This is a genomic window from Acuticoccus sp. MNP-M23, assembly GCF_031195445.1.
Lineage (GTDB): Bacteria > Pseudomonadota > Alphaproteobacteria > Rhizobiales > Amorphaceae > Acuticoccus.
In genome coordinates this window covers 2,031,865-2,146,141 of the sequence record NZ_CP133480.1, presented here as the reverse complement: position 1 = coordinate 2,146,141, position 114,277 = coordinate 2,031,865, and the positions used below count along the sequence as shown (strand labels likewise).

The following is a 114,277-nucleotide window of genomic DNA, read 5'->3' as shown; positions in this document are numbered from 1 at the left end:
GGTTTCCGCGCTCATCGCGTCGCGCGCGCCGCGGGTGCCGATGAGAAGGCCCGCGACCACCACGGCAATGGGGCCGCTGAGGCCGAGGCGGGCTGCCAGCGTGTAGGTGCCGGCAACAAGCGCCAGCGAGACAAGCACCTCGATGGGGTAATCGTTGATGGCGCGCATGGCGCGGTAGGCGAAATAGCCGGTGACGGCCCCCAGCACCGCACCGCCCAGCGCCTCGATGAAAAACATCTCGGCCACGTGCAGCGGCTCCAGCGTGCCGCCCATCGCCGCCGCCAGAAGAACCGCGAACAGCACAACGCCAACGCCGTCATTGAAGAGGGTCTCGCCCTTGATCACGTGCTCGAGGTCCGCCGGAACCTTCACCTCGCGCAAGGTGGACAGCACCGCCACGGGGTCGGTCGGGCTGACCAGCGCGCCGAACACCAGCGCCCAGGGCAGCGGCATGTCCACGCCCAGCGCCGATGCGGCCAGCCAGAAGCACACCCCGATCACGCCGGTGGAAATGACAACCCCCAGCGTGGCCGTGGCCCCAATGGTGAAGCCGCGGCTGCGCAACCCGTTGAAGTCCACGTGGAGCGCGCCGGCAAACAGGAGGAAGGCCAGCATTCCGTCGAGCACGGTGGCCTTGAAGTTGATCTGCTCGACCAGCTTCGACACGTCGTCGAACAGGATCGAACCGGGCCAGATCGCCTCCGCACCCACAACCGAAAGCGATGCGCATAGCCCCATCACCAGCAGACCGATGGTGTGCGGCAGGACCGAAAGGCGGTGGTTGATCCAGGCGAACACCGCCGTCAGCACCAGAAGGACCGCAATCAGCTCAAACGAAGTCACGCACACTCTCCCGCGGCAAGGTTGCCCGGCAATGAACCTAAAGCGCGCAGCCGTCTGCCGCACCTCCTGTTTTGCAAGTCTGCTTCCTGCGTGCGCGCAGGCCATGCCCTGATTGGGTCCGGAGCCTAGTCCAGGCGAGGCTTGGACCGGCGCATCGATTTGATCGCACCGCGCTTGCCCTTGGCGTCCAGCCGGCGCCGGTTGGACGCCTTGGTCGGCTTTGTGGCGCGGCGCACCTGCGGCGGCTCCGCCGCCTCGCGGATGAGGTTCACCAGCCGCCCCAGCGCATCCTCGCGGTTGCGCGGCTGGCTGCGGTGAATGCGCGACGTGATGACGATGATTCCGTCCTGCGTCAGGCGGCTGCCGGCAATGCGCATGAGGCGGATCGCGACATCGTTGGGGAGTGAGGGCGAGCGGCGCGCATCAAAGCGGATCTGCACGGCGGTCGACGAGGTGTTGACCTTCTGCCCGCCCGGCCCGGCCGCCTTGATGAAGCTCTCCTCCACCTCGCTCTCGTCCAGAGCGATCCTCGGCGTTACCTCAATCATCTTGGCAGCGTCACGGCGTTGTCCCTGGCAAAACGGCGGATTGCGGCGGCCATGTCGGCGGCCGCTGCCTCCATCAACGCCGCGCCCAGCGCAGCGGTTGCAAGCGCCGAGTGCGAGCCGACCCGCCCGTCCGGAAATTGCGCACGGTGCTCGTCCGGCGGGCCATGCCGGTCGCCCGCATGTGCGGCAATGAATTGCGGCGTCAGCTTTTCGGGCGGGGTCCGCGCCGCGTCCGGCACCGCCCATTCGCCGAACATTGCCATGGTGAGCGCAATCTCCGACGGTGTCGCGTGCATCCCCTCCCATGCGCCGAAATGCCGGGTGCGGATGGCGTTCACCGCCGGCCCGTCCCACCACGACGATATGCCGAGCGGGATTGGCGTGTTCGCCGCAACCGTGCGGACCGGCTCAAGGTTGGCGCCGTGGCCGTTGATGGCCAGAACCGCGCGCACGCCATGGGCTGCCAGCGAACCGACCACCTCGCCCACCAGCGCACCGAACAGGGCCGGCGAGATGCTGATGGTGCCGGCAAAGCCCATGTTGAAGGGGGCCGGCGTCAGCGCAAGGGTTGGCGCCACCAGCACGCCGGTGGCCCTGGCGGCCGCAACCGCAATCGCCTCGGCACAGAACGCATCGGTGCCGATCAGCCCCATGGGCCCGTGCTGCTCGGTCGATCCGGTGGGGAGAAGAACGATGGGCGCGGCGCGGAGTTTTTCCGCGACCGCGCCGTGGGTCAGGTGCGCAAGGCGGCATTCATCGGCCGCCCGCTCGCTCAGTTGGACAGCTGCCACTTCTTGCCCAGCTCATCGAAGAAGCCCGCTTCCTTCTTCAGCGTGATCCATGTGTTGATGTAGTTGATCCACACCTGGTCGGCCTGCGGCAGCAACATCGCGATGGGCGTGCGGGCCTTGGGCGCATCCACGGGGACGATCATCAGCTGCGGGTATTTCTCGACCAGCTTGTAGGCCTCCACGTTGGAGGTGATGTGTGCATCGGCCCGGCCGGACAGCACCTCCTGAAAGTCGCGCGCGGGCGCCTCGACAATCTTGTACTGCGCGTTGGGGAAGAATTCCTTGACCTGCTTTTCCTGCGTGGTGCCAAGAGTGGCGGCAACCGTCACGTCCGGCTTGTCGAGATCTTCCCAGCTCTTGTACTTGTCCGCGTCCCTGGACTGGACGAGCGGCACCGTCGCCAGCGAGAAGTAGCTGTCGGAATAGCCGGCCGCCTTGGCACGGGACGGCGAGATGGAAGCCGACCCGGTGATGTCGTAGGTGCCCGAGGTCACGCCGCTCACCAGCGTCTTCCAGTCGGTCGGGACGAACTCCACCTCTACGCCGAGGTCGGCGGCAAGGGCGGTCATCACGTCGATGTCGTAGCCCTTGTAGGAGTTGGTGGCCGGGTCCTTCATCGTCATCGGGTTCCAGTCGCCCGTGGTGCCCACCTTCAGCGTGCCGTCATTCAGCACATCCTGAAGCGTCGACTGGGCATGCGCCGCGCCAACGGTGAGAAGCAGCGCGAGTGTCGCGCCAATGGCCTTCAGTTTCATGGGGGATCCTTTCCGGTCGCGGCATCGAATTTGCGTGAACTTCACCCGTCGGTAATTTTTGTGCAAGCGCCGAGGTTGCTCCACGGCGCCTTTCATGCTTGATTTTTGAGCATGCATCCAACCTAGGCGGACGAAGGTGGCCGACGTGGACGACCCCATCATCCGCTTCACCGATGTGCACAAGCATTTCGGGGATTTCGAAGTGCTGAAAGGCGTTTCGCTGGAGGTGAAGCCCGGCGCGCAGGTGGTGATCTGCGGCCCGTCCGGCTCCGGCAAGTCCACGCTGATCCGCTGCATCAACGCGCTGGAGGAGCACCAGAGCGGGACGATTGTCGTGGACGGGGTGACGCTGTCCTCCCGCGCCAACCGCAACAAGGTACGTGCGCGGGTCGGCATGGTCTTCCAGCAATTCAACCTCTTCCCGCACCTCACCGTGCTCGAAAACCTCACCCTTGGCCCGCTGCGCGCCCGGCGTCTCTCCAGACAGAAGGCGCGGGACCTCGCCTTCCGCTATCTGGAGCGCGTGAAAATTCCGGAGCAGGCGGACAAGTACCCGCACAATCTGTCGGGCGGCCAGCAGCAGCGCGTCGCCATCGCAAGGGCGCTGTGCATGGAACCGGCCATCATGCTGTTCGACGAGCCCACCTCCGCGCTCGACCCCGAAATGATCCAGGAGGTGCTGGAGACCATGGTGGACCTGTCCACCAGCGGGATGACCATGGTGTGCGTCACCCACGAGATGGGCTTTGCCCGGCGTGTTGCCGACGAGATGGTGTTCATGGACCACGGCGAGATTGTGGAGCGCGCACCGCCCGAAACCTTCTTCAGCCAGCCGAGGAGCCAGCGCTGCCGGGACTTTCTCGAACGCGTGCTGCACCCCGCATGAGCCGCCTCGTTCGCGGGGCCGCGCTCCTCTCTCCGTTGCTGCTGACCGGCTGCTCGGGCACGTCCTGGGGCTGGTATGTGGTCAACCCGTTTACCGACACGGGGCTCTCCAACCTGCGCTTCCTGCTGTCGGGCCTGCAATACACCGTCGCGCTGTCGCTGACGGCCATCGTCATTTCCGTCACCATCGGGCTGGTGGTCGCGCTGCCGGGCCTGTCCTCGGCGCGGATCCCGCGCACCATCAGCCGCACCTATGTGGAGCTGGTGCGGGCGGTGCCGATCCTCGTCCTCATCCTCTGGGTCTATTACGGCCTGCCGCAGCTGACGGGGCTGACCCTTTCGGTGTTCTGGGCGGGCGTGGTGGCCCTGGCGCTGTCGGACTCGGCCTTCGAGGCCGAGATCTTTCGCGCGGGCATCCAGTCGATCGACAAGGGGCAGTACGAGGCCGCGCACACCATCGGCCTCAATTATACCGACACCATGCGCTTCGTGATCCTGCCGCAGGCGCTGCGGCGCATCCTGCCTGCACTCGGCAATCAGCTCGTCTACATGCTGAAGATGAGTTCGCTGGTCTCCGTCATCGGCATGCCCGAATTGACGCGCAAGGCCAACGAGCTTGTGGTGACCGAATACAGGCCGCTGGAAATCTACACGATCCTCGTTCTTGAATATCTGGTGCTGATCCTCGTCGTGTCCGCCGGGGTACGCTGGCTGGAACGCCGCCTCAACACCGACGCCCGCAACAAGTAGGACTGCCCATGACGGCCTGGATCAAGATGCTCTCCGACGACGAGGCGGGCCCCGACCTCAAGGCCGAGCTCGACAATGCGCGCACGCCCCACGGCACGGTCGACAACGTGATGCGCGTTCACTCGCTGCGCCCGGCCACCATGGCTGGCCACGTCGCACTCTACCGCGCCGCCCTCCACAACGATGCCAACACGCTGCCGGGCTGGCTGTCCGAAATGGTCGCAAGCTACGTCTCCGCGCTGAACGAGTGCCCCTATTCGTTCGCCAACCACTTCGCCAACGCCGTGCACCTGATGGAGGGCGGGGATGCCGCCGCCATCGAGGCCGCGTTCCGGGCCCGGCGGCCGCAGGATGTCTTCGAAGGCGCGCCGCTCGCCCTCCTCCAGCACGCCGAAAAGCTGACCCTTTCCCCCGCAACGATGGCGCAAGCCGACATCGAAACGCTGCGGGACGCCGGGTTCGACGACGGCGAAATTCTGGAAGCCAACCAGGTGATCGGCTATTTCAATTATGTGAACCGGCTCCTCAACGGGCTTGGCGTCACCACCGACGGCGATATCGTCGGCTACTACAAGGCATCCTGAGCGGGGAAACGGCATCACCATGGCGTACGCGGCGGCAAAGACCTTCGAGGCCGATCTCATTCCGGTGGTGGACATCTCGCCCCTGCGCGAAGGCGGCGATGCGCACGCCGTTGCTGCGGCGCTGCACAAGGCCAGCACCGGGCTCGGCTTCATCTACATCACCGGCCACGGCATTGCGGATGCCACCATCGACGCCGCGCGCGACGCGGCCTACGCCTTTTTTCGCGCAGACGGGGCGGACAAGGAAGCCGTCCGCATCTCGAACAGCCACCGCGGCTGGCTTTCGGCGGGCGGCGCCAGAATGGCAGACGGCGCGCAGCCGGACCTCAAGGAAAGCTTCATTTTCGGCTACCAGAATGAAGCCGGCGATACGCCGGACGATCATGTTCTGCGCGGTGCCAACCAGTGGCCAGCCGTCCCGCCGCAGATGGAAGCGGCCTCCATGGCCTATTTCGAGGCCGCCAGCACCGTCGCCCACCACCTCATGCGCGGGTTTGCGCTGGGGCTCGGTCTTGCCGAAGACACCTTCCTCAAGACGTCGGACAAGCCGCTCAGCCGTGCCTCCTACGTCTACTATCCGGCCCAGCCGGCGGACGCGGGCGAAGGCCAGTTCGGCGTCGGCCCGCATACTGATTTCGGGGTTCTCACGGTCCTGTGCCAGGACAATGTGGGCGGCCTTCAGGTGCAGACCGTGGACGGCGAGTGGGTGCACGCCCCGCCTATTCCCGGCACCCTCATCGTCAACGTGGCGGACCTCCTGTCGCGCTGGACGGCGGGGGCCTACGTCTCCACCCCGCACCGGGTGGTCAACGCATCCGGCGGGGAGCGGCTCTCGCTGGTGCTGGCCTACGACCCCAACCCGGCCACGCTGATCGACCCCGGCCCCATTGTCGGCGACGTGCCCGGCGCTGAACCGCCCATCACCTGCGGCGACTATCTCGTCTGGCGTTTCGAACGCGCCTTCGCCTACCGCAAAGGCTGAGCGCCGGCATGCCCCCCGCCGCGCCCCCTAATGATCCTCCGGCCGACATCCGGGCAGGGGCGCGCAACCTTCTGCAGGACTGTGCGGGGTTTTCGCCCGGCGATGCGGTGCTCATCATTGCGGAAGATCCGGCACTCGGCTGGTACGACGCCGCAGCGCCCGAGGCCGTTGCCGCCGAAGCCGCGCGCATGGGGGCGGACGTCACGCTTCTCACCACGGCAGCGCTGGAACCCGGCATGGACGCGGCCGCCGACAGCGCCATCGCAGCGGCAGGCGCGGTCATCTACTTCGCCCGCCTTGGCGACAGGAACCGTTTTGCCGCGCAGGCCGAGGGCCAGCGCGTCGTCGTGAGCTACGCCACCCGCGCCGAAAACCTGGCCTCCCCCTTCGCCGCGACCCCCCATGCCGCCATGACCGCACTGAAGGAAGCGGTCGACGACGTCACGTTTGCCGCATCCGGCATCGAAGTGAGCTGTCCGCGCGGCACGTCGCTCGCGGGCGCCCCCGGCCCCCGCCGGGAAGCGGTCGAGGTGTCCGTGCACCGCTTTCCGCTTGCGATGCCCATGCCGGTGCCGGCTGCGGGCTTCTCCGGCAACATCGTGCTCGCCAACGCGCTGACGCCGACTGGCTCGACCGCATACACGCCCGCCGTGCTGCCGCTGCAAAGGCCCGTGGCCGCCGTGGTGGAGGGAGGCCGGCTCACTGCCCTTTCGGGCGAGCCGGACGATGTGGCGGCCGTGCGCGGCCACATCGACCACGTGGCGCATCGCTTCGGCGACGGCGATGCCGTCCACTCCTTCCACGCCGGCCTGTCCCCCGCTGCCGACACTCCCTTTACGGCGTCCAGCGATTTTGACCGCTGGGCAAACACCATATTCCCGCACCCGCGCATCCTGCATTTTCACACCTGCGGCGCGGAACCTCCCGGCGAAATCTGCTGGATGGTGATCGACCCGACCGTCACGATCGACGGCGTGGCTCTCTGGGACAGGGGCACGCTCCGCCCCGAGCGGTTCGAGGCGACCCGCCGTGTTGTCGAACACTGGCCGGAGCTTGCAGCTCTCTACCGGACAGCACCGGGCCGGATAGGATTTTAAGCAAAACCCGCCGGATCCCGAGCGTTTCGGACGCAAAGGTGACTGGACGCATCAGCAGGATAAGTGCAACGTCCCTGTGGAAGCGGCAGGGCCTTAAAATCTCATGGATTTCTGCGCTTCAGGCTGAAGAGGAGTTTGCACATTGCCCACCAACACCCGCACCTCGGCAAAAGTCGTCACAAAGCCCGTTACTGTTCTTGATATCGATCTGAGCGCCGATCTTCAGTCTACGCTCAACAAGGCAGGGACGAATGCGTATGCTGTATTCTTCGACGAGGCGAGTGCAGGAAAGCCGATCGGCTGGACGACTCTGGTCGACAATGGTGTGGTGCAGGGCGGCGGCAAGGCATCGCTCACGCTGACCGAAACGGTCGGCAACGAATTCGTGGGGATGAACGGCGGCAAGGTCTACATCCTGATCCAGAGCGAACACGGCGCTCATTCGGCCGATCTTCAAACTGCCATCAAGACCGAGAGTGACATAAACCCGGGCAAGGCCAAGACGCTCGACTTCCGCTTCGACAGCATCGAGGTCACTCTGCTCGGCCAGCCTGCGGACGCGGGCAACCTCACATCGGTCAACGGCTTCGGCATCCCGATGGAACTCAGCGTCGACTACAATGACGGCACCAGCGCGTCGGTCGGCTACAAGGTTTCCGGCGCGGACATGTTCGACAAGATCGCCACGGCAACCAACCAGACCCCCGGCGCATACAAGGATGGCCCCCTGAAAGGCGAGGACCGTGCCGTCGTCTCGCCGTCGGAATCGGTGGCCGAGCAGGACGGCATCTTCAAGCTGGGCGACTGGCTGAGCTATATCAAGGAGTTCCAGCGGGCCAATACCGGCGTCGAAATTGCCGGGTTCTTCAACGGCGCGCCGGATGCAGGCCCGCCCGGCTTCGGCGGCGTCTGGCACAACAGCAGCTTCTTCGCCTACAGGCTGGAGTGGGACGCCGCCAAAAACGTCTTCTGGCTCAGCCCGACCGAAAGCAGCCTCGTCAAGGGCTTCATCCAGCTCACCGAGAAAGACCTTGCCAACAGCATCTACTCGACGCTGGGCAATGTCGGCGTCTACGAAACCAAGGACTCCGACCCCTACCAGATCCTCTACCACGACGCGGTCAAGAACAGCGAAGGCCACACGGCCACGATGAACAGTGGCGCCAATAACCAGTGGGGCACGGTTCTCACCCAGATGCTGACCGGCTTCTCCGCCGGCTATCTCGGCCAGCACGGCAAATCGGTCAACGGGCACGACACCGGCAGGGTCGATCTCAGCAAGAACTGGAACTGGGACCCCACCTACGCCTTTGGAGACAACCTCTACGGCGCCGGCCCCAAGCACATGGACACCTATTCGCAGGTATTCTTCAACAATTCCAATAGCTACGGGTCTAACTACTCCGACGCGCTGATGAGCAAATTCAGCCAGGGCGGGCCGCAGATCGGCATGTCCAACCCTGGCAACGGGCAGAACGTCAAGACCATCAGCCTGAAGCTGTTCGACGATGGAGAGACCCCCACCGGGTACGTCACCCCCAAAATCGACAACTACCTTTCCGGCGGGGCGGACGGCTATACCGTGCCCGCGGCGGTTTCCGGCAACGTCGTCAGCCTCAACCTTGCCAACGCCACAATGGTGGTGGCCGACGGCACGCGGATCTCGCTCGATATCATGACCAAGCTGTCGGCGGACGGCACGCCAACGTGGCAGACAGTGGAGTTCAAGCCTGCCGCCAAAGGTTCGCTGTGGGATATCTGGGACATCAGCCTGGACGGCAGCGGCACCTACGCGGCCAAGGCAACCGGGAAGGGCCTTGGCCCCGGCCAGATGCAGATCCAAGGCTTTCCCGGCACCGAGGCCGGAACCTACTGGTCCCGGATCACCATCGGTGACGGTGGCAGCGCGAAGACGTTCAACCTCTACACCGAGGTCGCGAAGAATGGAGAGTTCGTCAATCCGCTGGGGTCGAAGCATCCGGATTCGCTGGCCATCGACGGGCTGGCCGAACTCTCGCCGCAAATGTCTGCCGGAAACCAGCAGCCGGACACCATCCCCACCTTCGGCGTCAATTTCATGTACTCGACGTCGACCACGATCGCCCCGGAATACCTTGTCTACAACGACGCCGCCATGATCCCGACGACACCGTCTTCGGCCGTGGTCGGCACCATCGCCCACGGTGATTTCAAGGCGATTGCAGGCCAGGATGCCATTAGCGGCAGCATCGTTGACACCACCGCGCACAAGCTGGCGTTCGGCTGGACCGGCGAGAACGACGCCGCCGGCACGCGCGACTGGATCTCTGCCTACACCAACAAGATCGGCGCGCTGAATTTTGCCGAGATCAACTTCTCAGACACCGGGAAGGGCGGCCCGAAAGTCGCGCCGATCCACACCACGGCCGATCTGGACGGTCAATGGGTCACCGGTGCGACATCGCTCGCCAACGGCACCTACACCGTGACCATGAGCGAGTACCTGTCCACCGACAGGCACCTGAAGAATGCCATCGGCAACGACAGTGCACCGATGACCGTCAAGGTCGGCGCGGCGGAACTGTCGCTCCGTCCGGCTGACGGCGGCACTGAGCTGCGGCTTGCCGGCGGCGGGAAACACGGCCCGGACGGCAACTGGGTCACGCTTTCGGTGGAAGACTCGCCACGCGAGGCGGGCAAGTCGGTTCTGGTCTATCTCGTCGACGCGCGCGGAAGGGCAGTGGACGCGAAAACTCTGAAAGCCGGTGTTTCCATCGAAGACGCCGTGGTGGCCACCATCGGCGCCCACCACCATGATGACGGCACGCTCGTTTTCGGCGGCAGAAAAACGGCCTATCTGCCGGCGGACCTGCGGTTTGCCTTCGCCACACTGTCCGGCGATGGCGCGGTGGAGACCGACGGCACGAAGGTCTCCCGCGGTGCGGCCGGTACCGCAGACGTCACCATCGACGGCTACACGCTGCACGCCCGGACCGACAATCACCATTCCTCGGATGAGGTTCTGGCAAGCGCGCAGCGCGCCACCGGCGCCCCGGTCGTTTATCTGGAGGCCGGGACTTACATCAACGTCGACGCGACCGGCAGCACCGATCAGTCCAACCGCCTCGCCTTCGTGCGGATGGACATCAGCGCCGACACCGGCATATGGAGCGTCGACGGCGTTGCATATGGCGAGACCGATGCCTTCCGCGACGCCGTCCGCGCCAACCTCGACGGTGGTTTCAATCTGCGCGGCAGCGGCGATTTCACCCAAACGACCGTATGGGATCTGGCGGGCGAGACCGGTTATTACGCGCCGATGCTGATCACCGCGGATGGCGAGATCATCATTGCGCCCCGGACCCTGGGCGACAACATCTTCGCCTTCGACGATGAGGCCGGACAGGCCGGTGCCGACAACGATTTTAACGACATGACTGCGAGGCTCTCCTTCCTCCACAATAATGGCGGCCCGGTCCTGTCCACGCTCAGCGACAAGACGCTCGTGGTGGAAGGCAGAGGTGTTGTCCGCGCCGATGGCCGCTTCGTTTCCACCTTCGACGGAGACAACGGCGACTTCCCCGGCACCGCATTCGGCGTTTCGGTTGTGGGCGACGAGAATGATGCCAGCCGTTTTGTGGTTGCCGGGGACGCCGTGTTCCGCGGCGGCAGCAACGGTGTGGTGATCGAAAGCGACACCGCCGTCGTGAAAGTGCGGGAGGGCGGCAGCCTCAGCCTTCGCCCCGGTCCGGACGGCGAACCGAACGCGGATGACAGCAGCATCCTCCATGTGCGCGGCGCAAACAGCGAAACGCTGCTTCACAACAGTGGCCTTATCAAAGGCGCGGTCTCGCTCGGCGCCGGCGACGATCTCGTCGGCGGCGATGGCCGGTTCGACGGCCCGGTCGACACCGGCGGCGGCGACGACCGCTTCAACTTCCGCGGCGACGATGCGCTGGACGCCGTGGCGCTTGGCGGCGGTGATGATCGCTTCCGCACCGCAACGGCTGCTGCAACCGTGAACGGCGGCAGCGGTGATGACCTGGTGCTCGGCGGCGCTGCCGACGACGCGCTGTCCGGCGGCAATGGCAATGACACCGTGCGCGGCGGCGGCGGCGACGATCTCGTGCGCGGCGGCAATGGCGATGATTTCCTCGATGGTGGCAGAGGGCGCGACACGCTGGAGGGCGGCAACGGCGACGACCGGCTGCACGCCGGTGCGGGCGGCGGCACGATGGACGGCGGCGCCGGGGCCGACATCCTGCGCAGCGGCCGGGGCAATGACGACATGACCGGCGGCGAGGGCGCCGACGAATTCATCATCGGCCTTCTCAATGGCAACGACACCATCCTCGACTTCGAAAACGGGCGCGACCGGATCGATCTCAGCACCTACGGCCGTGAAGAAGCCGACTTTCTGACCGACCTTTACCCCGCACTCAGCGAAGCCGGCGGCGACGCGATCCGGATCGACCTTTCGGTCCTCGGCGGCACTGGCAGCGTGGTGGTCGAAGGCCTGTCGTTCGACACGCTCAATGTTGGGGACTTCATTTTCTGACGCTGCGGTCCATTTTCGCGCGGAGATGAGAGGCAGCGCCTTCGTCGGCCGGGTATGCTTTGGCAAGGCACGCCGACAAACTGCCTGCAAGCTCGACCCCAGTCGCTCGGAGGTACCCATGGTTGAACCGACCGGACTGGCGGCGATTTTTGCCGCCTTCTTCATCATCGCCGTATCGCCCGGCCCCGCAACGCTTGCGGTCAGCACGGTGTCGGCCTCTTCGGGACGTCGGAACGGCCTGCTGTTCGGCGCAGGGCTGGGCCTCGGCCTCGGCTTCTGGGGCATCCTGGCCGCGACGGGAATTGGCGCTGTGCTGCAATCGACGACGCAGCTGCTTGCCGCGCTCAAGATTGCGGGCGGGCTTTATCTCTTCTGGCTTGCGTACAAGTCGGCGCGTTCCGCCATGCGCCGCGAAACGGCACCGGATGCCGGCTCCGACACCATCCCGCCGCGCGAAGGGCGCTGGTTCATGCGCGGGCTCATCCTCAACCTCTCGAACCCGAAGGCGGTCATGGCGTGGATGGCGGCCCTCTCGGTCGGACTTGGCGCTGAGGACGGTCTGTTGCGTGTTGCGGCCGCAACGCTTGGATGCACGGCCATCGGGTTCGCGATCTACGCGTTCTTCGCAACCGCATTCTCTCTTGCGGTGGTCATAACTGCATATGTGCAGATGAGGCGCTGGATCGACGGGGTGGTGGCCGGCCTCTACGCGCTCTTCGGGATCGCTCTTCTTCGGTCGGCCATCGCAAAGGGGCCGGCTGCGGGCTGATCGGAATGCCAGACGCGCCCACAAAAAAGGCCCCGCGCTACCGTTTGACCGGCGGCGCGGGGCCTTTCCGTTTCAGCGCCTAGTTGTCAGCGCAGAAGCCGGGGTCTTCGGTGTTGCACACGTCGAGCCCGGTATAGAGCGGGTCATCGACGGTCTCGCCGTTGATGAGCTGGATCATCACGTCCGGCGCCTTGTAGCCCATCTCGAACGGGCGCTGGCCCACCTGCGCATGGCTGCGGCCTTCGCGGAACGCCTGGTTCTGCGGCGGCAGCGTGTCACCGGCGATGATGATGAGCTCGTTGGACTTCAGCTTGTCCATCACCTGATCGGTCACCTGGGTGTAGGCCTGCGGGGCAAACTGGGCCCAGCCACCAACGAGAACGAATGCGTCCAGATCAGGGTTGGCGATGAAGGTGTCAGCCATCTGCTGGTTGGCAAGGTCGGACTGGTCGTTGGTGTAGAGCGGGCAACCCTGGATCTCGGTCCAGCCGTTCTGGCCGTCGAGCCGCTCGATGTCCTTCGCGCCACCGGCAGTGTCACGGAAACCCTGTGCGCGCGAGTTGATGTTGGCCGCACCCACGTTGCCGAGCTGGAGGCAGACGGAGCCACCCTCTGGCTTCAGCTTCATGGCCTCCTCGGCCATCTTCACGCCCATCAGGTAGTTGTCGGTGCCAAGATATGTGGCGCGCAGGTCGCTGGCGTCCGGCAGAAAGTCGGCGTCGATGGTCATCACCGGCACGTCGGGCGCGATGGCGCGGACGCGGTTGGCCATGGCCGGGGCATTGGACGGCGAAATCGCGATGGCAGCGACGCCGCGGACCAGAAGGTCGTCGACAATCTGCACTTCACCCGCTTCGTCGGCCGAAGAGGCCGGGCCGGTGTAAAGGCACTTGTATTCGCTGTCCGCGTTCTCTTCGAGCCACTTCTGGCAGCCAAGGTTGATCTGCTCGAAGAACGGGTTGTCGAGACCCTTGACGACGATCGCCAGGGTCTTGTCGTCCTGGGCGTAGGCTGCGCCCGCGGTCAAGGCCAGTGCGCCGGCTGCAGCGAGAATGGTAAATCGCTTCATAGTCCCTCCCAATTGTTTTGTTCTTGACGGCGACGTATGCCGCATCGCCATTTTTTGTCAGCAGATCGGCAAAACACGTCAGCCCGCAGCCCTTGAAGCAAGGTCACGAATTGAATGGCGGCGCTCCTGCAAAAATGCAAAATAGAACAGCAACCATCCGCAATTAAATTGCAAACACGATAGCGATCTAAGTCTGATAATATTTACTGCCGGCGAATCGTCAACTATATTCTTTCTAATAAACGCACTAAAACAGGGGTGGAAATGGCTTCGGAACGACTGGAATTGACAGGGATCAGTAAGCATTTTGGCGCGATACGCGCTCTCAACGGCGTAACCCTGTCGATCAAGGCGGGCGAAGCGCTCGGCCTTATGGGTGACAACGGAGCCGGCAAATCGACGCTAGTAAAAATCATCGCCGGGAACTTCGGGGCAAGCCGCGGCGAAATCCGGCTGGACGGCAAACCCGTCTCATTTCACCATCCCAAGGATGCCCAGCATGCCGGCATCGAGGTCGTCTATCAGGACCTTGCCCTTTGCGATAACATGACGGCCGCCTCCAACGTGTTTCTGGGGCGCGAGAAGATGAAGGGCTTCGGGCCCATCTCGATCATCGATTATGCCGGGATGCGCAGGCGCGCGGGCGAACTCTTCGCTCACCTCAAGTCCGAAACGCGGCCGAGCGACATGGTGCGCAAGATGTCCGGCGGGCAGCGTCAGGCCGTGGCCATCACCCGGACGCTCCTGTCCGACCCCAAGGTGGTGCTGATGGACGAGCCCACCGCCGCCATCTCGGTGCGCCAGGTGGCCGAAGTGCTGGAGCTGATCCGCAGGCTGCGCGAGCGCGGGATTGCCGTCGTCCTGATCAGCCACCGGATGCCGGACGTGTTTTCCGTGTGCGACCGGGTTGCCGTGCTGCGGCGCGGCGAGCTGGTCGCCGAGATGGCCACCGCCGAAACCTCGCCCGAAGAGGTGACCGGCCTCATCACCGGCGCCATCGAGACCCGGTTCAAGAGCGCAGCATGAACACCTCCCTCGAAGACGCGATCGGCCAGAGCCAGAACCGCACAATCCTGTCCCGGATCGTGGGGCTTCAGGTGTTCTGGGTGTTCGTCGCCGCCATTGTCGCCTGTCTGGCGCTCAGCATCGTCACCGACACGTTTGCCACCGAGCGCAACCTCTTCAACGTCACCCGCAACTTTGCCTTCGTTGCCATCATCGCCATCGGCATGACCACGGTCATTGCGGCCGGCGGCATCGACCTTTCGGTCGGCGCGTCTGTTGTCCTGTCCGCCGTGGTGATGGGGCTGTTCATGAGCGAGGGGCACTCCTTCGCCGTGTCTGCCTTCTTTGCCATTGGCGCGTCGTTGCTGGTGGGCTTCGTCAACGGGGCGCTGATTGCGTTTGTGGGCATCCCGCCCTTTGTGGTGACGCTGGGGATGCTGTCGTTCGCCCGCTCGATGGCGCTGGTCCTGTCCAACAACAAGATGATCTACGAGTTCGGGCCCGATCAGGCCATGCTCCTTGGCATTGGCGGCGGCAACTTCGGCGGGATACCCAACCCGGTCCTTGTGCTGGCCGCGATCGCGATCGTGATGGCGTTCGTTTACCGCTGGACACGGTGGGGCCAGTACGTGTTCGCCATCGGCGGCAACGAACACGCCGCCCTCCTCACCGGCATCCCGGTGCGGATGATGAAGGTGACGGTCTACATGTTCTCGGCCTTCACGGCAGGTGTCGCCGGCATCCTGATGGTCGGCTGGCTGGGCAGCGTCACCACCAACCTTGGCACCGCCATGGAGCTGACGGTGATTGCTGCTGCCGTCATTGGCGGGGCGCGGCTGGCCGGCGGCGAAGGCTCGGTGCTGGGCGCCATCCTGGGCGCACTGCTCATCGAGGTGATCCGCAACTCGCTGATCCTCCTCGGTATCTCCACCTTCTGGCAGGGCGCCTTCATCGGCAGCTTCATCATCTCCGTGGTGGCACTGGACGGCCTGAAGAAATTGCGCGGCAACAACTGAGCGGCGCCGCCCGGACGCCCGCAACCGCAGGATCCGGAGCGGCCACACCTTTGAGGCAACGCGAATTTTCTTGCGTTGCCTCACAATTCGGACAAATCGGTCTGCGAAGGCAGGTTGCGGCTGCGGGCTTCGGTGCCTTTATGCAGTGGAGCAACAAGGAGCGCAGGTCCGATGACACCCACGCCCGGCACGGTTGAATACGCAATACGCTCGGAATGGAACACCGGCTTTGTCGCCGACGTGAACTGGACCCCGTCGGCCGCGGTCAACCATTGGCGCATCGAGCTGACCTTCGACGGAACGCTCGACAACATCTGGAACGCCGCCATCGTCTCCCATGTGGGCGACACCTACATTCTGGAAAATCTGCCCCGCAACGGGGTGCTGGGCGCGGGCGAAACTGTCACTTTCGGTTTCCAGGCCACCGGCGCGCCGGCCGATCTCAGCTTCGCCGCAGCGGGTGACGGGACGGGCGATGGTGGCGAACCCGCCGCCCCGCCGGACGTTTCAGTGGCAGCCGCCTCTACCGCGGAAGGAAATCCGGACGAGGCCGCGGCCGAAGCTTCGGTCATGGGGCCGCTTTCCACCAGCTCCAACCAGATCGTCAACGCGGCGGGCGAAGCGGTCCAGATCGAAGCGGTGAACTGGTTCGGGCTGGAAACCGGCACCATTGCGCCCCACGGCCTGTGGACGCGCAACTGGCAGGAGATGATGGACGAGATCAAGGCGACCGGCTTCAACGCCATCCGCCTGCCCTTCTCGCTGGACGCCGTGCTCGACCCGGCCGCCGTCCCCAACGGCATCGACTTTGGCCTCAACCCCGACCTTGCCGGCCTCGGCGGGCTCGACATCCTCGACAGGATCGTCGGCTACGCCGAAGACATCGGCCTCGGCATCATCCTCGACAACCACCGCTCCGCGGCCGGCGACGGCCCCAATGGCAACGGCCTCTGGTACGATGGCCCTTACAGCCAGGCAGACTGGATCGGCGCATGGCAGACGCTGGCCGCGCGCTATGGCGACAGCCCCGCCATCATCGGCGCGGACCTTGCCAACGAACCCCATGGTGCAACGTGGGACGCATGGGCCAGCGCAGCCGAAGCCGCCGGCAACGCCATCCTGGCTGAAACGTCTGACTGGCTCGTCATTGTGGAGGGCGTCGCCAGCCACAACGGCGATAATTATTGGTGGGGCGGCAACCTCCAGGGTGTCGCCGACCGCCCGGTGACGCTGAGCGCCAGCGACAAGCTCGTCTACTCCCCGCACGATTATCCCGCCTCGGTCTATGCCCAGCCCTGGTTTACCGACGGCAGCAACCTCTTTGATGTGTTCCGCGAGAACTGGGGCTTCATCCACGAAGAGGGCATCGCGCCCATTCTCGTCGGCGAGTTCGGCAGCCGGCTGGAAACCGCCGCCGATCAGGCCTGGGCGGATGCCATCGTCGCCTATCTCGGCGGCGACTTCGACGGCAGCGGCACCGCCGACCCCGGCGCCAACGCCATGAACTTTGCGTGGTGGTCGTGGAACCCGAACTCCGGCGACACCGGCGGCATTCTGGAAGATGACTGGCGCACCATCCGCACCGAGGCGGTCGACCTTCTGGCGCCGCTGATCGGCGATGGCGGCAGCGCGGATCCTGAGACGATCCGCTTCGAAATCACCTTGTCCGAGGCGGCGGACACCACAACGCTGGTGAGTTTTGCGACCGAAGACGGGACGGCCACCGCGGGCGAAGATTATGTCGCAAGAGATGGCACATTGTCCTTCGCCCCCGGCGAAACGCAGAAATTCGTCGACATCACCGTGCTGCCAGACACTGCGCGCGAGGGCGACGAGACCTTCGTCCTGCGCACCACCGGCCCCGCCGGAACAGCGGCGGCGACCGGCACGATTGTGGACGATGACGGGCCGGTGGCGCCGCCTGTCGTGTCTCTTGCCAACGTGCGCGTGGATGAGGCGGTGGGCCGGGCATCCATCACCGCGGTCCTGTCCGAAGCATCATCGGAGCGGTTGTTCGTCGACTACGAGACGATGGACCTGACCGCAGTGGCGGACGAAGACTACCGCGCCCGCGAAGGCCGCTTCGTGTTCGAGGCCGGCGAAACCGAATCCACCCGCTACGTCCGCATCCTGGACGATGGCATCGTCGAAGACACCGAGGCCTTCATCATCCACCTCACCGCCGTCAGCGACGTGACGCTGGACAGGGTCCGCGCCCGCGTGCGTATCAACGACAACGACGCGGATGCGTCAGCCTTGAAGATGGATGCCTCGGCAACGGACGACTTTTCCGGCTTCTGATCCGCGCTCAGCGGCAGTTGCTGAGCTGGTAGGCGTACTTGCTGGCAAAGTTGGAGGTCTTGGCTGCCGTCTTGCGGGCGCCGGGGTCGCGCTTCCAGCGGCCGCGGGCATAGCCGGTCCAACCGTAGCGATAGCTCATGTAAAGCGTATAGGCATCGTCGCGCGGGACGCCGTAGCGCTGCACGGTCTTGGAGTAATACCAGCCGACGAAATCCACCGAATCGCCGAAATTGCCGCGGCGGGCCATGCCGCGCCCGGTCTCGCGCCGGTACTGGTCCCACGTTCCGTTCAGCGCCTGGCTGTAGCCGTAGGCCGTGGACTGGCGCTTCCACGGAATGAAGCCCAGAAGCTTGCGGCGCGGGGGCCGCGCGTCGCCGTCGAACCCGGATTCCACGCGCATCGTTGCCATCAGCACAGGCACCGGAATGCCGTAGCGCTTCTCGGCGCGGCGGGCATCGGCGTGCCAGTCGTTGAAGAAGCCGTCGCGCTGGGCAAAGACGGAGCACACATTGTTGATGGACATGGGCGGCGTGCTGCCGCATCCGGCGAGTGCCAGCAAAGCCAAGGCGAGAAGCGGGTATTTCAGGCGGTTCTGCATGCGCCTGATGATGCGCCCGGACCATGAAAACGCGCTTGCGAATGATGGTTAAATCCCCTTTGAGAAGTTCGCCGTCATTCGCAGGATCGTCAACGCGGTCAGGCGCTGTCTGACGACGGGCGCCACGCCGGCGCCAGGACATTCTCGTCCAGCGCATCCAGCGAACCGAGCCCCAGCATCGCCATGTCGCGGTCGATCTCGGCGGACAGGAGACTAGCCGCATATTCCACGCCCGGAACGCCCGAGACCGCGGCGGCAAACAGGAACGGCCGGCCGACGAAGACGAAGTCCGCACCCAGCGCCATCGCCTTCAGAACGTCGGAGCCACGGCGCACGCCGCTGTCCAGCATCACGGTCATGTTGCCGGCCGCAGCCTTCACCGCAGGCAGCGCGGCGATGGAGGAGAGGGAGGAATCCAGCTGCCGGCCGCCATGGTTGGAGACGATGATGCCGTCCATCCCAAGCGCCGCAGCGCGCGCTGCATCCTCCGGCGCGATGATCCCCTTGATGACCACCTTGCCCTTGAACCGCTCACGCACGATCTGGGCGTGGTGCCACGAAAGGCTCGCCCGCCCGGCGAACGAGCGCACCACCTCCTTGGCGATGATCGGGGGACCGCGCTTCACGTCGTTATTTTCGAAGTGGGGCATGCCGTGGACGCGAAGCGTGCGCAGCATCGTCTCCCAAAGCCACGCCGGCCGCACGAGACCCTGCATCGCAACGTCGAGGCTGGGCTTGAGCGGCGCGCCGAACTTGTCGCGCTTGCTGTCCTCGCGGTTGCCGGCGACGGGCACGTCCGCCGTCATCACCAGCACCTCGTAGCCGGCCGCCGCAATGCGGTCGACCATGGCGACGATCCGCTCGTCATCGCCCGGCAGATAGGCCTGATACCAGCGGCTGGGGCCTTCGTTCGCCACCCGCTCCAGGCTGGTGAGCGACGTGGCGCTCATCACCGCGGGGATACCGAGCGCATGCGCGGCCCTGGCCAGCACCACATCGCCATCGTAGGCCGCCAGAGCGCTCAGCCCCATCGGCGCGATGCCGAAGGGATGGTTGTAGCGGGCGCCGAACAGGGTCGTCGCCTGATCGCGCGTGGCGTGCCCCACCAGAACGCGGGGCATCATCTTCACATGCGCAAAGTCGCTGCGGTTGTCGCCCAACGCGGTCCACGCATCGGCGGCCCCGGCAACGTAGCCGAAAACGCCGCGCGGAAGATGCCGCCGCGCGACCGCCTCGAACTCTTCGAGGTTGAAGACATTGCGCAGACGGCGCGGCGCACGGGTGGCGGCGCGCTTCTCCACACCGGGGTCCGGCGCCGCCGCGGGGCGGCCACCGGTGGCCGGATCGGCCTTGACCGGGGCCGCCTCGGTCATGCCTCGATCTCGCAATTCTTGGCGAGGAGCACCTTGTCGACCCAGCTGCGGTCCATGGTTCCGGCCGCAATATGCTTGAAGTCGGCCTTCTCGGCTTCGAGCTTCGCCTCGCCCGCCTTCAGCACTGCATCCAGCTCGTCGAAGGGCACGCAGAGAACGCCGTCACCATCGCCGATGATGAGATCGCCAGGCTCGATCACCATCCCGTCGATCGCGACCGGCACGTTGATCTCGCCGGGCCCGTCCTTGTACGGGCCACGGTGGGTGACGCCGGCGGCATACATGCCGATGCCGCTTTCGCGGATCTCGTCCGCATCGCGGATGGCGCCGTTGATGACGAACCCGGCAATGCCCTTCTTGATCGACATCGTGGTCATGATGTCACCGAGAATGGCGTTGGAGAGGTCGCCGCCAGCGTCGACCACGATCACGTCGCCGGCCTCGGCCATGTCGATCGCCTTGTGGACCATCAGATTGTCGCCAGGACGGGTCTTCACGGTGAGCGCCGGGCCCGAAAGACGAACGCCTTCCTTGTGGTAGCGCGTCAGCCGCGCGCCGGCGGCCGGCATCCGCCACATGGAGTCGCTCACGTTGGCAACGGGCAGCGCGGCGAAGCGCTTCACCAGCTCGGGAGAGACGGCGCGCTTGCGCTTCAGCACTCGGAATCCGACGGTCATTGTGTTCCTTCCTTGGCGGTTTCTTCGGCGGCGCGGCTCTCGGCCGGCACCGTCAGGCAGTTCAGAACCTTGTCCGCGATGGCGATGCCGACGCGTTTCAGGCTGGCCTCGGTCTGCGCGCCGGCATGGGGCGTCGCGATGAAGCCCTCTACCGCAAGCAGCGGGCTCTCGTAGTTCGGCTCACTCTCGAACACATCGGACGCCGCGCCCGCAAGCTGGCCCGTGGCCAGCGCATCGGCCAGCGCCGCCTCGTCGACGATGAAGCCGCGCGCGCAGTTCACCAGATACGCCCCCGGCTTCATTCGCGCGAGCTGCGCCCGGCCGAACATGCCGCGCGTCTCGTCGGTCAGCGGCATGTGCAGGAAAACGATGTCGGCCACATCCGTCAACGCATCCAGCGACGTTACGGGCGTGACGCCCTCCGGCCATTGATCTGCGGCAAGGTGGGGGTCGTAGCCGACAACACGGGCGCCGAAGCCGTGGACGAGGCGGTGCGCGGTGAGCTTGCCGACAGCACCGACGCCGACAATCCCGCAGGTCAGCTCGCCAAGCTCGAAGCCGCTGCGTGCCGCGCCCTTCAGCCGGGTGCCGGCCCGCAACGCTTCGGTGTGGCGGTGAAGGTTGCGGATCAGTGACAACGCCATGCCCACGGCAAGGTCGGCCACCGATGGTGCGTTGGCGCCCGGCGTGTGGCGCACCTGAATGCCTTCGCGCGCAGCGGCTGCGGCGTCGATGTTGTCGATCCCGGTGCCGTGCTTGCCAACCACCTTCAACCGTCTTGCAGCCTTCAGGTCGGCTTCGGTGACGGGGGTGCCGCGCACGATCACGCCCTCGGCCACCTCCCGCCAGTTGGCGCTATCTGCGGGCAGGCGCAGGTCGGCGGTCTCTGCAATCCGGGCGAGTGCCGCGGGGTGGATGTCATCGAGGACGCAGACGACGGGGCGGCATGTTTCAGTCATCGGCTCACTCCGGAAGACCTTGTGGCGGAACACCCGGCGGGCTGGGCGGCACCTGCGCCACAACGTTGCATTGAAGCAAATGCCCGGTTCAACGCACCGCCGCTCACACCGCGCAAAAGGTACACAAAAAATACAGAAACGTCTGGACCACAAAAAATCGCACTGCGCAAGGCAGCACTGAACGCACAGAAATTCATCAAATATAGTGCTTATTGTGACCGGCCTGCTTGGATTTATCGCGCAAACGGCCGTCAACCCCCTTTACCGGGTACGAGGCATTCCTGTACAGCATTCGTGTCCAAAGTGGCTCTACAGGGGCCGCGCGGAAAACCCACCATTGGGAGGATCTATGAATAAGAAGACCCTGGCCGTTGCCAGTCTCATGCTGGCGACGTCGGTCGGCGTCGCCCCCGCGTTCGCCGAATATCCCGAGCGTCCGATCACCATGATCGTCGCCTACACTGCCGGCGGCGGTACCGACATCGCAGCACGCACGCTGGTCCCCTTCATCGAGAAGGAACTGGGCGGCGCCACCATCACGGTGCTCAACCGGCCGGGCGCCGGCGGCGAGGTCGGCTTCACCGCGCTCAGCCAGGCCGAGCCCGACGGCTACACCATCGGCTTCATCAACACGCCGAACCTTCTGTCGATCCCGATCGCCCGGAAGGCCCGCTACGACCTGTCGAGCTTCGCGCCCATCGCCGACATCGTTTACGACCCCGGCGCGTTCAGCGTGCGTCCGGACGAAGGCATCACCAACCTCGACGAGCTGGTTGCCTACGCCAAGGAAAATCCGGGCGAAGTCACCTACGGCACCACCGGCATCGGCTCCGACGACCACCTCGCCGCTCTCCGCTTCGAGCGACTGACCGGCGTTGAGCTGTCCCACATCCCGTTCTCCGGCAACGTCGACGTGCGTGCCGCAGTGCTGGGCGGCCACATCATGATGGCCTCCATGAACATCTCCGAGACCGTGGCCGACGCCAAGGAAGGCAACCTCGTCATCCTCGGCCAGATGGCTGAGGAACGCTGGGACGGCGCTGCTGACGTGCCGACCTTCAAGGAGCAGGGTTTCGACGTGATCATGGGTTCCGACCGGGGCATCGCAGCGCCCGCCGGCGTGTCCGCCGAAGTCGAGAAGACCCTGTCCGACGCTGTCGACCGTGCCGTGAAGAACCCCGAGTTCCAGGAAGCCGCGAAGAAGCAGGACCTCGCCCTCGCCTTCCAGGACAGCAAGGCCTTCCGCGCGCACCTCGAAGCGCTCGACGAGACGCTGAAAACCCTTTGGGCCGAAGAGCCCTGGGTCAAGCAGTAGGACTGCTGCGGGGCCGGCAACGCCCGGCCCCGCTCCTTTCTCAAAAACAACAGTCAGTCTGGTCGGGAGCAAGCGATGCCCAAGGGTGCCATCGAACTCTTCGCCGCGCTCGTCGTCACGCTCGTGGCGGCCGCCGGCATCTTTGAAGCCTCCAGCTATCGCGGGGCATCGGCCTACATGCCCGTCGCGGTCACCGGCCTTGCCACGGCGCTCGGCGTCGTCTGGATGGCGCAGTCCGTGCTTGGCCTTGCGCGCGGCACCAGCGGCACGCTGAACGTCCCGGCGCCGGTGCTGGTGCGTTTCGTCGCCATTGTCGCCATCGCGGCGGGCTACGTGTTCGCAATTGCGCACTTCGGCTATTTCACCGCCACCATCGTGATGGTGCCGCTGCTGTCCACCGCCATCGGCTACCGCAATTACCGCGTCACGCTTCTCACCACCATCGGCTTCTGCGTCGTCCTTTATGGCGTGTTCCGGCTGCTCCTGTCGGTGCCGCTGCCGCCCGAGACCCTTCTCGAAATGATCGGAGCCTGACGATGGATCTCTTCGGCCCCATCATTTCCGCAGCGCCCCAGCTCCTCGACCCCGCCGTGATGCTGGCGATGGTGGTCGGCACCGCGGTCGGCATCGCGGTCGGCGCCCTGCCCGGCCTGTCGGCCACCATGGGCATTGCGGTCCTGATCCCGCTCACCTTCTCCATGTCGCCGCTGGTGGCGCTCGGCATGATCGCCGGCATCTACAACGGTGCCATGTACGGTGGCTCGATCCCCGCGATCCTCCTGCGCATTCCAGGCACCCCCGCCGGCATCGCAACCGTGTTCGACGGGCACGAGATGGCCAAGCAGGGCCGCGCGCGCCTCGCACTCGACATCTCGCTGACGTCCTCGTCCATCGGCAGCGCCGTCAGCGCGCTGGCGCTCCTCTTTCTGGCGCCGCCGCTGGCCGCGGTCGCCTTGCAGTTCAGCCCGGCGGACTATTTCTGGCTTGCCCTGTTCGGCCTCACCACAATCTCGGTGCTTCTGGCGGACAACCCGGCCAAGGGCTTTCTCTCCGCCTGCCTCGGCCTCATCCTCGGCATGGTCGGGATTGACGGCCTCACCGGCACGGAGCGGTTCACCTTCAACCAGCTCGACCTTCTGAGCGGCGTCGACATCATCGTCCTTCTCACCGGCCTTTATGCAATCCCGCCGGCGCTGGAGCTGATGCTGGACGGCAATGCAGTGGCCAAGGGCAACCTGGAGCTGGGCGGCAAGCGCGAGAAATTCCGCTGGCGCACGCTGATCCCGGTGTGGATCCGCTCGTCCGTCATCGGCCTCGTGATCGGCCTCATCCCGGCGCTGGGCGGCAATATTGCGGCAATCCTCGCCTGGAACGAACAGCGCCGCGCGACGCCGGAGAAGGACAAGCCCAACTACGGCAAGGGCATGCCCGAGGGCCTCGCAGCCCCCGAATGCGCCAACAACGCCGACACCGGCGCAACGCTGATCCCGGCGCTGACGCTCGGCGTTCCCGGCAACGCGGTGGCCGCCGTCATTCTCGGCGCGCTGCTGGTCCATGGTCTCCGCCCCGGCCCCGAGCTCTTCCGCGACAACGCCGACACCGTCTATGGCTTCATGCTGACCATGCTCGTCACGGCGGCGCTGATGTATATCATCGGCAAGCTCGGCGCCCGCGCGTTCATCAACGTGCTGCGCCTGCCGCCGCGCCTTCTGGGGCCGATGATCCTGGCGCTGACCACGGTGGGCGTCTACGCGGTTCACAACTCCATGTTCGAGGTGTGGATGATGCTGGGCTTCGGCCTCCTCGGCTTCATCATGGAGCGGCTGTCGATCCCCACGGCACCGGCGGTCCTGGCCGTGATCCTTGGGCCGATGGCGGAGGAATCGCTGCGCCGCGCGCTGCTGATCTCCCGCGGCGATGCCACGTATCTTGTGGCCAGCCCGATCTCGTGGGTGCTGGTGGCGCTGATCGTCCTGACGCTTCTGACCCCGCTCTGGCGCCGCCTGCGCGCAAAAAAGGCGCCGCCTGCCCCCGGCGCCGCGTGATGGGCCGGGCGCCTTGCGCGCCCGCGCCAGGTTGCGGCTAGAATGGGCATTGGCGCCCCGACGCCCGACCGGCAATCAGCAGGACCTGAGAAACGCGCAATGAATGTCAGCGACAAGGTGCATCTGGTCCTGCGGCGACGGCTGATGGCGGGCTACTACGACCCCGGCGCACAGCTGAAGGAAGAGAGCGTCGCCGCCGACCTCGACGTCAGCCGCACCCCCGTCCGCGCCGCCATCCAGCGCCTGATTGCCGAGGGCCTTCTGGAGCCCGCCGCCAAGCGCGGCGCGATCGTGACGCCGTGGCGGATCGAGGATGCGGAAGACATCTTCAACCTGCGCATCCTGCTGGAGGGCTACGGCGCAGCGCTGTCCACCCGCAACGCCAGCGACGAGACGTTCGAGCGGATGCACCGGCTGAACGAGGAGATGGCCGCTGCCGCCCGCTCAACGGCGCAAGACCGGCTCGAAATCATCCACAAAGCCAACTACGCCTTCCACCTCGCGATCTATGAAGATTGCGGCAGCGCGCACCTGCGCACGTTCGGTTCGAGCCTGCTGGAATATCCGCTCGTGATCGGCGGCTTCTACATCTACACCGACGACGACATGGACGAGAGCATCCGCCAGCACACCGAGATCATCTCGGCGCTGCGCGCGCGCAACGCGGAGTGGGCGACCGCGGCAATCAAGTGCCACCTGTCGGCCGCCATCGTCCGTTTCCGCCGCGCCGGCACGACCAAGGACGGGTCGCTGATGCGCCCGCCCCCGCACATGCTGGAAGCCGACGAGGCCTGAGCGGCGCCTATTTCGCGCCGGGCACCGAGCCGGTCTTTTCCGGGATCAGGAAGGTAAAGTCGCAGCCCTCGTCAGCCTGCGTGACAGTGTCCATGAACAGCTTCTTGTAGCCCCGCTCGGACCCGTCGTGGACCGGCGCCCTGAACGCCTTTGCCCGCTCAGCCAGCTCCGCCTCGGGAACTTCCAGCGTGAGCGTGCGCTTCGGCACGTCGAGCGCGATGATGTCGCCGGTCTTCACCAGGCCCAGCGGCCCGCCCTCGGCCGACTCCGGCGTCACGTGCAGGACGATGGTGCCGGACGCCGTGCCGCTCATCCGCGCGTCGGAAATGCGGACCATGTCCTTCACGCCGGTGGCCGCAATCTTTTTCGGGATCGGCATGTAGCCGGCCTCGGGCATCCCCGGTGCACCCTTGGGGCCGGCATTCTGAAGGACCAGAATATCGTCTTCGGTCACGTCGAGGTCCGGGTCGTCGACCCGTGCGCCCATGTCCGCGACGGACGCAAACACCACGGCGCGGCCGCGGTGGGTCATCAGCCTGGGGCTGGCCGCCGACTGCTTCACGATGGCGCCGCCGGGCGCAAGGTTGCCGCGAAGCACGGCCATCCCGCCTTCGGGGAACAGCGGATCGGACACGCTCGACACGATGTCCTGCGTCCAGCCGCCGGGCGCGTCGTCGATGTTCTCGCCAAGCGTCTTCCCCGTCACCGTCATGCAATCGAGGTGGAGGTGGCCCTTCAGCTCGCGCAGGATTGTGGGGAGGCCGCCCGCGCGGTGCAGGTCCTCCATGTAGTGCTGGCCGGACGGCTTGAGGTCCACCAGCACCGGGATGTTGCGGCCCATGGCGTCGAACGCATCGAGGTCGAGCGTCAGCCCGGCGCGGCCGGCGATGGCGGCAAGGTGGACGATGCCGTTGGTGGACCCGCCTGTGGCCAGGAGCACGGTCAGCGCGTTCTCGAATGCCTCCTTGGTCATGATCTTGTCTGGCGTGAGGTTGCTGGCCGCCATCTCGACGGCGAGCTTGCCGCTGAGTTCGGCAATGCGGCGGCGGTCCGCCGTCACCGCCGGGGGCGTCGCGCCGCCGGGGGCCATCATCCCCAGCGCCTCGGTGACGAGCGCCATGGTGGAGGCCGTCCCCATCACGCCGCAGGTGCCGCCACCGGGGACGAGCTGGTTGTTGACCGCGTCGGTCTCCTCAGCGTCGATCTCGCCGGCGCGAAACTTCGCCCAGAAGCGCCGGCAATCGGTGCAGGCGCCAACGCGCTCGCCGCGGTGGCTGCCGGTCATCATCGGCCCGGTGACGAGCTGGATTGCCGGCACGTTGGCGCTGGCCGCCCCCATCAGCTGGGCCGGCACGGTCTTGTCGCAGCCGCCGATCATCACCACAGCGTCCATCGGCTGGGCGCGGATCATCTCCTCGGTGTCCATCGACATGAGGTTGCGCGTGAACATCGACGTTGGATACGCGAAGCTCTCGTGGATCGAGATGGTCGGGAACGGCACGGGGAGCGCGCCGGCCAGCATCACGCCGCGCTTCACGGCTTCCACAAGGTCCGGCACGTTGGCGTGGCAGGCGTTGTAGGCGGAAAACGTGTCGACCACGCCCACGATGGGACGATCCAGCGCATCGTCGGAATAGCCCATGCCCTTGATGAAGGCCTTGCGCAGAAACAGCGAGAACGCCGAATCGCCATAGCTCGTAAGGCCTTTTTTCAATCCACGGTCTTTGCTGTCAGCCATCTTTTTCGCCCACCAATTTTGTACGTGCATCAACGGACACACGCTTCAGATTGTCAACAATATGTTTGACAGGTTCCGGTTTGAGGTATTTCCTGCCGGCCAAGCGCGATGAATTTGCGTTCAAAAAACAACCTGGAGGATTCCCACATGAAGACCCCGATGATGGCGCTCGCCCTTGCCGCGGCACTTGGCACCACCGCATTCACCCCGGCGTCCGCGCAGGAATACCCGGCCAGCGACGTGAAAGTCATGCAGGGCTTCAAGGCGGGCGGCGGCTCCGATGCGCTGGCACAGCTCGTCCAGCCGTTCCTCGCCGAAGAGCTTGGCGTCAACTTCGTCAACGAGTACATCCCCGGCGCCACCGGCGCGATTGCGTGGACCCGCCTTGCCAAGCAGACTAAGGCGGACGGCGCGACCATCAGCATCACCAACACCCCGATGCTGACGACCAACTACATCATGAATCCGGCGATCACCTACAACATCAGCGAAATCACGCCCATCGCCAATATCGTGACCGACCCCGGCATTGCCGTCGTGTCTGCCGACAGCCCGTTCAACACCTTCGAGGACTTTGTGGAGGCCGCGAAGGCGAACCCGAGCACTGTGACCGTCGGCAACTCCGGCGTGGGCGGCGACGACTATTTCACTTCGGTCCAGTTCGAGCGACAGGCCGGCGTGAAGCTTCAGAAGGTCCCGTTCCAGGGTGACGGCCCGTCGTGGACGGCGGCCATGGGCGGCAAGATCGACGCCAGCTTCACCAACGTCGGCGTGTCTTTCCCGCAGATCAAGGAAGGCAACCTGAAGGCGCTCGCGGTGTTCGCCGAAGAGCGCATCCCGGACCTGCCCGACGTGCCGACCGCCAAGGAACTCGGCTACGACCTCGTTGCAGGGTCCTCGCGCGGCTACTCCGGCCCCGCCGGCTTCCCCGCCGAAGCGCGCCAGCAGATGATCGACGCAATGCAGCGCGTGGTCGACAACCCCGACTTCCAGAAGGCCGCCGCAGACCGCGCCTTCAACATCGACTTCATCTCCGGCGATGACTACGCCGCGATGCTGCAGAAGCAGGAAGGCGAATACAAGGTCATCTGGGCCGACATCAAAGACGAAGTCCAGAAGCAGTAAGCCACACACTGCACCCTTGCGGGCGGGGCACAGCCCCCGCCCGTCTTTCCTGTTCTGGAGACTTTGCGATGGGACGTCTCGTCGTTGCACTGGCCGCAATCGGGCTGGTGTTTTTCATGTGGGGCGAAGCCTCTGCCTATCCGGCAACGGCGCGCAAGCTGCCTGACCTTCTCGGCTGGGTGGTGATGGTGCTGGCGGTGCTTGCCATTGCCCAGCAGGCACTGCAGTGGCGCAAGGCCAGTGCAAACGGCACCCTTGGCACGTCCGATCCCATCAACTGGCAAGGCGTTGCCCTTGGCGCAGCCTTCGTCGGGCTGATCGTCGCCTACGCCTGGTCGATCGGAATCATCGGCTATCTCATCGCCACGCCGCTGTTCCTGACCATCCCGCTGGTGCTCCTGCGCCCCGTCGGTCTCTTGACCGGCGCACTCACGATCATTGCCGTCACCGCCGTGATTTACGGCGTGTTTGTCTGGTTCCTGAGGCTCAACATCCCGCTTTATCCGGCGTTCTGAGGTCGTATCACGTATGGAATCCTTCCTCTGGATCGGTCTTGCCAACGTCGTCGATCCGATCAACATCGCGGCAATCTTCGCCGGCGCGCTGATCGGCATGTTCGTCGGCGCCATGCCCGGCCTTTCCGCCACCATGGCCATCGCGCTGCTGTTACCGCTGACCTACTCGTTCCGCCCCGAGACGGGGCTTGCGATGCTCGCCTCGCTCTACCTCTCGGCCATGTACGGCGGCTCCATCGCGGCCATCTTGCTGCGCACACCCGGCACGCCGGCCGCCGCCGCCACGGTGCTCGACGGGCACCCGATGGCGCGCAGCGGGCACGCCGGCAAGGCGCTCGGCCTGTCGCTGACCGCCTCGCTGATCGGCGGCCTCATCAGCTCCATCGCGCTCCTCACGGTCGCGCCGCTCCTGGGCAAGGTGGTCCTCAATTTCGGCCCGGTGGAGATCTTTGCCGTCGCGGTGCTCGGGATCACCATCATCGGCGCACTCAGCCAGGGGTCGACCATTCTCGGTCTCTTCTCCGGCGCACTGGGGCTGCTGCTGGCCACGGTGGGGATGGACCTCACCACCGGCACGCCGCGCTTCACCTTCGGCATTCTCGATCTGTTCGGCGGGATCAACTTCACCGTCGCGCTGATCGGGCTGTTCTCGATCCCGCAGGCCGTCCGCCTCATTGTGGAGGGCAACCCCACCGGGACGGAGCGCGTCTCGAAGATCCGCGACCGGATGCTGCCCACCGGGCGTGAATTCCTCAAGCTCCTGCCCAACAGCGTGCGCTCGGGCTTCATCGGCATCATCACCGGGCTGATCCCCGGTACGGGCGGCGATACCGCGTCCTGGTTCGCCTACAACGAGGCCAAGCGGTTCGCCAAGAACAAGCACGAGTTCGGCACCGGAACCCCCGCCGGCATCGTGGCACCCGAAGCCGCCAACAACGCGGTGGTCGGCGGTGCGCTCATTCCCACCATCGCCCTCGGCATTCCGGGCTCGTCGTCCACCGCCGTGCTGCTTGGCGGGTTGATGGTCCACGGCATCCTGCCCGGTCCTTCGCTGATGACCGAATATGGCGATGTCACCTACACGCTTTTATGGGCCGTGCTGTTTGCGAACTTCGCACTGTTCATCGTCGGCATCTTCTTCACGCGCGCCTGCGTCGCGGTCACCAAGATCCCCAACCGCGTGGTTGGCCCCGTGATCGTCGTGATGAGCGTGATCGGCGCCTACGCCATCAACAACTCGATGTTCGACGTCGGGCTGATGATCGCTTTCGGGATGCTGGGCCTGGCGTTCGACACGTTCAAGATCCCCACCCCGCCGCTGGTGATCGGCCTCATCCTCGGCCCGATCCTCGACACCACGCTCCAGCAGTCGCTGCTGATCGGCCAGGGCAACTGGATGATCTTCCTCAACAACCCGATCTCTGCCACACTGCTTGCGATTGCGCTTCTGTCGGCGTTGCAGGCCACGCCGCTGTTCAGCGTGCTCGGCCGGGGCATGAAACGGGCGCTGGCAGGCCGCCAGCAAACGCCGGGCGGAACCGAATAGCGGCGGCAGGAGGAATGCGATGGCGGGGCTGGCCCGGACGGGTGCGGCGGATGCGGGTGAAATCGGGGACGATCCGCGCCGCAACCGCGAGGATCTGGCACTCGACATCGCCCGCCTGCTCGAAGAAGACATCGTCTTCGGTCGCCTTCACCCGCGTGAGCGGCTGGTCGAAGAGGCCATTGCCGCGCGCTTCGAGGTCAAGCGCCACGTGGTGCGGCAAGCCATCGTCGAGCTTGAGCGGCTCGGGCTGGTGGACCGGCTGCGCAACAAGGGCGCCGTCGTCCGCGTCTACACCGAGAAGGAAGTGGACGACATCAACACCGTCCGCGAGCTTCTGGAGAGCGAAGCGGCCTCCTGCATTGCGCTGCCGCTTTCGCCGGCGTCCATCGCCGAGCTCGAAGACATCCAGCGCGAACACTCAGCCGCCGTGGAGGCGCACGACCGGCGCGGCGTGTTCCGCTGCAACATTGCCTTCCACAAGGCGCTGTTTGCCCATTGCGGCAACGCGGCGCTCGCCGAAGCAATCAACATCTTCGCGCAGAAATCCCACGCCTACCGCTCCATTGCGGTGAGCGACCGCACGTATCAGGCATGGGCTGCCAGCGCGCACTGGGAGATGATCGACGCCATCCGCAACGAGGATCGCCCCCGCCTCGTCGCCTTGTGCAAGGCCCACCTCGGCCCGTCGAAAAACCACTATATCGAGACGCTTCGCGCCCGCTACGGCTGAGGCTCAGGCCTGCGGCGCACCGTCCAGCGCGATGTCGACCATCTTGCGGATGAGGTGCCGCTGCGCCGTGCCGCGCAGCCACAAAAGCCCCAGCGCGCGCACCGGCACCGGCGGCGGCAGTGCAATCCGCGTCAGGCGCAAGCCTTCCGGCCACGGCGCTGCCCACTCGGGCACGATGGAAACACCAAGCCCGCCATCCACCATCACCGCAATTGCCTCCAGCGAATCCAGTTCAAAGCGCTGTGCGGGCACAATCCCGCGCGCGCCGAGATAATCGGCCGCCAGCCGCCCGCCCCACTGGCGCCGGTCGTACCTTATGAACGGCCTCGCCTTGAGAAGGTGCAATGCATCGCGGCTTTCCTCCCCGCGCGGCGCCAGCAGGATCAGCGGTTCGGAGCGCCAGAGGCGGAACTCGGTGGTCTTCGGCAAGGCGAACCCCGGCTTGACGATTGCCGAAACGTCCAGCTCGCCGGCCAGCGTCCGCTCGTAAAGTGCAGCCGATGTGCCGGGCTCCAGCGCCACCTCCAGCCCCGGCGCCTCCCGCGCCAGCCGCCCCAGGACGCGCGGGAAGAGCCCGGTCTGCGCGGTGGAAATTGCACCAACACGCAGCTTCCCCATGATCGCGCCGCCCTGCACCGCCGTGCGCAGATCCCGGAGGCCGTGGAGGAGCGGCGTTGCCCGGTCCGCCACCGCATGCCCTGCCTCCGTCGGCCGCACCGACCGCCCGGCCCGCTCCAGAAGCTTCACGCCAAGCTCGGCCTCCAGCGTGCGGATGCGCTGGGCGACGGCGGTGGCGGTGATGTCCAGCTCCACTGCCGCATCGGCCAGCGAACCGCGGCGGGCGACGGTGAGGAAGGTTTCCAGAAAGCGGGTATCCATGGCACATAATACCGAACTTTTCGTTCGGCATGAACCAACATTGGCGCACTTTTTCTGCGGAAACGGACCCGCTACGCCAGAGGCGAACTCTTGGAGGACACTATGGATCTCGGTTTGAACAACAAGGTCGCCCTGGTGCTGGGCGCTGGTGGCGGCCTCGGCAGCGCCATCGCGCTTTCGCTGGGCGCGGAAGGCGCGAAAGTCGCCGTCGCCGACATTGACGAGAACGCGGCGAAAGTCACCGCCGATGCCGTGAACGCTGCTGGCGGCACCGCCTTCGCCATCTCCTGGGACCTCGCGGACGTCGACAGCGTCGACGCCAAGGTTTCTGCGGTGGAAGCCGAGCTTGGCTCGGTCGACGTGTTCGTTGCCATCACGGGCGGCCCGCCCCCCGGCGGCGTTGCGGGCGTCTCCTCCGACACGTGGCGCAAATTCTTCGATTCCATGGTGGTTTCGGTGTTTGCGATCACCGACCGCGTGCTGCCGGGCATGCGCGAGCGCAAATGGGGCCGGATCATCACATCCACCTCGTCGGGCGTCGTCGCGCCGATCCCCAACCTCGGCCTCTCCAACGCGCTGCGTGCCACGCTGCTCGGCTGGTCGAAAACGCTTGCCGCCGAAGTCGGCCGTGATGGCGTGACCGCCAACATCGTGCTGCCCGGCCGCGTCGCCACCAAGCGCATCACCTTCCTTGACGAGAAGAAGGCAGAGCGCGAAGGCCGCCCCGTCGAGGACGTGAAGGCGGAAAGCAACAAGGCGATTCCGCTTGGCCGCTACGGCGACCCGAAGGAATATGGCGACACCGTTGCCTTCCTCGCCTCCGAGCGTGCCTCCTACATCACCGGCAGCGTTATCCGCGTTGACGGCGGCTACATTCCGAGCATCTGAGGAGACACCGCCATGGCGCTTGACCAGACAACCATCGACACGCTGAAGACCATCACCACGGCCACGCTGACCACGATCCTTCTGAAGAAGGGCCTGCGCAACGTGTGGCTTCGCGGTGCGATGCCGCTGCGCAAGGGACAGGAGCGCATTGTCGGCCCTGCCTTCACCCTGCGCTTCGTCCCGGCGCGCGAAGACCTTGCGACCCCCGCCTCCTGGGGTTCGCCCATCTCCACCCGCGCCGCCATCGAGGCGATGCCGGAAGGCTGCATTGCCGTGGTCGATTCCATGGGCGTGCGCGACGCCGGCATCTTCGGCGACATCCTGTGCGCCCGGATGCAGAAGCGCGGCGTGGCGGGGCTCGTCACCGACGGCGTGGTGCGTGACCTCGACGGCGTCCTTGCCAGCGGCCTGCCGGTCTGGTGCTCCGGCGCTGCGGCGCCCCCCTCCGTCGCCGGCCTCACCTTCGTCGGCTGGCAGGAGACCATCGGGTGCGGCGGCGTCTGCATCGTGCCGGACGACGTTCTGGTGATCGACGCGGACGGCGCAGTCCTCATCCCGCAGGCACTGCTGGACGAGGTGGTCGGCGAAGCCGTCGAGCAGGAGAAGCTGGAGGCCTGGATCGTCACCGAGGTGGAACGCGGCGTGCCCCTCCCCGGCCTTTACCCGATGAACGACGAGACCAAGGCGCGCTACGCCAAGTTCAAGGAAGGCAACTGATGTTCGGGATCGACACCAAGGGCGTCTACGCCATCGCACCCACGCCCTTCCTGCCCGATGGCGCGGTGGACTACGCTTCCATCGACAGGATGTGCGACTTCTACCTCGAATCCGGCGTGGATGGTCTCACCATCCTCGGCATCCTCGGCGAAGCGCCCAAGCTTGAGCCCGAGGAGTCCGTCGCCATCGTGAAGCGGGTGCTCGCCCGCTTCAACAAGCCGGTGGTGGTCGGCGTTTCGGCGCCGGGCTTTGCCGCCATGCGCGCGCTTTCCGGCGCGTCGATGGATGCGGGCGCAGCCGGCGTGATGATCAACCCGCCTCCCGCCATGCGCACCGACGACGAGATCTGCAACTACTACGCCCAGTCCGTCGCGCAGATCGGCGCGGACGTGCCGTTCGTCCTGCAGGACCATCCGCTCGTGACCACGGTGCGCATGTCCAACAACGTCATCCGCCGGATCGTGACGGAGAACCCCTCCTGCGTGATGCTGAAGCACGAGGACTGGCCCGGCCTCGAGAAGGTCTCCGCGCTCCGCAAGATGGAAGCCGACGGCACGCTGCGGCACATCTCGATCCTGTGCGGCAACGGCGGCCTGTTCCTCGACTTCGAGATGGAGCGCGGCGCCGATGGTGCGATGACCGGCTACGCCTTCCCGGACATGCTGGTCGACGTGGTGAAGAAGCATCAGTCCGGCGACAATGACGGGATGCACGCCCTGTTCGACGCGCACCTGCCGTACCTGCGCTACGAGCACCAGTCCGGCATCGGCCTTGCCGTGCGCAAGTACGTGCTGGTGAAACGCGGCGCGATCGCCCACGCGGACCTTCGCGCCCCCGGCCCCAAGATGAACGCCACCACCAGGGCGGAAGTCGACGGCATGCTGGCACGCCTCGCCAGGCACGACCCGCGCGCAGCCTTCTGACCAAGACCGCGCCGGCGGCACATTGTCGGCGCGGACCGACAGACGCTCGGGATTGCGGCCGCCGGGAAGCTCTGGTCAGATCGCCGCCTCCGGCGGAGAGGCACGATGGCAGGCGACCAAGAGGCGGCACGGCTCGACGGCGACTACGACTATGTGATCGTCGGCGCAGGCACGGCCGGCTGCGTCCTTGCCAATCGTCTGACCGCGGACGGGCGCACCCGCGTCCTGGTGCTGGAGGCCGGCGGGTCGGACCGGTACCACTGGGTGCAGATCCCGGTCGGCTACCTCTACTGCATCGGCAACCCCCGCACCGACTGGATGATGAAGACCGCACCCGAGCCCGGCCTCAACGGCCGCAGCCTCGTTTATCCTCGCGGCAAGGTGCTGGGCGGCTGCTCCTCGGTCAACGGCATGATCTACATGCGCGGCCAGGCGGCGGACTACGAGACCTGGCGCCAGATGGGCAATGCCGGCTGGGGCTGGGACGATGTCCTCCCCTATTTCCTGAAATCCGAAGACCACCACGGCGGCAAGACCGGCCTCCACGGTGAGGGTGGCGAGTGGCGCGTGGAAACTCAGCGGCTCGCCTGGGATATTCTGAAGGCCGTGCAGGAGGGCGCCAAGGAGTTCGGCATCCTCCCGCGAGCCGATTTCAACGATGGCAGCAACGAAGGCTCCGGCCTTTTCGAGGTGAACCAGAAAAACGGCGTGCGCTGGAACGCGGCGCGCGGCTTCCTGCGGCCTGCGATGCGCCGCGCCAACCTTCGCCTCGTCACCCACGCCCACAGCGAAAATCTGGTGGTGGAGGGGGGCCGCGTCACCGGGGTTCGCTACCGCCGTGGCGGCACGCTGTACGAGGCGCGCGCAAAGGCCGAGGTGCTGCTGGCGGCGGGCGCCATCAACTCGCCGAAAATCCTCGAACTCTCCGGCATCGGCCAGCCGGACCTGTTGCAGGGTCTGGGGATCGAGGTGGCGCACGCGTTGAAGGGCGTCGGCGAGAACCTGCAGGACCATTTGCAACTGCGCACCATCTTCCGCGTCAATAATGCGCTGACACTCAACACGCTTGCCAATTCGGCCGTGGGCAAGGCGCGGATGGCGCTGGAATATGCGCTGAAGCGCAGCGGGCCGCTGGCGATGGCGCCCAGCCAGCTCGGCCTGTTCACCCGGTCGGACCCCTCACGCGAAACGCCGGACCTTGAATACCACGTGCAGCCCCTCTCCACCGACAGGCTGGGCGATCCGCTGCACCGGGAGCCGGCGATCACCGTCTCGGTCTGCAACCTCAGGCCGGACAGCGTGGGAAGCTGCCACATCAACGCGCCCGACACCGCCGCCCATCCCGACATCCGGCCCAACTACCTGTCGGCCGAAACGGATCGGACGGTGGCCGTCGCCGCCATCCGCCAGGCGCGCCAGCTGATGACGGCGCGCGCCCTGGAGCGGTACACGCCGCAAGAGGTGCTGCCCGGCCCCGAAATCACCACCGACGAGGCGCTCGCCCGCACCGCAGGCGACATCGGCACCACAATCTTCCACCCGGTCGGCACCTGCCGGATGGGCAGCGATGACCGCGCCGTGGTCGGCGCCGACCTCCGCGTCCATGGCCTTTCCGGCCTCAGGATCGTCGATGCGTCGGTGATGCCGAAGATCGTGTCCGGCAATACCGCCTCACCCGTTGTGATGATTGCGGAAAAAGCCGCCGACATGATCCGCGCCGGCGCGCAGGACGCCATCTAGCCGCATACGGCGCCCCGCCCCAAAGTCAAAATTCCGACATTACTGAACGCGAGAAATCGACACGAAAAAATGCTTCGGTATTTTTCCGGCCATTGATTTTGGTTTAATGCATATTACTTACACTCTATAAGTCTTCGCAGAGCGTTCGGCGCGAATTTGCCGCCCGCTTCGCGACTGCCCGTCCGGCCCGTTGCCGGACCGTGGCTCGGGCCTTTCCAAAGCGCCGCCACCCCCTTTGACGTCGCCGCACCACCACAAGACCTCATCCAGCAGCGCGGACCCAGGGGTGCCGCCAATACGGAGCGTTTGACGTGGCCAAAGGACAGCAAAAGAGCACCAAGGAACCGCAGAAGGCGAAGGACGATTCGTCCAAGGCGAAGAAAGCCGCTGGCCCGAAATATCTTCGCGGCTCGGTCGCCGCGGCGCCCGGCGATCTGCATTCGCGCAATCTTGGCGGGGTGAAGAAGCGATGACCAGCAACCCCCGCACCGACCCGGTCACCTCCATGACCGCCGACGACCTCCGGTCGCCAGCCGAAATCTTCATCTCCAAGGGGATCGGCCGCAAGCGCAACGCACTTGGCTACCACCGCTTCGACACGGCGGCGGAGGCCATCGACTTTGCCGTCGAGGCATTCTCGGATCTCGGCGCAGAAGGCCTGGTGATGACGGTGGACGACAAACGCTTCAACCTTGCTGCCCTGCGCGCGCTTCATCGCAGCGAAGGCATGGCCGCAAAGGCGGAGATGTCAGATCCTGCCGAATAAGGCTGCCTGCGTCGCTGCGCAGATCGAACCGACAGGCCCTCGGGCGCCTGCCGGTCCCACCCCCCACCCCTTCGCAAGCCAGGACAACGCCGCCGCACCGCCAGCCATGGCGCCGCGCCCGTTGTCACGGGCTCTGGCGGCCTACCGCGAACCGGCCGCAGGCCGCAGCATCGCCGAACTGGTCCTGTCTCTGGTGCCGTTTGTCGCCCTCTGGGCCGGCATGTGGATTGCGCTGACCATAGTTGGCTACTGGCTGGCGCTTCTCCTTGCGGTCCCGGCCGCCGGCTTTCTGGTGCGCCTCTTCCTCATCCAGCACGATTGCGGGCACGGCTCGGTGTTTCGGACGCAGCGCGCCAACAACTGGCTCGGCCGGATCCTCGGCGTGATCACGCTGACCCCCTACGACCACTGGCGCCGCACTCACGCGCTGCACCATGCCGGTTCCGGCAACCTTTGCCGGCGCGGCATCGGCGACGTGGCCACCCTCACGGTGCGCGAATACGGCGAGCGCTCCCCCTGGGGGCGGCTCCGATATCGCGTCTACCGCAGCGCGCCGGTGCTGTTCGGCATCGGGCCGTTCTTCGTCTTCGTGCTCCAGCACCGTTTGCCCATCGGCTTCATGGGCGCGGGACGATTGCACTGGGTCAGCACCATGGGCACCAACGCGGCCATCCTCGCCGGCGCGCTGGGGCTGGCTTACGCGGTCGGCTTCGGCACGTTCTTGATGATCCATCTGCCCATCATCTTTCTGGGATCAGGTGCCGGCGTCTGGCTGTTTTATATCCAGCATCAGTTCGAAAGCACCCACTGGGACGCGGACGACCGCTGGCAACATCACGACGCCGCATTGCACGGCAGTTCCTACTACGACCTTCCTGCGCCGCTGCGGTGGCTGTCCGCCAACGTGGGCATCCACCATGTTCACCATCTGGCGAGCCGCATTCCCCACTACCGTCTGCCGGAAGTGCTGCGCGATTACCCGGAGCTGCGGACGCTCAACCGGCTGACCCTGCGCCAGAGTCTGCGCTGCGTCGCCCTCACCTTGTGGGACGAAGACAAACGCCGGCTGGTCCCCTTTCGGGCCGCAGCGCCACAGGCGGCGCTCTGAACGGCGCGCCGCGGTGTTCACCATCGCCGCCAGCCTGCGACATAAGCGGTCCCCATGGCCTTTTGCTTAGGCGCAGGTGCTGCGGTTCGCTAGCCTTGTGCCATGCAGAACCAACGATCCGAGCCAAGACCGATGAGCATCGACGGCCAGACTGAACAGCACGGCAGCGCCACAGCGCCCGGCACCCCATCGGCATCGCCCTCCGCGGATACCGACATCAGCGGCGCGTGGCAGGACGACAATCAGGCCTGGTGGGACTGGTACGTGTCACTGGCAAACAATGACGACTCGCCGCTCACCGCGCTTCAGGATGCGCCGCCGCTGCCGTCCATGGACCTGCCGAGCGACGAAGACGTCGCCGCCGAACTCGCGACGCCCTATGCGCTGGATGACGCCGAAGTCGCCTTTTTTCAGGAGAACGGCTTCATCAAGCTGAAGGGCGTTCTTTCGCCAGGTGCCGTGATGAAGCTGCGCCACGAGCTTTTGCGCCTCCTGACAGAGACGTTTGGCGAAGGCCTCGATGGCGGTGTGCAGAACCGGTTCCTGAGCATGGAGATGATCTGGCTCGACAATCCGCTGATCCGCCAGTACGTGCTCAGCCCGCGGATTGCGGAGATCTGCGCCAGCCTCCTCGCCGTCCCCGGCGTGCGGCTCTACCACGACAATGTGCTGTCCAAGGAGCCGGGCTGCGGGCGCACCCCCTGGCATTATGACGACCACCATTTCCCCCTCGCCACCAACGATGTGGTGACAGCGTGGATCCCGGCGCAGCCCATCCCGCTCGCCATGGGGCCGCTGGCCTTCGCCATGCCCGTGTCTGCCTACAAGCTTGTGGAGCGCCTGACGTTCAACAAGACCGACACCAGCTACGACCGGCAGGTGGCCGAGCTTTTCCGCGCCAACGGCATTGCCGTTGACGAGACGCCGTTTGACATGGGCGAGGTCAGCTTCCACCACAATCTGAGCTTCCACACAGCCGCGCGAAATCGCACCAACAGGAGCCGCCTCGTTCTGGCCAATACATATTATGTCGACGGTGCGCGGGTGATCGACAGCCCCACCATGGTGTCGGGCGACTGGCAGAAATTCATGCCCGGCGTCGGCCCCGGCGAGGTCGCCAGCACCGACCGCAACCCCCTTTGCTGGCCGGCCGGAGACGGCGCATGAGCGACACCTCAACGCGCAGCCTCGAACACTGGAGCGAGGACAAGCGGCGCGAGATGGAGGATTTCTACGTCCTCGCGACGGGCGACTACCGGCATCTGGCCGAAGCGTTCGACTGGAAGGCACTGCTTGAAGGTTGGCAGCAAAATGCCGGGGACCGCCCCTTGCGCCTCCTCGATGTGGCGTGCGGTTCCGGCAAGTTTCCAGGCGCGCTCCTGGCCCACGCCGACGTCGGCAACGCTGCGATCCAGCCCATCGACTATGCGTTGCTGGACCCCTCGCAATTTTCCATCGACGAGACCCGGCGCGTTCTCCAGCCGCCATTCGTTGCGGGCGCGGAGCATTCCGTGCCATTGCAGGACCTTGATGCGAACGCCGGTCCGTTCGACATCGTGTGGGCTACCCACGCCCTTTACGCCATTCCTGCCGCCGAGCTTCCGCTGGCGCTGTCGCGCTTTGTGGCAGTCACAGGCGGCACCGGCTTCATCGCCCATGCCACCTCGGACGCCCATTATCTCAAATTCTACGACATGTTCCTCAACGACTTTCGCGGCGGTGAAGGCGAGCCCTATGCCGCCGCCGAAGCGATTGTCGCCGAACTTGGCAAAGGCGGCGCCCCGCTGCGCACCAGGACCATCCACTACGAAAGCACGGCACCGGCCACCGCCACCGCACAGGTGGAAGGGTTCCTGCAACGCTGCGTTTTCGACGACACCGTAACCCTTGAAGCGCTGATGGACGGGCCGACCACCGGCCCGTACCTGCGCCGCTGCGCCCAGCCGGACGCGTGGCGCTTCGAGCAGCACGTGGAACTCATCTTCATCGGGCAAGACTAGGCGGTGCCGCTGCGGCGCCGCCTGTGCAAGCCCTCTCACTGCGGCGACGGATGCCGACGCGCCGCCCCTCTTCTGGGGCGGCCACGCAACAGGCAGACCTCCCAATGAACAAGATCCTCTCCCAGACAGCATGGGCGAGCACCGTGCGCCGCGGCGAAAAGCCAACGCAAAGCGACCTGCGCGATCACCTCCTGGCCGTGCACAGCCTCAATGCCGGCTTCACCGAATCCTGTGCCATGCGCTGCCGCAACAATGACGGCCGCAACACCTATGAGTGGCTGGCCGACGTGATCGACCCCGCCGCGCACCGTTCGCTGATGGATCTGGCCTGCGGCAGCGGCCCGCTGATTGCCCTTTGCCACCAGCGCCATGGCAGCGCGCTCGACCTTGCCGGCGTGGACATGAGCGCCGATGAACTCCAGCTTCTGCGAGACCGCCTGCCGGACGGCGCGGCAACCCTCCACCACGGCATGGCGCAGGATCTCGGCGCCTTCCCGCCCGGCAGCGTCGACGTGGTCCTGTGCCACTGGGCCCTCACCCTCATGGACCCGGTGGAGCCCGTCCTCACCGAGGTGAACCGCATTCTGGCCCGCGGCGGCGTTTTCGCCGCTGTGGTGGACGGCGACATGAACGCCGACGATCTCTACCGCGCGGTCCACGACATCATTCACACATGGGTCACGCGCGAGTTTCCGCACTATGACGAGTTCGGCATCGGCGACGTGCGGATCCGCCAGCGTTCGATGCTGGCGCCAATGGTCCAGAGCGCGTTCGCAGACGCCGAGGTGAGCGTGGATCAGGATGTGTTCGAGCTTCAGGCTGGGAACGATGTTCTGGCGCGGGAGGCGGCGGGCTTCTTCTACTCGTCATTCGTCCTGTCGGCGCCCGCGCATGCTGGAATGCTCGCCGAGCTGGAGGCGATGTTCGCGGCGCGAGGCGCCTCCCGCTTCTCCATGCCGGTCAACCGGCTCGTGGTGCGCAACCGCCCCTGACCTTGCCGCCGCGCGCCCTGACCACCTGACCAACCGGCCTCAGCCTGCGCCGGTCGGAATCCCCGATTGCGTGCGGGTGAGAACCCGCACGACACGCCCGGCGAACCGCCCCTAAATCCATCCCCACCAATCTCGCGCCTGTTTTGGGCGGGTGCGTTCGTGCGTCATGCATTGGCGGTTTTGTTTTTGACATATGACATGTGTCATGTCAGCATCCGCTCGAAACTTGATGGCGGACTGGGGTGGCAATGAAGAATCTCTTCGACGTGAAGGACCGGGTGTGCGTGGTAACCGGGGGTCTCGGCCAGCTGGGCAGTGCCTTCACCAACCATCTCGTCAGTCAGGGCGCCAGGGTTGCCGTCTACTCGCGCCGCCCGGTGGATGCCGCCAAGATCGAAGAGCTGTTTCCGGGTGCTGCGGACCGTGTCCGCGTGCTCGTCGCCAGCGTCACCGACAAGGCGGCGCTCGAGGCCGCAACCGACGAGATCACGGCGGACTGGGGCGTCCCGCACGTCCTCATCAACAATGCCGGCATCGATTCCAAACCGTCCGGCCCGCCAGAGCAGAACGGCCCGTTCGAGACCTACCCGCAGGAATTCTGGGACGAGGTGATCGACGTCAACCTCACCGGTGTGATGCTCACCACCCAGGTGGTCGGCTCGAAAATGGCGGACGAAGAGCGCGGCTCGATCATCAATGTCGGCTCCATGTACGGGATGGTCTCGCCCAACCAGGCGCTCTACGCCTACCGCGAGGCGAAGGACGGCAAGCCGTTCTTCAAGGCCGTCGCCTACGCGGCGTCCAAGTCGGGCCTCGTCAACCTCACCCGCTACGTGGCGACCTACTGGGCGCCCAAGAACGTGCGCTGCAACCTCATCACCTTCGGCGGCGTGAAAACGGCAAGCTTCGACAAGGAATTCATCGACGCCTTTCTCCAGCGCGTGCCGCTCGGCCGGCAGGCGGAGATCGACGAGTTCATGGGCATTGTCCAGTTCCTGGCATCCGACGCCTCCACCTACATGACGGGCGCCAACAACGTGATCGACGGCGGGTTCACCGCGTGGTGACCGACGAGGAGGCTCCCACCCGCGACAAGCTCCACGCCGCGGTTGTGACCTCGTTCGAAACCCGCATCCTGTGCGGCGAACTCGAGGTGGGCGAGAAGATGCCCGCCGAAGCCGAAATCGCGAAGACCTTCGGCATTTCCACCCGCTCCGTGCGCGACGCGCTCCAGATCCTGGAGACCAAGGGCCTCGTCAAGCGCCGACATGGCGGCCGCGCCGAGGTGGTGCGGGACGATATCGGCCAGTATCTCGCCTCGCTGGGTGTCACCGTGCGCTCGCTGTTTCACCGCGATCCGTCACAGCTTGTGGAAGTGATGAAGGTGCGGCGGATGTTCGAGGTGGACGCTGCCCGGCAGCTTGCCGAGAACAGGCGCGATCTTGCCGGCGTCGCCGATGCGCTCCGGCGCATGGAGGCCAGCGTGGTCGCGCGGGACTTTGCCGCCTACGCCGGCGCCGATGCCGCGTTCCACCGCGCCGTCGTCCACGCGCTGGACAACGAGGTGATGTCCACGCTGTACGACGCAATCTACCAGCTGGTGACGGACGTGATCCGCCTCTCGGTCCGCGTCCCGTCCAAGCCCATGGAAAACGGCCTCGTCGAGCACACCGAGATCTACGCCGCGCTCCAGACGGGCGACCCGGACAAGGCCGCCGCCGCCCTTGGCGACCACATCGACAACTCCACCCGCTACCTCATGCTTGCGCTGTCGCGCCGCGAAAAACGAACGGAACGAACGTGAACGACATTGCCAACGCCATCAGCCGTCTGTCCCGCTGGTACACCGGCGACGTGCATGACGTGATGGATCACCACGGCGTCTACGGCTACCTTGAGGGCATCTCGCTGTTCGGCGTGCTCAAGCCCGGCGAAATCATCTGCGGCGAAGCCACCACCGTCCGCTACGCGCCCTCAAACCGCCACGTGCCGCAGGATGCCTACCACGGCGCCATCGACACCATCGCCAAAGGCAACATCCTTGTGGTGGACTCCTCGTGCGCCGAAGGCTCAGGCACCGGCGAGCTGATGTCCACCGGTGCGAAGACTGCGGGTGCTGCCGCCACCATCGTCAACGGCACCGTTCGCGATCTCCACGAGGTCGGCAAGCTCGGCTATCCGCTGTTCGCACGCGGCGCATCGCCGGTCGGCGTCGGCGGGCGGATGGAGCCCAGGGAAGCCGGCATCCCCATCACCATCGGCAAGGTGGTCATCCACCCCGGCGACATCGTTCTGGCCGACATCAACGGCGTGGTGGTGATCCCTCGCGCGCTGGCGAGCACCATCGCGGACGACGCCGACAAGAACGGCGAAGGCGAACAGCGCGCCCGCGACCGCATCCTCGCCGGCGAAAAGCTCCAGTCCATCTGGCCGATGGACTGACCCCGAAAGCCCGAAAAACCAACAACACGGGCCCGCACTCCAACGGAGGAACACCCATGAACTTCAAGATTGCCACAGCAGGCGCACTGGTCGCCCTGGCGCTCGGCACGGGCGCTGCCTTTGCCGAATATCCCGACCGGCCGATCACGCTGATCGTGCCGTGGTCCGCCGGCGGCGGCACCGATGCCACCGGCCGGATCATCGCCGCGATGCTGGAAGAAAAGCTCGGCGAGCCGGTCAATGTCGTCAACCGCACCGGCGGCGGCGGCATTGTCGGCCACACCGCCATCAAGGACGGCGATTCGGACGGCTATACGCTCGGCATCATCACCACCGAAGTGTCGATGTACGAGCCCGTCGGCAGCGCAGACATCGCCTATGACGACTATACGCTGATCGGCCTTTACAACGCCGACCCGTCCGCCGTGTTCGTGCGCGAGGATTCCCCTCACAAGACCATCGACGACCTTGCCGCCGCGGTGAAGGCGGACCCGTCCGCCGTGCAGGCGTCCGGCGCCAACTTCGGCGGCCTCAACCATCTGTCGTGGGTCAGCCTCGTCGACGGTGTGGGCGCCGATGCCGGTGAGACCGCATGGATCCCCACCGACGGCGCGGCCCCCTCGCTTCAGCTTCTGGCGTCGGGTGCCATCGACGTTGTGGTGTCCCAGTTCCCCGAAGCGAAGGCGCTGATCGAGGCTGGCGAAATCCGCCCCCTCGCCTATCTCGGCCCGGAGCGCAGCGAGGCCTACCCTGACGTTCCGACAGCCAACGAATCCCTCGGCATCGACTTTGCCATCGGCGGCTGGCGCGGCCTCGGTGCCCCCAAGGGCATCCCGGACGAGGCGACCGAAAAGCTCCTCGCCGCCATGAACGACATTGTCGCCAGCGATGCGTTTCATGACCAGATGGGCAAGCTGAACTACGGCGTGGTGTGGGAAGGCGGGCCTGATTTCGAGGCGTATCTTTCGCAGCGCGGCGACGCGTTCGGCAAAGCAATTGGCGCCGCCAAGATCGGCCAGTAGCCTTGCGCGCCCCCGTCAAACGCGGCGACCTTGTTCTGGGCCTCGTGTTTGCGGGGCTTGGCGGGGCCATCGTGATGGAAGCCGCCGGCTTGCCCAAGATGGGCAATGTCGGGGTGGGGTCGGGCCTGTTCCCGACCATCACCGGCGCCGGGATGGTGGTGTTCGGCCTCGTCCTTGCCATCGGCGCGGTGTTTGCCGTGCCGATGCCCGGCAAGGCGATCCCGCGGCCGAAGATGCTGCGGTGGGACGTTGTGGCGGTGCTGGTGCTGCTGGCCGCCATGGTGCTGCTGCTCCCGGTTGCGGGCTTTCTGGTTGCCGGTGCGGTGTTCGCAACGGGCGTTGCCAGGCTCGGCGGGGCGCCGTGGATCGGCGCGCTGCTGTTCGGCGTGATCGCGACGCTGCTTCTTTACACGGTGTTCGTCCACGCCCTCGGCGTGCCGCTGCCGCGCGGCCTTCTCGCTTTCTAGGCCGCCGCCCTTCTCCCTGTTGTTCGCAAGCTGCGGTGCCTTCCCGCAACTTGCCCTCCCGTGAGGTTCCAAGATGGACGCGTTCCTCCAAGCCGTTGGCCTGGTGGCAAACGGGCAGACGCTGGCGGTAATTGTCCTCGCCTCGCTGTTCGGCCTGTTCGTCGGTGCGATGCCCGGCCTGACGGCCACCATGGCAGCGGCGCTCCTGGTCCCCATCACCTTCTACATGGACCCGGTGCCAGCCATTGCGGCAATCATCTCGTGCACCGCCATGGCAATCACCGCCGGCGACATTCCGGGCGCGCTCCTGCGCATTCCGGGCACCCCCGCCTCCGCCGCCTACGTCGAAGACGCCTACGGCCTCACCAGAAAGGGGAAGGCGGGGCTTGCCATCGGCATCTCCATCACCTCGGCCTGCATCGGCGGCCTCATCGGCTTCTGCGTCCTCATGGTCGCGGCACCGGCGCTCGCCAAATTCGCGCTCAACTTCTCTTCGTTCGAATATTTCTGGCTGGCCGTGCTGGGGCTTTCGTGCGCGGCGCTGGTCTCCACCGGCGGCATTGCCAAGGGCGTGCTCTCGCTGCTCCTCGGCCTCTTCATTGCGCAGGTGGGTCTCGACCCGTTGATGGGCACACCGCGCTTCACCTTCGGCTCCAGCGAAATGGCGGGCGGCATCTCGTTCATCCCGGCGATGATCGGGATGTTTGCGCTCGCCGAAATCCTCCGCTCGGGCCGCGACGGACCCGAACTCACCGCGCAGGCCGAGGTGCGCAACCCGTTCGCCGGCGTCTGGACCGAGCTGAAGCGCTGGCGGGTCAACCTCTTCCGCGGCGCTGCCATCGGCTCGGTGGTCGGCGCGCTGCCGGGTGTGGGCGGTGACCTGGCCGCCTGGGTCACCTACGCCATCGCCAAGAAGACCTCGAAAACGCCGGAAAAGTTCGGCACCGGGCACCCCGAGGGCCTTGTGGAGGCGGGTGCAACCAACAACGCCGCGCTGTCCTCAGCGTGGATCCCGGCCATGGTGTTCGGCATTCCCGGTGATGCGGTGACGGCCATTGCCGTCGGCGTCCTCTACATGAAGGGGATGGAGCCCGGCCCCTCGCTTCTCACCGTCAACCCGCAGAATTTCTATGCGGTGATGATCGTCTTCGTTCTCGCCAACCTCCTGCTGCTGCCGTTCGGCTACATGGCGGCGCGGTCGGCCCGGTACATCTTCAAGGTGCCGCGCAGCTACCTCAACGCGGCGGTGCTGCTGTTCTGCATCGTCGGGTCGTACGCCATCAACAACTCCATGTTCGGGGTCATCGTGATGGTGGTGCTCGGGGTGGTCGCCTGGGTGCTGGAAGCGCACCGGTTCGCCATCGCGCCGATCATCCTCGGCATCGTGCTCGGCCCGCTGGTGGAGCAGAACTTCACCACCTCGATGATGATTGCGCGCGGCGACCCACTCGCCTTCTTCGAGCGACCCATCGCTGCGGTGCTGGGCATCGTCACCCTGTCCATCTGGGGCCTGGTGATTGCCGGTGCCGTTCTGGCGCGCGGGCGGCGGCGCAAGGCCCTCGCCGCCAGCTGAGGCGCCGGGCGGTCGAGCACTCCTGCCGCCACGCCGCGCGCTTCAATGCGTGTCAGGCCGCCTTGGCGTGGGCGACTGCGCCCTCGAACCGGAGCAGCTGTTCGAGCGCCGCTTCGATGCGCGCGGCGCGTTCCGGCGAGGTCGCGGGCATCGGTGCACGCGGCAGGCCAGCGTCGCACCCCTGAAGGGACAGGGCGGTCTTCACGTTGGCAGGGAGGTTGTCGGCGAAGATCGTGTTCCAGAACCTGAGCAGGGATTCGTGGATCTGGCGCCCGAGCGCATGGTCGCCCGCCTGCACCGCATTCCAAAGCGCGACGCAAGGGCCCGGGACGGCGGCGGGGTTGGCGGCGATGGTGCCGTGGGACCCCATGGCGAACGCAGGGTAGAGCAGCGCATCGATCGCCGAGTAGATCCGCTTGCCCTCCGGCGCACTCACCATCAGGTCGGCGAACAATTTGAGGTCGCCCGCGCTCTGCTTGACGCCGAGAATGCCCGGAAGCCCTTCCATCAACCGCACCAGAAGCGCCGGCGAGAGGTAATTCCAGGGGATCACGTTGTAGATGAGCACCGGCTTTTCGGTCTCGGCGGTGATGGTCTCGAAGTGGCGGTAGGTGGCGTCATCGTCCGGCTTGAAGAGGTAATGGACCGGCGTGATCTGGAAAGCGTCGACCAGCCCCTCCATGCGCCTTGCCTTCTGCACGGCATCACGGGTGGAGTTGACGATGATGCCGGCGATCAGCGGCACGGCGCCGTTCACCTCGGCGGCGCACTCCTCTGCGATGGTGACAAGCTCATCCCCGGTCAGGGTGTGGCCTTCGCCGGTGGACCCGCCGAAGCAGATGCCGTGGACCCCCTTGTCCAACAGGAAGCGCACGTTGGCGCGAATTGCCGCCGTCTTGATGTCGCCGTTCCCGTCGAACGGGGTGACCACCGGCGGAATGATGCCCATGAAGTCGAATGCCATGCTTCTCTCCCGTATTATGGGATAAGCTCATCATGCCCACTGGTCGCATGTCAATAAGTCATGACATGAGTTCGGCTGTGATGATCACAAACCGCTCATGCCCCCGGCTGTTTTTGAACCTTTGCGCGGCACGAAGCAGGCTATTTTCGCAAATGTTGCATGAGATGTGAAAACCGCATTGTGGGAACAAATCCATTGCGGTAGGTGCGTCTGGACACGGAGCGCCCTCTTGGAGACCGGAACCAACAAGTCGACTGCCAAGCTGATGCGCGTGCTTGAATGCTTCTCCACGCGCGACCGGCTGTTGACGGTCACCGAAATTGCTGCACGCACCCAGCTGCCGCGGTCCACCGCGCACCGTGCGATCCTCTCGCTGAAAGCGATCGGCCTTCTGGATCAGGATGCTTCGCGCGAGGCGTACCGGCTTGGGCTGAAGCTCCTGCAGCTGGGCGTGACGGTGCTGCACAACATGGATCTTCAGACCGAAGCGCGCCCGCTGGTGGAGGCCCTCGGGACGCTGACCGGCGAAACGGTCCACCTTTGCGTGTTCGACGGGGAGCGCATGGTCTTTGTGGAGCGGGCAGCGGGCGGCCGCACCGGCGCCACCAACGCCACCATCACCATGGAGCTTTCGCCTTGCCATTGCACGGGCGTCGGCAAGGCAGCGCTGGCGTTTCAGGATGAAGCCGCCATCCGCCGCGTCATAGCCGCCGGCCTCACCGGGTTTACCGATAGCACGCTGACGGAACCAGCCGCTCTACTGGCGGCCCTCGCCGGGATCCGCACTTCGTCCTATGCGCTGGACATGAGCGAGCATCGGCAGGGCGTTCACTGCGTGGCAGCCCCCATTCGCGCCGCCAACGGCCGGGTGATTGCGGCAATCTCCGTCTCCGGCGAGGCGGCCCGCCTGCCCGCCGAACGCCTCCACCGCCTGGCGCCATACGTGATCAGCCACGCCGCCGCAATCTCCCGCCGCCTCGGCTTTGCCGGCGACGAAACCACCCCGCGCCCCTAGCCCTCAGCCCGCTCGACCCTGTCGCTGAAACTCGCCAGAAAGGACGTTGCCGTGAGCGAGACGTGCGCCTCCAGCGGCGGATAAAGCTCAAACGCCTGCGGCTCCCGAGCAAAGTTCCACAATCTGAAAAGGCACCATTCGGACCGCTGCTCCCGCGATATGGCCACTTCGTTCCGGCTGATATGAAAGGGTGTGCGCGCCCAACCATTGGTCGTCTTCACCTCCACAAGCCGCGGAGTGCCGCCCGGCGTGAAGCTTGCGATATCGTAGCCAAGGCCATCGCCATCTTCGTCGGAGACCCAGCGCACCTTTTGGGCTAGATCCGTCCGGCCCTCGCGGCGCAGATTCGCCCGCTCAAACTCAAGCACGCACGCCTCACCAGCGCGGCCCAATGCCCGGTTGCGCTCGTCCCGCCCCGCAACGTCGAACTTGCGAGCGATGCGTTGCATCTGCTCCAGCTCCTGCGGTGGAGGTTCGTTCGACAAAGTAGGCGCCGTCCCGACAAATGCGAGAGCCTGCTCATCGAACCCGGACGCCGATGGATTGGCTGTCGACCTTGCCAGCCAATCGTGGTTGCGCGCCAGCCAACGCGCGACCGCCTCTACCAGCGACATCTGGAAATTGAAGGCAGGCTTGTAGCCGCGGATCCAGTCTTCTCCGAGCCCCTTGAGGACCGCACTGATATTCTGGTGCTTGAATTCGACCGAACCTTCCGAGCGGGACAGCAGATGCGGAAGCAGCGCTCGTCGATGCGCGGCCTTGTTGTAGCTTTGGCCTGCTACGTCGTCGGCCAGCATTGCGAAATAATCCGCAACAATCTGGTCATTCTCGCTATCAGTCCACGGCGCACTCGACATCGGATGAGACTAGGTACGAAACCATCAAGTGTCATCAGCGATGTCAGATTGCGCAATATACCGCGCGTCGATCTTCGGCTTATCTCTTCACCCGCGCATTCGATCCGGTGCGGCCGGGGCCCGTCACGCGGCGCCGCGCAAAGCGACGGGCGCAGTCAGTGCTTGGTGGCAAACTCCTGCTCGATGCTGGCGATGGCAAAGTCCATGGCCAGCAGGAAGGACTGGCACGGCACGTCGATCGCGGTCTTGGTGGTCATCTTGAAGTCCGAAACCTCGCGGCAGAAACTGCCGAGTTTCAGGGGGTTCACGGAATAGCCCGGCAGGTCGCAGTAGCCGTAGGAGATGAAGAAGACCGAATCGCGACGGATCAACTGGATGCAGCCCACATGCTTGTCGCTGAAATCGAACGGGAGGTGCACGGTCTCGCCGCAGATGCAGGCTTTTGATGCCTCGGACCAGCGTCTGAGAAGCGAGGCGACGCCCTTCTTCACATCGCTCTGGTCGAACTCCGACCCGGCATCTTCCAGCGCAATGGCAAAATAGTACGTGTCAGCGCAGATCTCCAACCCCAGGAGAGGGATCGTCATGATCAGATCGTCATGCCCGCCGGAACCCGGATCGATGGCAACAGTCAGGTCCATTGTGTCCAACAGTGTGTTCTTTGTTCAAGTGGCCGGGTTCGCCCCCGGCATGAGCGGCCGCGACGCCGGCAATACGGATCCGGTCGCGGCCCGTGTGTGCCGCGCTCGGGCATTTAGGGTCAACAGGCAAGGCTGCAAGAATGTTTCGGCTCGCGGCAGGCCCGCCCGGCGTCGGGGTGCCGCCGTCAGAACCGCTTGACCAGGCGCAACGTGCCGGAATGGCTCGAAAAATCGTTGCCGAAGGCGCCCTCGTAATCGGCCCGCACGTCAAAGCCTGACGTGTTCGATATCTGCATGCCTGCCCCGACACGGGCGAACACGTCCGCCACCGGCAGCGTGGTTTGGAACGTCCCCGCATTGAGCGGGGCCGAAACGAGCCGGGCGTCGGTCTTCCAGTCGTCCTCGGTGGAGAGGCTGATTCCGGCGGTTGCGTAGAGCCGCGCGTCCCATTCGCCGAACGCTTTCAGCCGCGCGCCGATTTCCACCGCCGGGGTGGCGACGAATGCCGTCTGCTCCTGGCCCGAAACGCTGAGGTTGAAGAGTCCCGCGCCACGCTCGGTGTAGGCGCTGGAGTTTGCATAAACCGCATCGAGATCGAGGAAGGGACGGACGTAGGCGACCTCGCTTGCGGCCGTGTAGGACACCCTGGCGCGCGCCCCGAGCGTATAGATGTCGCTGTCTGCGGTTGCCTTTGCCGAAAAGCCGGGGCCGGCGACGGTGCGGTCGACATCGTACCACCCGTAGCTGCCGGATATCGCGCCGGATAGAAGAAACCCGCCCAGCTGACGCTTCAGCGCGAGCGATGCGAACACCGTGTCGCCATCGGCCGAAGACAAGCCGTCGGCGCTGCCGAAGTCGCTGCTTTCGTAGCCGCCGGCAAAGCCGAGATACCAGTTTGGCTGCACCTCCACCTGCGCACCGGCGGCAAAGCCCCACAAGGTGCCGTCATAGCCGCCCTGCCCGCCCTGATCGATCGACGAGGCCGCAAGCCCGCCCCATGTGCAGGTGCCTTCGGAGACCAGTGCGTTGTCGCCCTGGAAATGGGGACAGCTCAGCGCCTTGTTGAGCCGGCTTTGGGTGAGGACCGCCTGCGCGGCGGCAGCCGCCTGGGAGCCGCCCGGCGACAGCGCATTGACCGCCGCGGCATAGGCCGCCCCGTCGTCGCCCAGTTGCGAAAGCCGGTTGTACTCCGCCAGCACCGCAGCGTAGCGCCCGGCCCTGGCCGCGAACAACGCATCGAGGTGGCCGCCTGCGGTGCTCTGGTTCGGCGTGAGCTGGTCGAACGCACTGCCGAAGCGGGTGCCCGCGACGCCGATGCGCACCGTCCCGCCGCGGGTGGTCGTCTCATAATCTACCGCAGGAGTATCCATGGCCTCGATGGTGCCGGTGATGGCACCGCTCACGGTCATCAGCGTGGCGGTGCGGCCCCGGTAGATGGTGCTGGCGTCCACCTTCAGCGTACCGGCGAGGTCCGCATTGCCCTTCACATTGATGGCGCTGGCGCGCCCGCCCTGGAAGTCTGCCACCGTTTCGGTGGTGCCGGCGCCGGTCTGGCTGAAATTGCCCCGAATGGTGAGCTGCCGGGTCTCGTCCGTGCCATCGCCGATGACGAGGCGGCCGCGATTGTTGACGTTGGCGGCGTAGCGCCCGGCATCGACCAGCAGGCCGCGCCGCAGGTTCCGGACCGTGACCGTTTCCGCGCCATCGACCCGCTGCCCGCGGACGCTGCCGCGCAATGTGCCGGCGTTGCGAATGATCAGGCCGGGCGCCGTGGCAAGGCTGGCCGCATTGGCCGCCGGAGCGGTGGACTGCGCAAGGTTCGACGAATAGCCCACCGCATAGCCGCCGGAACCGGGGGTGATGCTGACCCCGCTTTGCACGAGGAGCTGGTTGACGCTGCCGCCCGCTGCGTACACCGCATAGCCGTCGCTGCCGCTGCCGCCGGTGATGTCGGCATTGACGGCGATGGTGATGTCGCCGGCACCGCTCGGCGCATCGCTCTGCGCCAGAATGCCGATGGCACCTGCGCCGGTTGCGCTGACTGTGCTGTTGGTGGTGACGGTCACCGTGCCCGCCGTGCCGGAACCGCCGGAATTGGCCCCGGCGAAGGTCCCGTCGGCATCGCCGCCAAAGCCGCCGCCGCCCCCGATGGACTGCGCCAGAATGCCGTAGGCGTAGTTGCCCGATGTCGTGATCGCCGCATCGGAGACCACCGTGACGGCCCCGCCATTGCCGGAAGCGCCGCCCGCGCGCGAGATGAGACTGAGCGGCCCGCTGCCCGCCGCGCCGGCAAGGCCTCCACCACCGCCGATGGACTGCGCGATGACCGCGTGAGCGCCGGTGCCGCGCGTGGACACACTCCCGGAGGTGAGCGTGACGGACACCGCGCCGCCGTCACCGCCACCCCCGCCCGAGCCGCCGAGGTTGACGCTTGCAAGATTGTCCGCGTTGCCAGCGCCGCCGATCCCGCCGCCACCCCCGATGGACTGGGCGACAATGCCGAACGCCCGCTCGCCATATGTGTTCATGTCGGTTCCGACCGAGATGGTGACCATGCCGCCCGCACCGCCGCTGCCGCCCGAACCACCGACCGAAAGGTCGATCGAATAGCTGTCATCGCCACCGTCCGCCGTATCCGACGTTCCGCTTCCCGCAATCCCCCCGCCGCCACCGATGGACTGCGCAACGACCGCGTGGGCGTCGTCGCCCTGCGTAGACGTGTTGATGTAGCCGGACAGGCTGACGCTGCCGCCATTGCCCGACGCACCGCCGGAGCCGCCATCGCTGCCGCCGACGCTGAGGGTGCCGCTGGCGGAGTCCGACCCGTCTCCGCCCTGGCCGCCGCCCCCGCCGATGGACTGGGCAAGCGTGCCGTGGGCCATATAACCCGCGGTGTCGATGAACGCGCCTGGGGCATTGTCGTTGTAGGTCACCGAAACGGCGCCCGCGTTGCCGCCCGACCCGCCCGAGCCGCCGACGCTGATGTCCACCTGCCCGGTTTCGCCCGTGGACGACGAGAGCGCTGTGCCCCCCGTCCCGCCGCCGCCGCCGATGGACTGCGCCACCACGCCGTCGGCCCAGCTGCCGCTGGTGGCGGTGCTGCCGCGATAGTTGACCGCAACCGCGCCGCCGGTCCCGCCCGTGCCGCCACTGCCACCGACGGAGGTGGTCAGCGTGACGTCGATATCGTCGTCGTCATCGTCCGAAATTCCGCTGCTGTCGTCGTCCGCCGTGTTGCTGGAGGACCCCACCGAGCCGGCAAGGCCACCACCCCCGCCGATGGACTGGGCCAGCACACCGTCGGCATCGAGTCCGGCGGTGACAATGGACGCGCCGTTCATGTCGACGGTGACCGCACCGCCTGCGCCGCCCTGGCCGCCGGTACCGCCGAGGCCGACCGTGACCGCGCCGGTGTAGCTGCCCTTTTCTTCGTCAGCATCGGTGTTGACCGTACCGCCGAGAGACAGTTCGCCGCCCTGAAGGGTGCCGCCACCACCGCCGATGGACTGGGCAACCACCGCGCGGGATCCGTCGCCGGTGGTGGTCAGCACCGCGTCTTCATACAGCGTCACGCTGGCCGCACCGCCATCTGCCCCCAGCTCGCTGGACAGGATGTTGGCCGCACCCACATCCATCGTCACGTTGAATTTGCCGGCCCCGCGCAGCTGGTTCGTCACGCTCGTCGGCGTCCCGCTGTTGCCGCCGCCACCACCGATGGACTGCACCACCACCGCGTTGGCGTAGGCCCCCTTTGTGGCAATGGTCGTGGGGCTTGCCGCCGTTCCGCTGCTGGACCCCACAGTGGCTGACGCCGCGCCACCCGCGCCGCCATCACCGCCCGAGCCGCCCATCGCCGCATTGATGGTGAGCGTGTAGGTGTCGGTGGAATCGGGAAAGGTGGTGGTGGCCGTGGACGCATCGCCGCCAGACCCGCCGCCCCCGCCGATGGACTGCACCAGAACGCCGTGCGAGCCCGCGCCATTGGTGGTGACGGTGGAGCCGTCCGCCACCGTTGCGGATGCCGCCGCGCCGTTGCCGCCGTCGCCGCCCGCGCCGCCCAGCGCGAACTGGGCGTTGAGCGACAGCGTGACGTCGGGGTCTTCGGGGTCCACCGGCACGCCGGTGGTGATGGCGGACGCGGTGGCCGCACCGCCTGTGCCGCCGCCGCCGCCGATGGACTGGATGAGCACGCCGATGGCGTCGTTGGTGCCCGCCGCGCTGGTTGCGGTGCTGATTGTCGCGTCGGTGAGGGCTGCCGATGCCGTTCCGCCGTTGCCGCCGCCGTCGGCAAAGCCGCCGACCGCAAACCCGAGCGAAACCACGCCCGCCGATGAAGACGACGCGTTGCCGCCCGAACCGCCGCCGCCCCCCACCGACTGGACCTTGACGCCGCCCGCCTGCGTCCCTGCCGTCGTGATGGAGCCGCCGTCCAGCGCGACCGCCACATTCCCGCCGTTGCCGGCATCGCCGCCATCACCGCCGATCCCGATCTGAACCAGCGTGACGAGCGCCTTGGTGGACGCATCCCCGCCCGTACCGCCGCCCCCGCCGACCGACTGCGCGTAGATCCCCGTCGCCGCCTGCCCTGCCGTGCTGACGGCGAACGGCACGGTGTTTTTCACCGTCACCGCCCCGCCATTGCCGCCCCCGCCGGCCTGGCCGCCCACCGCTGCGGTGACCGTGCCGAGAATGCTCGCCGAAAACGCATCGCCGCCATTGCCGCCGCCGCCACCGATGGAATGGGCCAGCACCCCGTAGCCGTAGTTGCCAGCCGTGGTGATTGTGCCCACGTCCGCGATGGTGACGGCGCCGCCAGCGCCGCCGCCGCCGCCCTTGGTGCCCAGGGTGTAGATGCCCGAGGACTGGTCCGAACCGTCGCCGCCGGAGGCACTGCCGCCGCCCCCGCCGATGGACTGGGCGTGGAGGCCGATGGCCGCGTTGCCTGCCGTGACGATCGACCCGGTGTTGGTGGCCGTCAGCGTGCCCGGCGCCTGGGTGGAAGCCGAACCGCCGGTGCCGCCGATGCTGACTGCGCCGCTGGAAACCCCTGCCGCCCCGCCAGCGCCCACAATGGACTGTGCCAGAATGCCGGACGCGCCATAGCCAAGCGTGCTGATCGCCCCGCTGTTGGTGACCGAGACCGTGCCGCTGGTGCCGCTCGACCCGCCATTGCCGCCAAGCGCCACGAGCGCCGCCGACGAAACGCCGCCGCTGCCGCCCCCGCCACCGATGGACTGGGCGAGGATCCCGTTGGCCTGAGTGCCTTTGGTGGCAATGGGCGCGGCGTTGACGACGGTCACGTCGGCGCCATTGCCGCCCTTGCCGCCGGCACCGCCCTCGCCGCCGAAAAGCCCCTGAAAGTCGCCGCCGTCCCCGCCGCCGCCACCGATGGACTGCGCCAGAATGCCGTGCGCGAAATTGAGGCCCGAACCGGCATCGTTGGTGCCGTCGGTGCTGATGTTGCCGCTGTTCATGCGGACGGTGACCGCGCCGCCGTTGCCGCCGCCCCCGGCCGAACCGGGGCTGCCGAACACCGCGTTGCCGTCCGACCCTTCGCCACCGAAATAACCGATCGACTGGGCGGCAATCCCGCGCCCCGAATCGCTGCCCGCCGAAGAGGCTTCCGCCACGATCGACTGGTCGGACTGAAGATCCACGGTGACGGCGACGGTGCCGCCATTGCCGCCCACGCCGCCGGTAGAGCTGTTGGCATTGTCGAGACCGTCGCCGCCGGTGCCCCCGCGGGTGTAGGCCCAGATCCCGTCGACGCCGGTACCGCTGCCGAGAATCGCCTCGCCGCCGATCCCCAGCGGTTCGGATGTCACCGTCACGGTGGCTGCACCGCCCGCACCGCCGCTGCCGCCCGTGGTGCCGGACTGGCCGACCCCGCCTTCGCCGCCGATGGACATCGCGACCACGGCAGCGCTCTGATTGTCGGAGACGGCCGTGCCGGACTGGACCACCGCCGCCGACGCATTCAGCGTGACTGATGCCGCACCGCCTGCGCCGCCGTTGCCGCCGTCGGTGAAATCCTTGTCGACGCCCACATTATAGGACCAGCCGCCATTGCCGCCCTGGCTCCTGGCGTAGACGCCGCGCATTTCACCAGCGGTGCTCTGGCCGTAGACGAAGACGTTGTCGTTCTCTTCCATGGTGACGGCCACGGTGCCGCCCTGCCCGCCGGTGCTGGCACCGCCCCCGCCCTGGGTTTCATTCGCAGCGCTGTTGAAATCGTCCGGACCGCTGCCGCCGAAGGAGAACGCTGCCAGACCGAACACGGAACCGGCAACAACCGGGTAGTCTGACGAGCCGACGTATTGCGGGCCCGCGCCGTTGACGGTGACATTGCCGCCAGCACCGCCCGCGCCGCCGTAGGGCGTGAAGGTCGCGCCTTCGTTGCCGCGGCCGCCCTGGCCGCCGCTGCTTTGCAGGAAGGTGGCGGAGATGACGCCTGGACCGGACGTGCCGGTCAAGCTCGTGCTGACCGAACTTCCCTGCGAATTGCCGGTGTAGGTGATATCGCCGCCAGCGCCTCCGGCGCCACCGTTGCTTTTGTCGTTGGTGTTGTTATCGTTGCCGTTTCCGCCGGTGGACGTGACAAGCCGGGCCTGAATGTTACCGATGGTCGAGAAATATTCGGTGATGTCCAGGATCGCGCTGTTGGCACCGGCATTGATGTTGAGGTTGCCACCAGCACCGCCGGCAGACGGACCGCCGGTGGACCCGGCCCCGCCGGCCGACTCGATGGCCGTGGCATAGGGATAGGCGGCACCGCTGGACAATGGCAGTTGGACCACAACGGGAGAATCGTAAACGAAGCTGCCGCCCCCGCCAGTCCCCCCGTCGGTGCTGCCCGAACCGGCCGAGCCGGTGCTGGAATAAACGAACGGGACGGCAGAATAAGAACCCTGTTCCGACGAACCGTCCGAGAATGTGCAGGTGCCATTAACGCTTGTGCATCCGGCCGTCTGGGCCACTACCGGGCTTGCCAGCAACAGCCCGCCCGAGGTGAGCGCGGTCGTGAGCATCAGGAGCCGCCGAGAATTTGGGCCAGGCATTTCAGCTCACTTTCTACACCACAGGACGGCGGCAGCTTCCCCTCGACATCTTTTGACCGCAAGGCGTTATCAGCACGAAGACTTGGACGAAATCCGGCTGTTGCAGCCCCGCCACATTGCGACACTCTGGACCGGCGCCCGCCCCAAGCGCGTCAGGCGCCGGCCGCCCGCGGCAGTTTGAGCACCGCCAGAACCGCAATCAGGAACGCAGCCCCGGAGCCGGCGGTGCGGATCTGGTTCCACACCTGCCAGGGGGCCGAAAAATCCTGCCAGATCGCGCGGGCAGCATCCGGATCATCCGGAATGACGACAAGCGCCAGCGCCTCGTTCATCGGCACGTTGACGGCCATCGTGAGCCCGGCACCGAGAACGAGGGAAACCGCGGCGCTCAGTGCAAACAGGCCGGCGCTCTGCCGCGCGCGGCGTGCCCACAGGAGGGCTGCCGTCACCGCGAGGTAGACGGGTGTGCCGAAGAAGACCGGCGCAAACACCGCGTTGCGGACCGAAGCATTCATCGCCTGCATTGCCGCGATGGCGACCCGCGGGTCGGCAGCATCCAGACCCCACATGGTTGAGCACACCCACGCATAGAAAAAGCCGAAGATCGCCGCACTGGACAGCAGCGAAACGAAAATCATGACCAGGCTTGCAAGACGCATTGTCACCTCCCCTCATAAGCGTACATATCGGTACGCCTTGCCACATCCGTACCATTGTGTACGGATTGCTGCAACACCATGTCGGACAGCACCATGCGGGACGAAAACAGGAAGCCGCGGCACGAGGCGATCGTGCGGGCGGCCTACGCGCTTCTGGCTGAAAAGGGCTATTCCGGCGCGTCGATGTTGAGCATCGCGCGGGCGGCGAAAGCGTCGAACGAAACGCTGTATCGCTGGTACGGCGACAAGCGCGGCCTGTTCGAGGCGATGGTGCGGGACAATGCCGCCGAGATCAAAACCGTGCTGGAGGCCGCCGCGACGGCGGACGATCCCGCCGAAGCGCTCCGGCAGTTTGCACCGGTCTTTCTCACGATGATTCTCGGCGAGCGGGCGATCCTGCTCAACCGGGCCGCGGCGTCCGATCCCACGGGGGAGCTTGGCGCGGCCATTTCGGCAGGGGGCCGCAACGAGATCCAGCCCCTTATCGAAACGCTGGTGGCGCGGCTGCGCGCGCCCGGTGATCCTCCGGCGGCGGACATGACGGGGTGGCTCATCGGCCTTCTGGTCGGCGACCTTCAGATCCGGCGTGTGATCGGCGTGATGCCCCCGCTGTCATCGGCCGCGGTGGCGGCGCGTTGCGACACCGCAATCGAAACCTTCATGACCCTTCTGCGCGTCAGCCCGAAGTGAGCGCGCGGGTGGCGCGGGCGATGACGCCTTCTTCGTCGGTCGGCAGCACCAGCACATCCACGCGCGACGAAGCTGCGCTGATGCGCGCCGCATTGGCGGCGTTGGCGTCCTTGTTCAGCGCAACGCCCAGCCAGCCGAGCCGGGCGCAGATCGCATCACGCACCAGCGCAGAATTTTCGCCGATGCCGGCCGTGAAGACGATGGCGTCCAGCCCCTCCATGGCGGCGGCGAGCGATGCCATCTCGCAAGCGGCGCGATAGGCAAAAAGCGCAAGCGCCTCCTGCGCCTCGGGGGCAGTGCTTGCCTCCAGCACGCGCACATCGTTGGTGAGGCCGGACACGCCGAACAAACCCGATTCCTCGTAAAGAAGATGCGCCACCTCTGCCGCTGTCATCCCGTGCCCTTCCATCAGATGAAGGAGGACGCCGGGGTCGATGGCACCGCAGCGGCGACCCATCATCAGCCCGTCGAGCGCGGTGAACCCCATGGAGGTGGCAACGCTTTGGCGCGCCCGCATGGCGCAGACGCTCGCCCCGTTGCCAAGGTGTGCCACGAGCACGCGCCCCTCGGCGCGGCCGCCCAGATGAACCGGCAGCGCGCTGGCCACATATTCGTAGGAGAGGCCGTGAAAGCCGTAGCGGATGATCCCCGCGTCTGTCAGCGCACGGGGCAGGGCAAACAGCTGGGCCAGGCGATCCTGCGTGCGGTGGAAGCTGGTGTCGAAACAGGCAACCTGCGGCAGGCCGGGCATGAAGGCGGACACCGCGCGAATGGCCGCCAGATTGTGCGGCTGATGGAGCGGCGCCAGCGGCACCAGCGCGTCAAGTTCTGCAAGCAGCGCATCACTTACCATCTGCGGACCCGCAAGGTCCCGCCCGCCATGGACCACCCGGTGCCCTGCCGCCACAATGCGGGTGCCGCGCTGATAGCCGGCCAGCCACGTCAGCAGCGACGGGATGAGGGCATCATGTCCCGCCGCCGGGTCCTGCGCCGGAATCTCGTCCGCCGGCACCACGTTTCCGGCTTCGTCGCGCGCGGACAGAACCGGGCCAGCGCCAATGCCGATGCCGGCGATCTTGCCGCGCAGGAGCGGGCGGGCGGCGGGGTCGCCATAAAGCGCAAACTTGATGCTCGACGAACCGACATTGAGGACGAGGACCGTATCGCTCATAGCTGGCGCGCAGGCGTGCGGCTGATGAAGAGCTGTGCCAGCGCACAGGACGCCAGCCGCGCGGCCCGGCTGTCGGCGCGGCTGGTGAGGATGATCGGCACCCGCGCGCCAAGGACGATCCCCGCCGCATCCGCCCCGGCAAGGTAGATGAGCTGCTTGGCCATCATGTTGCCCGCCTCAAGATCCGGCGCGACCAGAATGTCGGCATCGCCCGCAACCTGTGAGCGGATGCCCTTCGCCGCCGCCGCCACCGGCGAGATGGCATTGTCGAACGCCAGCGGCCCGTCCAGCAAGCCGCCGGTAATCTGCCCCCGGTCGGCCATCTTGCAGAGCGACGCGGCCTCCAGCGTGGAGGTGATCCGCGGGTTGACCGTCTCCACCGCCGACAGGATGGCGACCTTCGGCAATTCGATGCCGAGGGCGTGGGCAAGGTCGATGGCATTCTGCACGATGTCCCGCTTCACCCCGAGGTCCGGATAGATGTTGATCGCTGCATCGGTGATGAGGAGCGGCTTGGGATAGGTCGGAACGTCCAGTGCGTAGATGTGGCTCATCCGCCGTTCGGTCCTGAGCCCGCCGCTGCGCTCCACCACCGCGTCCATCAGTTCATCGGTGTGGAGCGAGCCTTTCATGATCGCTTCCACCGTGCCGGCGCGCGCCAGCGCTACTGCCGAGGCAGCCGCCGCATGGCTGTGCGGCGTATCGACGATCTCGATCCCGTCGAGGCTCAGCCCCGCGGCGGCCGCAGCCGCTTCGATCCTGGCGCGCGGACCGACCAGAACCGGCACGATCATCCCGCCCCGCGCCGCTTCCAAGGCGCCGGTGATGGAGAGGGCGTCGCAAGGATGCACGACGGCTGTGCGGACAGGGTCGAGTGCCTCGGTCGCAGCAATCAGCTTGGCATACTGGGCGCCCTGCACGTGCAGGTGCACCGCCGGCAGCACCGCGCGCGGCCGGCGCACTTTTTCGCGCGGGGCAATCACCTCCGCCACGCCTTCGATCACCGTCGCGCCCGTCTGGTTGCGGCATGTACAGTCGAGAAGGAGGCGCCCGTTGGGCCGCTTTTCGGTGACCGTCACGCTGACCACCACCGTATCGCCGATCCCCACGGGCGCCGAAAAACGCAGCGTCTGATTGAGGAAGATGGTGCCAGGGCCCGGCAGCTCGGTGCCAAGGACGGCAGAGATCAGCGCGCCGCCCCACATCCCGTGTGCAATCACGCCGTGGAACATGTCGGTTCTGGCGTATTCGGCATCGACATGGGCGGGGTTCACGTCGCCCGACATGACGGCGAACAGCTCGATGTCTTCCGGCTTCAGCGTGCGGGTCAGCGCGGCGGTATCGCCGACTTCGATCTCGCCATAGGTCCGGTTCTCGATATATTGCATGGGTGCCCCGTCATCGCCTCGTTCACGCGCGGACATGAAAGCCTCCGTCAACATGGACGGTCACGCCGGAAACACGGCGTGCCCCGTCGCTGGCCAGCATCCTCGCCACTGCGCCCTTAGCGGGTCAGCCCGGTCTCGTCGAACTCGTTTGCGGGCGGAGCGTAAGGACGTTGCCGCAGTACAGCATTGACCTTGATCACGCCGGCCACAGCCGCGGCACAACCGGGGCCGGACGTTGTGTCGGCCTCCGGAATGCATACGGACAAACGCGGCCCGGCGCGGAAACAAGCCTGCCGGCGCGCAACGCGGCCGGTGCGCGATTTGTGATACGGAGATCCATGGACACTGCACACACCGTTTCGCCCGGCGCACTCGGCCGCTCGCTGCCAAACGTGCGATGGGATCGCCTCATCCGGGGCCGCGGCCGTTTCGTCGCCAACACCCGCTCGGTCGACATGCTCCACGCCGTGTTCGTGCGCTCCCCCGAGGCACACGGCGAGATCGAAGGCATCGACACCGCAGCGGCGCTCGCGGCGCCCGGCGTGGTGGCGGTGTTCACCGCGCAGGATCTTTCCAGCCTCTGCCAGCCCTGGCAGGCAATCCACGGTGCCTTTCCGGACGCGCGGGTGCCTGCCGAAGGCCCGCTGGCCGACGGCACCGTGCGCTACGTGGGCGAGCCCGTCGTGCTGGTGGTCGCCGAAACGGCGGATGCCGCGCGCGATGCTGCGGAGCTGGTTGGCCTGTCGATCCGGTCTCTCGACCCGGTGGTGAGCGCGCGCGCGGCGCTTGAGGGCACGGCCCCCGCCCTCCACGCGAACCTTGGAGGCGGCGGCCCCGCCAACCTTCACGCCCGGCTCGGCCGCGACTGCGCGGAAGCGGCCGGGGCGACCTGCCTCACCGTCAGCCTCTCTCTCGCCCGTGTCGCCCCGCAGCCGATGGAAACCCGCGGCCTCGTTGCCGACTACGACGCGGCCGACGGCACGCTGACCGTCCGCCAGTCCCACCAGCATCCGCACCAGATGCAGGACGTCTACGCCCGGCTCCTCAACATTCCCGAGCACAAGGTGCGGGTGATCTGCGACGATGTCGGCGGTGCCTTCGGCCTCAAGCAGCAACTCCACAAGGACGAGATGGCAACCGTCTGCGCAGCGGTCCGGCTTGGCCGCACGGTGCGCTTCGTCGCCACCCGCAGCGAAAGCCTCCTCAGCGACGGGCAGGCGCGAGACCACCAGCTGACCGGCCAGATCTCCATGGATGGCAGCGGAAAGATCACCGGTCTCAAGCTGGAGGATCTTTGCGGTGTCGGCGCCTTTTCCCTTTATCCGCGCACCAGCTTTGGCGAAGCGGGGTTGGCGCAGCGCATCTTCGGCGCGCCCTACGCGGTGCCGTCTGTGGCGGTGGAGGCAACGCTTGCCTTCCAGAACCGCCCGCCGCTCGGCCACTACCGCGGCGTCGGCCATCCGGTCGCCTGCCTCATCACCGAAGCCCTGATGGACAAGGCCGCCCGGTCACGCGGAGAGGACCCCATCGCGTTTCGTCTGCGCCACCTTCATGACCTGTCCGCCGGCCCCGTGACCACGCCGGGCGGCATTCAGATCGAACGCTACCGCATGGCCGAATGTCTGGATGCGCTGGCAGCAAGCCTTGCCGACCGGCCCGGGACGGACGATGGCCGCCTGCGCGGTGTCGGTGTTGCGTGCCTGCTGGAGCTGACCGCCAACGGCCCGCGCTATTACGGCGACGGCGGTGTCCACGTGGCCTGCACCGAAACCGCTGTGCTGCGGATGGAGCCTTCCGGCGTGGTGCGGCTGGCCACCGGCCATACCGACCAGGGCCAGGGCGCCGACCAGATGCTGGCGCAGGTGGTTGCCGATACGCTCGCCATTGAACCGGCGGACGTTGCCGTCACCTCCGGCGACAGCGCCAACTCCCCCTATGGCGGCGGCGCATTCGGCTCGCGCGGCACCGCCGTGGGCGGCCAGGCCGCGCGCGATGCCGCCGTCCGCATGGCCGAACGGCTTCTGGCCACCGCCGCCCTCCTCCACCAGTGCGATGCGCCCGAGCTTTCGCTGTCGGGCGGACACGTTGTCGACGGCGGTGGCGCGCCGCTGATGTCGATCCGGGAGCTGGCGAACCTCTGCCACTTCAAGCCGCATCTTCTGCCGCGCGCGCACGAGGCGGGGCTCACCGTGGTCGGCCGTCATGTTCCCGCGCCCGATGCCATGAACGCCGCGGCCGCCTTTGCCGCCTGCGTCGCCATCGACCGGGATACCGGCACTGTGGAAGTGGAACGGCTTCTCGTCGCCCACGACGCGGGCACCATCGTCAACCCGGCGAGTGTCGACGCGCAGATGCTGGGCGGTGCAACACAGGGGCTCGGACAGGTGCTGTGCGAAGCGATCCGGATGGACGATTCGGGCCAACCCCTCACCGGTTCGTTCATGGACTATGCAATGCCGCGCGCCGACATGGTGCCGCCGATGGAGTGCATCCACCTGCCGCCCGCGCCGGGCGATGCGTTCGCGCCGCATGGCGTTGGCGAGGCGGGCACATCCGGCGCACCGGCGGCAATTCTGGGCGCCATCAACAATGCCCTGGCCACCATCGGCGCCGAAGTGACGGAGCTGCCGGCAACGCCGTTGGTGTTGTGGAACGCCATTCAGGCCGCCGCGCGCAAGCCGGCGGTCTGAGGTCAACGGTCGCCCTTTGTCCCGGCCCCGCCGAACACCCCGCGCAGCTCGAACGGCATGCCGCCGGAGCCGCGCAGCCGGGCATAGCTCAACCACACGACGGCGATGCAGATCAGGTAGGGCGTGGTCGCCAGAAGGTAGGACGAAACCTCCACGCCGCGGGCCTGAAGCCGCAGCACCATCGCCTCGCTGCCGCCAAACAGAAGCGCGACGGGCAGTGCCAGCCAGGGGTTCCAGCGCGCGGCGATGACCAGCGCCACCGCCACCAGCCCGCGGCCCTTGGTGATGTCCTGCGCCCAGGTCTGCGTATAGTCCACGCTGAGGACCGCGCCGCCGACACCGGCCAGAAATCCGCCGACCAGAATGGCCGCAAACTGGATCCGGGCCGGCCGCAAACCAAGCGCGCGCGCTGCTGCGAACGACTCGCCCACAGCGCGCCACCGCAGCCCGGCGCGCGTGCGGTAGAGCCAGAACCCCGCCGCCGGCACCAGAAGAACGGCAATGACCGTTGCAACGGTCAGCTGCGACAGGAGCTGGTCGACAAAGGGCAGACCGGTGTCCGCATGGGCGAAGAGCGGGCCGAAGCCAACAACCTCGGCCCCCACGAAGGCGCGGCCGAAATAGGCGCTGAGGCCAAGCCCCAGCATCCAAACGGCAATGCCGCTGCCGATCTGGTTGGCGCTGGCGCCCAGCACCAGCGCGGCATGGACCAGCGAGAGGCAAAGCCCCGTCGCCCCGCCGATGATGAGCGCCAGCGCCGGGTCGCCGAACACGCTTGCCGCGGCAAATCCGGCGCAGGCGCCGACCAGCATCTGCCCCTCCACCCCGAGGTTGATGATCGCCGTGCGCTGGACGATGGTTTCGCCCACCAGCGCAAACAACAGCGGCGTTGCAGCCCGCAACGAGGCTGCGGCCCATGCGCCGGCAAATTCTGCACCTTCCATCTCAGGCCGCCTTCTTCAGTTTGCCGGCAAGGCCTGCCGCCGCCAGCATTGCCGCAAACAGGATGCCGAGCAGGACGGTGACACTGGATGCCGGCACCTTGGCGAAAAGCTGAAGCGTGTCCCCGGCCGCAATCAGCCCGCCGATCAGCACCGACAGCGGAATGGCGAGCAGGAAATTGTGGCCCGACAGCCAGGCGACCAGAAAGCCGGAAAGGCCGTAGCCCAGCGACAGCCCCGGCTGCAGCCGCCCCTGGATGGCCGACGCTTCGATGATCCCCGCAAGGCCGGCAAGCGCTCCGCCGATTGCCATGGTGACGAGGACCATGCGCGAAAAGCTGAGACCCATCATCCGCCCGACGCGCTCGTTTTCACGCAGCACCAGAAGGCGCGTTGCCACCCGTCCGCGCCCGAACACCGCAAACAGCGTCAGCGCCAGGAGGACGCCGAGCACGAGGCCCCAGTGCGCCCGCGTGCCGAAGAGGCCGGGCACCGTTGCCCCTTGCGGGAACGCGATGGTGGCCGGCCAGCCGAGATTGGCCGGGTCTTTCCACGGCCCGTAGACCGCAAAATTGACGAGAAGCACCCCCACATAATTGAGGAGCAGCGTGGTGATGGTCTCGTTGACGGCAAAGCGCGCCCGCAGGAGCGCCGGCACGGCCGCAAAGAGCGCGCCGCCCACCGCGCCGCCGGCGAGCATCAGCGGCAGGAGAACCACGCCCGGCGCACCCGGCACCGCCAGAACGATGCCGGTGCCGAACAGGGCGCCCACGTAAAGCTGACCGTCCGCCCCCACCGAGATGAGGCCGAGCCGGGCCGGCAGGATGATCGCAAGCGCGCAGAACAGGATGGGCGCCGCCTTCACCAGACTTTCGGACAGGGAGTACGCGTCGCCGAAGGCGTAGCGCGCGAGGTTGGCGAGCGTGGCAAGGGGCGGCTCGCCAATGGCGGCAATGAAGAGGCTTGCCGCGGCGAGGAACAGGCTTGCTGCAATGGCAGGGGTGAGAAGCCAGCGCATCAGGCCGCCTCCGCCCGGCCACCACCGGCCATGAAAAGGCCGATTTCGGCAGCGGTGGTGTCTGCCGGACGGCGCTCCGCCACAACACGGCCCTGGTGCATCACCACAATCCTGTCTGCAATATCGAGAAGCTGGGTGATTTCCTCACCGATCCACAAGACGGCGGCGCCCGCTTCGGCGTGGGCGACGAGGCGCCCCAGCAGCGCCTCCGTGGCGCTGATATCGAGCCCCATGGTGGGGTAGCAGACCACGATGGCGCGCGGTTCTGCGCCCAGCTCCCGCGCCGCGACGAGTTTTTGCAGGTTGCCGCCCGACAGTGTGGCCGCACGCCGGTGCGGCTCCGGCGGCCGCACGTCGAAGGCTTCGAGCGTTGCGCGCGTCTGATCCGGCTCCAGCCGGGTGGCACGTTGCGCCAGGCCGCGCAGCGCCAGATTTTGTGCCAGCGTGAGCGAACCGACCACGCCGTTGCGGATGGGCTCTTCGGGAATGTAGGCGACTGGCGAGGCGAAGGCATCGCGCTCATGCCGCCGCGCCACCTTGACGCCGTCAAGAAGAACCTCGCCGCTGACGGGCGCGACCAGCCCCGCCACCGTTTCGGCGAGCGCCCACTGGCCGTTGCCGGCAACGCCCGCCACGCCCAGGATCTCACCCGCGCGCACCGAAAGTTCGATGTTGCGCGCGGCCGGTGTCCCCTCGCAGCACAGGTCCTTCAGCACCAGCCGCGGCGGCCCTTGCGTCCGTGCCGTGCCGCGCGTGCTCCGCGTGACGGCGGCGCCGACCATGGCGTGCGCAAGCGCATCGTCGCTGCGGTTGCCGATGGGGGCGGCATCCACCAGCCGGCCCCGGCGCATCACCGCAACCTTGTCGGCACAGGCGCGCACGTCGGCCAGCTTGTGCGTGATCATCACCACCGCGCGCCCTTCGCCCGCCAATGTGCGCACAAGGCCGTAAAGACGGGCCGCCTCCTGCGGCGTCAGCACCGACGTCGGCTCGTCGAGGATCACAAGGCGCGCGTCGATGTTGAGCACCTTGGCAAGCTCCACAAGCTGGCGCTCGCCCACCGACAGGTCTCGCACCAGCGTTCGCCCCCCGATCTCCGGCGCAAGATGCGCAAGCCGTGCCATCACGTCCCGCGTCTCGGTGCGGCGGCGCACCGCGCGGGCACCGGGCCAGCCAAGGAGGAGGTTTTCCATCACGCTCATGGCCGGGATCAGCGTGAATTCCTGAAACACCATGCCAATGCCCGCCGCCATCGCGGCACGGGGCGAGGTGAGCGACACCGGCGCGCCATCAAGCTCGATGGTGCCGGCGTCCGCTGGGCTGTAGCCGTAGAGCACCTTCATCAAGGTGCTCTTGCCGGCGCCGTTCTCGCCCAGGAGCGCAACCACTTCGCCCCGGCCGATATCAAGGTCGACGGCCTCGTTGGCGATGAGGGTGCCGAAGCGTTTGGTGATGCCGCGCAGGCGTACCAGAGGCGCCGCGCTCATGGTTTCACCGCAAAGATCGCATCCACTTCGACGGCGGCGCACCGCGGCAGGCTCGCCACGCCGACCGCGGTGCGGCAATGCTCCCCGGCCTCGCCGAAAACGGCCACCATCAGGTCGGACGCGCCGTTGATGACGTGGGGCACACTGTCATATTGCGGCACGCAGTGGACGAAACCGCCGAGCCGCACGCAGTGGTCGACCTTGTCCAGATCGCCGAGCGCGTGCTGCAGCGCCGCAATGAGGTTGAGGCCGCACACGCGCGCCGCAGCCTGGCCGGCGGCAAGGTCATGGACTTGCCCCAGCGCGCCGGTGTGCGTCACCGACCCGTTCCATTCGCAAACCTGACCGGCGAGATAGATGATGTTTCCCGCCCGCCGGAATGGACGGAAGCGCGCGATCGGCTCCGGCACCACGGGCAGCGTGATGCCGAGTTCGGAAAGCCGCGCTGTGATACCGGGTGCCGTCATGCCCCCAGCCCCTCAACGATGGCATCGGCACGGGTGACAAAGCCGAACAGGAGCTTGATGTTGTAGAGCGCAGCTTCGGTGCAGCAGGCCGGTGACGTGGTGGCTGCGCCGTCCTCCACCAGGACCACGTCGTAGCCAAGGAAGCTGGCGTCCTCCAGAGTGGTCATCACGCACTGGTCGAGATTGACGCCGCCGATCAGGAGCGACTTGACGCCGAGATTGCGCAGGATCGCATCAAGGTCGGTGTCCCAGAAGCCGCTGAACCGGTGCTTGGTGACCTGAATGTCGCCGCCTTTGGCGTTGAGTTCGTCCACCACCTCCGCACCCCAGCTCCCCAGCGCCAGAATTTCGGAGCGGGTGCCGGGAATGGGCGAGGCAATGTCGCTGCCCTCGCCGTCCGGGTTGTGGGCAAAGCGCACCGACGGGGCGATGTTGAGGAGGTCCTTGCGGACCCCCCAGTTGACCCAGATCACCGGTATCGCCGCCGCCCGCGCCGCCGGTACGAGCCTTTGCAACGGCGCAATGGGCGCGCGGTTGGGCGTCACGTCGATGCCGCGGCTGTCCATGTAGCCGCCGGCGGTGCAGAAATCATTCTGCATGTCGACGATCACGAGTGCGGTCTTGTTGGCGTCGAGCACGATGTTGCGCGGCGCAGCGTCCAGTCTGAGCGGGCGGACCGGCAGCGCAGGGCGGGTCATGTCCACCTCAGAAGCGCTCACCTGCCAGGCCTGGGACGGTCCCGTCCCCATCATCCGGGCGGTCATCGGGTCAGCTCGCCGAGCCGATGACGCCCTCGACGAGGAAATCCATCGTCTCGATGGCTTCCATCGACATGGTGTCCCCCTCGGGCACGACCACGGTCCCGTCCTGCGCCACGATCGGACCGGCAAACACGGCCTTGTCGCCGGAGAGAATGTCAGCCTTGAGGCCCATCACCTCGTCCGCCGTGGCGGCAGGCACTGCCGGGCCGAACGGGTCGAGCACGGCGCTGCCGGTGCCAAGGTCGCCGCGCACGTGGCTGGGCGTCCACGTTCCGGCCCGGATCTGTTCGACCATCTCCACCATCATCGGTCCCCAGTTCCAGGAAACGCCGGTGAGCCATGCGTCGCCCGCACGGTCCGAAATGTCGACATCCTTGCCGATGACGTGGACGTCGCGCTTCAGCGCGGTCTGGGCGATGGTGATCGGCGAATCCACTTGTTCGGCGATCACGTCGATCCCCTCGTCGGCAAAGGCGTTGACCGCTTCGGCCTCCTTCTGGGGCTCCCACCAGCCGCCGGTCCAGATGACCGTGGTGGTGGCGTCCGGATTGACGCTTTGCGCCCCCAGCGTGAACGCATTGATGGAGCGGAGAAGCTGCGGGATCTGGAATGCGCCGACGAAACCGAGCTTGCCCGTCTTGCTGACCGAACCGGCGGTGACGCCGGCCAGATACATGCCCGCATCGCTGTCGGCCCAGTAGGTGCCCACGTTGTCCGACGTCTTCAGCCCTCCGGCATGGAGAAAGGCAACGTCCGGGAATTTTTCACCGAGCTTGATGGCATGGTCGAGGTAGCCGTAGCTGGTGGCGAAGATGATGTTGTGGCCGGTGTTGATGAGCCGCTCCATCACGCGCTCGACCTCCGCCGTTTCCGGTATCGCCTCGAACGCGGTGGTCTCCACGTCGGCGACGTTGGCCTCGACGAACTCGCGGCCGAGATCCATCGACATGTTGTAGCCGAAGTCCGCCGCCGGGCCGACGTAGATGAAGCCGATCTTGTCTGCGGCCTGAGCAACGCCGGTCAGCCCGGCAATGGACGATGCGACGAGCGCACCGAGGATGAGTCTGCGCATTCTTGAACCCTCCGCTGGCAAACGCAAAAAAGTAAGCGTTTGCTGAATTAGGAAGGCAAGCGGCATGCCAGACTGCTGCGCAGGGTCGGATGCGCCGTTGCTACGGGTCGGTTCGTTCGGGCGTCAGATAGGCCGCAACCATCCCCCGTGCGTCGGCGTGCTGCTGCCGGCGCCACGGCTCGCGGCTCAGATCTTCATCGAAGATGGCAGACAGGGTGTGGACGTTGGAGAGATGGAAGTAGGACAGCGCCACCATCATCACATAAAGGCGAAGCGGCTCGATGCTTTGCCGGACGGAGCCGCTCGCCTGCCCGCGCGTCACCAGCCGCCGGACCCGCTCGGCCACGGGCGACGACATCTGCGGGATCGCCTCCATGGTTTTCAGATGCCGTGCCTTGTTCAGGTTTTCAGCACTGAGGAGCCTGATCAGCGTCGGGTTGGCATCGAAATGGGCATGGATGAAGTCGAACAGGAGCAGCAATGCCTCGAACGGCTCCGCTCCCTCGACCTTCACATCCAGCTCGGCGGCGCGCAGTTGCCCCAGCGCATGCTCCAGCGTCTTTTCGTAGAGCCCGTCCTTGCTGCCGAAATAATGGTACAGCATCCGCACGTTGGTGTTCGACAGCGCACAGATCCGGTTGACGCGGGCCCCCGCGAACCCTTCGGCCGCGAACTCCTGCGACGCGACGGCAAGGAGAGTCGCTTTCACGTCGTCGGTGCCGCTGCGCCCATCGCGGGGTGGACGGCCAAGCCGCCGTCCGGGTGTTTTCGTCGCCGCCACGTCAGACGTCCCTTCTCACGCGCCTTGCTGGCGCGGGACCATCTCACCCAAACGCGCGGCTACAACAATGTCGGCAGCGCAGAAGATCGCAGCTAGGCCGCATCCGATGGCAGAAAACTCGGAGATCCGCGCCATAGTTTGCGGCCGGTCTTCTTCTCCCAGGCGCGTTCCAGATAGTTGAAGCGGCGCTCCAGCTCGGTCGAAATGAGATCCCTGTCGTTCTTTTCCAGCGCCGACAGTGTGCGAAAGAGCGTATCGATGGCGGCGGCGGGGTCATCCCGCGTTGCCATCCGGCGGACCGGCTCGATCTGCTGGCTGAGCACCTGCATGATCGTTTCCAGAAATTTGATGTGGGTTGCCTTGCCAAGGGCAGTGTTGAACTGCAGTGCCGCCCGAGACAGCGTCTCGATATCGTCATCCACGTCGCGGGATTTGCCGCGCATCCCCTCCAGCGGTGCGAGGATCGCCCGCATCTCCTCGATGTCCTGCGCGGTGGCGCGGGCGGCCGCAAGCTCCACAATCTGCGGCTCGATGGCGCGTCGCGTGATGAGGATCTCCACAAAGTCCGCCACTTCGGCCGGCGCGGGAAGGAAGAGCTGGATGTAGGTTTCAGGCGGGCGGCCGGTGACGAAGGTGCCGCCCGCAGCGCCCGGCCGCACCTCCAGGATGCCGTCGGCCTCCATCCGCTTCAGCGCCTCGCGCAGCGCAGAGCGGTTGATGCCCAGCTGCCGGGACAAGGTCACCTCGGACGGAAGACGTTCGCCGATATTGACGTGGCAGAAGAAAATCGCCTGGGCGATGGCGTCGACGGCAAGGTCCGCGCTGCGCTTGGTGGCAACGGGCCTGAACGCATGCTTGGTGGTCTGATCCTGACGGATACCCATATGGCTGCCTCACCACTCATCCGGAAAAAAGAGCATTGCCGCGAAGAGTCTGCAGGGCCCGCAACAACACACAGGCCTTCAAATTTCATAATTTCGGTTGCAAATTTATCTGATATTAGATTGCTCCGAACCCGATCACAAGCGGGCGCATGCCCGTCGAGCCTCACCCCGGCGGAAGACCGTCGAAGCTCTTTTCCGGGTTAAGGATACCGCGGGGATCGAGCGCGGCCTTGATCGCCTGCATGGTGGCAATCTGCGCCGGGGTGCGCGAATGCCCCATATAGGCGCGCTTGATGGCGCCGATGCCGTGCTCGGCCGAAACCGTACCGCCGAGATCCCGCACGATGCCGTAGACCAGCGCTTTCACCGCGCCGTCCGGCGGCTCGCCGCCATCCGCCGGGATGTGGACCACGAGGTGCAAGTTGTTGTCGCCGATATGGCCGTAGCTCATGGCAATCGCGCCCGGCCAGCGCGCCTCGATCTCGCCTTCGAGCCGGCCGATTGCGGCTGCAAGGGCGGATGCGGGCAGGCTGACATCGAACGGAATGATCGGGCCGATGACGCTTGCATATTCAGCCGGCGTCTCGCGGATCCGCCAGAATTCGTGCGCCTGGGCAAGGGAGCTGGCGAGCATCGCGTCGGCGATGGTCCCGTCCTCGAATGCCCCCTCCAGAAGCCGCTCCAAAGGGGCGCGGGGCGGGTTTGCCTCCGTCCCCGACGCTTCGAGGATGATGTAGGCGCCGTGGCGGCCGTCCAGCGGCGGTGTGATGGCGCAGCGCGCGGCCATGGTTTCGTAAAAGCTCGGCCACATCACTTCAAAGCTGGTCAGCATCGGGCCGAGGGTCGCCTTCGCCGCGCCCAGGAGACTTAGCGCCTCCGCCGTTCCGGCGCACCCGATGAGAGCGGTTTCGCGCAGGGGCTGTGCCGGATGCAGCTTCAAAACGCAGGCCGTGACCACGCCCAGAAGCCCCTCGGACCCGATGAAGAGCTGGCGCAGCTCCAGCCCGGCGTTGTTCTTGATGAGGGCATTCATGTCGTCGAGGATCGTGCCGTCGGCTAGCACCACCTCGAGGCCGAGCACCTGCTCGCGCGCCATGCCGTACCGCACCACATTGTGGCCGCCCGCGTTGGTGGCAATGACGCCGCCGAGCTGACAGGACCCGCGCGCGCCAATGTCGATGGCCAGCAGCAGCCCGGCTTCCGCGGCGGCAGTCTGCGCAACCTCCAGCACCACGCCGGCCTCCGCCACCATGGTGCCGCTCTCGGCATCGACGGAACGGATCCGGTTCATCCGCTCCAGCGAGAGGACGACGCCATCCGCGCGGGGATGTGCCGCGCCCGAAATGCCGGTCAGCCCGCCCTGCGGCACCACCTTGACGCCCTGCGCGGCGCAAAGGGCGAGCGCACTTGCCACCTCATCGCGGTTGCGCGGGCGGATCAGCGCCAGCGGCCGGGTTGGCGGGAGGCCGGCCCAGTCCTGGCAGTGGCGCTCGGGCACAGCTTCGCCAGGCGTCACGATTTCGGGTCCGAGGGCCCGGGTCAGGGCTTCCACAATGTCTGGCATCGTCATCCTTCCGTTCAGGCGCCGCACCGCTCGCAATCCCGCCGGCCTCGCGCGCCGAGGCCATCGCATTTTCGGTTGCGTTATATACCGTTTTCAGTTGCCCATGAAACACATTTTGCCTAATGTCATCCGACGCTGACCGGACAACCCAACTGCCAGGAGCCTGCACGTGAACGCAGAACCGTTTGATCTGACGGGCCAGACCGCTCTCGTCACGGGGGCAGCGCAAGGCCTTGGGCTGGCGATTGCACGGTCGCTGCTGGAGGCCGGCGCCAGCGTGATGCTGTGCGATGTGGCCGAGGCGGTTATCGCCACCGCGCAAGAGCTGGACGACGGGCAGGGCCGTGCCATCGGCCAACAGTTCGACGTGCGCGACGAGCCGGCCTGGGATGCCGCGCTCGACCGGATGGAAGCGACCTTCGGCAAGCCCGTCGACATTCTGGTCAACAACGCCGCCCGAACCATCGCAACCTCCGTGTGGGACATGGACATTGCCGAGTGGGATGAGGTGATGGGCGTCAACCTCACAGGCTATTTCATCGGCTGCCGCGCGGCCGGCCGGCGGATGCGCGCCCGCAAATCGGGCAGGATCATCAACCTGTCCTCGCTGGCCGGACAGCGGGGCGGGCTTGTGGGCGGCGCGCACTACTCCGCCTCCAAAGGCGGCATCCTGGCGCTGACCAAGTGCTTTGCGCTGGAGCTGGCTGCCGATGGGGTGAGCGTCAACGCCATAGCGCCGGCCGCCATCGAGGGGCCGATGAGCCGCTCCCTGCCGCAGGACAAGGTGCAGGCGCTGGCGGGCCAGATCCCGGTCAAGCGGCTGGGCAGCGATGCCGAGGTCGGCGCCGCCGCGGTGTACCTTGCATCTCCCGCCGCAGCCTTCGTCACCGGTGCAACGCTCGACATCAACGGCGGCCTTCTGATGCGCTGACGCGCATTGCCGCAAACACAACAGGACGGATGAGACCATGGCCGTGGAATTCCAGGCGCCCCGGATGGGCGAACCCCTTCGCGTGATCTTTCTCGGCGCATCGACCAGCGGCTGGTTCGACGCGACCGGCGAAGCGCGGCGCAACGAGATCCTGCCGCGGATGAAGGCGCTGTTTGCCGAGTGGGAAGAGATGGGCGCCAAGTGCCTTGCGACCGTTGACGACGACCTCTTCATGGTCGGTCAGCCGGGCTCACCGGACTTCACCTGGTATCTCATCATGGACGTGCCGTCGGCAGAGACTGTTGCGGCGATGATAAATCTGGTGCGCAAGGACCGCGACGGGATGCGGCTCGACCAGGTGATGCGCCTTGAAGCAAAGCTCGGCCGCCCGTTCTTCCTGCTCGAGCCCTGAACCCGCATCAGCCATAGGCAAGCGGGCGAAGGCAGTGTTCCAGCGCCGCGATGATTGCCGCCGCAACCGGGTGCAGCGGCGGATCCGGCGTAAAATCCGTCACGGTTCGCACCGTGCTGACGGCGGAGCAGAATTCAGCCGTGATCCTGTGCGGGCCACCCGCCTTCGAGCATACCAGCTCGATTGTGGTAGATCCGATGCCAGGACCAGCCAGCGCCGCCGCGCAGGCGGTGTTCAGATAATCGGGGAAGCGGGCGGCAGCCTCTGCCAGCGGACCGCTGAACAGCGTGCCCGGCGCTGATGCAAGCCCCGGCGCCTCCTGCCGCACGTGCAGCGTGCCCGGCATATTGCGCGGAACCAGCGTCACCCCGGCCGCCCAGCCGGTGAAGAGCCGCAGGCGGTGGCCGTGCTCCGCCGCACACTCCTGCAAAGCATCACCAAGCGCACTGTCGGCCAGCGCCACGGCGCCCACACTCCACACCTCGCCCTCGGCCAGAAGCTGCGCGCCATAATTGCGCAGCGCGTCCGGCCCGGCGGCCTCAATAGTGAGGGCCGCAGGCCGCCAGCCATCGCTGTCGCGGGTGATGATGTCCTGCAGGCGGTATGCGCCGGAGGCTGAAATCCATCCGGCGACGGCGCTGCCGATCCGGCCGCGCCCGACCACGTTGACGCTGAGCACTCTGGTCATCTCCGCAAGAGGCGGACGACCGGGCGCGCTGTGGCCCAGCCGTCCGATCGCAGGGTGCCGCTCAGTTCTTGCCGGCGGCGAACGCGTTCACGTCTTCCGCCGTGAAGTAGCGCGTCTCTTCGATGCCATCTTCCGAGAACTTCCACTCCACGCCGGGGGCGGCAACGTCGCCGTTCTTGTCGAAGACCACTGCGCCAGTGCCACCCTGGAACGAGACGGACTTGCCTTCGCCAAGGAGTTCCAGCGCTTTCTTGAAGCCCTCGACATCGCCGCCGACCTTCTCGCCGGCGGGATCGGTCACCATCGGCACCTTGGCCGCAATCTCGGCGCCCGTCGCATCAGACCCTGCCGCGTGATAGGCGAGGAGCGCGACCGCTGCCGCGTCAAACGCATTGGCAAGGCCGGGACCGCTGGGGTCGGAGCCGAATTTCTCGCGGTAGGCATCCACAAAGGCCGTGGCGGAGTCGACCCGCGGCGAGGCGGTGTCGGACCCCACGAAATCGCCGAGATAGGTCATGCCGACCGCTTCGCGGAATTCGTCGGACTTGAGCGCGTTGGCGCCCACCATCTTGGTCGTGCCGCCAAGCGAAATCCATTCCCGCGCAACCGAAATGCCTTCGCGCGGGTAGAGCGCCAGGTAGATCGCATCGGGCTGGGTGGCGAGCGCCTGTGTCACCTCGGCGCGGTAGCTGGGCTGACCGTCGGTGATGGCGATGGAATCCATCACCTCGATGCCCGCAGCATCGAACATTTCGGCTGTGAGGCGCGCCAGATCCTGCCCCCAGTCGTCGTTCTTGTAGAACATGGTGATCTTCTTGTAGCCCTCGTCACCGGCGATCATCGCAGCCAGCGCAGCCTGCACCTGCGAGGTGGCAAAGGTGCGGAACCACAGCCCCTTGGTGCCGCCTTCGGCCGCAAGCTCGGTGAGGCGGGTGGATGACGAACAGCAGGAGATATCCATCACGCCCGCCGGCACGGTGACCGACGTGAGGATCGGCAGCGTCACCCCCGACGCGACGGCGCCGATCAGAAGCTGCACCTTGTCGAGGTCGACCAGCGCCTTGGCGGCATCCACGCCCACCTTGGGGTCGGTCTGCGTATCGCGCAGGATCGTTTCGACCTCGCAGCCGTCCACACCGCCGGCCTCGTTGATCATGTCGGCCACCCACAGGGTGGTTTCGGCAATGGGCTTGCCCCAGTCCACCGACGTTGGGTACGCGATGCCGACCTTGACCGGGCATGCCGCCGCAGCGGGGCCGGCCATGAGGACCGTCGCAGCCGCAGCCGCCAGTCCCAGTTTCACACTCATGTTCTTCATCTCGGCTTTCATCCCCTTGCCAGTTTACGGGCAGATTTTTCGGCGCCGCCGCCACCTGTGCGGCTGCGCCTGATGCGTTCGGGCAGCAGCCCCTCCGGTCGCCAGAGCAGCATGCCGACAATGACCAGCCCGATCAGGATGTACTGGATCGAGCCGGTGTAGAGTTGCACATCTGTCGGCGCATATTTTGCTAAAATGAAACCGCTCGCAGTCCACGACGCCCAGATCAGGAAGGTGCCCAGGATCGCACCGCGGTTGTTGCCGGCACCGCCGACAATCAGCATCGCCCAGATCTGGAAGGTGAGGATTGGGGCAAGGTCCTGCGGGCTGATGAACGCGTAGAAGCCTGTGTAAAGCCCGCCGGACAGGCCCATGATCATCGAGCCGAGAATGAATGCTTCCAGCCGCAGGCGGGCGGGGGCCTTGCCGAGCGAGCGGGCCGCCGTCTCGTCTTCGCGGATGGCGCGCAGCACCCGGCCGTAGGGCGAATCCACCAGCCTTTCGAGGAAGATGTAGACCGCAAGAAGCGCAATCAGCACCAGCCCGAGGAAGACGAGGCCGTAGGTGAAGTTGTCGCCCACCATGGCTTCCAGCGGCCGTTGCAGGCCGCGCAGCCCCTTGGCCCCGCCGGTCAGCCATTCAGCGTTGCGTGCCACGGTCTCGAACGCGACGGCGACGCCGAACGTGGCGATGGCCAGATAATCGTGCCGCAGCCGCAAGGTGAGAAGCCCGACGATCCACGCAACGATGCCGGACAGCGCAATGCCGCCCGCGAGCGCGACCACATAAGGCAGCTCGAACCCGCCGAACTGGCCCAGCTCGGGCCGCCCGCCCAGGATCATGGTCCCGTAGGCGCCGGCGCCGAAGAAGGCGACCACGCCACCGTTGAAGAGGCCGGTGTTGCCCCATTGCAGATTGAGACCGAGGACGGCGATGGCAAGAATACCCGCCACCGTTGCGAAGAACGCCAGATAAGAGACAATCCCGATCACGGCCGCTCCTCCCCGAAGAAGCCGTGCGGCCGCACCATGAGGACGGCAAGGATGATGAGAAACGGCATGGCGGGAATATAGCCCGACGGCAGGATCATCAGCGCCAGCGCCGACGCGATCCCGACCACGAACCCCCCAAGCACCGCGCCGTAGACGCTGCCGATCCCGCCGACAATGGTGGCGGCAAACACCGGCAGGACGAAGTTGTGGCCAAGGAGCGGCGACATGTTGTTGGTGAGCGCATAAAGGACGCCCGCAGCGCCCGACAGCCCGCCGCCAATCAGCCAGACCATGTTGATGATCCGCGACAGCCGAACGCCGGACACCTCTGCCAGCTGCGGATTCTCCGCCACCGCCCGCAGCGCGTAGCCGAACGCGGTGCGCGACAGGACGAGGTGGAAGATCAGCATGATGGTGACGGCTGCGATGAGCACGAACACCTGGTCCGGCTTGACGAGGAGGAACGGGTCGGTGCTGACGACGATCGCAAAGGCGATGTCGTTGGAATAAAGCTGGGTCTTCAGCCCGAAGATCAGCGAGATCAGGTTGCGCACGATCAGCGCGACGCCGAACGAGGCGAACACCATCGACAGCGTGTCCGCCTTTTCCCGTATTCGCTTGAAGACGAGGCGGTCGATCACCACCGCGGACAGACCCGCCGCCACGATGGCGACCAGGCCGGCGAGCGCCAGCGCAATGGTGAGACTGAGCGGGCCGATCTTGGCATCGAACGCCGGCACCAGGGCGACGAACAGCCGGTCGAACACCAGCGCGACGTAAGCGCCGATGGCCAGAAGTTCGGCGTAGGAGAAGTTGGCGAACCGCAAGAGGTGCATGACCAGCGTCAGCCCGATGGCACCCAGCGAGATGATGGCGCCGTTGAGGATGCCGTCGACAGCATTTTGTAGCATCAGGCCATCCTTCTGCCGCCAAGGTAGATCTCGCCGACCACCGGGTCGGACAGGATCTTGTCCGCCGGGCCATCCACCTGATTGCGACCCTCGGCAAGGACGTAGCAATAGTCTGAGACGGCGAGCGCCTGCTTCACGTTCTGCTCCACCAGAAGGATGGAGACGCCCTCGCGCGTAAGCTGGCGTGCGAGACCGAGCACATCCTGCGCCACCTTGGGGGAAAGCCCGGCGGACGGTTCGTCCATCAGGATCACACGCGGGTGGAGCGCCAGCGCCATGGCCACCGCCAGCATCTGCCGCTGCCCGCCCGAAAGCGAACCGGCACGCTCGGTCTTCTTTTCGGCCAGAGCGGGAAACAGGTCGTACAACTCGGCCAGCCGCGTCTTCCGGTCCGGCGCCCGGCGCAGCGTCAGCAGGAGGTTCTGGGCGATGGTCAGGCTGCGGAAGACGTTGTCGTTCTGCGGCACGTAGGCAAGGCCCAGCCCGCCGATCTGGTCGGTACGGATGCCGACGATATCGCGGTCGTTCAGCTTGATCGAACCGGCGCTGACCGGAACGATCCCCGCAATCGCCTTGATCAGCGTGGACTTGCCGGCGCCGTTGGGGCCGATGATGGTGGTGAGGCTCTGCGCCTCAAGCGAAAGATTGATGCCGCGCAGGATGGGAAGATCCCGCGTATAGCCGGCTTCCAGCCCTGCCACCGAAAGGACGGGCGGTGCGCCGGTCAATGGACCGGTGTCCCGAGATAGGCTTCCAGAAGAAGCGCGTTGGATTGCGCCTCTTCTGCCGTGCCCTCGAAGACCACCCGCCCTTCCGCCAGAGCGATGACCGGCTGACAGTGGCGCATGACGAAATCCATGTCGTGCTCGATGATGAAGAAGGTCTTGCCCTGCCGGTTCAGCTCTTCGATGCGGTCGATGAGGATCCGGGTCAGCGAGGGGTTCACGCCGGCAGCCGGCTCGTCCAGCAGGATGATGGACGGCTCGCCCATCAGCGCACGGGCCAGCTCCAGGAGCTTCATCTGGCCGCCCGAGAGCTTGCCGGCCGGATGGTCGGCAAGGTCGGCCAGCGTCATGAAATCGAGGATATCGAGCGCCCGCACCCGCAGGCGCTCTTCTTCGGCCCGCATCCGCGCCCGCCCGAAAACCGCGCCCAGCACAGTCTCACCGGCCTGCCCCTGCGGGGCCAGCATCACGTTTTCCAGAACGCTCATCCGGCGAAATGGCCGGGGGATCTGGAATGTGCGCGCAAGGCCCTTGCGGAAGAGCGCATCGGGGGTGAGCCCGGTCACGTCCGCCCCGCCCAGCGAGACCTTGCCCTCGCTTGGCCGAAGGTCGCCTGCGATGAGATTGAAGAAGGTGGACTTGCCCGCGCCGTTGGGCCCGATCAGGCCCGTGATCGAGCCTCTCGCGATGGAAAGCGAGACGCTGTCGACGGCGCGGAATGCACCGAAGTCCATCGACACGCCGTTGGTTGCAAGGGCCGCCGCATGCTCCAAACCAGACTCTCCCACAAGGAAGCGGCCACCGCTCCACGTGCGACATTTTCATAGAAACAATTGATTGCTGTCAATAATTATCGGTTCTATTTCAGATCAATAACTGACCAATATAGACCTGATTTATAGGCAATCCGGCCGGAGCATCACCGCGCGCGGCGCACTCAGCCCTGCCTTTCAGCGCGGATGCTCGCGAAGGCGACGGCACCGCCTTGCCCATTATTCTGCACCGAACGCGAGCGGATCGTCCCGCGCGAAGGTCTCCGATCCACCATTTTGTTCAACCGGCACGAAGCCGAAGACGCCGCTTGCCGCCCCATAAGATATAGGCTCTACTGGTCTTCAAATCTGGAAATGCGGCAACATAATTTGCCGAAAAACTAAAGAGCCGAGAAATTCGGCCGGAGTTCCAGGGGGAAACGTGGTGGCGCCTGAAATTGTGGCGGCGGGAGAAACCCGCTCGCCCATTCTGTCTTTCCGTGGAATGAAGAAGACGTTTGGCGGCACAGTTGCCGTCGACGACGTATCCTTCGAAATCTATCCGGGTGAAGTTCTTGCCCTGCTTGGCGAAAATGGCGCCGGCAAATCAACCCTGATCAAGATCCTGGCGGGCGTCCATCAGCCGGACCAGGGCGAGATCCGCTTTGATGGCGCGCCCTACACCCCGCGCTCGGCGGGCGGCCGCGTGTCGTTCATCCATCAGGATCTGGGGCTGATCGAGTGGATGACGGTCGCGGAGAATATCGCGATCTACAAGGGCTATCGCCGCCCTCTCGGGCTGATCGACTGGCGCGCCACCTCGCGCGAGGCGGTGGAGGCACTCTCCGTCGTCGCCGGCGACATCGATCCCGACCGCCGGATCCAGGAGCTGAGCCGCACCGAAAAATCCCTCGTCGCCATTGCCCGCGCGGTCAGCATGAATGCCTCCGTGCTGGTGCTGGACGAGCCGACCGCCAGCCTTCCCAAGGACGAGGTGGACGTTCTGTTCAAGGTCCTGCGGCGACTGCGCGAGCGGGGTGTCGCCATCATCTACGTGTCGCACCGGCTCGATGAGGTGATGGCGATTTCCGACCGCCTCGCCGTCCTCCGCGATGGCCGCCTTGTGGGGGTGCGCCCCACCCGCGAAACCAACCCCGACGCGCTGGTGCAGATGATTATCGGCCGGCCGCCCGAAAGCCTGTTCGTGCGGCCGCCCCGGCCGTCCGGCGACACTGCCCTCAAGCTGGAGGGCCTGATGGTGGACGGCATCGGCCCGGTGGACTGCACAATCGGCAAGGGCGAGATCGTCGCGTTTGTGGGGCTGCGCGGTGCGGGGCAGGAAGACATCGGCCGTGCGGTGTTCGGCGACCGCGCGCGGGATGCCGGCTCGGTGGTGCTGGATGGCCGGGCGCTGGAGCTGTCCGGCCCGCGCAGTGCCATCGCAAACGGGATCGGGTTCGTTGCCGGGGACCGCACCTCGGATTCGGTGGCCCACCGGCTCACCGTGCGCGAAAACATGTTCCTCAACCCGGCCGCCGGCGGGCGCTCCCTCTTCGGGCTCCGCACCCCCGCCAGCGAGGCTGCGGAAACGCGCCGCCTCGGCGAGCGCGTCACCCTTTCGCCCAACGATCCCGATGCGCCGATGGAGACCCTTTCGGGCGGCAATCAGCAAAAGGTCGTCTTCGCGCGCTGGATGCGCATCGGCGGCGCGGTCCTCATCCTCGAAGACCCCACGGCGGGCGTCGACGTCGGTGCAAAGGGCGAAATCTACCGCCTCCTCGGTGCCGCGGTCAGCGCCGGCCTCACCTTGATCCTCATCTCCACCGACTTTGAGGAGGTGTGCGCCATCTGCCACCGCGCACTGGTCTTCCGCGACGGCAGGATCGTCGCCACGCTCGATCAGGACGAGCTGTCCATGGAGCGACTCACCCATGCGGCCGCTCTGGTGGAGCCTGCCCGCGCGACCCCCTCTCGCACAGCGGCCGCCCCGGCCCGCACGGAGCCCGGCCGATGAATTCGCTCAAGTCCAACGCCCTCGAACCCACCGCGTTCGAGCTGCGGCACATGTCGCGCGGCGCGAAGATTGCCCGCCTGCTGCCGGTCTACGGCATCCCGATCCTGCTGGTGATCCTCATCATCGCCTTCTCGGTGCTCCTGCCCCGCACGTTCCCCACCATGCTGAACCTGCGCTCGATTCTGGGCGACAAGGCAATCATCGCCCTCCTCTCGCTGGCGGCGATGGTGCCGATGATGGCCGGCCGGATCGACCTCACGGTGGGATACGGCATCGTTCTTTGGCATATCCTCGCCATCGGGTTGCAGACGCAGTTCGGGTTCGAGTGGTGGCAGGCCGTTCTCATCGTCCTGTTCCTTGGCGCGATGCTCGGGCTTTTCAACGGCGTTCTGGTCGAGCTGGCGCAGATCGATTCCTTCATCGCGACGCTCGGCACGGGCACGGTAATCTACGCCATCGCGCTCTGGTACACCGGTGGGCGCCAGATCATCGGCTCACTGCCCGCCGCCTTCACCGACCTTTACACGACGCAGGTGTTCGGCCTGCCGATTGCCGCATTCTACGTGCTTGGCATCGCCGTGGTGCTGTGGGTGGTGACCGAGTATCTTCCCGTGGGGCGCTATCTTTATGCCATCGGCGCCAACCCGCGCGCCGCCGAGCTGAACGGCATCCCGACGCGGCGCTATGTGCTGGGCGCCTTCATCACCTCCGGCGTGCTGACCGCGCTGGCCGGCGCCATTCTCGCCGCCAAACTGCGCATCGGGCAGGCCAGCGTCGGCCTCGAATATCTCCTGCCGGCGCTGGTGGGCGCCTTCCTCGGCTCCACCACCATCAAGCCGGGGCGCGTCAACGTCTGGGGCACGGTGGCCGCGGTGGCGATTCTTGCCGTCGGCATCTCCGGCATCCAGCAGATGGGCGGCGCCTTCTTCGTCGAGCCGCTGTTCAACGGCGTGACGCTGGTCTTCGCCATCGGCCTCGCCGGCTACGCCCAGCGCAAGCGCGGCAGCGTGCGCCACAAGCACCGGCCCGTCACCGACGCGCCGGCAACACCATCCCCCACGGCCAGCCGGGACGACACGAGCCGCGGGTAAAACAACACGTCCCAAGGGAGTGAAACGTGCATAGAACTCTGATTGCTGCGGCGCTGATGGCCGGTGTGGCCACCTGCGCCATGCTGACGCCGGCCATGGCGCAGGACGATCTGACCCGGGCGCAGGAGCTGGTCGACACCTACTCCAAGCCCAACCCGCCGTGGGACGGACCCACCACCGGCCCCGCCGCGCAGCCGGACAAGGTGGTCGTCTATGTGTCGACCGACCAGCGCAACGGCGGCGCCCGCGGTGCCGGCGAAGGCGTGATCGAGGCCGGCGAAAAGATCGGCTGGGACGTGCGCACCATCGACGGGCAGGGCACCGTTTCGGGCCGCTCCAGCGGCCTCACCCAGGCGATCGCGCTGCAGCCCGATGCCATTGTGCTCGGCGGCATCGACGTCAACGAGCAGGCAACGCTGATCCAGCAGGCCGCGGACGCCGGCATCAAGCTCGTCGGCTGGCACGCCTACTCCACCGTCGGCCCGCACCCGACGCTGCCGGTCTTCACCAACGTGTCGACCGACCCGATGGTGGTCGCCGAAGCCGCCGCCTCCTACGCGATCACTCAGTCGGACGGGAAAGCCGGCGCGGTGGTGTTCACAGACAGCGTCTACGAGCTTGCCGTCGCCAAGGCGCGCAAGATGGAAGAGGTCATCAAGGCCTGCTCCGGCTGCACGGTGCTCGAATTCGTCGACACGCCGCTCTCCGACACGTCCACCCGGATGCCGCCGCTCACCACCTCGCTCCTCCAGCGTTATGGCGCGGACTGGACCTACTCGCTCTCCATCAACGACCTGACGTTCGACTTCATGGCGCCTTCGCTGGCCTCCGCCGGCATCGACGGCGAGGGCCCGCCCGTCAACATCTCCGCCGGTGACGGCAGCGAGGCGGCGTTCCAGCGCATCCGCGACAAGCAGTATCAGGCGGCAACCGTTGCCGAGCCGCTGCGGCTTCAGGGCTGGCAGGTGATCGACGAGATCAACCGCGCGCTGGCGGGCGAAAAGGACTCCGGCTACGTGGCCCCGCCGCACCTCTTCACGCCCGACAACATCGCGTTCGATGGCGGCCCGAACAACATCTACGACCCGAACAACGACTATCCGGCCATCTACGCCAAGATCTGGGGCGTCAACTAAAGCCCCCGCACCAACCGCGCTCCCGCCGCAAACGCGGGGGCGCGACCCTCCCCTCTCCGCCCAGGAACCCCGCCATGAGTGACGCACACCCGGCCGCCGACCACGCCCGCAACCTGACCCTCATCGGCCACAGCGACCAGGGCGGACGCCCCGACGGCGTCCAGCTGATGGTGAACAAGGGCTTCGCGATAACCGGGCACATGTTCTCCAAGGGCTTCAGCGTCATCGACGTGCGCGACCCGAAGAACCCCAAGCCTTCGGCCTACGTCGCCGCGCCGGAAAACACCTGGAACATCCACCTCCAGAGCGCTGGCGACCTCCTCCTCGTCATCAACGCCAAGGACATGTTCGCCGCCACCGAGTTCGCCGACGAGAAGGCCTACTACACCACCTCCGTCGGCAAGACGGTGGGGACCGATGAGGTGGGCAAGCGCCAGCGCGACTGGACCGCCGGCATGGCCGTCTACGACATCAAGAACCCCGCCGAGCCGCGGCAGATCGGCTTCATGCCGGTGGAGGGCGGCGGCGTGCACCGCATCTGGTACACCGGCGGCCAGTACGCCTACGCCTCCGCGCTGCTGGACGGCTATTCGGACTATTGCTTCATCACCATCGACATGTCGGACCCCACGGCCCCCCGCGAAATCGGCCGCTGGTGGATCCCCGGCATGCACTCGGCCGGCGGCGAAACGCCGGACTGGCCGGCCGGCAAGCGCTATGGCCTCCACCACGCCATCATCCACGGCGACACCGCCTACGCCGCCTGGCGCGACGCCGGCATGGTGATCCTCGACATTGCCGACCGCACGGCGCCGCAGCTGATCAAGCACATGAACTGGAGCCCGCCCTACGGCGGCGGCACCCACAACTGCCTGCCGCTCCCCAACCGCGAGCTGCTGGTGGTGCTGGACGAAGCCGTGCTCGACCACCAGGAAGACGGCGTGAAGCACATCTGGGTCTTCAACAACGCCGTTCGCGACAATCCGGTCTCGATCGCGACCTTCCCGCAGCCGGACGAGGCGGACTACAAGGCCAAGGGCGGCCACTTCGGCCCGCACAACCTTTACGAAAACCGCCCCGACGGCCTCGTCAGCGAAGAGCTGATCTTCACCACCTACCAGAACGCCGGCGTGCGCGTGTTCTCCATCGCCGACCCCTACCGCCCGGTGGAGACGGCGGCATACGTTCCCGCAGCGCCGGAGACGCTGGTCGACCACCGCCCCAACCGCAACAAGGTGATCCAGAGCTGCGACGTCTTCGTCGACGCGGACGGCCTCGTCTACGCCAACGACTACAATGGCGGCCTCATCATCCTCGAATATGGCGGCTGACCAGCGAAGCTCGACGGTGACGGTCACACCCCCACAGGAGACGGGCGGATTGTGGGGCGCATGGCGACAGTCGCCAGCCCGGCGCCCGCGCTCGACTGACCCACGAATGCAAATGAAAGATATGCGACATATTGCTTCACTATAATATCTCTGCGGCCAGGCGTTTTTCTGATTTCGTGCCGCGGACAACTTGTCGCTGCGCAGTTCGCCGCAGCCCTCATTCTTTTCCGGCCTTCTGACATACATGCCCTGATCACGGAACCAACCGGTTTCGAATTCGGAGGAACGACATGAATAGTCACATTCGCGCAGCAACTCTTGGCCTCGCCGTGCTTTTCAGCGGCAGCGCTCTGGCGCAGGACGCAACCATCGTCGCAACGGCGCAAGCCACGCCGACGCTTTCCACCCTGGTGACGGCGGTCAGCGAAGCCGGTCTCGTCGATACGCTGAACAGCGAAGGCCCGTTCACCGTGTTCGCCCCGACCAATGATGCATTCGCAGCCCTTCCCGACGGCGCGCTCGACGGGCTCCTCGCCGACAAGGACGCTCTCGCCGGTGTGCTCACCTACCATGTGATCGGATCGGAAGTGATGGCGGCCGACCTGATCGGCATGATCGAAGCCGGCGACGATGAAGTTGCCGTCGAAACCGTCAACGGCGCCAGCTTCGCAGCCGCATTCGTCGATGGCGGCGTTCAGCTTACCGATGGCCAGGGCAACACCGTCAACGTGGTGGCGACGGATGTGGCGGCCTCAAACGGCGTCGTCCATGTGATCGACGGCGTGCTCATGCCCTGATCGGGCCTCTCCGCGCGCCCCGGCCCCAAAGGTTGGGGCGCGCGTCCCCTTGCGCTTTATCCTAACGGGCGGTGGGAAGGCGCGAGCCGAGATAGTCCACGAAGGCGCGGACCTTGGCCGACAGGTTGTGGCGCTCCGGGTAGACCGCCGCGATATTTGCCGTCTGCCAGTATTGCGGCAGAATTTTGCGAAGGCGCCCCTCCCGCAGGTGGCCCGCAATGTCCCACTCCGAGCGCAGCATGATGCCATGCCCGCCCAGCACCCAGCCCAGCGCAATCTCCCCATCATTGGTGCTCAACGATCCGGCGACCTTGGCCGACGGCACCCCGCCATCGACCTCGTCGAACCGCCAGACATCGTAGGTGTCATGGTCCTGACGCAGGACGATGCAGTCGTGCGCCTGCAATGCGGCCAGTGTCTGCGGTATGCCGTGGGCCTGAATATAGGCTGGCGCTGCGCACAGAAAACGGCGGTTGCGTTGCAGGAGACGGGTGATCATCCGGCTGGCCGGCGGCGAGCCGAAGCGGATGCCAAGGTCAAGCCCCTCCTCCACCAGGTTCAGCGGTGCATCGGTGAGGACGAGCTGGATCTCGACATCCGGATAAAGCCCGCGAAACTCGGCAATGGCCGGTGAGAGATAGGCCCGGCCGAAGCCCAGAGTGGCGTTGATCCGGAGAAGGCCAGACGGCGTGTCGCGCGCCTTGGACAGGCTGTGTTCCAGCGCCTCGATGTCGCCCAGAATGCGCACGGCCTCGCCAAAATAGGACTTGCCCTCCCCCGTCAGGCTGACGCGGCGGGTGGTGCGGTTGAGAAGCCGCACGCCCAGCCGGTCCTCCAGCCGCACCAGCCGCCGGCTGACGGCCGATGCGGAAACGCCGAGTTCACGTGCCGTGGCGCTGAAACTCTCGCGCCGGGCCAGAAGCACGAAGAAGGCAAGGTCGGAGGCCGCCATTGTGAACCCTGACGCAATAATGAATTGAACAATTTCACATCATAAACCGCCGGAAAAAATATAGGCTAGGACCAACTGCCCAGAGAGGCGGGTGTTTTAACCGGACCGATGGCAACCGCATTGCCGGACGATCCGGGCTGGGAGGAGACGCGGACCAGCCGCCAGGCCATCGGCCCGGCGGGCTGCTTCTCTTTCGTGACCGTCCTGCCGCACATTGTGCAGCGGGGTCGCGCGCGGCCTCAGGGCCATTCGCGAGGAAACGACAAGAACAACAGGCTCAAGGAGGATCCCATGAAGATTTTCGCCATCACCACGGCGCTCGCGGCATTTGCCGTTGCGACACCGCTGGCGGCCCAGACCGCCGAGAATTTCCCCACCAAGGCGATGACCTACATCATCCCGTTCAACGCGGGCGGCGAGTCCGACGTTTCGGCACGCTACCAGCAGTCCGAGTGGGAACCCGTCACGGGTCAGGACGTGGTCATCCAGTATCAGGCAGGTGCAGGCGGCGCGCAGGCGTGGTCTCAGCTCAATTCCATCGAGGGTGACGGTTACACCGTGATGGGCATCAACCTGCCGCACACGGTGCTGCAGCCGATGGCAGGCTCGGTCGGCTACACCACCGAGGAGCTGACCCCGGTCAACTACTTCCACTACACGCCCAACGCGATTTTCGTGGCGAAGGACAGCGAGTTCCAGACGCTGGAAGACCTCGTCAGCTACGCCAAGGAAAACCCCGGCCTCGTGACCTTCGCAGGCTCCGGCTCCAACTCGGCGAACAACCTCGCCGCCGTCCAGTTCAATGAGCTGGCGGACGTCATCACCACCTACGTGCCTTTCTCCGGCACCGGCCCGTCGATCACTGCGATCCTCGGCCAGCAGACGACTGCCGGCTTCAACTACGCGACGTCGGGCGTCAACCAGGGCGACGAGATGCGGATGCTGGCTGTCGCCGCCGAAGAGCGGATGCCCGCGTTCCCCGACGTGCCGACCTTCAAGGAACTCGGCTATGACCTCGTCGGCGGCGCCTACCGCGGCGTTGCGGTTCCGGCGTCGGCTTCGGAAGAGATGCGCAAGCGGATTTCCGACATCGTGTCCGAGATCAACGCCCGGCCCGACTTCGTGAAGAAGATGGAAGACGGCGGCTTCGTCCTCACCAACATCGGCTATGCGGAGATGCCGGCATTCATGGAAGAGCGCGTGGCGGAATACACCGCAGGCGCCAAGTCGCTCGGCATCACCAAGTAAGCCGGCGCCGACAATGGAGATCATCGGCTACCTCTGGGACGCGCTGACGCCGTTCAACCTGATGCTGGCGCTTGTCGGCGTCATCCTCGGCACGGTGGTGGGCGCCCTTCCCGGGCTCTCCGCGACCATGGCGGTGGCCGTACTGGTCCCCTTCACCTTCACCATGGATCCCGCCGCGGGCCTCATCGCCCTCGGCGCGATCTACACCGGCGCGATCTATGGCGGCGCCTATGCCGCCATTCTCGTCAACACGCCGGGCACCCCGTCGGCCATCGCAACCACGTTCGACGGCTTTCCCATGGCCAAGCGCGGCGATGGCGGGCTTGCCATCTCTCTGGCCACCATCGCCTCGGTGGTCGGCGGCATCGTCGGCGCGATCAGCCTCCTTTTGCTGGCCCCGCCGCTTGCCAGGGTGGCGCTCGCATTCGGCCCGACGGAATATTTCTGGCTCGCCATCTTCGGCCTCACGCTGATTGCCGCGCTCTCGGTCGGCAATACGCTGAAGGGCCTGATCGGCGCCTGCATCGGCCTGTTCCTGTCGATGATCGGCGTTGCCGTCGTCGGCGGCGACGTGCGCTATACGCTGGGCATGCAGCGCTTCCTGGGCGGCATCGACCTCACGTCCGCCATCATCGGCCTTTACTGCATTCCCGTCCTTCTCGACCTTGTCGCCACCCGCGACCCGCACCTGAAGCCCGCCGAAACCGGGGGCCTGCGCCTGCCGGAAAGCTGGCGGATCGCTTGGGCCGGCAAGTTCAATATCGTCCGCTCATCGATCATCGGCACCGTCATCGGCATTTTGCCGGGCGCGGGCGGCTCCATCGCGGGGCTGGTCTCCTATACCGAAGCGCGGCGTGCATCCAAGACGCCGGAGCGCTTCGGCAAGGGTGCGCCCGAAGGCGTGATCGCCACGGAGGCGGCCAACAACGCCACCGTCGGCGGCGGCTTCATCCCGACGCTGGTGCTCGGCATCCCCGGCACGCCACCCGACGCGATCATTCTGGGCGCGCTTCTGGTGCAAGGCATCAAGATCGGGCCGACGCTGTTCTCCAACGAGGCGGGCGTCGTCTACACCTTCATCTGGGGCCTTCTGATCGCAACCATCCTGATGCTCCCCATCGGGATGCTCCTCGGCCGCTACGCCTATGGCACGATGATCAAGATCCCCAAGGCGGTGCTGGCGCCGACCGTGGCGCTCCTCACCATCATCGGCTCGTTCGCGATCCACTCCAACGTGGACGACGCGCAGCTGATGGTCGGCCTCGGCCTCATCGCCTGGGTGCTGGCGCGCTACGGCTTCGCCCCCTCGCCCATCGTCCTCGGCCTCGTGCTGGGCTCCATCGCCGAACAGGGGTTCGTGCAGACCTACCTCATCGGCAATGCGTCCAACCGGCTGGCGGAGATGTTCTTCGGCCGCCCGATCAGCATTGGCATCATCATCGCCGCGGTGCTGACGCTGGCCTACCCCATTGTCGCGGAGCAGATGGCGAAGAAAAAGGCGGCACGGGCAGCGGGCACAACGGCCCCGGCGAAAGTGACGGAGCGCGGGCGCGACGTGCCGGGCATGGTCATCTGCGCCGCGTTCGTCGGCGTCGGCGTGCTCATTCTCCTTGGCACCCAAAGCCTTTCGCCGCTGGGTGCCGTGTTCCCGTCCACCATCGGCGTGATCCTCATCGTGCTCTCGCTGGCGTTCATCGCGCTGGGCCTTGCCGGGCGCACGCCCGTTGCCGTGCCGGCGGCGGGCAGCGGCGGGGGACCGGCGCGGCGCATCGGCCTTGGCGCCATCATGCTCGCCTACGTGGTGCTGCTTCCCGTCATCGGCTTCTTCGTCACCAGCCTTGCGGCCTTCTTCGCCACCATGGTGGTTGCCGACTACGACCGGCCGGGCCTGAAAACGTGGCTCATCTGGGCCACGACGGGTGTCACCATCGTCGCCGGCTTCTGGTGGCTGATGGCCAATGTTCTTCTTCTGCGGATGCCGAACGGCGTCCTTTTCTAGATCTTCGGAGTACAAATGCGAACGCACAAGATTGCCGCGATCCCGGGCGACGGCATCGGCGTGGAAGTGGTCGACGCCACCCTCGAGGTGCTGGACGTGCTGGCGTTGCGCGACGGCAGCTTCACCCTCGACGTCGAAAATTTCGACTGGGGCACCGACCGTTTCAAGCAGACCGGCGCGTTCATGCCGGCGGACGGCGCCGACCAGCTGCGCGCGTTCGACAGCATCCTGTTCGGCGCCGTCGGTGCGCCCGACGTTGCCGACCACCTCACCTTATGGGGCCTGCGCCTCGCCATCTGCCAGCCGCTCGACCAGTACGCCAACGTCCGCCCAACCCGCATCCTCCCCGGCATCCAGAGCCCGCTGCGCCACGTGGACGGCCCGGAGCTCGACTGGGTGATCGTGCGCGAAAACTCCGAGGGCGAATATGCCGGACAGGGCGGCCGCTCCCACCCCGGCCTGCCGCTGGAAATCGCAACGGACGTCTCGATCTTCACCAGAGCCGGCGTCGAGCGGATCATGCGCTTCGCCTTCCAGCTGGCGCAGTCCCGCCCCCGCAAGCTCCTCACGGTCGTCACCAAGTCCAACGCGCAGCGCCACGGGATGGTGCTGTGGGACGAGATCGCGGCAGAGGTCGCGAAGGACTTTCCCGAGGTGACGTGGGACAAGATGCTGGTCGACGCGATGACCGTGCGCATGACGCTGAAGCCGGGCTCGCTCGACACCATCGTCGCCACCAACCTCCACGCCGACATCCTGTCCGACCTTGCGGCAGCGCTCGCCGGCTCCATCGGCATCGCGCCGACCGCCAACCTCAACCCGGAGCGGGACACGCCGTCGATGTTCGAGCCGATCCACGGCTCCGCGTTCGACATCACCGGCAAGGGGATCGCCAACCCGGTCGCGACCTTCTGGACCGCCGCGATGATGCTGGAGCATCTTGGCGAGAAGCCCGCCGCCGACCGGCTGATGCACGCCGTCGAGACCATCACCGCCGATCCCGCCCTCCACACGCCCGACCTTGGCGGCAAGGCAACCACGCGTCAGGTGACGGACGCGGTGATCGCCGCCATCCGCGGCCGCAACGACTGAGGACGACACCCATGCGTGAGAACCGGCTGAAAATCGCCGTCATCGCCGGCGACGGCATCGGCAAGGAGGTCGTCCCCGAGGGCCTGCGCGTGCTGGAGGCCGCCGCCAGGCGCTACGACCTCGATCTCCAGTTCGACACGTTCGACTTCGCCTCGTGCGACTACTACGCCAAGCACGGCCGTATGATGCCGGAGGACTGGCGCGAACAGGTCGGCAGCCACGACGCCATCTATTTCGGCGCCGTCGGCTGGCCCGCCACGGTGCCGGACCACATCTCGCTGTGGGGCTCGCTGATCCACTTCCGGCGCGACTTCGACCAGTACGTCAACCTTCGCCCCGCGCGGCTGATGCCGGGCGTGCCCTCGCCGCTGGCGGGCCGCGGCCCCGGCGATATCGACATGTGGATCGTGCGCGAGAACACGGAGGGCGAATATTCCTCCGTCGGCGGCAAGATGTACCCGAACACGCCGCGCGAAATCGTCATGCAGGAGACGGTGATGAGCCGCGTCGGCATCGACCGCGTGCTGCGCTACGCCTTCGAACTTGCGCAGACGAGGCCGCGCAAGAAGCTGACCTCCGCCACCAAGTCAAACGGCATCTCCATCACCATGCCCTACTGGGACGAGCGGGTTGAGGAGATGGCGAAGAACTATCCGGACATCACGTGGGACAAGTACCACATCGACATTCTGGCCGCCCACTTCGTCCTCAACCCGGACCGGTTCGACGTTGTGGTCGCCTCCAACCTCTTCGGCGACATCCTGTCCGACCTCGGGCCCGCCTGCACCGGCACCATCGGCATTGCGCCATCCGGCAACATCAACCCGGAGAAGGACTATCCGTCCCTCTTCGAGCCGGTCCACGGCTCGGCGCCGGACATTGCGGGCCAGGGCATCGCCAACCCCATCGGCCAGATCTGGGCCGGCGCGATGATGCTGGAGCACCTCGGGCACGCCGAAGCTGCCGCCGGCATCCTCACTGCCATCGAAGCCAGCCTCACCGACAAGGGTCTGCGCACCCGCGACCTCGGCGGCACCGCCAACACCGAAGCCTGCGGCAAGGCCATCACCGACGCCCTCGCGTAAGCCCGGAAGGACCGCCATGCGCATCACCGAAATCCGCGAGACGACGGCTTCCATCGCCTCCCCCATCGCCAACGCCTACATCGACTTCTCGAAGATGACCTGCTCCGTTGTCGCGGTGATCACCGACGTGATCCGGGACGGCAAGCCGGTGGTGGGCTACGGCTTCAACTCCAACGGCCGCTATGGGCAAGGGCCGCTCATGCGCGACCGCTTCATCCCGCGCATCATGGAGGCAGACCCCGCCACGCTGGCGGATGAAGAAAACGACAACCTCGACCCGTTCGCCATCTGGGACACCATGATGACAAACGAGAAGCCGGGTGGGCACGGCGAACGCTCCGTCGCGGTCGGCACCATCGACATGGCCGTCTGGGACGCCGTCTCCAAGATTGCCGGCGTGCCGCTGTGGCGCCTTTTGGCGGACCGTTTCCGCGGCGGCGAGGCGGACGACAGCGTATGGGTCTACGCTGCCGGCGGCTACTACTACCCCGGCAAGGACCACGGGAAGCTGAAGGCCGAGATGGAGGATTATCTCGGGCGGGGCTACGACGTGGTGAAGATGAAGATCGGCGGCGCCCCGCTCGCCGAAGACCTTGCCCGCATCGAGGCGGTGCTGGAGGTGGTGGGCGAAGGCCGCCGCCTCGCCGTCGACGCCAACGGCCGGTTCGACCTTGAGACCGCGCTTGCCTACGCCAAGGCGCTCGAACCCTACGGCCTCCACTGGTACGAGGAAGCCGGCGACCCGCTGGACTACGACCTTCAGGCCCGGCTCGGCGAGGTCTACTCAGGCCCGCTTGCCACCGGCGAGAACCTCTTCAGCCACCAGGACGCGCGCAACCTCCTGCGCTACGGCGGGATGCGGCCCGACCGCGACATCCTCCAGTTCGACTGCGCGCTCTCCTACGGGCTGGTGGAGTATCTGCGCACTCTGAAGGTGATGGAAGAGCTAGGCTGGTCGCCGCGGCGGGCGGTGCCCCACGGGGGGCACCAGATGTCGCTCAACATTGCCGCCGGGCTCGGCCTTGGCGGCAACGAGAGCTACCCGGACGTGTTCCAGCCCTTCGGCGGCTTTGCCGACGGCATTGCCGTCAACAACAGCCAGGTCGGCTTGCCGCAGATCCCCGGCGTCGGCTTCGAGGCAAAGTCGAAGTTGATTGCGGTGATGCGCGAACTGGCCTGACTTAAAAGGCTGACGGCGGCTACCAGCAGCAGAAGCCGCCGTCGACCAGAAGATCGACCCCGGTGCAGTAGGATGCTGCGTCCGACAGAAGGAACACCGCCGGGCCGACCATCTCGTTGACGTCGGCCATTCGCTGCATCGGCGTCTGGTTTTCGAATTCCTTGGTCTGGTGGACCATTTCGGGGCGGGTGTTCATGGGAGTTGCGGTGTAGCCGGGCGAAATCGAATTCACGCGAATGCCGCGGCCAACCCATTCCATCGCCATCGACTTCGACATGTGAATGACGCCGGCCTTCGATGCGTTGTAGTGCACCTGGTTGAGGCCGCGGTTCACGATGACGCCCGACATTGACGCGATGTTGACGATGGAACCGCCCTTGCCGTGCGCCAGCATGGCGCGCGCCTCCGCCTGGCACGACAACCAGACGCCCTTGAGGTTGATGTCCATCAGGGTCTGGTACTGGTCCTCGCCCATCTCCTCGCAGGGGTTTGCGTTGGCAATCCCGGCGGCGTTGACCGCGAGCGTCAGCGGACCAAGCTCGGCTTCGGTCTGCGCAACCGCCTCGGCCAGCGCGTCGGCAGACGTCACGTCGGCAGCCACCTGAACCGACTTGCGGCCGGCTGCTGCAACGAGGCTCGCGGTGTCGGAAAGGCCGCCATCGGTGCGCCGATCCACCAGCGCCACGTCGGCCCCGCACTGCGCCAGACCGATGGCGATGCGCTGCCCGATCCCGCTGCCTGCGCCTGTGACCAGCGCCGTGCGGCCGGAGAGATCGAACAGCGCTGGCGCATTGAGAAAAATGTCGGGCATGTGGGGTTTCCGGCAGTTGCGATTGCGGGGGGTCAGATGGTGGCCAGTTCCATGATCGAGACGTCGTTGGCCTCGTCGCGGTTCAGGGTTCCGGCCTGCTTGCCTTGCGCCATGACCATGATGCGATTGGAGACGCCAAGCACCTCCTCAAGGTCGGAGCTGACGACGATCACCGACACACCTTCATTCGCAAGGCCGACGATGATGTCATAGATCGAGGACCGGGCGCCGACATCGATCCCGCGGGTGGGCTCGTCCAGAACCACCACCCGTGGGTTGCGGGCCAGCCATTTGGCAATCACCACCTTCTGCTGGTTGCCGCCCGACATTTCGTCCGCGTTCTGCTGCGCCTTGCCCTTCACGCCGAACTTCGCGATGTTTTGGTCGGCGAACGATCTGATCCTGCGCCCGGCGATCCAGCCCTTGGCAGAGACTTGATTCATGTTTGCGTAGGCGATGTTCTCCGCAATGGAATGCTTGAGGACGAGGCCTTGCAGCTTGCGGTCCTCGGGGACGAGGACAATGCCGTTCCGGATTGCATCTGAGGGTTTGCGCGGGGTGATCTCGTCGCCGTTCAGCAGCACCTTTCCGCCGGACACCGGATCGACGCCTGCGATCGCGCGCACCAGCTCGGTCCGCCCGGCGCCCACAAGTCCGGCAATGCCGAAGATTTCGCCCTTGCGAACCTTGAAGTTGACGCCGGAAAAACTGCCCAGCGCCGACTTGAGGTCGCGCACCTCCAGAACGGTTTCGTCCTTCGGCACCGGAATTTGCGGAAACATCCGGTCGAGACTGCGGCCGACCATGGCCTCCACGATGGTGCGCACGGGAACATCGGCGCTCTCGAATTCCTGCACCTTTTCGCCGTCACGCATCACCACGATGCGGTCGGCGATCCGCTTGATCTCTTCAAGACGGTGGGAAATGTAGATGATCCCGACGCCTTCTTCCTTCAGGCGCGCGATCTGCTCGAACAGCCTGGACGTTTCGTCACCGCCAAGGGCCGCGGTGGGCTCGTCGAGGATCAGAAGCCGGGCCTTCAACGTCAGCGCCTTGGCGATCTCGATCAGCTGCTGGTTGGCCGTCGACAGGCCCTGCACCAGCCGGCGCGGCGAAATTTCGAGGCCGAGCCGCTGGAGGCCCTCGTGGGCCCGCTCTTCCATCGTCTTGCGGTCGACCATCCCCGCCCGTGTCGGGTAGCGGCCCACGAACACGTTTTCGGCAATGGACAGATGCGGGAGCAGGTGAAGCTCCTGGTGGATCATGCCCACGCCCGCATCCATGGCTTCGCGGGGGTTGGCGGGCGCGTAGCGCGCGCCCTGCCATTGCATTTTTCCGGCCGAAGGGGGGACCGTCCCGGAGATGATGTTCGACACTGTGGATTTGCCGGCACCGTTCTCGCCAAGCAACGCCGTGACCTCGCCGGCATGGCAATCCAGATCAATGCCCCGCAGCACCTCAATCGGCCCGTAGGACTTCTTGATGTTCCGCAGGGCCAGGATCGGCGCCGTGCCTTCACGTGTCATGGGATCGCCCTTTGTATCAGCGTGCCGGAAACCGTGTGCTCAGGGGTGCTTTTCGACGAATGCCGCGGCGTTGTCGCAGGTGGTGAGCACAGCGTTCGGGATCTGGCGCGCCGGAACCGAAGCGCCGTTGGCAACTGCAATGGCCGCGTTGACCGCGAGAACGCCCATGGCCTGCGTGCTCTGTGTTGCCGTCACGATGAACGGGGTGTCGCAAGCCACCAGAGACTCGAGCGCGGCGCCATCGCCATCATAGCCACCAACGATCACCTGATCAGCAAGCCCGGCCACTTCCACGGCCTTGGCTGCACCCATGGCAAGGCCGTCGGCCTGACCGAAGATGATCTTGATGTCGCCGTTGGCCTGCAGCATGTTCTGCGCGATCTGGAACCCTTCATCGGGCGACCACTGCTGGCTCCACTGCTGGGCGACCAGTTCGATGCCCGGGTTTTCGTCGATGGCCATCTTGCAGCCTTCGAAGCGCTGGACTTCGGGGGTGGTCCCCTTCTGGCCGTGGATGATGACCATCTTGCCCTCGCCCTCGGCCAGACCGATGATGTGGTCACAGACCTCGTAGGCGGACCGCACGTTTTCGCCGTAGATCACGGTGTCGCCGGCGGCGCCTTCGGGCTCGCGGTCAACGTTGATGACGGGGATGCCTTCGGCCCGTGCCAGACGGGTCGGCACCGCAGCGGCAGCCGCACCGGCCGGAATGTAGATGAAGGCGTCGATGCCCTGGGTGATCAGGTCCTGCACCTGGCTGACCTGGGTCGCCGTGTCGTTCTTGGCGTCCACGACAATGACTTCGATGCCCAGCTTTTCGGCGTAGCCTTCGATGCCCAGCTTGATCTGGTTGAAGAAGTCAGCCTGCAGGTTGGGGACCGCGAGGCCGATTTTCGAGACACCGCCAACGCCTTGCGCCGCGGCAGGCCCGGCAAGGGCGACGACCGCAGCCGCTGCCAGCAGTTTCTTGAGATTGGTCATCTTGAACGTCTCCTCATTGATGTTTGGGTCCGGCTCGCTGGGGATAGGACCTCTTGCAGCCCGACTGCTCGGACCATTCGTTTGGGGGGCACGCCGATGATGCGCGGCCCCTGAGTTCAGTTTCGGCGGCGCTTGAACGTCTCCGCCGCCACGGCAAGGACGATGACGAGGCCGATGATGACCGCCTGCAGGAAGGGCGACACACTCAAGAGGTTCAGCCCGTTGCGCAGGACGCCGATCACAAGGACGCCGATCAGCGTGCCGACGACACCGCCCGTGCCGCCGGACAGGCTGGTGCCCCCGATGACCACCGCGGCAATGGCGTCAAGCTCGTAGGCAACACCGGAGCTTGGCTGAACCGAGTCGAGCCTTGCGGCGAGCAAGACGCCTGCAAGGCCGGACAGCAGCGCGCACACCGTATAGACGAGCACGGTCGTCAGCTTGACGTTGATCCCGGCAAGGCGTGCCACTTCGGGATTGCCGCCGATGGCGTAGAGCGAGCGGCCCTCTTCCCGCACACGCAGGAACAGGATTGCGGCGGCGAAGACCACCAGCATCACGGCGACCGTCATCGTCAGAAAGCCGAAGTGCCGGATGATTGCGCCCATGTTGAACCATGCCGGGAAGCCGATGATCTGCGAGCCATTGGTGATCATGTTGGCGACACCGCGGGCGATCGACATCATCGCCAGGGTGGCAATGAAGGCCGGCACCCTGAACGTCGTGATCAGCAGTCCCGAAATCGCGCCGCAGACGGCGGCCGCCATCAGTGCGCCGGGGATCGCGACCGTCATCGGCAGCCCGGCGGTCACGTTGAGAAAGCCGAGCACCATCATCGACAGGGCGAGCACCGACCCCACCGAGAGGTCGATGCCGCCGATGAGGATCACGAACGTCATCCCCACCGCCATGATGCCCAGAACGGTGATCTGGTCGGCGATGTTCAGGAAATTGCGGAAGGACAGGAAGGAATCCGTCGCAAAGGACAGGAATGCGCACAGGAGGATCAGGCCGATCAACGGGCCGGTGGCGCCGCTGAGCGAAAAGAACTCGGAAATCCTCTGTCTTCCCGCGGACCCGGCCGACGTTGAAGCGGACATCACACCTCCCAACCGCATATTTATTCAATAGCGTTGTTTATTTCGTACCGGATCAGGCGGAGTCTGTCAATCTGGCTTTAGCGTCAGGTTAATGGGCTCATCGGCCATACAGCGCGCCACGGACCGCTTGACACTCCAATCTGATGCATGTTTTACTTTAATTGAATATATATTCAGGACGAGCCATGCAATCCAGCGAATTGCGAGCAATCGCCAACAAGATCAGACGGCGCGACCTGCAGGCCGTGTATGAGGCTGGCGCGGGGCATATTGGCGGCGAAATGTCCGTCACCGACCTCCTGACGGCGCTGTATTTCAAGATCATGTCGGTCGACCCGGATGCGCCGCGCGATCCGCAGCGCGACCGGCTGGTGCTGAGCAAGGGCCACACCGCGCTGGCGCTCTACATCGTCCTTGCCGAAAAGGGCTTCATCGCAAAGGAGGAAATCGCCACCTTCCTCAAGCCCCACTCACGCCTCAACGGGCACCCCACCCGCACCAAGGTGCCGGGCGTCGAAACCAACACGGGCCCGCTCGGCCACGGGCTGCCCATTGCCGTCGGCATGGCCGTGGCGGCGAAGCTCAGCCGGGAAAAATGGCGCACCTTCGTCATCACCGGCGATGGCGAAATGCAGGAAGGCTCCAACTGGGAAGCCATCATGGCCGCATCCCAGTTCAAGCTGGACAACCTGACGCTCGTGATCGACCACAACCGCCTCCAGCAGGGCGCACGCGTTGCCGACACCAACGACGTGGCGCCCCTGCGGCCCAAGCTGGAAGCCTTCGGCTGGGCCGTGGAGGAAATCGACGGCCACGACATGGACCAGATCTGCAATGCGCTTGCGGCGGACAAGGTGGTTCCGGGCAAACCGAGGTGCATAGTCGCGCGCACCAACAAGGGTCAGGGCATCTCGTTCATGTCCGACAATGTCGCCTGGCATCACAAGGTGCCCAGCGCGGAGCAGTACAAGCAGGCCATGGCCGAGCTTGAGGAGGCGGGACGATGAACGCGCCCTTCGAAAACGCCAGCCTCTACGATTGCCGCGACGCCTTTGTCGCCACGCTGGAGAGCCTCGGCGCTGCGGACGACAGCATTGTCGCCGTCTGCAACGACTCGGTCGGCTCGTCCAAACTCGCCGGCTTCCGCGAAAAATTTCCCGAACGGCTGATCAATGTCGGCATTGCCGAGCAGAACATGGTCGGCGTTGGGGCGGGGCTCGCCAACGGCGGCAAGATCCCGTTCGTCTGCGCCGCCTCCCCCTTCCTCACCGGTCGCGCACTGGAGCAGATCAAGGCCGACGTCGCCTACTCCGAAACCAACGTGAAGCTGGTCGGCATCAGCGCCGGTATGGCCTACGGGGAACTCGGCGCGACGCACCATTCCATCGAGGATTTTGCCTGGATCCGCGCACTGCCCAACGTGCCGGTGATCGCCCCGGCGGACCGGATCGAGACCGCCGCCGCCGTCAGATGGGCCGCCAGCCACCAGGGCGGGTGCTTCCTGCGGCTCAGCCGCGTCGGCGTGCCGGACCTTTTGCCCGCGGATCACGCCTTCACGCTCGGCAAGGCCAACATGCTGCGCGATGGTGCGGACCTGACAATCATCGCAAACGGCACCCTCACCTGCCGCGCAATGGTGGCCGCCGCAATCCTCGACGGGCAGGGCATTGCCGCCCGCGTTCTCAACATGGCGTCGGTCCGCCCCATCGACGCCGACGCCATCGTCGCAGCGGCAGAGGACACCGGCGCCATTCTCACCTGCGAAGAGCATACGACCTTCGGCGGTCTGGGCAGTGCCGTGGCCGAAGTTGTGGTGGACGTGATCCCCGTGCCGATGAAGCGCCTCGGCGTCCCCGGCATCTTCGCGCCCACCGGCTCGGCCAACTTCCTGCTCGACGAGTTCGGGATGTCACCGGAGGGTATCGCCAGCAGTGCGGCCGCACTGATAAAGCGCAAGAGTTAGGCGTGGCGCGCAAGGTGATCCTCGCCATCGACGAAGGGACGACCAATTCGAAGGCCGTGCTGGTCGACGATGCGGGCAGGATCGTCGCCAGCAGCTCGGCCCCCGTGCCCATCGAGCACCCGAAATCGGGTTGGGTCCAACAGGACGCCGAAAAGATCTGGACCGCAACCTGCAAGGCCATCGCCGGCTGCCTTGCCAAGGCGCCGGACGTGACGATCGAGGCGCTCGGCATCTCCAACCAGCGCGAATCCATCCTCATGTGGGACCGGAACACCGGCGCCCCCCTCGGCCCGGTCGTCACATGGCAGTGCCGGCGCACGGCAGCCGCCTGCGATGCGCTGCGCAAGAACGGCCACGAGCCGGACGTGATTGCAAGAACCGGCCTCCCGCTCGACCCCATGTTCCCGCCGACCAAAGCCGCGTGGCTGCTGGAAAACCACGGCGGCGGAAACACTGACATCTGCATCGGCACGGTGGATTCGTGGCTGATCTGGCAGCTCTCGGGCGGGGCCGTCCATGCCACGGACCGCTCGAATGCGGCGCGAACGCAACTCTTCAATCTCGCCGAAGGCCGGTGGGACGACGCATTGTGCGCGCTCTTCGGCGTCGACCCGGCGTACCTTCCGGCGGTCCACGATTCAGCGCACATCTACGGCCACACGCGGGGCACCGGCGTTCTGCCGGACGGTATCGCCATTGCCGCCGCCATTGGCGATTCCCACGCCGCCCTTTTCGGGCACGGCGCCTTCGGCAATGGCGACGGCAAGATCACCTTCGGCACCGGGTCGTCGATGATGACGACAATTCCGGCCTTCACCGTGCCGCCGGAGGGGATCACCACCACCATCGCATGGTCGCTGGACGGCCAGTCCACCTTCGCCTTCGAGGGCAACATTCTCGTCAGCGCGTCGATCTTTCCCTGGTCGGCCGAATTGCTGGGCCTTTCCGGCGTCGATGAATTGCTGGCGCTTGCGCAATCGGTTCCGGACGCCAACGGCGTGTGCCTCGTTCCGGCGCACGTGGGGCTCGGCTCGCCCCACTGGGACGCGGACGCCCGCGGGATGATCTGCGGCCTCTCGTTCGGCGCGAAACCTGCGCATGTGGCGCGCGCGGCAGCCGAAAGCCTCGCCCACCAGGTCGCCGACGTTTACGACGCGATGACGGCGGCGGGAGGTGGCATCGGCCGCCTTTTTGTCGACGGCGGCCCCAGTGCCAACGCGTTCCTCATGCAGCTTGTGGCGGACAGCCTGTCCCATCCCGTGGCCCCCTGCCGCGATTCGGAGGCATCCGCCATGGGCGCCGCCTACCTTGCGGGTCTGGCATCAGGGATCTTCCCCGACCTTGCGACCGTTGCCGGATTTGCGTCGCACGGGCAGCCCCACGATCCGACGGCCGCTCCCGATATGGTGCGCGCGTCCCGCAATGCATGGCGAGAGGCGATTGCCCGCACGGTCCTCCGCGTATAGTGAATATTTATTCACGAGCATTCGGAAGGTCACCATGTCCCGCCTCAATGAACTTCGGATGATCGCCCGCGTCGCGCAGATGTATCATCTGGAGCACCAGCGGCAGGCCGATATTGCAAAGCATCTGCGGATTTCCCAGGCGACCGTTTCGCGGATGCTCAAGCGTGCGCAGGAAGAGGAAATCGTCCGCACCACGGTGGTCTCGCCATCGGGCACCTATGCCGACCTGGAGGCGGACCTGCGCCGGGTCTTCGGCATTGCCGAAGCCATCGTCGTGGAATGCACGGAGGATCGCGACCGCGCGATCATGACGCGGATCGGCGAAGCGGCCGCCCATTTCCTGGAAGCGACGCTCCAGCCGGGCGAAATCATCGGCGTCTCCAGCTGGTCCGAAACCATTTTGAAGATGGTCGACAACATCCACCCCATGAAATCGGGCAAGGCAAAGTTCGTCGTCCAGACGCTGGGCGGCATGGGCGACCCCACGGTGCAGTTCCACGCCAACCAGCTTACCACCCGCCTTGCCAAGCTGACCGGCGCCGAAGCGCATCTCCTCAACACGCCGGGGGTGGCGCAATCGCGCGAGGCCAAGCTGGTCCTCCTCAGCGACACCTATGTGCGCGAAACGATGGACCTCTTCGGCAAGATCACCGTGGCCGTGGTGGGCATCGGCGCCATGGAGCCATCCGGCATGCTGGCGCGCAGCGGCAACGTCTTCACCTCCCGCGAGCTGGCGGCGGTGGAGGAAGCCGGCGGCGTCGGCGACATGAGCCTGCGCTTCTTCGATGCCGACGGGCGCTCCGTGAAAACCCCGCTGGACGAAAGAGTGATCGGCATGACGCTCGAAGAACTCTCGACCATCGACCGCGTGATCGCACTGGCCGGCGGCCAGTCCAAGACCCGCGCCATCCGCGGCGCCCTGCGCACCGGCGTCATCGATCTTCTGGTCACCGACAAGTTCACCGCGGAGCGCCTCGTCTCCGAAAACAACCAACAAGAAGCAGCGGAATAATCGTCATGGCTCGATTTGCAGGCAAGACCGTCGTCATCACCGGCGGCAACAAGGGCATCGGATACGCGATGGCCGAGCGCTTCGCCGCCGAGGGCGCCAACGTCGTCATCGCCTCGGTGGAGGCGCACGTGACGGACGCCGCCCGCGCGCTGGACGCCACCGGCGCATCAGTGAAGGGGTTCGTCTGCAACGTCACCGACAAGGAGCAGGTGCAGGCGCTTTATGCCTTTGCCGAAAAAGAGTTCGGCGGGGTCGACGTTTCAATCCAGAACGCGGGCATCATCACCATCGCCAAGGTGGAAGACCTGACCGAACAGGAATGGGACGCCACCATGGAGGTGAACACCAAGGGCGTGTTCCTGTGCTGTCAGGAGGCGATCCGCCTGATGCGCAAGTCCGGCAACGGGGGCGCTCTCGTCAACACCGCGTCGGGTCAGGCGCGGGCCGGTTTCATCTACACGCCGCATTATGCGGCCTCGAAGTTTGGCGTGGTCGGGCTGACGCAGAGCCTTGCCAAGGAAGTGGCGCTGGACGGCATCACGGTGAATGCCATCTGCCCCGGCATCATCAGGACCGACATGTGGGACTATAACGACCGTGTCTGGGGCAAGATGCTGGGTGATTTCGCACCGGGTGCGCTGATGGAAAGCTGGGTGCAGAACATCCCCATGAAGCGGGCCGGCGAAGGACGCGACGTTGCGGGCCTCGTCGCCTTCCTCGCCAGCGCGGATGCGGCCTACATCACCGGGCAGACGATCAACGTGGACGGCGGCCTGATCATGTCGTGACCGCCGGCCGGCGAGCCGCGCGGATCTTCACTCCGGCCTGTCCTTGCGGGCAGCTTCCCCATCCTGGCGCAGCCGCAGCAGCGAGCTGACACGCAAGGCGACAGCGTGGCCCATCCGCGTCTTGGTCGAGAGCACGGGCGTGGTGCGCGACACGTCCTGCGTCGCCTCCCGCTTGAGGATGTATATGCCCGAGCCGACGATGATGGCGACACCCAGATAGGTCTGCCAGACCGGCCACTCGCCGAAGAGGATGACGCCGAACAGGCTGCCCCAGATCATCTGCGAATATTGCATCGGCGCGACGACAATGGCCGACCCGCGCGAATAGGCCGAGACCATCAGCGTCATCCCGCACAGAACCAGAAGGGACGTGAGGCCGAAGAGCGAGAGGTCCACCAGCTTCACGTCCACATAAACGAACGGCAGCGCGAAGGCGGTGACCAGAAGATTGGTGATCATCGGATAGAGCACCATGACCACCACATGCTCGTCATTGCTGATCTTGCGCACGATGACCGCATTGAGCGCCGCGCAGAACGCCGCGCAGAGCGCCGCGATGTGCCCGCTGTTGATGGCGCTGACGCCCGGCCGCAGGACGATGAGCACGCCCACAAGCCCCACCAGAATGGCAAGCCCGCGGCGCAGACGGATCCGCTCGCCCAGAAGCGGCACAGCAAACAGCGTGATGAGCAAAGGCGTTGCGAAAATGAACGAATAGGCCTCCGAGAGCGGCAGAACCGCAAAGGCGTAGAAGGCGCAGATCGCAGACGTCGTCCCGCTGATGCTGCGCAGGACCACCCACCAGGGGTGGACCGGGCGCAACCGCCGCTGCGTGGGGTCCCCGATGAGGTAGAACGTGATGATCGGAAAGCCCATGAGCGCGCTGAAGAACACGATCTGGATGGGTGAGAATGTGGCGCCGAGCCCCTTCACGATCACATCGTGGGTGGAGAGGACGGCGTAGGCGGCAAGGCCGAGGAATGCCGCAAGACTGTCTTTCATAAATCACCGGTTCGGTGCCGCGGCATTTGCCACACGCGGGTAGAACGACCGCCGCACTGCCATGTCAACATGAATACGCCAAAATGCGGTGAAGCGGACGACCCCGCCCGTCCGGCGGTGGCCTGTCCAGCAATGGCCGACCCCATCATTGGTTCTCAATACGCCGCTGGCGCGCGATTCAGCCATGCTGATTGCGAAGGGGTGGTGACCGCACCCCCGCCCTTGCGCGCGGTCTGCGGGCGCGCGATAGCAGCACATGGTCGAAAGCTCCGCTGCCCCCGTCACCGCCACCCCCTCCGGTGGCACGAACACCCTGCGCGGTGTCGCGTTCATGGTGGCCACAACCGTCATCTTTGCCGCGCAGGACGGGCTTTCCAAAGCGCTGGCGGAAAACCATTCGGCCATCTTCGTGACCATGTGGCGCTACTGGGCCTTTGGCGCGGTGTGCCTCTTCCTTTTGTGGCGCAAGGGTTTTCGCGCGGGGCTCACCTCGGGCCAGCCCCGCCTTCAGATCATCCGTGGTGTGCTTCTCGCGCTCGAAATCTGCGTTGCCATCTCGGCCTTTGCACTGCTCGGCCTTGCGCCAAGCCACGCCATCTTCGCGTTCATGCCGCTTCTGGTGGTGGCGCTGTCGGGCCCCGTGCTGGGCGAAAAGGTGGGCTGGCGGCGCTGGACGGCAGTGGGCGTCGGGCTGATCGGGATGCTCCTCATCATCCGGCCAGGCACACGAGCGATCACGCCGGAAATTGGCGTTGCGATCCTCGCCATGGTGATGTTCGCGGCCTATCAGCTGATGACCCGCAAGGCCGCCCGCACCGACGCTGCCATGACGAGCTTCTACTACACCGGCCTCTTCGGCGCGCTGACCATGACCCTCATCGGACCGTGGTTCTGGTCCTCGATGACGGCGGGCGAGGCTGCCATGATGGCGATCCTGTGCGTCAGCGGGATGACCGGCCACTACCTCCTCATCAAGGCGTTTGAAGCGGCGGAGGCCTCGGCAATCCAGCCCTTCACCTACCTGCAGACGGTGCTCGCCTCTGCCATCGGCGTTGCGGTGTTCGGTGAAGTCGTCAGCCCGTGGACCATTCTTGGCGGCGCCATCGTGATTGGCGCCGGGCTGTTCGCCTTCTGGCGCGAACGGGTCCGGGCGAAGGCTCCACAGGCGCTTTAGAGCAATCGGCGCCGGAGAACGGCGGAGTTTGCAGCCGCGTTCCATCCAGACGATGGTGGGCCCGCCGCCGATTCGGTTGAACCCGGCGGCGATGCGACCGCTTGCGGCAAGGATCGACGACAATGAATGCACCGGCCACTTTGCCGCCCTGCCCGCACGATGATTTTTCGCCGGATCAGGCCGCAGCCTGGTCGAATGTGGCCGCACTGGTGGCCGCACGCGGCGTCGACCTTGTGGAGAAGACGGCGGGGCGCAGCAAGGCAGGCACCGGGCAGCTTGCAGTGCTGGGCAAGGCGGGCTCCGGCAAGACCCATCTCCTTGCGCGCCTCGTGAAGGATCTTGAAGCGGCGGGCGTGGTCCTCGCCGGCCCCGAGGAGGGCAAGCTCAAGCCGGGCCGCCGCACGCTTGCCATCGTCACGCCGACCAACAAGGCCGCCAGCGTGCTGCGTCAGCGCGGCGTTCCGGCGACCACGCTGCACAGAATGCTGTACCGGCCGCAGTTTCACCCCGACTATCAGCACGTTGTCGACTGGCTGACCGGCGAGCGGTCCGACCAGCCGGGCGAGATCGATGCCGCGCTTCTGGAACGCGCCCGCCAGTCCTATGCCGCCCACGCCTCGGTGGTGGGCGCGCTCGCCGTCGCCGGTCTCAGAGGCAGCGACTTCATCACCGGCTGGACACCGCGCAAGGACCCGCTCGACATCGGCTTTGTGGACGAAGGGTCCATGCTTGCCGAAAGCCATCTGACGGACCTGAAATCCCTGTTCAAAACGCTGGTGATGTTCGGCGATCCGGCACAGCTGGCCCCGGTGCGCGGCGGCGCGATGGTGTTCGATACGCTGCCGGCGCCGTCGATCATCCGGCTGTCCCGTGTCCACCGGCAGGCGGCCGACAGCCCCATTCTGGACCTTGCCCACGCGCTGGGCGAGGCGGACCTCAGCTTTGCCGCGTTCGAGCAGATGGTGGAGGACGCGGCGGCGCGGGACCCGCGGGTGGTGGTGGCCAGCCGGGTCGATGCCGACCTGATGCCGCGTTCGCCGGTGCTCGTCTGGCGCAACGATACGCGGATGCGGCTCATCCGCGCCTTCCGCACCGCGTTCGAGGCGCCGGGGGACCAGCTTCTGCCGGGCGAACCCCTCGTCTGCGACGGGATCGAGCTGCCCGCCAAACACCAGAACCGCCGGGTGGAGCTGGAGGCGCGGGGCCTCATCCGCGGGGCGCAGACCATCTACATGGGGCCGGGCAAGCGATCGGGGTTTGCCAAGCTCCATGTGATCGGCACCGAAGACCCGGTGGTGAGCTGCCGGGCCATCGTGCGCATCGAATCGCCGGACCAGGGCGAGCCGTTCATGCCGTTCGTCGCGAAAATGGGCGCGACCTTCGTGCACGGCGCCGCGCTGACGATCCACAAGGCGCAGGGCTCCCAGTGGGAAAACGTGCAGGTGTTCGCGCCGGATCTGCGCGCCGCAGCGCGGTCCGGCCTTGCCGATGGCGGAATGCCGCTGTGGAAACGCCTCGCCTACGTGGCGCTCACGCGGGCCGAACAGCGGCTCATCTGGGTGCTGCAGCCGCGCCTGTCCCGCCCGGCAGACCCGCTCCAGACGGATGACCTGCGCCCGCCGAGGCGCGCAGCAAGCCTCGCCGCCTGAACTGGGGCCCGGCCCGGTTCGCCTCAAGGGCGACGGGGCCGCCCATCCACAGCCTGCCCGTGAAATCCAGCAGCGCCGGTGTTAGAGCGGCATCCGGTGACCCGCGCTTCCGGACCCGGAGCCGCAAAACGAACGGAGCTGTCTTCATGCCCAATCCCGTGCGCGGCATTCTCTTCGACAAGGACGGCACACTGGTCGATTACGAGGCAACCTGGGCGCCGATCAACATCAAGGCCGCCGCATTCGCAGCTGCTGGCGATCAGACGCTTGCACGGCACCTCCTGCAGCTCGGCGGGCATGATTTGAGCACCGGCCGGATCAAGGGCGGCAGCCTGCTTGCCGCGGGCAACACCATCGAGATTGCAGACGCCTGGGTTGAGGCCGGCGCCCCGCACAAGGTGGCGCGCCTCACGCGTGAGCTTGACCGGATCTTTACCGGAGGCGCCTCCGCTGCGGTGGCCGTGCCCGGCGTTGTGCCGCTTTTCAATGCGCTTGAGCGCGCGGGAATCCGCACGGGTGTTGCCACCAGCGACAGCGTTGGCGGCGCACGGGTAACGCTGGACACCATAGGGCTGAAAGGGAAGGCCGGTTTTGTCGCCGGCTACGACAGCGGCCACGGCGTGAAGCCGGAGCCCGGCATGGCCGATGCCTTCGCCGCCGCGAGCAATCTGCCCCTGACGGATCTCGTGATGGTCGGCGACAACCTGCACGACATTCGCATGGGGATCGCGGCGGGCTATTCCCTGTGCATCGGGGTCCTGACCGGGACCGGCACGCGCGCAGAGCTTTCAGCCGAAGCCCACCACGTGCTCGCCGATGTCACCGAACTGCCCGCCTTGCTCCGGCAGCTCGATCGCTGGCCTAGCGAACCTTGAGGACCACCGCGCGGGACGGCACGGTGTCCGGCCGGCCAGGCATCGAAACGTAGGAGGGCGTCTCTTCCAGAATGTCCCAGATGCCATCCTTCGCCATCGCCACGATGCTGGCGCCAACGTCGCCGTCCCAGAGCGTATCCTTGACGGTGATGACCAGAACACCGCCCGATCGCGTGATCCGGACCAGCTCGGCAAAGCCTTCGGCGCCCACATGGCCTGTCGTGAAGACGCCAGCCGACACCACAGCGCCAAAATGGTTGTCCTCGAACGGCAGCGTCTCGCCCATCACGCCATAGCGGCACGCCTGGTAGACCCCCTTGGAGCGCGCAACCTCGAGCATCCCCTCCGAAATATCCAGCGCTTCGGCGGCATCGTAACCCGCAATCGCCATCCACTCGCCCAGAAGTCCGGTGCCGGCGCCTGCATCCAGAACAGGCCCCGCGCCTTTCGGCAGATGCCGGGTCAGCATGGCGAGGCAGATTGTGGGATGCCGGTAGCCAAGGCTCGCCATTTCAACATCGTAGCGCTTGGCCCAGGCATCATAGCGCTCGGCGACGTCCTTCGGGCTGGACGCGGCATAGACAACGTCGAGGCTCTTTGCAGCATCGTTGCTCATCGGAACTCCTTGTTCTTTTATTGCAGGCCGGGGCCCTTGCGCGACCACACTGCTGGCGCAGCGTTCACAACCATCCGGCCTTTGCGCCGACGCGCATGGCCGGCGTGGCCCCGCTTGATGATCCAATCCCGCGGGTGTTATCAGCCTGTGGTCTTTTTTGGAAGTTTGTTGAAATTTCATGACAGGAGCAAGACGAGGATGAACGAGACAGCGGCCTTCGAACACCTCAGAAGCGTCACGGAATTTGCAGGTCTCGACCGCGAAGATGTGAAGATCACCCGGCTGGGCGGCCTGACCAACATCGTCTTCCGCGTTCAGACGGCGGACCGCGACCTGCTCCTGCGCATTCCCGGTCAGGGCACCGAGAGCTACATCGACCGCAAGGTCGAAGCGCATAACGCGCGTGTGGCAGCCGATGCCGGCATCTCGCCGGAGGTCATCCACTTCGACGTGGAGAGCGGCCTGATGATCTCGCAATATGTGGATGCGCCGACAATGTCGCCGGAGCGCTTCCGCACGACGCCGGGGGCGCCGACCCGTGCGGCGGCGGTGTTTCGCCAGCTTCACCAGAGCGGCAAGACATTCGAGTTCCGGTTCGAACTCTTTGCAATGATTGACGACTACCTGCGGATCCTGAACGAGAAGAACGCCAAGCTGCCCGAGGGCTACAATGACGTGGTGGCGGAAGCCGGCGCCGTTCGCGAAGCGCTGAACGCCCATCCGGCCGCCCTTGCGCCCTGCCATTGCGACCCGCTTTGCGAGAATTTTCTCGACACCGGGACGCGCATGTGGGTGGTCGACTGGGAATATTCCGGCATGAACGACCCGCTGTGGGACCTTGGCGACCTTTCCGTCGAAGCCGGTTTCGGCCCCGAAGAAGACCGGGAGCTGATGGAGGCCTACGTGGGCGGCAAGGTGGACGCCGCAACCTACGGCCGGATGGTGATCTACAAGGCGATGTGCGATCTGTTGTGGACGCTCTGGGGCCTGATCCAGCATGCCGACGGAAATCCGGCAGAGGATTTCTGGGCCTACGCCACCGAACGCTTCGCTCGCTGCCGCACGCTGATGGCCACGCCCGACTTTGCCCGACATCTTGCAGCGGTAAAGGCCGGCAGCGCCTAAGTTGTGGGCTCGCAGGACAGAACGATGCCGTCATTCTCCGCGATCTGACGCACCATCTCGGCCGGCGGCGGCCTGTCGCAGACCAGCGTGCTGACGGTGGCGAAACCGCAGACCGCCACCGGCGCGAGGTTGCTGAACTTGGTGTGATCCGCCACCACCATCGTGCCGAGCGATTGCTCGATCATGCAGCGGGCGATTTCCGCCTCCTGAAGGTGGAAGTTCATGAAGCCGCTTTTTGCGTGCACGGCGCCGATGGAGAGAATTGCAAGCCGCGCCCTGAACTGGCGCATGAAGCTGATCGCAGTCTCGCCGAAGATGCCGTTGTCGTCGGATCGGACCTCGCCGCCGGTAACGTGCACGCGGTTGCCCGTGCCGCGCACCAGCGTTCGGGCAATCTCGGTGCCGTTGGTGATGACGAAGAGATCGCGGTGGCCGAGCAGCGCCTGCGCGAGGTAGGCAGTGGTCGACCCGCTGTCGATCATCAGCGTATCGCCGTTGCGCACCTGGGCGGCCGCCAGCGCAGCCAGCGCGCGCTTTTCCTCCGGCTGCTGATTCATCCGCTTGCGAAAATCCGCTTCGGCGCTGCCGCCCGGCAGCACCACGCCCCCATGAACGCGGATGACTTGCCCCTGCGCCTCCAGCGCCTTGATGTCCCGCCGCACGGTTTCATCGGACACGGCAAGGCGGCTGGCAAGATCCATCACCGAGCAGGAGCCGGCCAGCTCAAGGGCGCGCATGATGGCCATATAGCGCTGGTTCTTGTGCATCATGACCGAGGGCGCCTCCACCAAACATCAGACGCTCGAAGATAGTCATTCTTCGGGCGATGCGAATGGGGTTTTTGGCTTTTTGTGGCAATTCCGTTGACATTTGTGGTCAGACCGGGAATTTGTGAGGTCTTCCAACGATGTGCCGACCCATGCTGTTCGCATGTCGCCCTCAACGCCAATCGTCGTGGCGTGCCTGCCCCGCGCAGCCCAAGTCCGGAAATTCTCCGGCGCCACCGATCGAGAAAGGATAGTTGTCCATGGCAGTGATGACCCGAAGCTTCGCGACACCCCGCTTCAAAGCCGTTCGTCTTGCGGGGGCCGCAGCCCTCCTGGCCGGAACCTTCATGGCAGGTGCAGCCTCGGCCCAGACCGTTCCGGAAACGGACCGCCCGATCAAGCTCACGATCAACGACTGGACCGGCCAGGAAATCACGACCCGGATCATGGGCGGTGTCCTGGAAGAGATGGGCTACGAGGTCGAATACGTGCAGGCCGACTATCTCGCCCAGTTCGCCGGGCTGGAAAGCGGCGACCTGACCGCAGCCATGGAAATCTGGGAAACCACGGGCAAGGCCGCTCTTCAGGAAGCAGTCAAGACCGGCAAGGTCGAAGACCTCGGCGAGACCGGCCTCCAGGCCAAGGAAGACTGGTGGTATCCGGCCTACGTGGCCGAGCTGTGCCCCGGCCTGCCGGACTGGAAGGCCCTCAACGACTGCGCCGAACTCTTCTCCAGCCCGCAGACGGCTCCCAAGGGCCGGTACCTCGGCGGCCCCGTCACCTGGGGCGGTCATGACGACGAGCGGGTCGAGGCGCTTGGCCTCGACTTCGAGGTCATGCACTCGGGCACCGATGCCGCGCTCGTGGCCGAGATCATGTCCGCCTATCAGCGCGAGAAGCCGATCCTCGCCTGGGTCTATGCCCCGCACTGGCTGCCGATGCGCCTTGACGGCGAGTGGGTGCAATTCCCCGAGTACGAGGACGCCTGCTACGAGGACCCCAGCTGGGGCACCAACCCGGACATGGCCTACGATTGCGGCAAGCCGTTCGGCTGGGTGAAGAAGGTCGCGTGGACCGGCGGCGAAGAAGTCTGGCCCGCAGCCTACGAGGCCATCCGCAACTTCAAGCTCACCAATGACGATGCGGGCGACCTCATCGGCAAGGTCGACGTCGACGGGATGCCGCTGCAGGCGGCTGTTGACGGCTGGCTGAAGGACAACAAGGACACCTGGCAGAGCTGGATCCCCAAGAGCTGACTTGAACGGATCGGTCGGGACAGCCTTGCCCGGCCGATCCACCAGACTTCCCTTCAAACAGCCACAGGATTCTCCATGATCGAGGCACCAGCCTTGGGACCCGACACTGCATTGCAGGCGGACACCTCGAGCGATGAGCCGGCGGCAGTAAAGCTCTCCTGCCGCAACCTTTGGAAAATCTTCGGCGACGAAGGCGAAATCCGCGATATGGTCGCGGAATCCGGTGGTTCACCCGATCCCGCCGCCCTTTCGAAAGCAGGCCTGACTGCGGGCGTCCGCAATGTCAGCCTCGACGTGCGCGAAGGCGAAATCTTCGTGATCATGGGGCTTTCCGGCTCCGGCAAGTCCACCATCATCCGCTGCCTGTCCATGCTGCTGCGCCCCAGCGCCGGCGAGCTTTCCTTTGAAGGACGGGACCTCCTTGCCTGTTCCCGCAAGGATCTCATCGAGATGCGTCGGCACAAGATGAGCATGGTGTTCCAGCATTTTGCGCTGCTGCCCCACCTCTCCGTCGTTCGCAACGTTGCCTTTCCGCTGGAAGTGCAGGGCGTCAGCCGGGCCGAGAGCGAGGCCAAGGCGCGGGAGATGATCGACCTCGTGGGCCTCAAGGGGCGCGAGGACGACTTTCCGGATGCGCTTTCCGGCGGCCAGCAACAGCGGGTCGGCATTGCCCGCTCGCTCTCGACCGAACCCGAGCTGTGGTTCCTTGACGAGCCCTTCTCTGCCCTCGACCCGCTGATCCGCCGCGAGATGCAGGACGAGTTCCTGCGGCTGCAACGGGTCCTCAACAAGTCGATCGTTTTCATCACCCATGATTTTGACGAAGCAATCCGGATCGCAGACCGCATCGCAATCATGAACCACGGCGAGGTCGTCCAGATCGGCACGCCGGAGGACATCGTCGTGCGGCCCGCCTCCCCTTACGTGGAGGAATTCACGCGCGCGGTCAGCCGCTCGAAGGTTTTGTCGGCCCGCGCGCTAATGGAAGGGTTCGACCCTGCTGTCAGCCACGCCGGCGAGATCGGCGCGTCCGAGCGGGTCTGCGACTTTGCCGTAAGAGTTGTCGGCGAAACCGAGCCCTTCGCGGTGGTCGACAAAAGGCAGAAGCGGATCGGCCAGATCAACCGCGAGGCCGTCATCGCCCTGCTTGCGGAGGGGTAATGAGCATCGCCGCCACCATCGCCGCCCGCCCTGCGCCCTCGGCCCGCAACAACGCCCTTTTCTGGTGCGTCGCCCTTGCCGTGCTCGCCGTGATCTTCGTCGTCGCGCCCAATGTTCCGCTGCTGGACGATCCGCGCCGGGAATTCGTCATCCCGTTCGCCAGCTGGATCTCCGATGGCATGGATTTCCTCGTCGACGATCTCAGCTTCGGTCTCTTCACGTTCGAGGATTTCACGCGGGGGGTTGCCTATGTGCTGTCCCTTCCGCTTGCCGCCCTGACTGCGCTGCTGGCCTCGGGGTGGACGGTGCCGCTGACCGAGGTGGACATCGCGCCGCTGCCCTGGTTCGGGCTGCTGCTGGCAATGGTCTTCATGGGATGGCGCGTTGGCGGCACGGGGCTCGCCGTGCTGATGTTCGCCTGCTTTGCCTACCTCGCCGTCTTCGACCAGTGGCAAAGCGCGATGATCACCCTCTCCTCGGTGCTGGTTGCCGTGCCCATCGGCATCCTCGTCGGGCTTTTGCTCGGCATTCTGGCCTACAAGCATTCAGCCTCCGAGCGGGTCATCTCCCCCATTCTGGATCTGATGCAGACCGTCCCGGTCTTTGCCTACCTGCTGCCGGTTCTCGTTCTCTTCGGCTTCGGCCAGGTCTCCGCGATGATCGCGACCATCATCTACGCCATGCCGCCCATGGTCCGCGTGACCATCGTTGCGCTGCGCTCGGTCCCCGGCGACCTCCTGGAATTTGGCGACATGGCCGGCTGCACCCCGCGTCAGATGCTGTGGCGGATCGAGCTGCCGGCCGCGCGCGATAGCCTGATGATCGGCGTCAATCAGGTGGTGATGCTTTCGCTCAACATGGTGATCATCGCCTCGATGATCGGTGCCGGCGGGCTGGGGCGCGACGTGCTGACGTCGCTGAAGCGCCTCGCCATCGGCGATGCGCTGGAGGCGGGTGTCGCCATCACGCTCCTCGCCATCGCCATCGACCGGCTGTGCCAGGCGCTTGCCAACCGCGGCCGCAAGGCGCCTCGCGCTGACCGCCACGGGCTGCTGGCGGTATCGACGCCACTCGGCGTCCTCGTCATTCTCGGCCTCGGGATGCTGGTTGCTGCGCTGTTTCCGGCGCTGTCGATCTATCCGCAGGCTCTCGTTCTGGACACCGGCCCCTTCTGGGACGAGCTGATCCGCCTCATCAACATCCACCTTTACGACACGCTCGACGCGATCAAGGCATTCCTGCTGATCCATGTGATGATCCCGGTGAAGCGCCTTCTCGTCGAGGTGCCGTGGCTGGCAGTGGCAACCGGCGTTGCGCTCCTCGGATGGCGCCTTTCCGGCTTGCGCCTTGCGGCGATGCTCTTTTGCATGTCCGCCTT

The 114,277-nt window shown here is 66.1% G+C and carries 103 protein-coding genes (2 of these 103 running past the window's edge); 62 read left to right on the top strand and 41 right to left on the bottom strand.

Annotation, left to right across the window (positions count from 1 at the left end):
* The 4 genes from RDV64_RS10055 to RDV64_RS10040 all read right to left on the bottom strand — a co-directional run.
* Positions 1-843, bottom strand: the 5' portion of a protein-coding gene (locus RDV64_RS10055; protein WP_309199122.1) for a sodium:proton antiporter. 393 nt of this gene lie to the left of the window's left edge; only the first 843 of its 1,236 coding nucleotides appear in the window; the start codon lies at positions 841-843; the stop codon falls past the left edge of the window.
* A gap of 125 nt (positions 844-968) precedes the next feature.
* Entirely contained in the window at positions 969-1,391 is a 423-nt protein-coding gene (gene arfB / locus RDV64_RS10050) for an alternative ribosome rescue aminoacyl-tRNA hydrolase ArfB (protein WP_309199121.1), read from the bottom strand.
* Positions 1,388-2,182, bottom strand: coding sequence for a creatininase family protein (locus tag RDV64_RS10045; RefSeq protein WP_309199120.1), 795 nt, complete (start codon positions 2,180-2,182; stop codon positions 1,388-1,390). Before RDV64_RS10045 ends, arfB begins: the two co-directional genes overlap by 4 nt.
* Complete coding sequence (locus RDV64_RS10040; protein WP_309199119.1) at positions 2,164-2,937, bottom strand: transporter substrate-binding domain-containing protein; 774 nt, start codon at positions 2,935-2,937, stop codon at positions 2,164-2,166. Before RDV64_RS10040 ends, RDV64_RS10045 begins: the two co-directional genes overlap by 19 nt.
* A 136-nt stretch (positions 2,938-3,073) precedes the next feature.
* Between RDV64_RS10040 and RDV64_RS10035 the strand changes: the two genes are divergently transcribed.
* From RDV64_RS10035 to RDV64_RS10005, 7 genes are all read left to right on the top strand, one after another.
* Complete coding sequence (locus RDV64_RS10035) at positions 3,074-3,823, top strand: amino acid ABC transporter ATP-binding protein (RefSeq protein ID WP_309199118.1); 750 nt, start codon at positions 3,074-3,076, stop codon at positions 3,821-3,823.
* Positions 3,820-4,572, top strand: coding sequence for an amino acid ABC transporter permease (locus tag RDV64_RS10030; protein ID WP_309199117.1), 753 nt, complete (start codon positions 3,820-3,822; stop codon positions 4,570-4,572). The genes RDV64_RS10035 and RDV64_RS10030 overlap by 4 nt, the downstream gene beginning before the upstream one ends.
* Before the next feature lie 8 nt (positions 4,573-4,580).
* Entirely contained in the window at positions 4,581-5,156 is a 576-nt protein-coding gene (locus RDV64_RS10025; RefSeq protein WP_309199116.1) for a peroxidase-related enzyme, read from the top strand.
* Positions 5,157-5,175: 19 nt separating this feature from the next.
* A complete protein-coding gene (locus RDV64_RS10020) occupies positions 5,176-6,138 on the top strand; it encodes a 2-oxoglutarate and iron-dependent oxygenase domain-containing protein (RefSeq protein ID WP_309199115.1) in 963 nt (320 codons plus the stop codon).
* 8 nt (positions 6,139-6,146) lie between these two features.
* On the top strand, positions 6,147-7,235 hold the full coding sequence (locus tag RDV64_RS10015; RefSeq protein ID WP_309199114.1) for a hypothetical protein: 1,089 nt from the start codon (positions 6,147-6,149) through the stop codon (positions 7,233-7,235).
* Positions 7,236-7,377: 142 nt separating this feature from the next.
* Positions 7,378-11,772, top strand: a complete 4,395-nt coding sequence (locus RDV64_RS10010) for a calcium-binding protein (RefSeq protein ID WP_309199113.1) — start codon at positions 7,378-7,380, stop codon at positions 11,770-11,772.
* 118 nt (positions 11,773-11,890) lie between these two features.
* Positions 11,891-12,541 carry a LysE family transporter gene (locus RDV64_RS10005; RefSeq protein ID WP_309199112.1) on the top strand — a complete coding sequence of 217 codons (651 nt, stop codon included), beginning with the start codon at positions 11,891-11,893 and terminating at the stop codon, positions 12,539-12,541.
* Positions 12,542-12,620: 79 nt separating this feature from the next.
* Here RDV64_RS10005 and RDV64_RS10000 read toward each other — a convergent pair whose 3' ends face one another.
* The gene (locus tag RDV64_RS10000) at positions 12,621-13,610 is read right to left on the bottom strand and encodes a substrate-binding domain-containing protein (RefSeq protein WP_309199111.1); all 990 of its coding nucleotides are present in this window, start codon (positions 13,608-13,610) and stop codon (positions 12,621-12,623) included.
* A gap of 264 nt (positions 13,611-13,874) precedes the next feature.
* On the opposite strand from RDV64_RS10000, the gene RDV64_RS09995 reads away from it, so the two are divergent.
* From RDV64_RS09995 to RDV64_RS09985, 3 genes are all read left to right on the top strand, one after another.
* Entirely contained in the window at positions 13,875-14,636 is a 762-nt protein-coding gene (locus RDV64_RS09995; RefSeq protein WP_309199110.1) for an ATP-binding cassette domain-containing protein, read from the top strand.
* Positions 14,633-15,631: an ABC transporter permease gene (locus tag RDV64_RS09990; RefSeq protein ID WP_309199109.1), complete on the top strand. Its 999-nt coding sequence runs from the start codon at positions 14,633-14,635 to the stop codon at positions 15,629-15,631. The genes RDV64_RS09995 and RDV64_RS09990 overlap by 4 nt, the downstream gene beginning before the upstream one ends.
* Positions 15,632-15,802: 171 nt before the next feature.
* Positions 15,803-17,932: a cellulase family glycosylhydrolase gene (locus RDV64_RS09985; RefSeq protein ID WP_309199108.1), complete on the top strand. Its 2,130-nt coding sequence runs from the start codon at positions 15,803-15,805 to the stop codon at positions 17,930-17,932.
* Positions 17,933-17,939: 7 nt separating this feature from the next.
* Here the strand turns inward: RDV64_RS09985 and RDV64_RS09980 are convergent, their stop codons facing one another.
* Positions 17,940-18,455 carry a transglycosylase SLT domain-containing protein gene (locus RDV64_RS09980; protein WP_309199107.1) on the bottom strand — a complete coding sequence of 172 codons (516 nt, stop codon included), beginning with the start codon at positions 18,453-18,455 and terminating at the stop codon, positions 17,940-17,942.
* Between RDV64_RS09980 and RDV64_RS09975 the strand changes: the two genes are divergently transcribed.
* Positions 18,445-18,582, top strand: coding sequence for a hypothetical protein (locus tag RDV64_RS09975; protein ID WP_309199106.1), 138 nt, complete (start codon positions 18,445-18,447; stop codon positions 18,580-18,582). The two genes, RDV64_RS09980 and RDV64_RS09975, sit on opposite strands and share 11 nt — an antisense overlap.
* A 46-nt stretch (positions 18,583-18,628) precedes the next feature.
* On the opposite strand, the gene RDV64_RS09970 is transcribed toward RDV64_RS09975, so the two are convergent.
* From RDV64_RS09970 to RDV64_RS09960, 3 genes are read right to left on the bottom strand one after another with little or no spacing between them, the layout of a single operon-like run.
* A complete protein-coding gene (locus tag RDV64_RS09970) occupies positions 18,629-19,903 on the bottom strand; it encodes an alpha-hydroxy acid oxidase (protein WP_309199105.1) in 1,275 nt (424 codons plus the stop codon).
* On the bottom strand, positions 19,900-20,580 hold the full coding sequence (locus RDV64_RS09965; protein WP_309199104.1) for an RraA family protein: 681 nt from the start codon (positions 20,578-20,580) through the stop codon (positions 19,900-19,902). Before RDV64_RS09965 ends, RDV64_RS09970 begins: the two co-directional genes overlap by 4 nt.
* The gene (locus RDV64_RS09960) at positions 20,577-21,539 is read right to left on the bottom strand and encodes an NAD(P)-dependent oxidoreductase (RefSeq protein ID WP_309199103.1); all 963 of its coding nucleotides are present in this window, start codon (positions 21,537-21,539) and stop codon (positions 20,577-20,579) included. Before RDV64_RS09960 ends, RDV64_RS09965 begins: the two co-directional genes overlap by 4 nt.
* 349 nt (positions 21,540-21,888) lie before the next feature.
* On the opposite strand from RDV64_RS09960, the gene RDV64_RS09955 reads away from it, so the two are divergent.
* The 4 genes from RDV64_RS09955 (at position 21,889) to RDV64_RS09940 (ending at position 25,694) form a co-directional block, all read left to right on the top strand.
* Positions 21,889-22,854 carry a tripartite tricarboxylate transporter substrate binding protein gene (locus RDV64_RS09955; protein ID WP_309199102.1) on the top strand — a complete coding sequence of 322 codons (966 nt, stop codon included), beginning with the start codon at positions 21,889-21,891 and terminating at the stop codon, positions 22,852-22,854.
* 75 nt (positions 22,855-22,929) lie between these two features.
* Positions 22,930-23,388: a tripartite tricarboxylate transporter TctB family protein gene (locus tag RDV64_RS09950; protein ID WP_309199101.1), complete on the top strand. Its 459-nt coding sequence runs from the start codon at positions 22,930-22,932 to the stop codon at positions 23,386-23,388.
* A gap of 2 nt (positions 23,389-23,390) precedes the next feature.
* Complete coding sequence (locus RDV64_RS09945) at positions 23,391-24,899, top strand: tripartite tricarboxylate transporter permease (protein WP_309199100.1); 1,509 nt, start codon at positions 23,391-23,393, stop codon at positions 24,897-24,899.
* A gap of 99 nt (positions 24,900-24,998) precedes the next feature.
* On the top strand, positions 24,999-25,694 hold the full coding sequence (locus RDV64_RS09940; protein ID WP_309199099.1) for a GntR family transcriptional regulator: 696 nt from the start codon (positions 24,999-25,001) through the stop codon (positions 25,692-25,694).
* 7 nt (positions 25,695-25,701) lie between these two features.
* Here RDV64_RS09940 and RDV64_RS09935 read toward each other — a convergent pair whose 3' ends face one another.
* Complete coding sequence (locus tag RDV64_RS09935) at positions 25,702-27,432, bottom strand: IlvD/Edd family dehydratase (RefSeq protein ID WP_309199098.1); 1,731 nt, start codon at positions 27,430-27,432, stop codon at positions 25,702-25,704.
* 147 nt (positions 27,433-27,579) lie between these two features.
* Between RDV64_RS09935 and RDV64_RS09930 the strand changes: the two genes are divergently transcribed.
* From RDV64_RS09930 to RDV64_RS09915, 4 genes are all read left to right on the top strand, one after another.
* On the top strand, positions 27,580-28,557 hold the full coding sequence (locus RDV64_RS09930) for a tripartite tricarboxylate transporter substrate binding protein (RefSeq protein WP_309199097.1): 978 nt from the start codon (positions 27,580-27,582) through the stop codon (positions 28,555-28,557).
* A gap of 68 nt (positions 28,558-28,625) precedes the next feature.
* Positions 28,626-29,072, top strand: coding sequence for a tripartite tricarboxylate transporter TctB family protein (locus RDV64_RS09925; RefSeq protein ID WP_309199096.1), 447 nt, complete (start codon positions 28,626-28,628; stop codon positions 29,070-29,072).
* Between the two features lie 13 nt (positions 29,073-29,085).
* Positions 29,086-30,618 (top strand): tripartite tricarboxylate transporter permease, encoded by a 1,533-nt coding sequence (locus tag RDV64_RS09920; RefSeq protein ID WP_309199095.1) that lies wholly within the window; start codon positions 29,086-29,088, stop codon positions 30,616-30,618.
* Positions 30,619-30,637: 19 nt separating this feature from the next.
* Positions 30,638-31,348, top strand: coding sequence for a GntR family transcriptional regulator (locus RDV64_RS09915; protein WP_309199094.1), 711 nt, complete (start codon positions 30,638-30,640; stop codon positions 31,346-31,348).
* Positions 31,349-31,351: 3 nt separating this feature from the next.
* Here RDV64_RS09915 and RDV64_RS09910 read toward each other — a convergent pair whose 3' ends face one another.
* Positions 31,352-32,227, bottom strand: coding sequence for a LysR family transcriptional regulator (locus tag RDV64_RS09910; protein ID WP_309199093.1), 876 nt, complete (start codon positions 32,225-32,227; stop codon positions 31,352-31,354).
* Between the two features lie 102 nt (positions 32,228-32,329).
* Between RDV64_RS09910 and RDV64_RS09905 the strand changes: the two genes are divergently transcribed.
* The 16 genes from RDV64_RS09905 (at position 32,330) to RDV64_RS09830 (ending at position 46,865) form a co-directional block, all read left to right on the top strand.
* The gene (locus tag RDV64_RS09905) at positions 32,330-33,115 is read left to right on the top strand and encodes an SDR family oxidoreductase (RefSeq protein WP_309199092.1); all 786 of its coding nucleotides are present in this window, start codon (positions 32,330-32,332) and stop codon (positions 33,113-33,115) included.
* 12 nt (positions 33,116-33,127) lie between these two features.
* On the top strand, positions 33,128-33,832 hold the full coding sequence (locus RDV64_RS09900) for a ribonuclease activity regulator RraA (RefSeq protein WP_309199091.1): 705 nt from the start codon (positions 33,128-33,130) through the stop codon (positions 33,830-33,832).
* Positions 33,832-34,755 (top strand): dihydrodipicolinate synthase family protein, encoded by a 924-nt coding sequence (locus RDV64_RS09895; protein ID WP_309199090.1) that lies wholly within the window; start codon positions 33,832-33,834, stop codon positions 34,753-34,755. Before RDV64_RS09900 ends, RDV64_RS09895 begins: the two co-directional genes overlap by 1 nt.
* Before the next feature lie 105 nt (positions 34,756-34,860).
* Positions 34,861-36,495 (top strand): GMC family oxidoreductase N-terminal domain-containing protein, encoded by a 1,635-nt coding sequence (locus RDV64_RS09890; RefSeq protein ID WP_309199089.1) that lies wholly within the window; start codon positions 34,861-34,863, stop codon positions 36,493-36,495.
* Between the two features lie 311 nt (positions 36,496-36,806).
* Positions 36,807-36,968 (top strand): hypothetical protein, encoded by a 162-nt coding sequence (locus RDV64_RS09885; RefSeq protein ID WP_309199088.1) that lies wholly within the window; start codon positions 36,807-36,809, stop codon positions 36,966-36,968.
* Positions 36,965-37,261: a hypothetical protein gene (locus RDV64_RS09880; RefSeq protein WP_309199087.1), complete on the top strand. Its 297-nt coding sequence runs from the start codon at positions 36,965-36,967 to the stop codon at positions 37,259-37,261. Before RDV64_RS09885 ends, RDV64_RS09880 begins: the two co-directional genes overlap by 4 nt.
* A 106-nt stretch (positions 37,262-37,367) precedes the next feature.
* On the top strand, positions 37,368-38,369 hold the full coding sequence (locus RDV64_RS09875) for a fatty acid desaturase (protein WP_309199086.1): 1,002 nt from the start codon (positions 37,368-37,370) through the stop codon (positions 38,367-38,369).
* A gap of 132 nt (positions 38,370-38,501) precedes the next feature.
* Positions 38,502-39,536 (top strand): phytanoyl-CoA dioxygenase family protein, encoded by a 1,035-nt coding sequence (locus tag RDV64_RS09870; protein WP_309199085.1) that lies wholly within the window; start codon positions 38,502-38,504, stop codon positions 39,534-39,536.
* Positions 39,533-40,369, top strand: coding sequence for a class I SAM-dependent methyltransferase (locus RDV64_RS09865; protein ID WP_309199084.1), 837 nt, complete (start codon positions 39,533-39,535; stop codon positions 40,367-40,369). The genes RDV64_RS09870 and RDV64_RS09865 overlap by 4 nt, the downstream gene beginning before the upstream one ends.
* A 104-nt stretch (positions 40,370-40,473) precedes the next feature.
* Positions 40,474-41,361: a methyltransferase domain-containing protein gene (locus tag RDV64_RS09860; protein WP_309199083.1), complete on the top strand. Its 888-nt coding sequence runs from the start codon at positions 40,474-40,476 to the stop codon at positions 41,359-41,361.
* A 248-nt stretch (positions 41,362-41,609) separates the two neighbouring features.
* Positions 41,610-42,428 (top strand): SDR family oxidoreductase, encoded by an 819-nt coding sequence (locus RDV64_RS09855; RefSeq protein ID WP_309199082.1) that lies wholly within the window; start codon positions 41,610-41,612, stop codon positions 42,426-42,428.
* Positions 42,422-43,165, top strand: coding sequence for an FCD domain-containing protein (locus RDV64_RS09850; protein WP_309199081.1), 744 nt, complete (start codon positions 42,422-42,424; stop codon positions 43,163-43,165). The genes RDV64_RS09855 and RDV64_RS09850 overlap by 7 nt, the downstream gene beginning before the upstream one ends.
* Positions 43,162-43,803 (top strand): hypothetical protein, encoded by a 642-nt coding sequence (locus RDV64_RS09845; protein ID WP_309199080.1) that lies wholly within the window; start codon positions 43,162-43,164, stop codon positions 43,801-43,803. The genes RDV64_RS09850 and RDV64_RS09845 overlap by 4 nt, the downstream gene beginning before the upstream one ends.
* Positions 43,804-43,859: 56 nt before the next feature.
* Positions 43,860-44,825 (top strand): tripartite tricarboxylate transporter substrate binding protein, encoded by a 966-nt coding sequence (locus RDV64_RS09840; RefSeq protein WP_309199079.1) that lies wholly within the window; start codon positions 43,860-43,862, stop codon positions 44,823-44,825.
* A gap of 2 nt (positions 44,826-44,827) precedes the next feature.
* Positions 44,828-45,292, top strand: coding sequence for a tripartite tricarboxylate transporter TctB family protein (locus RDV64_RS09835; RefSeq protein WP_309199078.1), 465 nt, complete (start codon positions 44,828-44,830; stop codon positions 45,290-45,292).
* Positions 45,293-45,365: 73 nt separating this feature from the next.
* Positions 45,366-46,865, top strand: coding sequence for a tripartite tricarboxylate transporter permease (locus RDV64_RS09830; protein ID WP_309199077.1), 1,500 nt, complete (start codon positions 45,366-45,368; stop codon positions 46,863-46,865).
* Positions 46,866-46,917: 52 nt separating this feature from the next.
* Here RDV64_RS09830 and RDV64_RS09825 read toward each other — a convergent pair whose 3' ends face one another.
* The gene (locus RDV64_RS09825; RefSeq protein WP_309199076.1) at positions 46,918-47,829 is read right to left on the bottom strand and encodes a dihydrodipicolinate synthase family protein; all 912 of its coding nucleotides are present in this window, start codon (positions 47,827-47,829) and stop codon (positions 46,918-46,920) included.
* A gap of 229 nt (positions 47,830-48,058) precedes the next feature.
* On the opposite strand from RDV64_RS09825, the gene RDV64_RS09820 reads away from it, so the two are divergent.
* Positions 48,059-48,844, top strand: a complete 786-nt coding sequence (locus RDV64_RS09820; RefSeq protein WP_309199075.1) for an IclR family transcriptional regulator — start codon at positions 48,059-48,061, stop codon at positions 48,842-48,844.
* Here the strand turns inward: RDV64_RS09820 and RDV64_RS09815 are convergent.
* The 4 genes from RDV64_RS09815 to RDV64_RS09800 all read right to left on the bottom strand — a co-directional run bounded on the left by RDV64_RS09815 (position 48,841) and on the right by RDV64_RS09800 (position 58,059).
* Complete coding sequence (locus RDV64_RS09815) at positions 48,841-49,641, bottom strand: DUF3883 domain-containing protein (protein WP_309199074.1); 801 nt, start codon at positions 49,639-49,641, stop codon at positions 48,841-48,843. The genes RDV64_RS09820 and RDV64_RS09815 overlap by 4 nt on opposite strands.
* Before the next feature lie 215 nt (positions 49,642-49,856).
* Positions 49,857-50,351: a hypothetical protein gene (locus RDV64_RS09810; RefSeq protein WP_309199073.1), complete on the bottom strand. Its 495-nt coding sequence runs from the start codon at positions 50,349-50,351 to the stop codon at positions 49,857-49,859.
* A 176-nt stretch (positions 50,352-50,527) separates the two neighbouring features.
* Positions 50,528-57,370: an autotransporter outer membrane beta-barrel domain-containing protein gene (locus RDV64_RS09805; RefSeq protein ID WP_309199072.1), complete on the bottom strand. Its 6,843-nt coding sequence runs from the start codon at positions 57,368-57,370 to the stop codon at positions 50,528-50,530.
* A 182-nt stretch (positions 57,371-57,552) separates the two neighbouring features.
* A complete protein-coding gene (locus RDV64_RS09800) occupies positions 57,553-58,059 on the bottom strand; it encodes an anthrone oxygenase family protein (RefSeq protein ID WP_309199071.1) in 507 nt (168 codons plus the stop codon).
* 78 nt (positions 58,060-58,137) lie between these two features.
* Between RDV64_RS09800 and RDV64_RS09795 the strand changes: the two genes are divergently transcribed.
* Positions 58,138-58,749 (top strand): TetR/AcrR family transcriptional regulator, encoded by a 612-nt coding sequence (locus tag RDV64_RS09795; RefSeq protein WP_309199070.1) that lies wholly within the window; start codon positions 58,138-58,140, stop codon positions 58,747-58,749.
* Here the strand turns inward: RDV64_RS09795 and RDV64_RS09790 are convergent.
* Together RDV64_RS09790 and RDV64_RS09785 are read right to left on the bottom strand one after the other, a co-directional pair.
* Positions 58,736-59,920, bottom strand: coding sequence for an acetate/propionate family kinase (locus RDV64_RS09790; protein WP_309199069.1), 1,185 nt, complete (start codon positions 59,918-59,920; stop codon positions 58,736-58,738). The two genes, RDV64_RS09795 and RDV64_RS09790, sit on opposite strands and share 14 nt — an antisense overlap.
* On the bottom strand, positions 59,917-61,308 hold the full coding sequence (locus RDV64_RS09785; RefSeq protein ID WP_309199470.1) for a bifunctional enoyl-CoA hydratase/phosphate acetyltransferase: 1,392 nt from the start codon (positions 61,306-61,308) through the stop codon (positions 59,917-59,919). The genes RDV64_RS09790 and RDV64_RS09785 overlap by 4 nt, the downstream gene beginning before the upstream one ends.
* 338 nt (positions 61,309-61,646) lie before the next feature.
* Between RDV64_RS09785 and RDV64_RS09780 the strand changes: the two genes are divergently transcribed.
* Positions 61,647-63,998 (top strand): xanthine dehydrogenase family protein molybdopterin-binding subunit, encoded by a 2,352-nt coding sequence (locus RDV64_RS09780; protein WP_309199068.1) that lies wholly within the window; start codon positions 61,647-61,649, stop codon positions 63,996-63,998.
* 2 nt (positions 63,999-64,000) lie between these two features.
* Here RDV64_RS09780 and RDV64_RS09775 read toward each other — a convergent pair whose 3' ends face one another.
* The 9 genes from RDV64_RS09775 to RDV64_RS09735 form a co-directional block, all read right to left on the bottom strand.
* Positions 64,001-64,942 (bottom strand): ABC transporter permease, encoded by a 942-nt coding sequence (locus RDV64_RS09775; protein ID WP_309199067.1) that lies wholly within the window; start codon positions 64,940-64,942, stop codon positions 64,001-64,003.
* Between the two features lies 1 nt (position 64,943).
* Positions 64,944-65,957: an ABC transporter permease gene (locus tag RDV64_RS09770; RefSeq protein WP_309199066.1), complete on the bottom strand. Its 1,014-nt coding sequence runs from the start codon at positions 65,955-65,957 to the stop codon at positions 64,944-64,946.
* Positions 65,957-67,444 carry an ATP-binding cassette domain-containing protein gene (locus tag RDV64_RS09765; RefSeq protein WP_309199065.1) on the bottom strand — a complete coding sequence of 496 codons (1,488 nt, stop codon included), beginning with the start codon at positions 67,442-67,444 and terminating at the stop codon, positions 65,957-65,959. The genes RDV64_RS09770 and RDV64_RS09765 overlap by 1 nt, the downstream gene beginning before the upstream one ends.
* On the bottom strand, positions 67,441-67,911 hold the full coding sequence (locus RDV64_RS09760) for a RidA family protein (protein ID WP_309199064.1): 471 nt from the start codon (positions 67,909-67,911) through the stop codon (positions 67,441-67,443). Before RDV64_RS09760 ends, RDV64_RS09765 begins: the two co-directional genes overlap by 4 nt.
* Positions 67,908-68,675 (bottom strand): isochorismatase family cysteine hydrolase, encoded by a 768-nt coding sequence (locus tag RDV64_RS09755; RefSeq protein ID WP_309199063.1) that lies wholly within the window; start codon positions 68,673-68,675, stop codon positions 67,908-67,910. Before RDV64_RS09755 ends, RDV64_RS09760 begins: the two co-directional genes overlap by 4 nt.
* Before the next feature lie 4 nt (positions 68,676-68,679).
* Positions 68,680-69,744 carry a BMP family ABC transporter substrate-binding protein gene (locus RDV64_RS09750; protein WP_309199062.1) on the bottom strand — a complete coding sequence of 355 codons (1,065 nt, stop codon included), beginning with the start codon at positions 69,742-69,744 and terminating at the stop codon, positions 68,680-68,682.
* A 100-nt stretch (positions 69,745-69,844) separates the two neighbouring features.
* Positions 69,845-70,525 carry a TetR/AcrR family transcriptional regulator gene (locus RDV64_RS09745; RefSeq protein WP_309199061.1) on the bottom strand — a complete coding sequence of 227 codons (681 nt, stop codon included), beginning with the start codon at positions 70,523-70,525 and terminating at the stop codon, positions 69,845-69,847.
* A 92-nt stretch (positions 70,526-70,617) separates the two neighbouring features.
* Positions 70,618-71,409, bottom strand: a complete 792-nt coding sequence (locus tag RDV64_RS09740; protein ID WP_309199060.1) for an FCD domain-containing protein — start codon at positions 71,407-71,409, stop codon at positions 70,618-70,620.
* A gap of 163 nt (positions 71,410-71,572) precedes the next feature.
* Positions 71,573-72,973, bottom strand: a complete 1,401-nt coding sequence (locus RDV64_RS09735) for an FAD-binding oxidoreductase (RefSeq protein WP_309199059.1) — start codon at positions 72,971-72,973, stop codon at positions 71,573-71,575.
* A gap of 169 nt (positions 72,974-73,142) precedes the next feature.
* On the opposite strand from RDV64_RS09735, the gene RDV64_RS09730 reads away from it, so the two are divergent.
* Both RDV64_RS09730 and RDV64_RS09725 read left to right on the top strand, forming a co-directional pair.
* On the top strand, positions 73,143-73,904 hold the full coding sequence (locus tag RDV64_RS09730; protein WP_309199058.1) for an SDR family NAD(P)-dependent oxidoreductase: 762 nt from the start codon (positions 73,143-73,145) through the stop codon (positions 73,902-73,904).
* A gap of 37 nt (positions 73,905-73,941) precedes the next feature.
* The gene (locus RDV64_RS09725) at positions 73,942-74,316 is read left to right on the top strand and encodes a hypothetical protein (protein ID WP_309199057.1); all 375 of its coding nucleotides are present in this window, start codon (positions 73,942-73,944) and stop codon (positions 74,314-74,316) included.
* A 7-nt stretch (positions 74,317-74,323) separates the two neighbouring features.
* On the opposite strand, the gene RDV64_RS09720 is transcribed toward RDV64_RS09725, so the two are convergent.
* The 6 genes from RDV64_RS09720 to RDV64_RS09695 all read right to left on the bottom strand — a co-directional run bounded on the left by RDV64_RS09720 (position 74,324) and on the right by RDV64_RS09695 (position 79,723).
* Complete coding sequence (locus tag RDV64_RS09720; protein WP_309199056.1) at positions 74,324-74,995, bottom strand: aspartate dehydrogenase domain-containing protein; 672 nt, start codon at positions 74,993-74,995, stop codon at positions 74,324-74,326.
* A 70-nt stretch (positions 74,996-75,065) separates the two neighbouring features.
* A complete protein-coding gene (locus tag RDV64_RS09715) occupies positions 75,066-76,313 on the bottom strand; it encodes an ABC transporter substrate-binding protein (RefSeq protein ID WP_309199055.1) in 1,248 nt (415 codons plus the stop codon).
* Positions 76,314-76,330: 17 nt separating this feature from the next.
* A complete protein-coding gene (locus RDV64_RS09710; protein WP_309199054.1) occupies positions 76,331-77,314 on the bottom strand; it encodes a branched-chain amino acid ABC transporter permease in 984 nt (327 codons plus the stop codon).
* Positions 77,311-78,225: a branched-chain amino acid ABC transporter permease gene (locus tag RDV64_RS09705; protein WP_309199053.1), complete on the bottom strand. Its 915-nt coding sequence runs from the start codon at positions 78,223-78,225 to the stop codon at positions 77,311-77,313. The genes RDV64_RS09710 and RDV64_RS09705 overlap by 4 nt, the downstream gene beginning before the upstream one ends.
* A complete protein-coding gene (locus RDV64_RS09700) occupies positions 78,225-78,953 on the bottom strand; it encodes an ABC transporter ATP-binding protein (protein ID WP_309199052.1) in 729 nt (242 codons plus the stop codon). Before RDV64_RS09700 ends, RDV64_RS09705 begins: the two co-directional genes overlap by 1 nt.
* Entirely contained in the window at positions 78,950-79,723 is a 774-nt protein-coding gene (locus tag RDV64_RS09695) for an ABC transporter ATP-binding protein (protein WP_309199051.1), read from the bottom strand. The genes RDV64_RS09700 and RDV64_RS09695 overlap by 4 nt, the downstream gene beginning before the upstream one ends.
* Positions 79,724-80,207: 484 nt before the next feature.
* On the opposite strand from RDV64_RS09695, the gene RDV64_RS09690 reads away from it, so the two are divergent.
* The 5 genes from RDV64_RS09690 (at position 80,208) to RDV64_RS09670 (ending at position 86,071) form a co-directional block, all read left to right on the top strand.
* A complete protein-coding gene (locus tag RDV64_RS09690) occupies positions 80,208-81,716 on the top strand; it encodes a sugar ABC transporter ATP-binding protein (RefSeq protein WP_375143824.1) in 1,509 nt (502 codons plus the stop codon).
* A complete protein-coding gene (locus tag RDV64_RS09685; protein ID WP_309199049.1) occupies positions 81,713-82,807 on the top strand; it encodes an ABC transporter permease in 1,095 nt (364 codons plus the stop codon). The genes RDV64_RS09690 and RDV64_RS09685 overlap by 4 nt, the downstream gene beginning before the upstream one ends.
* A 56-nt stretch (positions 82,808-82,863) precedes the next feature.
* The gene (locus RDV64_RS09680) at positions 82,864-83,943 is read left to right on the top strand and encodes a substrate-binding domain-containing protein (RefSeq protein ID WP_375143823.1); all 1,080 of its coding nucleotides are present in this window, start codon (positions 82,864-82,866) and stop codon (positions 83,941-83,943) included.
* 74 nt (positions 83,944-84,017) lie between these two features.
* On the top strand, positions 84,018-85,274 hold the full coding sequence (locus RDV64_RS09675) for a hypothetical protein (protein WP_309199047.1): 1,257 nt from the start codon (positions 84,018-84,020) through the stop codon (positions 85,272-85,274).
* Positions 85,275-85,564: 290 nt separating this feature from the next.
* Positions 85,565-86,071, top strand: coding sequence for a fasciclin domain-containing protein (locus tag RDV64_RS09670; protein ID WP_309199046.1), 507 nt, complete (start codon positions 85,565-85,567; stop codon positions 86,069-86,071).
* 61 nt (positions 86,072-86,132) lie between these two features.
* On the opposite strand, the gene RDV64_RS09665 is transcribed toward RDV64_RS09670, so the two are convergent.
* Complete coding sequence (locus RDV64_RS09665; protein ID WP_309199045.1) at positions 86,133-87,023, bottom strand: LysR family transcriptional regulator; 891 nt, start codon at positions 87,021-87,023, stop codon at positions 86,133-86,135.
* Between the two features lie 291 nt (positions 87,024-87,314).
* On the opposite strand from RDV64_RS09665, the gene RDV64_RS09660 reads away from it, so the two are divergent.
* Genes RDV64_RS09660 through RDV64_RS09640 form a run of 5 tightly spaced genes read left to right on the top strand, consistent with a single transcriptional unit; the run spans position 87,315 to position 93,627 of the window.
* A complete protein-coding gene (locus tag RDV64_RS09660) occupies positions 87,315-88,271 on the top strand; it encodes a tripartite tricarboxylate transporter substrate binding protein (RefSeq protein ID WP_309199044.1) in 957 nt (318 codons plus the stop codon).
* 13 nt (positions 88,272-88,284) lie between these two features.
* Complete coding sequence (locus RDV64_RS09655) at positions 88,285-90,270, top strand: tripartite tricarboxylate transporter permease (RefSeq protein WP_309199043.1); 1,986 nt, start codon at positions 88,285-88,287, stop codon at positions 90,268-90,270.
* Between the two features lie 15 nt (positions 90,271-90,285).
* On the top strand, positions 90,286-91,362 hold the full coding sequence (locus tag RDV64_RS09650) for a tartrate dehydrogenase (RefSeq protein WP_309199042.1): 1,077 nt from the start codon (positions 90,286-90,288) through the stop codon (positions 91,360-91,362).
* A gap of 11 nt (positions 91,363-91,373) precedes the next feature.
* Positions 91,374-92,447, top strand: coding sequence for a tartrate dehydrogenase (locus RDV64_RS09645; RefSeq protein WP_309199041.1), 1,074 nt, complete (start codon positions 91,374-91,376; stop codon positions 92,445-92,447).
* Positions 92,448-92,463: 16 nt separating this feature from the next.
* Positions 92,464-93,627 carry a mandelate racemase/muconate lactonizing enzyme family protein gene (locus tag RDV64_RS09640; RefSeq protein WP_309199040.1) on the top strand — a complete coding sequence of 388 codons (1,164 nt, stop codon included), beginning with the start codon at positions 92,464-92,466 and terminating at the stop codon, positions 93,625-93,627.
* 19 nt (positions 93,628-93,646) lie between these two features.
* Here the strand turns inward: RDV64_RS09640 and RDV64_RS09635 are convergent, their stop codons facing one another.
* The 4 genes from RDV64_RS09635 to RDV64_RS09620 form a co-directional block, all read right to left on the bottom strand.
* Entirely contained in the window at positions 93,647-94,438 is a 792-nt protein-coding gene (locus RDV64_RS09635; protein ID WP_309199039.1) for an SDR family oxidoreductase, read from the bottom strand.
* 32 nt (positions 94,439-94,470) lie between these two features.
* Complete coding sequence (locus tag RDV64_RS09630; protein WP_309199038.1) at positions 94,471-95,964, bottom strand: sugar ABC transporter ATP-binding protein; 1,494 nt, start codon at positions 95,962-95,964, stop codon at positions 94,471-94,473.
* Positions 95,965-96,003: 39 nt separating this feature from the next.
* Entirely contained in the window at positions 96,004-96,945 is a 942-nt protein-coding gene (locus RDV64_RS09625) for a substrate-binding domain-containing protein (protein WP_309199037.1), read from the bottom strand.
* A 116-nt stretch (positions 96,946-97,061) separates the two neighbouring features.
* Positions 97,062-98,045, bottom strand: a complete 984-nt coding sequence (locus RDV64_RS09620; protein WP_309199036.1) for an ABC transporter permease — start codon at positions 98,043-98,045, stop codon at positions 97,062-97,064.
* Between the two features lie 185 nt (positions 98,046-98,230).
* Between RDV64_RS09620 and RDV64_RS09615 the strand changes: the two genes are divergently transcribed.
* The 5 genes from RDV64_RS09615 to RDV64_RS09595 are packed head-to-tail and all read left to right on the top strand — an operon-like array spanning position 98,231 to position 103,274.
* On the top strand, positions 98,231-99,052 hold the full coding sequence (locus RDV64_RS09615) for a transketolase (protein ID WP_309199035.1): 822 nt from the start codon (positions 98,231-98,233) through the stop codon (positions 99,050-99,052).
* On the top strand, positions 99,049-100,008 hold the full coding sequence (locus RDV64_RS09610) for a transketolase C-terminal domain-containing protein (RefSeq protein WP_309199034.1): 960 nt from the start codon (positions 99,049-99,051) through the stop codon (positions 100,006-100,008). The genes RDV64_RS09615 and RDV64_RS09610 overlap by 4 nt, the downstream gene beginning before the upstream one ends.
* 2 nt (positions 100,009-100,010) lie before the next feature.
* Positions 100,011-101,474 carry an FGGY-family carbohydrate kinase gene (locus RDV64_RS09605; protein ID WP_309199033.1) on the top strand — a complete coding sequence of 488 codons (1,464 nt, stop codon included), beginning with the start codon at positions 100,011-100,013 and terminating at the stop codon, positions 101,472-101,474.
* A gap of 34 nt (positions 101,475-101,508) precedes the next feature.
* Entirely contained in the window at positions 101,509-102,486 is a 978-nt protein-coding gene (locus RDV64_RS09600) for a sugar-binding transcriptional regulator (protein ID WP_309199032.1), read from the top strand.
* 5 nt (positions 102,487-102,491) lie between these two features.
* Complete coding sequence (locus tag RDV64_RS09595; RefSeq protein WP_309199031.1) at positions 102,492-103,274, top strand: SDR family oxidoreductase; 783 nt, start codon at positions 102,492-102,494, stop codon at positions 103,272-103,274.
* 27 nt (positions 103,275-103,301) lie between these two features.
* Here RDV64_RS09595 and RDV64_RS09590 read toward each other — a convergent pair whose 3' ends face one another.
* Positions 103,302-104,276, bottom strand: coding sequence for a DMT family transporter (locus RDV64_RS09590; RefSeq protein ID WP_309199030.1), 975 nt, complete (start codon positions 104,274-104,276; stop codon positions 103,302-103,304).
* A gap of 256 nt (positions 104,277-104,532) precedes the next feature.
* Between RDV64_RS09590 and RDV64_RS09585 the strand changes: the two genes are divergently transcribed.
* The 3 genes from RDV64_RS09585 to RDV64_RS09575 all read left to right on the top strand — a co-directional run bounded on the left by RDV64_RS09585 (position 104,533) and on the right by RDV64_RS09575 (position 107,974).
* Complete coding sequence (locus RDV64_RS09585) at positions 104,533-105,450, top strand: DMT family transporter (protein ID WP_309199029.1); 918 nt, start codon at positions 104,533-104,535, stop codon at positions 105,448-105,450.
* Positions 105,451-105,572: 122 nt separating this feature from the next.
* Positions 105,573-107,099 carry an AAA family ATPase gene (locus RDV64_RS09580; RefSeq protein WP_309199028.1) on the top strand — a complete coding sequence of 509 codons (1,527 nt, stop codon included), beginning with the start codon at positions 105,573-105,575 and terminating at the stop codon, positions 107,097-107,099.
* Positions 107,100-107,245: 146 nt separating this feature from the next.
* On the top strand, positions 107,246-107,974 hold the full coding sequence (locus RDV64_RS09575; protein ID WP_309199027.1) for an HAD family hydrolase: 729 nt from the start codon (positions 107,246-107,248) through the stop codon (positions 107,972-107,974).
* On the opposite strand, the gene RDV64_RS09570 is transcribed toward RDV64_RS09575, so the two are convergent.
* A complete protein-coding gene (locus RDV64_RS09570) occupies positions 107,961-108,590 on the bottom strand; it encodes a methyltransferase domain-containing protein (RefSeq protein ID WP_309199026.1) in 630 nt (209 codons plus the stop codon). The two genes, RDV64_RS09575 and RDV64_RS09570, sit on opposite strands and share 14 nt — an antisense overlap.
* 198 nt (positions 108,591-108,788) lie before the next feature.
* On the opposite strand from RDV64_RS09570, the gene RDV64_RS09565 reads away from it, so the two are divergent.
* Complete coding sequence (locus tag RDV64_RS09565) at positions 108,789-109,715, top strand: choline/ethanolamine kinase family protein (protein WP_309199025.1); 927 nt, start codon at positions 108,789-108,791, stop codon at positions 109,713-109,715.
* Here the strand turns inward: RDV64_RS09565 and RDV64_RS09560 are convergent.
* Positions 109,712-110,485 carry a DeoR/GlpR family DNA-binding transcription regulator gene (locus RDV64_RS09560; protein WP_309199024.1) on the bottom strand — a complete coding sequence of 258 codons (774 nt, stop codon included), beginning with the start codon at positions 110,483-110,485 and terminating at the stop codon, positions 109,712-109,714. The genes RDV64_RS09565 and RDV64_RS09560 overlap by 4 nt on opposite strands.
* Before the next feature lie 266 nt (positions 110,486-110,751).
* Between RDV64_RS09560 and RDV64_RS09555 the strand changes: the two genes are divergently transcribed.
* The 3 genes from RDV64_RS09555 to RDV64_RS09545 form a co-directional block, all read left to right on the top strand.
* On the top strand, positions 110,752-111,738 hold the full coding sequence (locus RDV64_RS09555; RefSeq protein WP_375143822.1) for an ABC transporter substrate-binding protein: 987 nt from the start codon (positions 110,752-110,754) through the stop codon (positions 111,736-111,738).
* Positions 111,739-111,813: 75 nt separating this feature from the next.
* Complete coding sequence (locus tag RDV64_RS09550; RefSeq protein WP_309199022.1) at positions 111,814-112,899, top strand: ATP-binding cassette domain-containing protein; 1,086 nt, start codon at positions 111,814-111,816, stop codon at positions 112,897-112,899.
* On the top strand, positions 112,899-114,277 hold the 5' portion of the coding sequence (locus RDV64_RS09545) for an ABC transporter permease subunit (RefSeq protein WP_309199021.1). 613 nt of this gene lie beyond the right edge of the window; the window shows 1,379 of its 1,992 coding nt (coding positions 1-1,379); it begins with the start codon at positions 112,899-112,901; its stop codon lies off the right edge, out of view. Before RDV64_RS09550 ends, RDV64_RS09545 begins: the two co-directional genes overlap by 1 nt.

What these genes read in the sequence shown, in the direction of transcription:
- arfB (WP_309199121.1), bottom strand. Translation starts at nt 1,391, where the DNA reads ATGATTGAGGTAACGCCGAGGATCGCTCTGGACGAGAGCGAGGTGGAG.
- RDV64_RS10040 (WP_309199119.1), bottom strand. Translation starts at nt 2,937, where the DNA reads ATGAAACTGAAGGCCATTGGCGCGACACTCGCGCTGCTTCTCACCGTT.
- RDV64_RS10030 (WP_309199117.1), top strand. Translation starts at nt 3,820, where the DNA reads ATGAGCCGCCTCGTTCGCGGGGCCGCGCTCCTCTCTCCGTTGCTGCTG.
- RDV64_RS10025 (WP_309199116.1), top strand. Translation starts at nt 4,581, where the DNA reads ATGACGGCCTGGATCAAGATGCTCTCCGACGACGAGGCGGGCCCCGAC.
- RDV64_RS10020 (WP_309199115.1), top strand. Translation starts at nt 5,176, where the DNA reads ATGGCGTACGCGGCGGCAAAGACCTTCGAGGCCGATCTCATTCCGGTG.
- RDV64_RS10015 (WP_309199114.1), top strand. Translation starts at nt 6,147, where the DNA reads ATGCCCCCCGCCGCGCCCCCTAATGATCCTCCGGCCGACATCCGGGCA.
- RDV64_RS10005 (WP_309199112.1), top strand. Translation starts at nt 11,891, where the DNA reads ATGGTTGAACCGACCGGACTGGCGGCGATTTTTGCCGCCTTCTTCATC.
- RDV64_RS10000 (WP_309199111.1), bottom strand. Translation starts at nt 13,610, where the DNA reads ATGAAGCGATTTACCATTCTCGCTGCAGCCGGCGCACTGGCCTTGACC.
- RDV64_RS09995 (WP_309199110.1), top strand. Translation starts at nt 13,875, where the DNA reads ATGGCTTCGGAACGACTGGAATTGACAGGGATCAGTAAGCATTTTGGC.
- RDV64_RS09990 (WP_309199109.1), top strand. Translation starts at nt 14,633, where the DNA reads ATGAACACCTCCCTCGAAGACGCGATCGGCCAGAGCCAGAACCGCACA.
- RDV64_RS09985 (WP_309199108.1), top strand. Translation starts at nt 15,803, where the DNA reads ATGACACCCACGCCCGGCACGGTTGAATACGCAATACGCTCGGAATGG.
- RDV64_RS09980 (WP_309199107.1), bottom strand. Translation starts at nt 18,455, where the DNA reads ATGTCCATCAACAATGTGTGCTCCGTCTTTGCCCAGCGCGACGGCTTC.
- RDV64_RS09970 (WP_309199105.1), bottom strand. Translation starts at nt 19,903, where the DNA reads ATGACCGAGGCGGCCCCGGTCAAGGCCGATCCGGCCACCGGTGGCCGC.
- RDV64_RS09965 (WP_309199104.1), bottom strand. Translation starts at nt 20,580, where the DNA reads ATGACCGTCGGATTCCGAGTGCTGAAGCGCAAGCGCGCCGTCTCTCCC.
- RDV64_RS09960 (WP_309199103.1), bottom strand. Translation starts at nt 21,539, where the DNA reads ATGACTGAAACATGCCGCCCCGTCGTCTGCGTCCTCGATGACATCCAC.
- RDV64_RS09955 (WP_309199102.1), top strand. Translation starts at nt 21,889, where the DNA reads ATGAATAAGAAGACCCTGGCCGTTGCCAGTCTCATGCTGGCGACGTCG.
- RDV64_RS09950 (WP_309199101.1), top strand. Translation starts at nt 22,930, where the DNA reads ATGCCCAAGGGTGCCATCGAACTCTTCGCCGCGCTCGTCGTCACGCTC.
- RDV64_RS09945 (WP_309199100.1), top strand. Translation starts at nt 23,391, where the DNA reads ATGGATCTCTTCGGCCCCATCATTTCCGCAGCGCCCCAGCTCCTCGAC.
- RDV64_RS09940 (WP_309199099.1), top strand. Translation starts at nt 24,999, where the DNA reads ATGAATGTCAGCGACAAGGTGCATCTGGTCCTGCGGCGACGGCTGATG.
- RDV64_RS09935 (WP_309199098.1), bottom strand. Translation starts at nt 27,432, where the DNA reads ATGGCTGACAGCAAAGACCGTGGATTGAAAAAAGGCCTTACGAGCTAT.
- RDV64_RS09930 (WP_309199097.1), top strand. Translation starts at nt 27,580, where the DNA reads ATGAAGACCCCGATGATGGCGCTCGCCCTTGCCGCGGCACTTGGCACC.
- RDV64_RS09925 (WP_309199096.1), top strand. Translation starts at nt 28,626, where the DNA reads ATGGGACGTCTCGTCGTTGCACTGGCCGCAATCGGGCTGGTGTTTTTC.
- RDV64_RS09920 (WP_309199095.1), top strand. Translation starts at nt 29,086, where the DNA reads ATGGAATCCTTCCTCTGGATCGGTCTTGCCAACGTCGTCGATCCGATC.
- RDV64_RS09915 (WP_309199094.1), top strand. Translation starts at nt 30,638, where the DNA reads ATGGCGGGGCTGGCCCGGACGGGTGCGGCGGATGCGGGTGAAATCGGG.
- RDV64_RS09910 (WP_309199093.1), bottom strand. Translation starts at nt 32,227, where the DNA reads ATGGATACCCGCTTTCTGGAAACCTTCCTCACCGTCGCCCGCCGCGGT.
- RDV64_RS09905 (WP_309199092.1), top strand. Translation starts at nt 32,330, where the DNA reads ATGGATCTCGGTTTGAACAACAAGGTCGCCCTGGTGCTGGGCGCTGGT.
- RDV64_RS09900 (WP_309199091.1), top strand. Translation starts at nt 33,128, where the DNA reads ATGGCGCTTGACCAGACAACCATCGACACGCTGAAGACCATCACCACG.
- RDV64_RS09895 (WP_309199090.1), top strand. Translation starts at nt 33,832, where the DNA reads ATGTTCGGGATCGACACCAAGGGCGTCTACGCCATCGCACCCACGCCC.
- RDV64_RS09890 (WP_309199089.1), top strand. Translation starts at nt 34,861, where the DNA reads ATGGCAGGCGACCAAGAGGCGGCACGGCTCGACGGCGACTACGACTAT.
- RDV64_RS09880 (WP_309199087.1), top strand. Translation starts at nt 36,965, where the DNA reads ATGACCAGCAACCCCCGCACCGACCCGGTCACCTCCATGACCGCCGAC.
- RDV64_RS09875 (WP_309199086.1), top strand. Translation starts at nt 37,368, where the DNA reads ATGGCGCCGCGCCCGTTGTCACGGGCTCTGGCGGCCTACCGCGAACCG.
- RDV64_RS09870 (WP_309199085.1), top strand. Translation starts at nt 38,502, where the DNA reads ATGAGCATCGACGGCCAGACTGAACAGCACGGCAGCGCCACAGCGCCC.
- RDV64_RS09865 (WP_309199084.1), top strand. Translation starts at nt 39,533, where the DNA reads ATGAGCGACACCTCAACGCGCAGCCTCGAACACTGGAGCGAGGACAAG.
- RDV64_RS09860 (WP_309199083.1), top strand. Translation starts at nt 40,474, where the DNA reads ATGAACAAGATCCTCTCCCAGACAGCATGGGCGAGCACCGTGCGCCGC.
- RDV64_RS09855 (WP_309199082.1), top strand. Translation starts at nt 41,610, where the DNA reads ATGAAGAATCTCTTCGACGTGAAGGACCGGGTGTGCGTGGTAACCGGG.
- RDV64_RS09840 (WP_309199079.1), top strand. Translation starts at nt 43,860, where the DNA reads ATGAACTTCAAGATTGCCACAGCAGGCGCACTGGTCGCCCTGGCGCTC.
- RDV64_RS09830 (WP_309199077.1), top strand. Translation starts at nt 45,366, where the DNA reads ATGGACGCGTTCCTCCAAGCCGTTGGCCTGGTGGCAAACGGGCAGACG.
- RDV64_RS09825 (WP_309199076.1), bottom strand. Translation starts at nt 47,829, where the DNA reads ATGGCATTCGACTTCATGGGCATCATTCCGCCGGTGGTCACCCCGTTC.
- RDV64_RS09815 (WP_309199074.1), bottom strand. Translation starts at nt 49,641, where the DNA reads ATGCTGGCCGACGACGTAGCAGGCCAAAGCTACAACAAGGCCGCGCAT.
- RDV64_RS09805 (WP_309199072.1), bottom strand. Translation starts at nt 57,370, where the DNA reads ATGCTCACGACCGCGCTCACCTCGGGCGGGCTGTTGCTGGCAAGCCCG.
- RDV64_RS09800 (WP_309199071.1), bottom strand. Translation starts at nt 58,059, where the DNA reads ATGCGTCTTGCAAGCCTGGTCATGATTTTCGTTTCGCTGCTGTCCAGT.
- RDV64_RS09795 (WP_309199070.1), top strand. Translation starts at nt 58,138, where the DNA reads ATGTCGGACAGCACCATGCGGGACGAAAACAGGAAGCCGCGGCACGAG.
- RDV64_RS09790 (WP_309199069.1), bottom strand. Translation starts at nt 59,920, where the DNA reads ATGAGCGATACGGTCCTCGTCCTCAATGTCGGTTCGTCGAGCATCAAG.
- RDV64_RS09785 (WP_309199470.1), bottom strand. Translation starts at nt 61,308, where the DNA reads ATGCAATATATCGAGAACCGGACCTATGGCGAGATCGAAGTCGGCGAT.
- RDV64_RS09780 (WP_309199068.1), top strand. Translation starts at nt 61,647, where the DNA reads ATGGACACTGCACACACCGTTTCGCCCGGCGCACTCGGCCGCTCGCTG.
- RDV64_RS09775 (WP_309199067.1), bottom strand. Translation starts at nt 64,942, where the DNA reads ATGGAAGGTGCAGAATTTGCCGGCGCATGGGCCGCAGCCTCGTTGCGG.
- RDV64_RS09770 (WP_309199066.1), bottom strand. Translation starts at nt 65,957, where the DNA reads ATGCGCTGGCTTCTCACCCCTGCCATTGCAGCAAGCCTGTTCCTCGCC.
- RDV64_RS09765 (WP_309199065.1), bottom strand. Translation starts at nt 67,444, where the DNA reads ATGAGCGCGGCGCCTCTGGTACGCCTGCGCGGCATCACCAAACGCTTC.
- RDV64_RS09760 (WP_309199064.1), bottom strand. Translation starts at nt 67,911, where the DNA reads ATGACGGCACCCGGTATCACAGCGCGGCTTTCCGAACTCGGCATCACG.
- RDV64_RS09755 (WP_309199063.1), bottom strand. Translation starts at nt 68,675, where the DNA reads ATGACCGCCCGGATGATGGGGACGGGACCGTCCCAGGCCTGGCAGGTG.
- RDV64_RS09750 (WP_309199062.1), bottom strand. Translation starts at nt 69,744, where the DNA reads ATGCGCAGACTCATCCTCGGTGCGCTCGTCGCATCGTCCATTGCCGGG.
- RDV64_RS09740 (WP_309199060.1), bottom strand. Translation starts at nt 71,409, where the DNA reads ATGGGTATCCGTCAGGATCAGACCACCAAGCATGCGTTCAGGCCCGTT.
- RDV64_RS09735 (WP_309199059.1), bottom strand. Translation starts at nt 72,973, where the DNA reads ATGCCAGACATTGTGGAAGCCCTGACCCGGGCCCTCGGACCCGAAATC.
- RDV64_RS09725 (WP_309199057.1), top strand. Translation starts at nt 73,942, where the DNA reads ATGGCCGTGGAATTCCAGGCGCCCCGGATGGGCGAACCCCTTCGCGTG.
- RDV64_RS09715 (WP_309199055.1), bottom strand. Translation starts at nt 76,313, where the DNA reads ATGAGTGTGAAACTGGGACTGGCGGCTGCGGCTGCGACGGTCCTCATG.
- RDV64_RS09705 (WP_309199053.1), bottom strand. Translation starts at nt 78,225, where the DNA reads ATGCTACAAAATGCTGTCGACGGCATCCTCAACGGCGCCATCATCTCG.
- RDV64_RS09690 (WP_375143824.1), top strand. Translation starts at nt 80,208, where the DNA reads ATGAAGAAGACGTTTGGCGGCACAGTTGCCGTCGACGACGTATCCTTC.
- RDV64_RS09685 (WP_309199049.1), top strand. Translation starts at nt 81,713, where the DNA reads ATGAATTCGCTCAAGTCCAACGCCCTCGAACCCACCGCGTTCGAGCTG.
- RDV64_RS09680 (WP_375143823.1), top strand. Translation starts at nt 82,864, where the DNA reads ATGGCCGGTGTGGCCACCTGCGCCATGCTGACGCCGGCCATGGCGCAG.
- RDV64_RS09675 (WP_309199047.1), top strand. Translation starts at nt 84,018, where the DNA reads ATGAGTGACGCACACCCGGCCGCCGACCACGCCCGCAACCTGACCCTC.
- RDV64_RS09670 (WP_309199046.1), top strand. Translation starts at nt 85,565, where the DNA reads ATGAATAGTCACATTCGCGCAGCAACTCTTGGCCTCGCCGTGCTTTTC.
- RDV64_RS09665 (WP_309199045.1), bottom strand. Translation starts at nt 87,023, where the DNA reads ATGGCGGCCTCCGACCTTGCCTTCTTCGTGCTTCTGGCCCGGCGCGAG.
- RDV64_RS09660 (WP_309199044.1), top strand. Translation starts at nt 87,315, where the DNA reads ATGAAGATTTTCGCCATCACCACGGCGCTCGCGGCATTTGCCGTTGCG.
- RDV64_RS09655 (WP_309199043.1), top strand. Translation starts at nt 88,285, where the DNA reads ATGGAGATCATCGGCTACCTCTGGGACGCGCTGACGCCGTTCAACCTG.
- RDV64_RS09650 (WP_309199042.1), top strand. Translation starts at nt 90,286, where the DNA reads ATGCGAACGCACAAGATTGCCGCGATCCCGGGCGACGGCATCGGCGTG.
- RDV64_RS09645 (WP_309199041.1), top strand. Translation starts at nt 91,374, where the DNA reads ATGCGTGAGAACCGGCTGAAAATCGCCGTCATCGCCGGCGACGGCATC.
- RDV64_RS09640 (WP_309199040.1), top strand. Translation starts at nt 92,464, where the DNA reads ATGCGCATCACCGAAATCCGCGAGACGACGGCTTCCATCGCCTCCCCC.
- RDV64_RS09635 (WP_309199039.1), bottom strand. Translation starts at nt 94,438, where the DNA reads ATGCCCGACATTTTTCTCAATGCGCCAGCGCTGTTCGATCTCTCCGGC.
- RDV64_RS09630 (WP_309199038.1), bottom strand. Translation starts at nt 95,964, where the DNA reads ATGACACGTGAAGGCACGGCGCCGATCCTGGCCCTGCGGAACATCAAG.
- RDV64_RS09625 (WP_309199037.1), bottom strand. Translation starts at nt 96,945, where the DNA reads ATGACCAATCTCAAGAAACTGCTGGCAGCGGCTGCGGTCGTCGCCCTT.
- RDV64_RS09620 (WP_309199036.1), bottom strand. Translation starts at nt 98,045, where the DNA reads ATGTCCGCTTCAACGTCGGCCGGGTCCGCGGGAAGACAGAGGATTTCC.
- RDV64_RS09615 (WP_309199035.1), top strand. Translation starts at nt 98,231, where the DNA reads ATGCAATCCAGCGAATTGCGAGCAATCGCCAACAAGATCAGACGGCGC.
- RDV64_RS09610 (WP_309199034.1), top strand. Translation starts at nt 99,049, where the DNA reads ATGAACGCGCCCTTCGAAAACGCCAGCCTCTACGATTGCCGCGACGCC.
- RDV64_RS09600 (WP_309199032.1), top strand. Translation starts at nt 101,509, where the DNA reads ATGTCCCGCCTCAATGAACTTCGGATGATCGCCCGCGTCGCGCAGATG.
- RDV64_RS09595 (WP_309199031.1), top strand. Translation starts at nt 102,492, where the DNA reads ATGGCTCGATTTGCAGGCAAGACCGTCGTCATCACCGGCGGCAACAAG.
- RDV64_RS09590 (WP_309199030.1), bottom strand. Translation starts at nt 104,276, where the DNA reads ATGAAAGACAGTCTTGCGGCATTCCTCGGCCTTGCCGCCTACGCCGTC.
- RDV64_RS09585 (WP_309199029.1), top strand. Translation starts at nt 104,533, where the DNA reads ATGGTCGAAAGCTCCGCTGCCCCCGTCACCGCCACCCCCTCCGGTGGC.
- RDV64_RS09580 (WP_309199028.1), top strand. Translation starts at nt 105,573, where the DNA reads ATGAATGCACCGGCCACTTTGCCGCCCTGCCCGCACGATGATTTTTCG.
- RDV64_RS09575 (WP_309199027.1), top strand. Translation starts at nt 107,246, where the DNA reads ATGCCCAATCCCGTGCGCGGCATTCTCTTCGACAAGGACGGCACACTG.
- RDV64_RS09570 (WP_309199026.1), bottom strand. Translation starts at nt 108,590, where the DNA reads ATGAGCAACGATGCTGCAAAGAGCCTCGACGTTGTCTATGCCGCGTCC.
- RDV64_RS09565 (WP_309199025.1), top strand. Translation starts at nt 108,789, where the DNA reads ATGAACGAGACAGCGGCCTTCGAACACCTCAGAAGCGTCACGGAATTT.
- RDV64_RS09560 (WP_309199024.1), bottom strand. Translation starts at nt 110,485, where the DNA reads ATGATGCACAAGAACCAGCGCTATATGGCCATCATGCGCGCCCTTGAG.
- RDV64_RS09555 (WP_375143822.1), top strand. Translation starts at nt 110,752, where the DNA reads ATGACCCGAAGCTTCGCGACACCCCGCTTCAAAGCCGTTCGTCTTGCG.
- RDV64_RS09550 (WP_309199022.1), top strand. Translation starts at nt 111,814, where the DNA reads ATGATCGAGGCACCAGCCTTGGGACCCGACACTGCATTGCAGGCGGAC.